At 59.0% G+C, this 113,948-nt stretch carries 108 protein-coding genes and 3 pseudogenes (2 of these 111 cut by a window edge); 50 read left to right on the forward strand and 61 right to left on the reverse strand.

The window, feature by feature from the left end:
- From ABH912_RS15345 to ABH912_RS15355, 3 genes are all read left to right on the forward strand, one after another.
- Positions 1-234: the end of an alginate O-acetyltransferase gene (locus ABH912_RS15345; protein ID WP_033061005.1), read on the forward strand. It extends 942 nt beyond the left edge of the window; 234 of the gene's 1,176 nt are visible here — the last part of the coding sequence; its start codon lies off the left edge, out of view; its stop codon occupies positions 232-234.
- Between the two features lie 14 nt (positions 235-248).
- Entirely contained in the window at positions 249-902 is a 654-nt protein-coding gene (locus tag ABH912_RS15350) for an alginate O-acetyltransferase AlgF (RefSeq protein ID WP_033061003.1), read from the forward strand.
- A gap of 106 nt (positions 903-1,008) precedes the next feature.
- Positions 1,009-2,460: a mannose-1-phosphate guanylyltransferase/mannose-6-phosphate isomerase gene (locus tag ABH912_RS15355; protein WP_033061002.1), complete on the forward strand. Its 1,452-nt coding sequence runs from the start codon at positions 1,009-1,011 to the stop codon at positions 2,458-2,460.
- A 125-nt stretch (positions 2,461-2,585) separates the two neighbouring features.
- Here ABH912_RS15355 and ABH912_RS15360 read toward each other — a convergent pair whose 3' ends face one another.
- Positions 2,586-5,405, reverse strand: coding sequence for an RHS repeat domain-containing protein (locus tag ABH912_RS15360; RefSeq protein ID WP_429513113.1), 2,820 nt, complete (start codon positions 5,403-5,405; stop codon positions 2,586-2,588).
- Positions 5,406-5,587: 182 nt separating this feature from the next.
- Here ABH912_RS15360 and ABH912_RS15365 point away from each other — a divergent pair, with 182 nt between their 5' ends.
- Genes ABH912_RS15365 through ABH912_RS15375 form a run of 3 tightly spaced genes read left to right on the forward strand, consistent with a single transcriptional unit; the run spans position 5,588 to position 7,309 of the window.
- Positions 5,588-6,052 (forward strand): hypothetical protein, encoded by a 465-nt coding sequence (locus tag ABH912_RS15365; protein WP_033061000.1) that lies wholly within the window; start codon positions 5,588-5,590, stop codon positions 6,050-6,052.
- A 34-nt stretch (positions 6,053-6,086) separates the two neighbouring features.
- Positions 6,087-6,914, forward strand: a complete 828-nt coding sequence (locus ABH912_RS15370) for an SDR family oxidoreductase (RefSeq protein ID WP_033060999.1) — start codon at positions 6,087-6,089, stop codon at positions 6,912-6,914.
- Entirely contained in the window at positions 6,911-7,309 is a 399-nt protein-coding gene (locus ABH912_RS15375; RefSeq protein WP_429511053.1) for a DUF4440 domain-containing protein, read from the forward strand. The genes ABH912_RS15370 and ABH912_RS15375 overlap by 4 nt, the downstream gene beginning before the upstream one ends.
- Before the next feature lie 122 nt (positions 7,310-7,431).
- Here ABH912_RS15375 and ABH912_RS15380 read toward each other — a convergent pair whose 3' ends face one another.
- Genes ABH912_RS15380 through ABH912_RS15395 form a run of 4 tightly spaced genes read right to left on the reverse strand, consistent with a single transcriptional unit; the run spans position 7,432 to position 12,245 of the window.
- Positions 7,432-8,295, reverse strand: coding sequence for an efflux RND transporter periplasmic adaptor subunit (locus ABH912_RS15380; RefSeq protein WP_429511054.1), 864 nt, complete (start codon positions 8,293-8,295; stop codon positions 7,432-7,434).
- A 25-nt stretch (positions 8,296-8,320) separates the two neighbouring features.
- Positions 8,321-8,521 carry a DUF1656 domain-containing protein gene (locus tag ABH912_RS15385; protein ID WP_322220720.1) on the reverse strand — a complete coding sequence of 67 codons (201 nt, stop codon included), beginning with the start codon at positions 8,519-8,521 and terminating at the stop codon, positions 8,321-8,323.
- Entirely contained in the window at positions 8,511-10,703 is a 2,193-nt protein-coding gene (locus tag ABH912_RS15390) for an FUSC family protein (protein ID WP_429511055.1), read from the reverse strand. The genes ABH912_RS15385 and ABH912_RS15390 overlap by 11 nt, the downstream gene beginning before the upstream one ends.
- 42 nt (positions 10,704-10,745) lie before the next feature.
- Positions 10,746-12,245 (reverse strand): efflux transporter outer membrane subunit, encoded by a 1,500-nt coding sequence (locus ABH912_RS15395; protein WP_429511056.1) that lies wholly within the window; start codon positions 12,243-12,245, stop codon positions 10,746-10,748.
- Positions 12,246-12,426: 181 nt separating this feature from the next.
- Here ABH912_RS15395 and ABH912_RS15400 point away from each other — a divergent pair, with 181 nt between their 5' ends.
- The 3 genes from ABH912_RS15400 to ABH912_RS15410 all read left to right on the forward strand — a co-directional run bounded on the left by ABH912_RS15400 (position 12,427) and on the right by ABH912_RS15410 (position 15,652).
- Positions 12,427-13,395, forward strand: a complete 969-nt coding sequence (locus tag ABH912_RS15400; protein ID WP_095133002.1) for a LysR family transcriptional regulator — start codon at positions 12,427-12,429, stop codon at positions 13,393-13,395.
- A 635-nt stretch (positions 13,396-14,030) separates the two neighbouring features.
- Positions 14,031-15,005 carry a 2-hydroxyacid dehydrogenase gene (locus ABH912_RS15405; protein WP_033057805.1) on the forward strand — a complete coding sequence of 325 codons (975 nt, stop codon included), beginning with the start codon at positions 14,031-14,033 and terminating at the stop codon, positions 15,003-15,005.
- Positions 15,006-15,142: 137 nt separating this feature from the next.
- Positions 15,143-15,652, forward strand: a complete 510-nt coding sequence (locus tag ABH912_RS15410) for a DUF2165 family protein (protein ID WP_429511057.1) — start codon at positions 15,143-15,145, stop codon at positions 15,650-15,652.
- 27 nt (positions 15,653-15,679) lie between these two features.
- Here the strand turns inward: ABH912_RS15410 and ABH912_RS15415 are convergent, their stop codons facing one another.
- Positions 15,680-16,582, reverse strand: a complete 903-nt coding sequence (locus ABH912_RS15415; RefSeq protein ID WP_429511058.1) for a DMT family transporter — start codon at positions 16,580-16,582, stop codon at positions 15,680-15,682.
- A 138-nt stretch (positions 16,583-16,720) separates the two neighbouring features.
- Here ABH912_RS15415 and ABH912_RS15420 point away from each other — a divergent pair, with 138 nt between their 5' ends.
- Complete coding sequence (locus ABH912_RS15420) at positions 16,721-17,596, forward strand: helix-turn-helix domain-containing protein (protein WP_429511059.1); 876 nt, start codon at positions 16,721-16,723, stop codon at positions 17,594-17,596.
- Between the two features lie 217 nt (positions 17,597-17,813).
- Here the strand turns inward: ABH912_RS15420 and ABH912_RS15425 are convergent, their stop codons facing one another.
- From ABH912_RS15425 to ABH912_RS15460, 8 genes are all read right to left on the reverse strand, one after another.
- Positions 17,814-20,243: a TonB-dependent siderophore receptor gene (locus ABH912_RS15425; protein WP_429511060.1), complete on the reverse strand. Its 2,430-nt coding sequence runs from the start codon at positions 20,241-20,243 to the stop codon at positions 17,814-17,816.
- 132 nt (positions 20,244-20,375) lie between these two features.
- Entirely contained in the window at positions 20,376-21,365 is a 990-nt protein-coding gene (locus ABH912_RS15430; RefSeq protein WP_429511061.1) for a FecR family protein, read from the reverse strand.
- Complete coding sequence (locus ABH912_RS15435) at positions 21,362-21,925, reverse strand: RNA polymerase sigma factor (protein WP_156363925.1); 564 nt, start codon at positions 21,923-21,925, stop codon at positions 21,362-21,364. The genes ABH912_RS15430 and ABH912_RS15435 overlap by 4 nt, the downstream gene beginning before the upstream one ends.
- Positions 21,926-21,929: 4 nt before the next feature.
- Positions 21,930-22,256 (reverse strand): DUF3325 domain-containing protein, encoded by a 327-nt coding sequence (locus tag ABH912_RS15440; protein ID WP_033057820.1) that lies wholly within the window; start codon positions 22,254-22,256, stop codon positions 21,930-21,932.
- Complete coding sequence (locus tag ABH912_RS15445) at positions 22,257-23,837, reverse strand: PepSY-associated TM helix domain-containing protein (RefSeq protein ID WP_429511062.1); 1,581 nt, start codon at positions 23,835-23,837, stop codon at positions 22,257-22,259. It abuts the gene before it with no gap.
- Positions 23,834-24,139 carry a DUF3649 domain-containing protein gene (locus tag ABH912_RS15450; RefSeq protein ID WP_033057825.1) on the reverse strand — a complete coding sequence of 102 codons (306 nt, stop codon included), beginning with the start codon at positions 24,137-24,139 and terminating at the stop codon, positions 23,834-23,836. The genes ABH912_RS15445 and ABH912_RS15450 overlap by 4 nt, the downstream gene beginning before the upstream one ends.
- A 203-nt stretch (positions 24,140-24,342) precedes the next feature.
- On the reverse strand, positions 24,343-24,750 hold the full coding sequence (locus tag ABH912_RS15455) for an HPF/RaiA family ribosome-associated protein (protein WP_008150614.1): 408 nt from the start codon (positions 24,748-24,750) through the stop codon (positions 24,343-24,345).
- A 213-nt stretch (positions 24,751-24,963) separates the two neighbouring features.
- Positions 24,964-25,911, reverse strand: coding sequence for a LysR substrate-binding domain-containing protein (locus ABH912_RS15460; RefSeq protein ID WP_046053185.1), 948 nt, complete (start codon positions 25,909-25,911; stop codon positions 24,964-24,966).
- A 135-nt stretch (positions 25,912-26,046) separates the two neighbouring features.
- Between ABH912_RS15460 and ABH912_RS15465 the strand changes: the two genes are divergently transcribed.
- The 3 genes from ABH912_RS15465 (at position 26,047) to ABH912_RS15475 (ending at position 29,319) form a co-directional block, all read left to right on the forward strand.
- Positions 26,047-27,423, forward strand: a complete 1,377-nt coding sequence (locus ABH912_RS15465; protein ID WP_429511063.1) for an L-serine ammonia-lyase — start codon at positions 26,047-26,049, stop codon at positions 27,421-27,423.
- A 59-nt stretch (positions 27,424-27,482) separates the two neighbouring features.
- Positions 27,483-28,784 (forward strand): serine/threonine transporter, encoded by a 1,302-nt coding sequence (locus ABH912_RS15470; RefSeq protein ID WP_429511065.1) that lies wholly within the window; start codon positions 27,483-27,485, stop codon positions 28,782-28,784.
- A gap of 217 nt (positions 28,785-29,001) precedes the next feature.
- Positions 29,002-29,319 (forward strand): DUF3509 domain-containing protein, encoded by a 318-nt coding sequence (locus tag ABH912_RS15475; RefSeq protein WP_403140002.1) that lies wholly within the window; start codon positions 29,002-29,004, stop codon positions 29,317-29,319.
- Here ABH912_RS15475 and ABH912_RS15480 read toward each other — a convergent pair.
- Entirely contained in the window at positions 29,316-29,816 is a 501-nt protein-coding gene (locus ABH912_RS15480) for a phosphate-starvation-inducible protein PsiE (RefSeq protein ID WP_033057839.1), read from the reverse strand. The two genes, ABH912_RS15475 and ABH912_RS15480, sit on opposite strands and share 4 nt — an antisense overlap.
- 278 nt (positions 29,817-30,094) lie before the next feature.
- Here ABH912_RS15480 and ABH912_RS15485 point away from each other — a divergent pair.
- Positions 30,095-30,334, forward strand: a pseudogene (locus ABH912_RS15485) (YebG family protein); the annotation flags it as partial.
- A gap of 177 nt (positions 30,335-30,511) precedes the next feature.
- Here ABH912_RS15485 and ABH912_RS15490 read toward each other — a convergent pair.
- The 4 genes from ABH912_RS15490 to ABH912_RS15505 form a co-directional block, all read right to left on the reverse strand.
- The gene (locus ABH912_RS15490) at positions 30,512-31,621 is read right to left on the reverse strand and encodes a dihydrolipoamide acetyltransferase family protein (protein WP_033057843.1); all 1,110 of its coding nucleotides are present in this window, start codon (positions 31,619-31,621) and stop codon (positions 30,512-30,514) included.
- A gap of 16 nt (positions 31,622-31,637) precedes the next feature.
- Positions 31,638-32,624: an alpha-ketoacid dehydrogenase subunit beta gene (locus tag ABH912_RS15495; protein ID WP_033057846.1), complete on the reverse strand. Its 987-nt coding sequence runs from the start codon at positions 32,622-32,624 to the stop codon at positions 31,638-31,640.
- Positions 32,617-33,711: a pyruvate dehydrogenase (acetyl-transferring) E1 component subunit alpha gene (pdhA, locus tag ABH912_RS15500; RefSeq protein ID WP_429511066.1), complete on the reverse strand. Its 1,095-nt coding sequence runs from the start codon at positions 33,709-33,711 to the stop codon at positions 32,617-32,619. Before pdhA ends, ABH912_RS15495 begins: the two co-directional genes overlap by 8 nt.
- Positions 33,712-33,826: 115 nt before the next feature.
- Positions 33,827-34,846, reverse strand: coding sequence for a Glu/Leu/Phe/Val dehydrogenase family protein (locus ABH912_RS15505; RefSeq protein WP_046053176.1), 1,020 nt, complete (start codon positions 34,844-34,846; stop codon positions 33,827-33,829).
- Between the two features lie 183 nt (positions 34,847-35,029).
- On the opposite strand from ABH912_RS15505, the gene ABH912_RS15510 reads away from it, so the two are divergent.
- On the forward strand, positions 35,030-35,833 hold the full coding sequence (locus ABH912_RS15510; protein ID WP_429511067.1) for a SirB1 family protein: 804 nt from the start codon (positions 35,030-35,032) through the stop codon (positions 35,831-35,833).
- A gap of 105 nt (positions 35,834-35,938) precedes the next feature.
- Here ABH912_RS15510 and maiA read toward each other — a convergent pair whose 3' ends face one another.
- The 3 genes from maiA to hmgA are packed head-to-tail and all read right to left on the reverse strand — an operon-like array spanning position 35,939 to position 39,199.
- A complete protein-coding gene (gene maiA / locus ABH912_RS15515) occupies positions 35,939-36,574 on the reverse strand; it encodes a maleylacetoacetate isomerase (RefSeq protein ID WP_429511068.1) in 636 nt (211 codons plus the stop codon).
- Between the two features lie 12 nt (positions 36,575-36,586).
- On the reverse strand, positions 36,587-37,891 hold the full coding sequence (gene fahA / locus ABH912_RS15520; protein ID WP_429511069.1) for a fumarylacetoacetase: 1,305 nt from the start codon (positions 37,889-37,891) through the stop codon (positions 36,587-36,589).
- A gap of 3 nt (positions 37,892-37,894) precedes the next feature.
- The gene (gene hmgA, locus ABH912_RS15525) at positions 37,895-39,199 is read right to left on the reverse strand and encodes a homogentisate 1,2-dioxygenase (protein WP_033057864.1); all 1,305 of its coding nucleotides are present in this window, start codon (positions 39,197-39,199) and stop codon (positions 37,895-37,897) included.
- Positions 39,200-39,364: 165 nt separating this feature from the next.
- On the opposite strand from hmgA, the gene ABH912_RS15530 reads away from it, so the two are divergent.
- The gene (locus ABH912_RS15530; RefSeq protein WP_033057866.1) at positions 39,365-40,159 is read left to right on the forward strand and encodes an IclR family transcriptional regulator; all 795 of its coding nucleotides are present in this window, start codon (positions 39,365-39,367) and stop codon (positions 40,157-40,159) included.
- 52 nt (positions 40,160-40,211) lie between these two features.
- On the opposite strand, the gene ABH912_RS15535 is transcribed toward ABH912_RS15530, so the two are convergent.
- The 4 genes from ABH912_RS15535 to ABH912_RS15550 form a co-directional block, all read right to left on the reverse strand.
- On the reverse strand, positions 40,212-43,730 hold the full coding sequence (locus ABH912_RS15535) for a dermonecrotic toxin domain-containing protein (protein WP_429511070.1): 3,519 nt from the start codon (positions 43,728-43,730) through the stop codon (positions 40,212-40,214).
- 155 nt (positions 43,731-43,885) lie between these two features.
- A complete protein-coding gene (locus ABH912_RS15540; protein ID WP_429511071.1) occupies positions 43,886-46,441 on the reverse strand; it encodes a LuxR C-terminal-related transcriptional regulator in 2,556 nt (851 codons plus the stop codon).
- A gap of 140 nt (positions 46,442-46,581) precedes the next feature.
- Positions 46,582-47,949, reverse strand: a complete 1,368-nt coding sequence (locus ABH912_RS15545; RefSeq protein ID WP_033057869.1) for a DUF1329 domain-containing protein — start codon at positions 47,947-47,949, stop codon at positions 46,582-46,584.
- A 23-nt stretch (positions 47,950-47,972) separates the two neighbouring features.
- Positions 47,973-49,766: a DUF1302 domain-containing protein gene (locus tag ABH912_RS15550; RefSeq protein WP_033057872.1), complete on the reverse strand. Its 1,794-nt coding sequence runs from the start codon at positions 49,764-49,766 to the stop codon at positions 47,973-47,975.
- A 682-nt stretch (positions 49,767-50,448) separates the two neighbouring features.
- On the opposite strand from ABH912_RS15550, the gene ABH912_RS15555 reads away from it, so the two are divergent.
- The 3 genes from ABH912_RS15555 (at position 50,449) to ABH912_RS15565 (ending at position 53,860) form a co-directional block, all read left to right on the forward strand.
- Entirely contained in the window at positions 50,449-52,452 is a 2,004-nt protein-coding gene (locus ABH912_RS15555; protein ID WP_429511072.1) for an S-type pyocin domain-containing protein, read from the forward strand.
- A 1-nt stretch (position 52,453) separates the two neighbouring features.
- Positions 52,454-52,705, forward strand: coding sequence for a bacteriocin immunity protein (locus ABH912_RS15560; RefSeq protein WP_429511073.1), 252 nt, complete (start codon positions 52,454-52,456; stop codon positions 52,703-52,705).
- Between the two features lie 387 nt (positions 52,706-53,092).
- Positions 53,093-53,860, forward strand: coding sequence for an N-acetylmuramoyl-L-alanine amidase (locus ABH912_RS15565; RefSeq protein WP_429511074.1), 768 nt, complete (start codon positions 53,093-53,095; stop codon positions 53,858-53,860).
- Positions 53,861-53,937: 77 nt separating this feature from the next.
- Here the strand turns inward: ABH912_RS15565 and ABH912_RS15570 are convergent.
- The 5 genes and pseudogenes from ABH912_RS15570 to ABH912_RS15590 form a co-directional block, all read right to left on the reverse strand.
- Positions 53,938-54,850: pseudogene (locus tag ABH912_RS15570) on the reverse strand (SDR family oxidoreductase).
- Between the two features lie 112 nt (positions 54,851-54,962).
- Complete coding sequence (locus ABH912_RS15575) at positions 54,963-55,865, reverse strand: alpha/beta fold hydrolase (protein ID WP_429511075.1); 903 nt, start codon at positions 55,863-55,865, stop codon at positions 54,963-54,965.
- Positions 55,865-56,647, reverse strand: coding sequence for a class II aldolase/adducin family protein (locus ABH912_RS15580; RefSeq protein ID WP_429511076.1), 783 nt, complete (start codon positions 56,645-56,647; stop codon positions 55,865-55,867). Before ABH912_RS15580 ends, ABH912_RS15575 begins: the two co-directional genes overlap by 1 nt.
- A gap of 147 nt (positions 56,648-56,794) precedes the next feature.
- Entirely contained in the window at positions 56,795-57,481 is a 687-nt protein-coding gene (locus ABH912_RS15585) for an LrgB family protein (RefSeq protein ID WP_033057889.1), read from the reverse strand.
- Positions 57,471-57,857, reverse strand: a complete 387-nt coding sequence (locus ABH912_RS15590) for a CidA/LrgA family protein (RefSeq protein ID WP_429511077.1) — start codon at positions 57,855-57,857, stop codon at positions 57,471-57,473. The genes ABH912_RS15585 and ABH912_RS15590 overlap by 11 nt, the downstream gene beginning before the upstream one ends.
- A gap of 96 nt (positions 57,858-57,953) precedes the next feature.
- Here ABH912_RS15590 and ABH912_RS15595 point away from each other — a divergent pair, with 96 nt between their 5' ends.
- The gene (locus ABH912_RS15595) at positions 57,954-58,850 is read left to right on the forward strand and encodes a LysR family transcriptional regulator (protein ID WP_033057896.1); all 897 of its coding nucleotides are present in this window, start codon (positions 57,954-57,956) and stop codon (positions 58,848-58,850) included.
- On the opposite strand, the gene ABH912_RS15600 is transcribed toward ABH912_RS15595, so the two are convergent.
- Entirely contained in the window at positions 58,831-59,286 is a 456-nt protein-coding gene (locus tag ABH912_RS15600; RefSeq protein WP_033057898.1) for a flavodoxin, read from the reverse strand. The genes ABH912_RS15595 and ABH912_RS15600 overlap by 20 nt on opposite strands.
- A gap of 154 nt (positions 59,287-59,440) precedes the next feature.
- Here ABH912_RS15600 and ABH912_RS15605 point away from each other — a divergent pair, with 154 nt between their 5' ends.
- On the forward strand, positions 59,441-59,917 hold the full coding sequence (locus ABH912_RS15605; RefSeq protein ID WP_033057901.1) for a PAS domain-containing protein: 477 nt from the start codon (positions 59,441-59,443) through the stop codon (positions 59,915-59,917).
- A 54-nt stretch (positions 59,918-59,971) separates the two neighbouring features.
- A complete protein-coding gene (locus ABH912_RS15610) occupies positions 59,972-60,577 on the forward strand; it encodes a hypothetical protein (protein ID WP_033057904.1) in 606 nt (201 codons plus the stop codon).
- Between the two features lies 1 nt (position 60,578).
- Here ABH912_RS15610 and ABH912_RS15615 read toward each other — a convergent pair whose 3' ends face one another.
- Positions 60,579-61,538, reverse strand: coding sequence for a MerR family transcriptional regulator (locus tag ABH912_RS15615; RefSeq protein WP_033057906.1), 960 nt, complete (start codon positions 61,536-61,538; stop codon positions 60,579-60,581).
- Between the two features lie 210 nt (positions 61,539-61,748).
- Between ABH912_RS15615 and ABH912_RS15620 the strand changes: the two genes are divergently transcribed.
- The 11 genes and pseudogenes from ABH912_RS15620 to ABH912_RS15670 all read left to right on the forward strand — a co-directional run bounded on the left by ABH912_RS15620 (position 61,749) and on the right by ABH912_RS15670 (position 70,356).
- Positions 61,749-62,318, forward strand: a complete 570-nt coding sequence (locus ABH912_RS15620) for an antibiotic biosynthesis monooxygenase (protein WP_033057908.1) — start codon at positions 61,749-61,751, stop codon at positions 62,316-62,318.
- A gap of 72 nt (positions 62,319-62,390) precedes the next feature.
- Complete coding sequence (gene folM / locus ABH912_RS15625) at positions 62,391-63,101, forward strand: dihydromonapterin reductase (RefSeq protein WP_033057910.1); 711 nt, start codon at positions 62,391-62,393, stop codon at positions 63,099-63,101.
- A gap of 22 nt (positions 63,102-63,123) precedes the next feature.
- Entirely contained in the window at positions 63,124-63,684 is a 561-nt protein-coding gene (gene folE / locus ABH912_RS15630) for a GTP cyclohydrolase I FolE (RefSeq protein WP_033057913.1), read from the forward strand.
- Between the two features lie 2 nt (positions 63,685-63,686).
- Positions 63,687-64,058, forward strand: a complete 372-nt coding sequence (gene folX, locus ABH912_RS15635) for a dihydroneopterin triphosphate 2'-epimerase (RefSeq protein WP_033057916.1) — start codon at positions 63,687-63,689, stop codon at positions 64,056-64,058.
- Between the two features lie 67 nt (positions 64,059-64,125).
- Positions 64,126-64,422 carry a DUF1244 domain-containing protein gene (locus ABH912_RS15640; RefSeq protein ID WP_008026968.1) on the forward strand — a complete coding sequence of 99 codons (297 nt, stop codon included), beginning with the start codon at positions 64,126-64,128 and terminating at the stop codon, positions 64,420-64,422.
- On the forward strand, positions 64,415-64,753 hold the full coding sequence (locus ABH912_RS15645) for a HopJ type III effector protein (protein ID WP_033057919.1): 339 nt from the start codon (positions 64,415-64,417) through the stop codon (positions 64,751-64,753). Before ABH912_RS15640 ends, ABH912_RS15645 begins: the two co-directional genes overlap by 8 nt.
- A gap of 219 nt (positions 64,754-64,972) precedes the next feature.
- A complete protein-coding gene (locus ABH912_RS15650; protein WP_429511078.1) occupies positions 64,973-66,223 on the forward strand; it encodes a 2-aminoadipate transaminase in 1,251 nt (416 codons plus the stop codon).
- 128 nt (positions 66,224-66,351) lie between these two features.
- Positions 66,352-67,328: pseudogene (locus tag ABH912_RS15655) on the forward strand (amino acid ABC transporter permease).
- Between the two features lie 6 nt (positions 67,329-67,334).
- Entirely contained in the window at positions 67,335-68,126 is a 792-nt protein-coding gene (locus ABH912_RS15660; RefSeq protein ID WP_429511079.1) for an amino acid ABC transporter ATP-binding protein, read from the forward strand.
- Positions 68,127-68,172: 46 nt separating this feature from the next.
- Positions 68,173-69,006, forward strand: a complete 834-nt coding sequence (locus ABH912_RS15665; protein ID WP_429511080.1) for a transporter substrate-binding domain-containing protein — start codon at positions 68,173-68,175, stop codon at positions 69,004-69,006.
- A gap of 66 nt (positions 69,007-69,072) precedes the next feature.
- The gene (locus tag ABH912_RS15670) at positions 69,073-70,356 is read left to right on the forward strand and encodes an NAD(P)/FAD-dependent oxidoreductase (protein ID WP_429511081.1); all 1,284 of its coding nucleotides are present in this window, start codon (positions 69,073-69,075) and stop codon (positions 70,354-70,356) included.
- A 197-nt stretch (positions 70,357-70,553) separates the two neighbouring features.
- On the opposite strand, the gene trxB is transcribed toward ABH912_RS15670, so the two are convergent.
- The gene (trxB, locus tag ABH912_RS15675) at positions 70,554-71,510 is read right to left on the reverse strand and encodes a thioredoxin-disulfide reductase (RefSeq protein WP_033057935.1); all 957 of its coding nucleotides are present in this window, start codon (positions 71,508-71,510) and stop codon (positions 70,554-70,556) included.
- 316 nt (positions 71,511-71,826) lie between these two features.
- Between trxB and cysZ the strand changes: the two genes are divergently transcribed.
- Both cysZ and ABH912_RS15685 read left to right on the forward strand, forming a co-directional pair.
- Complete coding sequence (gene cysZ, locus ABH912_RS15680; protein ID WP_429511082.1) at positions 71,827-72,579, forward strand: sulfate transporter CysZ; 753 nt, start codon at positions 71,827-71,829, stop codon at positions 72,577-72,579.
- Between the two features lie 40 nt (positions 72,580-72,619).
- On the forward strand, positions 72,620-73,843 hold the full coding sequence (locus tag ABH912_RS15685; RefSeq protein ID WP_429511083.1) for a glycosyltransferase family 4 protein: 1,224 nt from the start codon (positions 72,620-72,622) through the stop codon (positions 73,841-73,843).
- Here the strand turns inward: ABH912_RS15685 and ABH912_RS15690 are convergent.
- From ABH912_RS15690 to ABH912_RS15700, 3 genes are all read right to left on the reverse strand, one after another.
- On the reverse strand, positions 73,812-74,915 hold the full coding sequence (locus tag ABH912_RS15690; protein WP_429511084.1) for an NADH:flavin oxidoreductase: 1,104 nt from the start codon (positions 74,913-74,915) through the stop codon (positions 73,812-73,814). The genes ABH912_RS15685 and ABH912_RS15690 overlap by 32 nt on opposite strands.
- Positions 74,916-75,071: 156 nt before the next feature.
- Positions 75,072-75,554: a glutathione peroxidase gene (locus tag ABH912_RS15695; protein ID WP_033057948.1), complete on the reverse strand. Its 483-nt coding sequence runs from the start codon at positions 75,552-75,554 to the stop codon at positions 75,072-75,074.
- A 123-nt stretch (positions 75,555-75,677) separates the two neighbouring features.
- A complete protein-coding gene (locus tag ABH912_RS15700; protein ID WP_007901600.1) occupies positions 75,678-76,163 on the reverse strand; it encodes an FKBP-type peptidyl-prolyl cis-trans isomerase in 486 nt (161 codons plus the stop codon).
- On the opposite strand from ABH912_RS15700, the gene ABH912_RS15705 reads away from it, so the two are divergent.
- Genes ABH912_RS15705 through ABH912_RS15715 form a run of 3 tightly spaced genes read left to right on the forward strand, consistent with a single transcriptional unit; the run spans position 76,132 to position 79,539 of the window.
- The gene (locus ABH912_RS15705; RefSeq protein WP_033058229.1) at positions 76,132-76,470 is read left to right on the forward strand and encodes a DUF3565 domain-containing protein; all 339 of its coding nucleotides are present in this window, start codon (positions 76,132-76,134) and stop codon (positions 76,468-76,470) included. The genes ABH912_RS15700 and ABH912_RS15705 overlap by 32 nt on opposite strands.
- Positions 76,471-76,530: 60 nt before the next feature.
- Positions 76,531-78,630, forward strand: coding sequence for a phosphate acetyltransferase (gene pta / locus ABH912_RS15710; protein WP_033057951.1), 2,100 nt, complete (start codon positions 76,531-76,533; stop codon positions 78,628-78,630).
- The gene (locus tag ABH912_RS15715) at positions 78,631-79,539 is read left to right on the forward strand and encodes an acyltransferase (protein ID WP_429511086.1); all 909 of its coding nucleotides are present in this window, start codon (positions 78,631-78,633) and stop codon (positions 79,537-79,539) included.
- Between the two features lie 169 nt (positions 79,540-79,708).
- On the opposite strand, the gene cysN is transcribed toward ABH912_RS15715, so the two are convergent.
- The 3 genes from cysN to ABH912_RS15730 form a co-directional block, all read right to left on the reverse strand.
- The gene (cysN, locus tag ABH912_RS15720; protein WP_033057957.1) at positions 79,709-81,607 is read right to left on the reverse strand and encodes a sulfate adenylyltransferase subunit CysN; all 1,899 of its coding nucleotides are present in this window, start codon (positions 81,605-81,607) and stop codon (positions 79,709-79,711) included.
- Positions 81,608-81,616: 9 nt separating this feature from the next.
- Positions 81,617-82,534 (reverse strand): sulfate adenylyltransferase subunit CysD, encoded by a 918-nt coding sequence (cysD, locus tag ABH912_RS15725; RefSeq protein WP_030128620.1) that lies wholly within the window; start codon positions 82,532-82,534, stop codon positions 81,617-81,619.
- 135 nt (positions 82,535-82,669) lie between these two features.
- Complete coding sequence (locus ABH912_RS15730; protein WP_033057961.1) at positions 82,670-83,428, reverse strand: Nif3-like dinuclear metal center hexameric protein; 759 nt, start codon at positions 83,426-83,428, stop codon at positions 82,670-82,672.
- Between the two features lie 101 nt (positions 83,429-83,529).
- Between ABH912_RS15730 and algW the strand changes: the two genes are divergently transcribed.
- On the forward strand, positions 83,530-84,690 hold the full coding sequence (gene algW, locus ABH912_RS15735; protein ID WP_033057963.1) for a Do family serine endopeptidase AlgW: 1,161 nt from the start codon (positions 83,530-83,532) through the stop codon (positions 84,688-84,690).
- Positions 84,691-84,816: 126 nt separating this feature from the next.
- On the opposite strand, the gene hisC is transcribed toward algW, so the two are convergent.
- From hisC to ABH912_RS15785, 10 genes are all read right to left on the reverse strand, one after another.
- Positions 84,817-85,869, reverse strand: coding sequence for a histidinol-phosphate transaminase (gene hisC / locus ABH912_RS15740; RefSeq protein ID WP_429511087.1), 1,053 nt, complete (start codon positions 85,867-85,869; stop codon positions 84,817-84,819).
- Between the two features lie 2 nt (positions 85,870-85,871).
- Complete coding sequence (gene hisD / locus ABH912_RS15745; protein WP_033057969.1) at positions 85,872-87,209, reverse strand: histidinol dehydrogenase; 1,338 nt, start codon at positions 87,207-87,209, stop codon at positions 85,872-85,874.
- A 125-nt stretch (positions 87,210-87,334) separates the two neighbouring features.
- The gene (gene hisG, locus ABH912_RS15750) at positions 87,335-87,970 is read right to left on the reverse strand and encodes an ATP phosphoribosyltransferase (protein WP_007901570.1); all 636 of its coding nucleotides are present in this window, start codon (positions 87,968-87,970) and stop codon (positions 87,335-87,337) included.
- A 128-nt stretch (positions 87,971-88,098) separates the two neighbouring features.
- Positions 88,099-89,364 carry a UDP-N-acetylglucosamine 1-carboxyvinyltransferase gene (gene murA, locus ABH912_RS15755; protein ID WP_033057972.1) on the reverse strand — a complete coding sequence of 422 codons (1,266 nt, stop codon included), beginning with the start codon at positions 89,362-89,364 and terminating at the stop codon, positions 88,099-88,101.
- 22 nt (positions 89,365-89,386) lie between these two features.
- The gene (locus ABH912_RS15760; RefSeq protein ID WP_007901566.1) at positions 89,387-89,626 is read right to left on the reverse strand and encodes a BolA family protein; all 240 of its coding nucleotides are present in this window, start codon (positions 89,624-89,626) and stop codon (positions 89,387-89,389) included.
- 113 nt (positions 89,627-89,739) lie between these two features.
- Positions 89,740-90,045, reverse strand: a complete 306-nt coding sequence (locus ABH912_RS15765; RefSeq protein WP_008150739.1) for an STAS domain-containing protein — start codon at positions 90,043-90,045, stop codon at positions 89,740-89,742.
- Positions 90,042-90,698 carry an MlaC/ttg2D family ABC transporter substrate-binding protein gene (locus ABH912_RS15770; protein ID WP_033057977.1) on the reverse strand — a complete coding sequence of 219 codons (657 nt, stop codon included), beginning with the start codon at positions 90,696-90,698 and terminating at the stop codon, positions 90,042-90,044. The genes ABH912_RS15765 and ABH912_RS15770 overlap by 4 nt, the downstream gene beginning before the upstream one ends.
- Positions 90,699-90,709: 11 nt before the next feature.
- Complete coding sequence (gene mlaD, locus ABH912_RS15775) at positions 90,710-91,177, reverse strand: outer membrane lipid asymmetry maintenance protein MlaD (protein WP_033057979.1); 468 nt, start codon at positions 91,175-91,177, stop codon at positions 90,710-90,712.
- Positions 91,177-91,974 carry a lipid asymmetry maintenance ABC transporter permease subunit MlaE gene (gene mlaE / locus ABH912_RS15780; RefSeq protein ID WP_033057981.1) on the reverse strand — a complete coding sequence of 266 codons (798 nt, stop codon included), beginning with the start codon at positions 91,972-91,974 and terminating at the stop codon, positions 91,177-91,179. The genes mlaD and mlaE overlap by 1 nt, the downstream gene beginning before the upstream one ends.
- A complete protein-coding gene (locus ABH912_RS15785) occupies positions 91,974-92,783 on the reverse strand; it encodes an ATP-binding cassette domain-containing protein (protein ID WP_033057984.1) in 810 nt (269 codons plus the stop codon). Before ABH912_RS15785 ends, mlaE begins: the two co-directional genes overlap by 1 nt.
- A gap of 276 nt (positions 92,784-93,059) precedes the next feature.
- Between ABH912_RS15785 and ABH912_RS15790 the strand changes: the two genes are divergently transcribed.
- From ABH912_RS15790 to ABH912_RS15835, 10 genes are all read left to right on the forward strand, one after another.
- Positions 93,060-94,034 (forward strand): KpsF/GutQ family sugar-phosphate isomerase, encoded by a 975-nt coding sequence (locus tag ABH912_RS15790; RefSeq protein ID WP_429511088.1) that lies wholly within the window; start codon positions 93,060-93,062, stop codon positions 94,032-94,034.
- Positions 94,034-94,558 carry a KdsC family phosphatase gene (locus ABH912_RS15795; RefSeq protein WP_033057989.1) on the forward strand — a complete coding sequence of 175 codons (525 nt, stop codon included), beginning with the start codon at positions 94,034-94,036 and terminating at the stop codon, positions 94,556-94,558. Before ABH912_RS15790 ends, ABH912_RS15795 begins: the two co-directional genes overlap by 1 nt.
- A 7-nt stretch (positions 94,559-94,565) precedes the next feature.
- Positions 94,566-95,138: an LPS export ABC transporter periplasmic protein LptC gene (lptC, locus tag ABH912_RS15800; RefSeq protein WP_033057992.1), complete on the forward strand. Its 573-nt coding sequence runs from the start codon at positions 94,566-94,568 to the stop codon at positions 95,136-95,138.
- Positions 95,125-95,673, forward strand: a complete 549-nt coding sequence (lptA, locus tag ABH912_RS15805) for a lipopolysaccharide transport periplasmic protein LptA (RefSeq protein WP_033057996.1) — start codon at positions 95,125-95,127, stop codon at positions 95,671-95,673. The genes lptC and lptA overlap by 14 nt, the downstream gene beginning before the upstream one ends.
- Positions 95,673-96,398 (forward strand): LPS export ABC transporter ATP-binding protein, encoded by a 726-nt coding sequence (gene lptB, locus ABH912_RS15810; protein WP_033057997.1) that lies wholly within the window; start codon positions 95,673-95,675, stop codon positions 96,396-96,398. The genes lptA and lptB overlap by 1 nt, the downstream gene beginning before the upstream one ends.
- A 183-nt stretch (positions 96,399-96,581) precedes the next feature.
- Entirely contained in the window at positions 96,582-98,075 is a 1,494-nt protein-coding gene (locus ABH912_RS15815; protein WP_033053633.1) for an RNA polymerase factor sigma-54, read from the forward strand.
- 74 nt (positions 98,076-98,149) lie between these two features.
- Positions 98,150-98,458, forward strand: coding sequence for a ribosome hibernation-promoting factor, HPF/YfiA family (gene hpf / locus ABH912_RS15820; RefSeq protein ID WP_007941242.1), 309 nt, complete (start codon positions 98,150-98,152; stop codon positions 98,456-98,458).
- Positions 98,459-98,470: 12 nt separating this feature from the next.
- Positions 98,471-98,935: a PTS IIA-like nitrogen regulatory protein PtsN gene (ptsN, locus tag ABH912_RS15825; protein WP_008150761.1), complete on the forward strand. Its 465-nt coding sequence runs from the start codon at positions 98,471-98,473 to the stop codon at positions 98,933-98,935.
- A 2-nt stretch (positions 98,936-98,937) separates the two neighbouring features.
- The gene (gene rapZ, locus ABH912_RS15830) at positions 98,938-99,795 is read left to right on the forward strand and encodes an RNase adapter RapZ (protein ID WP_033058000.1); all 858 of its coding nucleotides are present in this window, start codon (positions 98,938-98,940) and stop codon (positions 99,793-99,795) included.
- Between the two features lie 15 nt (positions 99,796-99,810).
- Positions 99,811-100,086 (forward strand): HPr family phosphocarrier protein, encoded by a 276-nt coding sequence (locus ABH912_RS15835; RefSeq protein WP_033058002.1) that lies wholly within the window; start codon positions 99,811-99,813, stop codon positions 100,084-100,086.
- Positions 100,087-100,139: 53 nt separating this feature from the next.
- Here the strand turns inward: ABH912_RS15835 and ABH912_RS15840 are convergent, their stop codons facing one another.
- From ABH912_RS15840 to pmbA, 6 genes are all read right to left on the reverse strand, one after another.
- The gene (locus tag ABH912_RS15840; RefSeq protein WP_429511089.1) at positions 100,140-101,033 is read right to left on the reverse strand and encodes a ZIP family metal transporter; all 894 of its coding nucleotides are present in this window, start codon (positions 101,031-101,033) and stop codon (positions 100,140-100,142) included.
- A 30-nt stretch (positions 101,034-101,063) separates the two neighbouring features.
- On the reverse strand, positions 101,064-101,675 hold the full coding sequence (locus ABH912_RS15845) for a superoxide dismutase (protein WP_429511090.1): 612 nt from the start codon (positions 101,673-101,675) through the stop codon (positions 101,064-101,066).
- Between the two features lies 1 nt (position 101,676).
- Positions 101,677-102,105 carry a hypothetical protein gene (locus ABH912_RS15850; protein WP_008148865.1) on the reverse strand — a complete coding sequence of 143 codons (429 nt, stop codon included), beginning with the start codon at positions 102,103-102,105 and terminating at the stop codon, positions 101,677-101,679.
- A 27-nt stretch (positions 102,106-102,132) separates the two neighbouring features.
- On the reverse strand, positions 102,133-103,509 hold the full coding sequence (locus ABH912_RS15855; protein WP_429511091.1) for a class II fumarate hydratase: 1,377 nt from the start codon (positions 103,507-103,509) through the stop codon (positions 102,133-102,135).
- Positions 103,490-103,897, reverse strand: a complete 408-nt coding sequence (locus ABH912_RS15860) for a FagA protein (protein ID WP_429511092.1) — start codon at positions 103,895-103,897, stop codon at positions 103,490-103,492. Before ABH912_RS15860 ends, ABH912_RS15855 begins: the two co-directional genes overlap by 20 nt.
- 135 nt (positions 103,898-104,032) lie before the next feature.
- Complete coding sequence (gene pmbA, locus ABH912_RS15865) at positions 104,033-105,379, reverse strand: metalloprotease PmbA (RefSeq protein WP_033058013.1); 1,347 nt, start codon at positions 105,377-105,379, stop codon at positions 104,033-104,035.
- Between the two features lie 108 nt (positions 105,380-105,487).
- Here pmbA and yjgA point away from each other — a divergent pair, with 108 nt between their 5' ends.
- Positions 105,488-106,012, forward strand: coding sequence for a ribosome biogenesis factor YjgA (gene yjgA, locus ABH912_RS15870; protein WP_033058015.1), 525 nt, complete (start codon positions 105,488-105,490; stop codon positions 106,010-106,012).
- A 49-nt stretch (positions 106,013-106,061) separates the two neighbouring features.
- On the opposite strand, the gene tldD is transcribed toward yjgA, so the two are convergent.
- From tldD to ABH912_RS15895, 5 genes are all read right to left on the reverse strand, one after another.
- A complete protein-coding gene (gene tldD / locus ABH912_RS15875) occupies positions 106,062-107,504 on the reverse strand; it encodes a metalloprotease TldD (protein WP_033058018.1) in 1,443 nt (480 codons plus the stop codon).
- A gap of 18 nt (positions 107,505-107,522) precedes the next feature.
- Positions 107,523-108,371 (reverse strand): carbon-nitrogen hydrolase family protein, encoded by an 849-nt coding sequence (locus ABH912_RS15880; RefSeq protein ID WP_429511093.1) that lies wholly within the window; start codon positions 108,369-108,371, stop codon positions 107,523-107,525.
- Between the two features lie 70 nt (positions 108,372-108,441).
- Positions 108,442-112,245 (reverse strand): YhdP family protein, encoded by a 3,804-nt coding sequence (locus ABH912_RS15885; RefSeq protein WP_429511094.1) that lies wholly within the window; start codon positions 112,243-112,245, stop codon positions 108,442-108,444.
- Between the two features lie 75 nt (positions 112,246-112,320).
- Positions 112,321-113,778, reverse strand: coding sequence for a ribonuclease G (gene rng / locus ABH912_RS15890; RefSeq protein WP_033058026.1), 1,458 nt, complete (start codon positions 113,776-113,778; stop codon positions 112,321-112,323).
- Between the two features lie 57 nt (positions 113,779-113,835).
- Positions 113,836-113,948, reverse strand: the 3' portion of a protein-coding gene (locus tag ABH912_RS15895; protein WP_033058027.1) for a Maf family protein. The gene runs 484 nt beyond the window's last position; the window shows 113 of its 597 coding nt (coding positions 485-597); its start codon lies off the right edge, out of view; its stop codon occupies positions 113,836-113,838.

A 113,948-nucleotide genomic window follows, 5' to 3' on the forward strand; every position in this document is an offset into this window, starting at 1 on the left:
GAAGACGGCCACGGCCCGATTCTGCCAATGCTCAGCTATCTGAAAAGTGATGCTTTCAAGAACAGCCCGCCACAGGTGCTGATCTGGGAGTTTCCTGAACGTTATCTGCCTGTGAACAACGAAATCGGTGACGCCGACCCACAGTGGGTCGCAGAGCTCAAAGAAGCCGGCGCTCGCCAACAAAACGTAGCAGCAAACACTAAATCCGAGACGCCCGACCGGGCGCAAAACTGAAAGAGAGGTACACCATGACTTTCACTACTACTCCTCGCCGTCTCGCCAAGACTTTCGCTCTCGTTGCTGGCATGAGCGTGCTGTCGATGTCCGCCTTCGCTGGCGACGCAGCACTCTACGGCCCGACTGCACCGAAAGGTTCGAGCTTCGTGCGTGTCTACAACGCCGGTAACGCTGAAGTCAGCGCCACCGTCGGCACCACCAACCTGGCCGACGTCGCGCCACTGTCCAGCACTGACTTCAGCTTCATGCCGGGCGGCGACTACAGCGCCAAGGTCGGTAGCCAGTCCCTGCCAGTGAAACTGGCCGGTGATCACTATTACACCCTGGTCAACAACGCCAGCGGCGCACCGCAACTGATCGAAGAGCCGCCGTTCAAGAACAAGCAGAAATCCCTGGTTCGCGTGCAGAACCTCAGCGACAAGGCCCTGACCTTGAAAACTGCTGACGGCAAGACCGAAGTGGTCCCGACCGTGGCCGCCAAGGGCCGTGGCGAGCGTGAAATCAACCCGGTTAAAGTCAGCCTGGCGCTATACGATGGCGACAAGAAAGTCGGCGACGTAAAACCGGTTGCCCTGGAACGTGGTGAAGCCGCCGTGCTGTACGTGACCGGCAGCGGCAGCAGCCTGGCGCCAGTCTGGGTAAAACGCCCGGTTTCGACGCGTTAATCATTTTGTCGGGTAGCCCACGGGCTACCCGGACACGGAATAAGAACAAGAGTGAAACGACAGAACGCAGTAGCTCTGACCCATACGATTTTCGAGGAGTAACAACATGATTCCGGTGATCTTGTCAGGTGGTAGTGGCTCACGTCTTTGGCCGCTTTCGCGCAAGCAATTCCCTAAGCAATTCCTCGCCCTGACCGGCGAACAAACATTGTTCCAGCAAACCCTGGAACGCCTGGTGTTCGAAGGCATGGACACCCCGATCGTGGTCTGCAACAAGGAACACCGTTTCATCGTCAACGAGCAGCTGGCCGCCCGAAAACTGGACGTGCAGCGCATCCTGATGGAACCGTTCGGCCGCAACACCGCGCCAGCCGTGGCCTTGACCGCGCTGATGCTGGTCAACGAAGGTCGCGACGAGTTGATGCTGGTGCTGCCAGCCGACCACGTGCTGGAAGATCAGAAAGCCCTGCAACGCGCGCTGGCCCTGGCCACCGTCGCTGCAGAAAACGGCGAAATGGTGCTGTTCGGCGTACCGGCCACCAAACCGGAAACCGGCTACGGCTACATCAAGTCGGCTAACGATTCGCTGCTGCCCGAAGGTGTCAGCCGCGTCTCGCACTTCGTCGAAAAACCGGACGTGAAACGCGCCACCGAGTTCGTCGAGTCCGGCGGTTATTTCTGGAACAGCGGCATGTTCCTGTTCCGTGCCAGCCGTTTCCTCGAAGAGCTGAAAAAACACGATCCGGACATCTACGACACCTGCGTGCTGACCCTGGAACGTAGCGAGCAGGATGCCGACACGGTCGACATCGACTCCGCCACCTTCGCTTGCTGCCCGGACAATTCCATCGACTACTCGGTGATGGAAAAAACCCAACGTGCTTGCGTTGTACCCCTCACTGCGGGCTGGAGCGATGTCGGCTGCTGGGCGTCGCTGTGGGAAGTGAACGAAAAAGACGCCAACGGTAACGTCACCAAAGGCGACGTGGTCATTCAGGACAGCAAAAACTGCATGATCCACGGCAACGGCAAACTGGTGTCGGTGATCGGCCTGGAAAACATCGTGGTCGTCGAAACCAAGGACGCCATGATGATCGCCCACAAGGACTCGGTCCAAGGCGTGAAACAGATGGTCAACACCCTCAATGAGCTGGGCCGCAGCGAAACCCAGACCCACTGCGAAGTCTATCGTCCGTGGGGTTCCTACGACTCGGTGGACATGGGCGGCCGCTTCCAGGTCAAGCGCATCTCGGTCAAACCGGGCGCGTGCCTGTCACTGCAGATGCACCACCACCGCGCCGAACACTGGATCGTGGTCAGCGGCACTGCTGAAGTGACCTGCGACGAAAACGTGTTCCTGCTCACTGAAAATCAGTCGACCTACATCCCGATCGCCTCGGTCCACCGCTTGCGCAATCCGGGCAAGATCTCGCTGGAAATCATCGAAGTGCAATCGGGCAGCTACCTGGGCGAAGACGATATCGAGCGGTTTGAAGATATCTACGGTCGTTCCAACCCGATCGAACGCGGCGTGTCGGTGAAAACCATCGCGCAGTGATTGATCTGTAACACAAGAAGCCCCCGTCCAACCCGCTGCGTTTCCCCATCCGCAGCGGGTTGGGTGGGGGCTTTTTTCTTGCATCAGCCTTTTGACATTTGCCGAACGGGGGCTGTCCTGGACACTCAATTCAGTGATTGTCGTCTTCCGGCATAAGGCTTGGGCGCGACAAGTTCAATGAAATCCTGGTGTCGGTTCAACCTCTGAACCACCTGCTGCGTCTGCGTCGAGAGCTCGGTGATACGCTCGAAGGTTTCCGGATCTGCACCACCGGAAACGGCGAATTCAGTTTTGATTGCCTGCATTCTGAACTCCAGCATATCGATCACTGCTGGCGTATCGTCGTAAGCCTCACTAAGTGATGCCGCGCTCAGTCCTTGCGTTGCCTGGTAAAACTCCCGACCTGTCTTGATCAGCCCTGGCGCCTCCGATCCCAGCTTATTGGCGACCTTTTCGATACCCTTATCAACCACCGCTGTGGTGACTTTTTTCCTTAATTGCTTTCGCCCTTCACTCGTCCGCGGGTCAATCGCCGACAGCTCAAGTTTTACCGTTGCAAGACTGAGTTTCTCTTTGGGCTCAACGCGCTCAATGAACGCTTTAGGGTTCATTTCGTTACCCTTGAAGTTGATCGGACGATCCAGTTGGTAGGTGTCCACCACCTTGGAAATCAAAGCATCTGCTGCCTTGGAGCCGGCTTTCGCCCCGACCTTTGCCCCCAGCATTGCGCCCCCCGGACCTATCAACCCACCCAAGGCACCGCCTGCCGCAGTACCTGCCGACGTAGCGGCAGTACTTACAGCACTGCTAACAAGCTGGGTAGCGACTCGCCTGCCCAATGCTTTGAACCGATGCTGCGCATAGGCGTGGTTAAGCATTGAATTTTTGAGATCAGAAACGGTTCCTCCAACCGATGAGACCAAGGCTTGTTGCTTGTCCAGGCTTTGGCTCAACTCTGAAGCTTCGGTCTTTCCACCACCGTCGCTATCGACATAATTCATCGGCGAGTTACCAACCATCTGATACAGGTTCGGCCCATCGATGAACCCCTTGGGATCGGGGTTCAGCCAGCGCTGCAACCACGGCACGTAATAACGCAGGCCGTAGTAGTAAAGCCCGGTGGCGTCCCGTTCCTTGCCCGAGTAACGAATGACTTTATAACCGACCTCAATCACACCATCCCCGGCAAACCAGGCCGTTGCGCCAAACGGGTAATAGGTTTCCCGGCTGATGATTCGCGCGTCATCCGCAAGCTCCACGGTGCACGAACTCAAATGGTCGACGAGGCTGTAACGGTACTGATCGTTGCTTATGCCGTGCGGTGAGTCGGTCTCCCAGTGCAGCACTCGCACGCTGTTGAGACCCGCCTGGGCGGTGATCACCTGCAATTTCTCCCCGGCCCCGTCATCGGCGCGCAGTTCAAGTCCCGGCAAGTAACGCACTTCAGCCACTACGGTTCGGGCATTGGTCTGCAACGAGCGAATCTTGCGCACTCGCTGACCACCGCCATCGTAGACATAGGACTCCCGGTCATTGAGGCCGGAAGCGCGCTCCACCGGACTGACCGACTGCAACTGGTTACGCAGGTCCCACCTCAGGGACCGTCCCTGATCCAGCTCCAGCAAATTGCCCCGAGTGTCGAACGCAACGGCGATTGCTTCCTCGGTGGGCGGTACGCCGTCGCGCCAGGGCAGACAGCGATTGCTGTCACGCGCTGCCTTCAAATCACGTCCAGGTCCCTGCGCGCCAACATGCGTCAGCTTTAGCAAATTGCCGCTCCCGTCATAGCGGTAGGTCTGGTGATAATTGCTGAGCGCTGCCGGATCAACCCGCCCCACCAATGCCGGTCCCTGATTGGCGCTGCCCGCCTCCCAACCGAACGCCTCGATCAATTGGTAAAGGCTGTCATAGATAAAGCGACTGACCGGATCGATACGCTGGTTGGCGAAGTAACGCACTGGCAGTGCCTTGTCCTCAATGCTCAGGACATTGCCCATCCGGTCATAGTCGTAGATCAGATGCTGCAACGGCCCGGAATGCTCGCTGTACGCCCGTCGCTCCATCAGGCGCCCGTTTTCAGGGCAATACTTGAGGGTCGTTTGTACAGCGTTACCCGCCACTTCCCGTTCAACCTTTCCCTCGGCGTTGTACTGGATATCGCTGACCAGCGTTTGCCAGGTGGTCAGTCCCTGAAGTTGCAGACGCGTCTCACGCAAGCGACCGTCAAGCGTCAGGTTGAAGGCCTGGCGGTTTTCCCTGGCATCGATCTGTTCCAGCACATCATTCAGCGGACCGAAATTCCACATTGAAACGGCCCCCTCCCCCGGCTCAAGCAGCCGCTGGCGATCGGCTTCCAACGCCGGCCAGTCAGGTGCAACAGGGTCCAGGGTGAAGTGACGCACTTGCTTCACGCACTGGCCAGTGATTGAAAACGCCTCGAACAGCACCGTCCCGGCGGGGTCGTCATGACGGATCAACTGCCCGGATTGATTCTGCTCGTCATGGTCCGGACCGCCATAGGTCATGCGTTCAACAGCTCTTCGCGGTTCAGTCACGCCCTGCTCGAACACTGCCACGGGGCGAAGCAAGTCGTCGTACTCAACCTCACGGCGCGTACCTCGGCTGTCCCATCCCAGCAACACCTCATTGCCCAGACCTGGCAGGTTGAGCTGCCAACCCGCATCGACGCTGTCAGTGAACAGCGCGTTACCCGACAGCGAAAACACCGTCGTGAGGTTGGCGCGCCTCAACGGATCTTCTTTTGGCAGCGCCCAAAGCCGCGGATCCCACTGTTCAACTGCACGTCCTGCGGCATCATAAAAAGTGCGATTGATGCATGCTTGAGTGGGGTCGTTTTCGTCAGCACGCCAGTAATCAATCGAACGGATCGGCAGACCACGCGGGTCGACAACGGACAATCCGGGTGTTTTGTGGTGCATTCCCATCGTCAAGGCCTGCATGCCGGTCGCGCCCCTGTTTGCCAGCAGTCATCTAACCGTTCGTGGGCAGGCCAGGCTACTGTCAGAAATTACAGTGCCGACCAACGGCAACAGACCTTGATCGACGAATGTCCATTCCTTCGGCCCTTCGGTAGGATGGTGGTCATGAGTTCAAGGAGCGTTCAAACATGTTCATCGGCGTCCTGCTGGTCATCACCTGGCTGATTTTGTTGCTGCGCTACCCGGCCAAGGCGTTGCCGGTCTCCGTGGCGGCTGCCATCGGATTGGGTGTGGTGGCAACATGGGTGATCTGGATGGACAACCGCGAGGTCAAGCAACTGGCGCGCCTGGAGTTGCGCATCACTTACGCGCCAGAACAGTGCCCGGCCGATCGCCCGTTGCAACTGAAAATGAACAACGGCAACGACGTGCCGCTGACCGAACTGCGCTGGCGCATCGCGGCCTATGCGCCGGGCGACACGGTCAATCTGGCCGACAATCAATACGCCGCCCCGCGCTATCGCGGCCCTGGCGAACTGCAGGCCGGCGCAAACTGGGAAGACTGTTTGCCGATGCCGCCGCTGCGCCCTGGCTATCGCCCGCAAACGCTGGAGTTTCGCGCCGAGCATTTGCAAGGTAGTTTCTCCGATTGATCTTCCCTTCCTCTTTTTGCACAAGGACCGCGCCATGCCTGTTGCGTTGATTACCGGTTGTTCCAGCGGCATTGGCCGCGCCCTCGCCGAGGTGTTCAAAAGTGCCGGATACGAAGTCTGGGCCAGCGCCCGCAAAGATGAAGACGTGGCGGCGCTGGCCGCTGCCGGTTTCACCGCCGTGCAACTGGACGTCAACGACGGCGCGGCACTGGAACACTTGAGCGAACGCATCAACCAGCAACATGGCGGCCTCGACGTGCTGATCAACAATGCCGGTTATGGCGCCATGGGGCCGTTGCTCGACGGCGGCGTGCCGGCCATGCAGCGACAATTCGAAACCAACGTGTTCGCCATCGTCGGCGTCACCCGCGCCCTGTTCCCGGTGCTGCGTCGCGCCAAGGGTCTGGTGGTGAACATCGGCAGCGTGTCCGGGGTTTTGGTCACGCCGTTTGCTGGCGCCTACTGCGCCTCGAAAGCGGCGGTACATGCCTTGACCGATGCGTTGCGCATGGAACTGGCGCCGTTTGGCGTGCGGGTCATGGAAGTCCAGCCGGGCGCCATCGCCTCCAGTTTTGCCAAGAATGCCGGTCATGAGGCGGAGCAGTTGATTACCGAACAATCGCCGTGGTTTCCGCTGCGTGAAGGCATTCGTGCACGGGCCAAGGCCTCCCAGGACAACCCGACCCCGGCCAGTGAATTTGCCAGCGGTTTGCTCAAGGCCGTGCAGCAGAGCAAACCACCACGATTGATTCGTCTGGGAAATGGCAGTCGGGCGTTACCGTTGCTGGCGGGGTTGTTGCCTAAAGGGCTACTGGAGGCGGGGTTGATGAAGCGGTTCGGGCTGAAGGGGCAACTTCCATGACCGATTACACCGAATACTTTGACGAAGTGATCCGGGCCCACGTCGCCATCGAGCAATGGTTGGCCGAGGATCAAGACGAGCCGGCGCTTGAGCAGTTGCTGGCGCGTTTTTCACCGCAGTTTTCCATGGTCTCGCCGTTGGGCCGGGTGCTGGATTTCGACGCGTTAAGCGAATTGTTTTTGATGGCGGGCGGGAAGAAACTCGGGTTCAGAATCGAGCTCAGCGAGTTGCGCGGCATCGCTTTGTACGACGGCGGTGCAGTGGTGAGTTACCGCGAGCAGCAGACCGATGCGACGGGGCTGCACTCTGATCGGCGGTCGACGGTGGTGTTTGAGAAGCAGGCGGACGGCAAGGTGGTTTGGCGGCATTTGCATGAGACGTTTTGCAAAGGCTGATGCGGTCGCTTTTTGTGGCGAGGGAGCTTGTCGGAACGCCGCACCGTCCCGCTGGGCAGCGAAGCGGCCCCAAAATGGGACTGCTACGCAGTCCAGCGGGAGCAAGCTCCCTCGCCACAGGGTTACTCACCTGTTGCCTGTTTGACCACAACCGTGCACGTAATCCCCGCCGCCAACAGCACACCCTCCGGCACTTCATCAATGTGAATCCGCACCGGCACCCGCTGCGCCAAGCGCACCCAGTTAAAGGTCGGGTTCACATCTGCAATCAGCTCGCGACTCTCCGGGTTATCACGGTCGTAGATGCCGCGAGAAATGCTTTCCACATGCCCCTTCAACACTTCCCCACTCATCAACTGCATGTCGGCTTTATCGCCGATCCGCACGTGGGGCAGTTTGGTTTCTTCGAAGAAGCCGTAGACCCAGAACGAGTTCATGTCGACCACCGCCATTTTCGCCTCACCGATGCGCGCGTAGTCGCCGCGATGCACATTGAGGTTGGTCACGTACCCGTCCACCGCTGCGCGAACTTCGGTGCGTTTGAGGTTCAGTTCGGCGGCTTCGAGCTGTGCCTGAGCGTGCTGGTAATCCGCCAGGGCCGAGTCGGCGATGTTGCTGGCGTCGTCGCGGTTTTCCCTGGAGATCACCAGGTTGTCCATGTCGGCTCGGCGGTGGGCGTTGACCTTGCGCATCTCCCACGTCGACTTGCGCGAGGCCACCAGCGCCTGCGCCTGTTTGACCGCAATGCGGTAGTGCTCGGGGTCAATCCGCATCAGCAAATCACCCTTCTTGACCTGTTGATTGTCGCGCACCGGCACGTCCACCACTTCCCCGGTAACGTCCGCCGCCACGTTGATGATGTCGGCGCGCACCCGGCCGTCGCGGGTCCACGGCGTGTCCATGTAATGCACCCACAGGGTCCGGCCGATCCACATCGCAAGGGCCAGCACCAGCAGGGTGGCGAGCAGGCTGAAAAGCTTTTTCATCAGGGCCTTCTTCAGTGATAGAGAGTCAACGGTAGACAGTCAGCGCCAGGGCGCCGAACAAACAGATAAACAGGCTCAGGCGCAGCAGCGCCGGGTGCCAGAAGAAGCGGTACAGATCGAACCCGGACAGGAACCGGTCAAGTGCCCAGGCCAGCGCCGCCGCGATGAAAAACATCAGGGTCATGGTCGGCATGTACACGCCGTGGAAGGCGATTTCACGAGGCATGTTCAACTCCTTGGGGCTTGGCAATTGCGTAGGCGGCCAGCGGTGATTGCGGGTCCAGCAACGAAGTGCGGATGAAGTGCAGGTAGCTCTTCACCCGGCGCAGGGCCGAGGTGTCGAAGTGCGGCGCGAAAGGTTCGTCGGTGGCTTGCACGCGGCTGATCGCGTGATCGACGGCGATCAGTCCACGCTCCAGATTGCTCTGGCTCGGTTGCAGAAACAGCCGCACCAGCGAGCGCCCCATCACCCGGATCGCCTGACGCCACGGCTGGGATTCGGCATAGGCCGGATGCACCGGCAGGATCGCCTGTTCCTTGCGCAACTCGATGATCGCGTGGCCGACTTCCAGCACCACGAACATCCAGCGCAGCAAGTCCCGTTGCACCTGCGGCTGCCCTGCCGCGAGACCGTAGGCCTGATGCAGCAGGTCGCGGGTGCTGCTTTCGAAACTCGACGCCAACCCCTTGAGTTTGCCGCTGATGGCGTACACCACCTGGCCACGCAAATCCTGCTCCAGCCGACGCCACAACCAGCGACTGTTGGGCGGCAGGATGATCGCCCCGGCCGCTGCGCAAACCAGCATGCCGAGCACCATGGCGATGTAGTCGTTGATAAAGGCGTAAGGGTTGTAAACGGTGAGGTTGTCCGGCACCGAACCGGTGCTGAAGAAGATCAGCAAACCGAGCCCTACGCCCGCATATTGCGGCCGGGAAGTGAGGAACGAACCGAGCACGATCACCGGTGCGAGCATCACGCAGAGCAACGGAAAACCGTCGATCCAGGGGAAGATGAAAAACATCTCGACGAAGCCGATCAGGGCCCCGAGAAATGTCCCGCATGCCATCTGAAACGCCATGCGTTTTGGATTCGGTGTCGCCGCCGAGAGCCCCACGGTCGCGGCGGCGATCAGGGTCATCGTCGCACCGCTCGGCCACGCCGTTGCGACCCAATAGCTGCCCAAAACCACCAGAATGAACGCCGCGCGAATCCCCGAGGCGGCCGACGCCATCCAGTTGGTTTGCGGGGTGAACGGCTCATCCCATTGCTCGCGCGCATGGCTGTGATCGGCCAGCGACGCGTGGGTCTGTGCATAACTGTGCAAATCGTCGACGAAGCGATAAAGCAGTTCATACGCGGTATGAAAATCCAGCTGCTCGGCGTCGCTCGGATTGCTCTCTTGAAAAACCGCCCGCAAGCTGCGAACGCGTGTTGGCAGACCTTCTTTATAGGCGCTCAGCGCGATGACCAGACGGCCCGCATCGGCGTTGGTCAGCGCACGGCCGCTGAAGCCGTCGAGCAGTTCGGCGAGGTCCTGCAAACCCGGTTTGATCGCCGCCACCACATGATCGGTGCCGCTGCTGCGCAAGCGTTCGAGCAACTGGTGCAAGGCATTGAACCGCGTGGTGATGCCCATGAATTCGCTGTTCAAGCGACTCAGCCGACCGTTGCGCCGACGCATGTGCGGGTCTTCAAACACGGTGACGCTGCGCAGTCCTTCCAGCCCCACAGCCTCGGCGATGAAGCGCACGTTGCTCGCTTCAAAAGCTTCCCGTTTGCTGCGACCGCGCAAGCCGTCGGTGACGAACAAGGCGAACACGCCGAAGCGCTGGTACAAGGCGTTGCGCATCGCGGCGCTGGCGGTTTGCGGCAGGATCGCGGCGCTGACCACGGTGGCACAGAGAATCCCCAGGGAAATCTCCAGCACCCGCCAGACCGCCGCCATAAACGCGCCATCCGGGTGCGCCAAGGCCGGCAAACCGACCATCGCCGCGGTGTACCCGGCGAGCACAAAACCATAGGCGCGGAAGTTGCGATAACGCGCAGCACCGGCCGAACAGATACCGACCCAGATCGCCAGCGAACCGAGGAACAGCTCGGTGTTCTGCGCAAACAAGGCAATCAGCGCGACCATCACCGCCGACCCGGCCAACGTGCCCAGAAAGCGATAAAAACTCTTGGCGAACACGTGACCGCTTTGCGGCTGCATGACGATGAACACAGTGATCATCGCCGTGCGCGGCTGCGGCAACTCCAGGCGCATGGCCAGCCACAGGGTCAGGAACGCGGCGAACAGCACCTTGAAAATGTAGACCCAGGTCACGCCATCGCTGCGCGCCCAGTCGAAGAAACCCCGGCGCCATTCAAGGGAATACAGCCAGCGCAAAGGTGCGGGCAAGGGAGTCATGGAATCCTGTTCATCGATATTCAGTCAGGTGAGGTTTTGTGTTCACTTAAGAAGCATCGGGGTTTTCGGTACGGCGGTCTGGCTGTCTTTCGGCACGTCGTTACCCGCACCCAATCCACCGCCCAACGCCGTCACCAATTCCGCATGAGCACTCAGTCGCGCCGCCTGCACCTGCTGCTGAACCTGCTGCTGTTTGAACAACAAGGTCTGAGCGTTGAGCACGTTGAGGTAGTCGGTGAGCCCGCGCTGATAGGCGATCATCGCGATGTCGTACGTCTTCTGGGCCGTGGCCACCGACTCGGCGGCGAAGGTTTGCTGCTTGTCCATGGATTCGCGGCGGATCAACTGGTCGGAGATGTTTTTCAGCGCGTTGACCAGCGTCTGGTTGTACTTGGCCACGGCGATGTCATAACCGGCCGAGGCTTCGCCCAGCTCCGAGCGCAAACGGCCGCCGTCGAAGATCGGCAACGAGATGGCCGGGCCGACGCTGTAGTTGAGCTTCTTGCTGGTCAAAAACTCCAGCGCCCCGCCGCCGGTGGCCATGTAGCCGAGACTGCCGACCAGATCTACGTTGGGGTAGAACCCGGCATGCGCAACATCTATACCCCGCGCCTGCGCCGCCACTTGCCAGCGACTGGCGACCACGTCCGGCCGTTGACCGAGCAGTTGCACGGGCAAGGTCGATGGCAACTTCAGTGCCGCGCCCAATGACAACGTTGGCCGCTGCAACTGCGCGCCCTCCCCCGGACCTTTGCCCGCAAGTGCTGCGAGCTGGTTGCGGCTCAGGGCGATTTCTTCGTCCAGTGCATCGATCTGACGGTGGGTTTCCGGCAGCGGCGTTTCAGCCTGACTGACTTCAAAATGGGTGCCGATGCCACCGTTCAGGCGCTTTTGCGCGAGGTCGAGGATTTGCTGCTGCTGATTCAGGGTCGCGGCGACGATGTCCCGTTGCGCGTAATGCAACGACAGCTCGATGTAAGCGCGCACGATGTTGTTCTGCAATTCGAGCTGGGCCAGACGCGCTTCGGCGGCTGTCATGTGAGCCATGTCCACGGCGCGCTCGGTAGCGTTGCTTTCGCGGCCCCAAAGGTCGAGGGCATAGCTGAAGCCCAGCGCAGCGTTGTTGTCCCACGTGGTGGTGTTGGCCAATTCGCCCGGCCCGTAGAACTGATCGGTGGGCCAGTTGTGGCGTTTGAGCGTGGATTCGCCATTGATCTGCAGCGACTCGGCGGACTCGGCGATCCCGGCCATGGATTTGGCCTGACGCACTCGCGCCGCCGCCATGGCCATGGTCGGGCTGCCTTGCACGGCCAGGTCGATCCAGCGATTCAATTGCGGGTCGCCATAGGCCTGCCACCATTGGGCGGTAGGCCAGTGAGCGTCCTGTGCAGCGTTCTGGATGGCTTCGTCGGTGGCCAATGAATCGGCCTCCAGTGCCTTGCCCTGCGGGGCAATACCTCCGGTACCGATGCAGCCGCTGATTGCCAGGGTTAAAGCCAAAACACTGAGCGTCTGAAGCGCTCTGTTGATGCGACGCGGCACTGCTGCGATTTCCTGAGGTGGGGAGTTGTTCCTGAGGTGCACAATTCTAGGGGTCGGCTTTGTTGGCGATAAGCTGGGAATCCTGTGAATCTTTGTTACCGTTAACGCGATAATCCGTTGGTCGGGGTCTCAGCCCCCGTAACTTCGTGTCACAATTTGCCATCGCCTCCGAGAGCACCCCATGGACACTTTGCAAAACATGCGCGCCTTCAGTTACGTGGCCGAGGCCGGCAGCTTCACCGCCGCCGCCGTACAACTCGACACCACGACGGCCAACGTTTCGCGCGCGGTCTCCAACCTGGAAGCCCACCTGCAAACCCGCCTGCTCAACCGCACCACCCGACGCATCGCCCTGACCGAAGCCGGCAAACGCTATCTATTGCGCTGCGAGCAGATCCTGGCCTACGTCGAAGAAGCCGAAGCCGAAGCCAGCGACGCCCACGCCCGCCCGGCCGGGCAACTCAAGGTGCACACCATGACCGGCATCGGTCAGCACTTCGTGATCGACGCCATCGCCCGCTACCGCAAGACCCACCCCGACGTCACCTTCGACCTGACCATGGCCAACCGCGTACCGGACCTGCTGGACGAGGGCTACGACGTGTCCATCGTCCTCGCCAGCGAACTGCCAGACTCGGGCTTCGTCTCCCAGCGTTTGGGCATCACCTACAGCATCGTCTGTGCTTCGCCCGCTTACGTGAAAGCCAACGGCTGCGCGCAGAAGCCCAGCGATCTGCTGAACCACGCGTGCCTGCGTTTGGTAAGCCCAGTGATTCCGCTGGAGAAATGGACCTTCGACGGCCCGGAAGGCCAGGAAATGGTGACGATTAATAGCTCCCCGTTTCTGGTGAATTCTGCAGACGCAATGAAGACGGCAATCATCAGCGGCATGGGGGTTGGCGTGTTGCCGGTGTATGCAGCGATTGAAGGGTTGCGCAACGGGACGCTGGTGCGGGTGATGCCGAACTACCGGTCGCAGGAATTGAATCTGTATGCGATCTATCCGTCGCGGCAGTATCTGGATGCGAAGATCAAGACGTGGGTCGAGTACTTGCGCGGGTCGCTGCCGGAGATCTTGGCGGCGCATCAGGCGGAGTTGGTGGCGTATGAATTGAGCGGGAGCATGGGCGGGGTTCGGGTGGCGAACTGATTTCACGGTCGATTGCGGTCTAACATTCAACATTGATGGCGATTGACACTCCGTCATCGCGAGCAGGCTCGCTCCTACAGTTGAATTGGGTACATCTGCAAGATAGTGATCGGCTGTCAGGCCGCCTTCGCGAGCAGGCTCGCTCCCACAAAAAGCAAAGCAGCGCATACCCGCCTTGCTTCTCACCACTCATCAGGCCGAGCGTTAGCTCGCCTGCAGCTCTTGATCTTGATCCACCCGCCCCCTCGGGAGGCTGAGTGGAGGTGTTCATCCGGGGAGTGGCGCGCAGCGCCGTTCGACGCAGTCGAACACGCTGCATGTAGGTCGTCGCGAAGCAGACCGGAGGGCAGTGTCCCCGGATGGATACCGGAGCGAAGGAACGCCGAGCCTTAGCGAGGGGCCGGACGCTCGGGGCGAGCGCTTTTGGTTACTTTTAAGGCGTTTGTTAAAAGTGACTCGCCGTAAGGGCGAAACCCTAAGCCGCCGTTACCGCAGCAACGGATATGTACACCACTAACCCAGAACATGGTCGGCCCAAAGGCCGCCAAGGACAAAAGCGCCCAACAACCTCGCCCAAATCCAAAGAAGAATGTTAGCGTGCTTGGCACTCTCCAAGCCCGACGAGCCCTCACCCCATGAAAAAGACCGTCCTCGCCTTCAGCCGCATCACCCCCGAAATGATCGAACGCCTGCAGCAAGACTTCGACGTCATCGTGCCAAACCCGAAAAACGGCGACATCAACGCCCAATTCAACGAAGCCCTTCCCCACGCCCACGGCCTGATCGGCGTCGGTCGCAAACTCGGTCGCGCACAACTGGAAAATGCCGCCAAACTGGAAGTCGTCTCCAGCGTCTCGGTCGGCTACGACAACTACGATGTCGCCTACTTCAACGAACGCGGGATCATGCTCACCAACACCCCCGACGTCCTCACCGAAAGCACCGCCGACCTGGCCTTCGCCCTGCTGATGAGCAGCGCCCGCCGCGTCGCCGAACTGGACGCATGGACCAAGGCCGGCCAATGGCAAGCCACCGTGGGTGCACCGTTGTTCGGCTGCGATATACACGGCAAAACCCTGGGCATCGTCGGCATGGGCAACATCGGCGCGGCCATCGCCCGACGTGGCCGACTGGGCTTCAACATGCCGATCCTCTACAGCGGCAACAGCCGCAAGACCGAGCTGGAGCAACAACTCGGCGCGCAGTTCCGCAGCCTTGATCAACTGCTGGCCGAAGCCGATTTTGTCTGCCTGGTAGTGCCACTCAGCGAAAAAACCAGACACCTGATCAGCCATCGTGAACTGGCATTGATGAAACCAAGCGCGATTCTGGTGAACATTGCCCGCGGCCCGGTGGTAGACGAACCTGCCCTGATCGAAGCGCTGCAAAACAACCGGATTCGCGGCGCCGGGCTGGACGTTTATGAGAAAGAACCGCTGGCCGAGTCCCCCTTGTTCCAACTGAAAAACGCGGTGACATTGCCGCACATTGGCTCGGCGACTCATGAAACCCGCGAAGCCATGGGCAACCGTGCCTTGGCTAACTTGCGCAGCGCCTTGCTGGGTGAGCGACCGCAAGATCTGGTGAACCCACAAGTCTGGAAACACTAACTAAAGCGGGCAGGCGTTTAACCGCCTGCCCGTTACACACACCTTGTAATTCAGTTCACCGCTACAAAAAACACACTCACTATAGACTCTACTTACTGAGTCCAACTTACGGACTTTAGTTATGGAGAGCACCTACTTTGAATTACCTGACAACCGACAAACTCATTAGATACAGCAAAGTCATTCTAATGGCCTATATAAGCTTCTTTGGCTTGATGGTGATGTACAGTAACTTTACCGACTACTCGTCCAATTACGAATACGTCGGCCACATCCTCAGCATGGACACCACCCGAGAAAACCTGAACCTGAGTTACAGAGCAATCACTTCACCGATGCTCCATCACCGCATTTATTGGTTCATCATCACTCTGGAAGTTATTTATACGGCTTTCTGCTTGCTGGGCACCTACCATCTTTATCGAAACATCAATACACCTGCAGCCGTTTTTCACGAAGCGAAGAAGTTTGCGATCATCGGACTATTGATCGGCTTTTTTGTCTATTACATCTGCCTGCAAGTGATCGGCACCGAATGGTTCAACATGGATGAGTCCGCGACGTGGAACGCCAAGGATTGGGCCAGGCACATCGTGGACTTCATGTTTCCACTGCTGATTTACATCGTAATCAAAATCGAACGCTGAAGTTTCAGCGTTCGACTAACCAAACCTTCACGCCAGTTTGCCGTTCCCTTGCACCATCGCCACCCTGGGCTTACGAAACACCAGCACATTGCCCAGCATCACCAGTACCAAACCCACTAAGGCGGGCGCAGTCCATTGATAGCCTTCGGCAAACGCCGACACGTTCAGCGCCACGACGGGGAACAATACGGTGCAATAGGCTGCACGTTCCGGCCCCATCCGCCCGACCAACGTCAGGTAGGCAGTGAAACCGATCACCGAACCCGGAATCACCAGGTACAGCAGCGAGCCGATGTAGCGCGTGTTCCATTCCATGTCGAACGGAATGCCTTTGACCAGGCACCACGCCGACAGCATGGCCGCGCCATAGGCCATGCCCCAGGCGTTGGTGGTCAGCGGCTTGAGCCCGGCTTTCTGTTGCAGGCTCGATAGCATGTTGCCCGCTGAGAAGCACAGTGTCCCGAGCAATGCCAGGCCCAACCCGAGCAAGGTTTGCGGGCTCGCGGTGTGGCCCGCCACCTCAGGCCAGAACAACAGGCCAAGCCCAAGCAGCCCCAGCGCACCGCCCATCAGCACATTGCGAGCGACTTTCTGGCCGAAAAACACGCGTGCATTGAGTGCGTTCCACAACGTGGCGGTAGAAAACACCACCGCGACCAGACCACTGGGTATCCACTGGCTGGCAGTCAGGAAGCACATGAAGTTGATGCAGAACAGGCACAACCCTTGTGCCAGGCAAATCAGATGCCCGCGACGGTTCATCACTTGCAGGCGGCGACTCAGCAGCAGCACCACGAACAGCACCAACGCCGCGAGGCCGAAGCGATAGACGATCGACACCGGAATCGCCACCACGCCCAATTGCCATTTCAAGGCAATCCAGGTGGTGCCCCAGATCAGCACGGTCAGCAGATACAACGAAAGGTTCATGGCAAAGACTCCTGAATAGGCCTTCAGTGTCCTGCGCCAAGGGCTTTCGCACTTGCATAAACTTGCGCTTTTGTCCGGCCACAGGCTGGCAGCCGAACGGCTACGGAGTAGGATGCAAGGCGTCGGAGAGAAGCCATCATGCCCGCACTGGAAACCCTGCAAGTCTTTCAAGCCCTCAACCGCTCGCCCAATGCTCGCCTCGAGCACAGCGCCGAGCTCGGTGACGGCATGGCTGCAGCCTTGTGGAGCAACCATCACGACGCCCAGGATTACGAAGCGCCGAGCCATCACACCTTGTCCTGCTACATCGCCGGCGGCACCGGAACCTTTCGTCGCGACCAGCCTGACACCAAGGGTGGCCCCGACAAGCTGTGCATCCTGCCGGCCGAGCATCAATCGGGCTGGGTGATCAACGGTGACATTCGCCTGGCCCATGTGTATTTCAGCCCCGAACAATTTGCCCTCGGCTGCGTTACGTTGCTGGACCGAGAACCTCGCGAGCTGCAGTTGCGCGAAGCCACCTTTCTGGACGACCCGGCGCAAGCCCGGCGCTTTCGGCAAATGCTCACACTCAACTGGGACGAGCCCGGCGAACGCGTGCTCACCAGCAGCCTGGCCCATGAAATGCTCAGCCATGTACTGCTCGGCCAGGTTGGAATGCGTGAGGGCTTGCGGCTCAAAGGCGGATTGGCGGCGCATCAGCGGCGGCAGTTGGTGGAGTTCATCGACAACCAATTGGCCGAGGCCATCAGCCTGGGGCAGTTGGCTGCGTTGTGTGCGCTATCCGAATACCACTTTGCGCGGATGTTTCGCGAGAGCTTTGGGTTGCCGCCGCATCAGTATGTGTTGGCTCGCAGACTGAGCCGGGCGCGGGAGTTGTTGCGTTCGACGTCGCAGCCGTTGGGGGAAATTGCGTTGGCGTGTGGGTTTGCCAGTGCGAGTCATTTCACCAATCGGTTTCGTCAGGCATTGGGTGGAACGCCCGGCGAGTATCGGCAGGCGTTTTTGCGGTAGGTTTCTATGGTGGCGTGGTGTCATTTAGATCCACCCCTCACCCTAACCCTCTCCCCAGGGGGTAGAGGGGACTGACCGAGTTGTTTGTAGAGCTACATCGACCTGAAATATCGAGTCGAACTCAGGATTTGAAAGGCTTGGAGATCTGCTCCCTCTCCCCCGTGGGGAGAGGGATGGGCGGGCGGCGTTCCGATGAGGGGTCGATCTTAAACTCGTCCTAGAACTCCAACGTGCTCGACAACGAAATCTGCCGCGAATCCCCCATCGATACAAAAAACCGACTCGCCGCCGAGGTGTAGTAGGTGCGGTCAAACAGGTTCTTCACGTTGAGCTGGAACTTGACCTTCTGCCCTTCGACTTTGGTGTCGTACGTGGCAAACGCATCAGCCACGGTGTAGCTCGGCAGGTCGAAATCGTTCACGGCGTTACCCGCTCGCTCACCGACATACCGCGCCCCCGCGCCAACCCGCAACTGATCACCACCGACGATGGTGCCAAAGTCATAAACCGCCGACAGCGAGCCGCTATTCTTCGCTACGTTTTGCAGTTTTTTGCCTTTGTAGGTCGGGTCTTCGGTGACTTCGGCATCGGTGTAGGCATAGCTGCCGATCATGCTCCAGCGATCACTCAGCTGACCGCTCAGGTCCACTTCCAGACCACGAGAACGCACTTCACCGGCAGCGCTGTAGATCGTCACGGGGCCTTCGGAGTTGGCCACCAGCACGTTGCGTTTCTTGATGTCGAACAGCGCGACATTACCGGTGACGCGGCCCGGCATGTCGAGCCTGGCGCCGATTTCCCAGGACTTGGCTTCTTCCGGCGCGATGCTGCCGTCCAGCACGGTGCTGCTGCCGCTCAATGGCGCAATGGTCGAGTTGGGTTTGAAGGATTCGGTGTAGCTGCCGTAGAACGACAGTTCATCGGTGTAGCGATACACCAGGCCGGCGCGAGGCACCCATTTCTGGCCGTTGCTGTCGGTGTTGGCCTTGAACGGCACGCCTTTGCCGGCGTACTGGTCGTATTCCTGGAAGCGCGCGCCAGCGACGAAAATCCATTGATCGGTCAGGTGGATCGAGTCCTGGAGGAATACCGAATCGCTGCGCAGTTCATCGGTCTGCGTGCTGTCCGCCGGGCTGACAGTGGTGCCAGCGACTTCACGGCCGTAGACCGGGTTGAGGTAGCTGAAGGTGCTCAGGCTTTTCTGGCGGATAAGGTCTTCGCGGTAGATCTTGCGGTACTCGTCGTCGACGCCGAACACCAGGTCGTGCTTCATTCCCGCGAGCTGGACATTGCCTTCAAGGCTGGCGGTGGTGAAGCGGTCGGTGCTGATCGCGTTCTGAGTGCCGTCCATGCTGCGAGTCAAGGTGCCTTTCTTGGTGTCGATGGCGGTGATGCGCACCTGGCTGGCGTCGTAGGTTTCGCGGTTCCAGCTGTAACCGAAGTGGGCTTTCCAATTGTCGTTGAGCTCGTGATCGGCCTCGAAGTGATAGAGGTCCGAGCGGCCTTCCATGTTGTTGAAGGGCTCGTCGAGGCGACGCTCGCGGGAGATGTCCAGCGGATGATTGTCACGCGGGTCGATGATCGTGCCACGGTCGAACGGGGTCAGAAACTCGCGGTGTTCGTAGGAGAACAGCAGTTGAGTGCTTTCGCCGAACCAGGCCAGTGACGGTGCGACCAAGGTCTCACGATGGGTGCCGAAGTTGCGCCAGTAATCTTCGTCTTCGTGGTCCAGTACCATGCGGTAGGCAAACCCGGAATCACCCAACGCGCCGGTGCTGTCGAGGCCGCCACCGCTGCCGTTTTTGCCGTCGCCGTAGGTCGAGCCACGCAGGGTCAGGGCGTTGTATTGCTCAAGCTCGGGCTTTTTGCTGACCATGTTGACCACACCGCCCGGGTCTTGGATGCCGTACAGAAGCGAGGCCGGGCCCTTGAGCACTTCGACCCGGTCCACGGTCGCATTCATGCCACGGCCCTGCACGATCGGCATGCCGTCGCGCATGATCGAGCCGTTACGGTTGTCGCCAAAACCGCGAGTCATCACCGAGTCCTGAGTGCTCGCCAGTGTGTTGCCTTGAGTGATGCCGCTGACGTTGGCCAGCGCGTCATCCAGATTGCGCGGCGCTTGATCGCGAATGACCTGAGCCGGAACCACGTTGACGGTCTGAGGGGTTTCCTGAAGCAAGGCCGATGAGCGCATCACCGAACTGGTGGGCGGCGGCTGATAGCTCATGGATTGATCAGCCACCGAGGTGATGGTGGTCGCGCCCAGGTTCAAGGCGCCATCGGTAGGTAACGGCTCCAGCACCCATGTGTGGCCGTCGGTGCGACGGAAGGTAAACCCCGAATCGCTGAGCAAACGCTGCATCGCCTGTTCGGCGCTCATCTGCCCGCTGAGGGCTGGAGCGTTGATGCCGTACGGCGCCTCATCGGTGTAGACCACGCTGATGCCGGTGATCCGGCTGAAGTCGCTCAAGGCCTGGGGCAGCGGTTTGGCAGCCATTGCGAAGCTGAATGGCGCACTCTGTCGGGCACTGTCGGCCTCAGCCGCCACCGCCATACTCAACGGCAGCAGCGCCAACGCCGAAAAGCTCAAGGCACATGTACCCAACCATTGTTTGACCGAACCCGATTTCGCCCTGGACTTCATTGCTCATGACCTGTGTAGAACCGCTACGGATGCGAATGACTCGCAGTTTCAGTCACTACACGGATGGCGTCGGGGTTTACCTCACCAGAAAGTTGAAAATATTTTTACTCGGACCATGCGGCGTCAGTCGTCTCAACGAAGAATAATCAGATGCCCCAGAACCTTGTGCTGCTCAAACCCCAACACCCCTTGCAACGAACTCAACACCGCTTGCGGATCCTTGCTCGGAAAGCTGCCACTGACCCGCCGCGCCGCGAGTTCATCGTTGAGCAGCACAATCCGCCCCGGGTAATACCGCCCCAGGTCTTGCACCACGTCGGCGAGTGTCGCCTTGTAGTAGTTGAGCCATCCCTGACGCCACGCCAACTGCGCTTCGCTGTCGACGCTTTGAAGTTTTTCCGCCGAACCCTCGCCATACGCCACTTGCTGGCCAGCGGTGAGGATTTGTTGCGCGGCGTTTTTGTCAGCCGTCACACCCACCCGCCCGGACAACACAGTGACCTGAGCGCCGTGCGGTTGCAGACGCACTTCGAACTGAGTCCCCAGTACCCGCGCCTGGCCTTTTTCAGCGTCCACCACAAACGGATCGCCGGTGTGGGTCACGCTGAAAAATCCAGCGCCGCGCCGCAGCTGAACGTGCCGCTCGCCACGACTGAAATCCACGGCAATTGCACTGTCGGCGTCCAAGGTGACTTGTGACTGATCCGCCAGCGTGACGGTGCGAATTTCCCCCGGCGCCGACACATAGTCCGCGCCCAGATCATCGACCCAACGCGACGGCTGCCAGCCAGCACCGAAGCCGATCATCAGCACCAGACACGCGGCCATCGCCAACGCACCAGACCAACGCCGAACGCGGGTACGGCACGAGCGATTCATGGCGTTGAGGTAACCCTGCAAGGCAAACGCGTCTTCATCGGCCAACGTTCGGGCCGGTGTTTCGGTCAACTCCCACACCACTTGCGCCTGGGCGTAAGCCTCCGCATGGGCAGGATCGGCCTGTAGCCAATGACTGAAGGTGACCTGATCGCCGCTGCTCGGCTGGTCATGCAACAGACTCAACCAAGCGAAGGCCGCCTGTTCCTGAGCAGGCGTCGGGGTGACGCGTTCTGTGTTGTTCACGGTGCTTTCCCTGGCGTGCGCGGTTCGGGTTCCCGCAGGCTGGCCTTGCAAGCCTCGAGGGCGCGCATCATATGTTTTTCCACGGCGCTTTGGGACAAACCCATGGCCTTGGCGATCTCGGCGTATTTGCGCCCGTGAATACGATTCAGCAAAAAAATCTGCCGCGTGCGCTCAGGCAGCGCACGCAACGCCGCTTCGACGTGACGCAAGTCGTTGCCCGCCTCCAACGCCGCTTGCGGTTCGCTGCCGTGGCTGTCGGGTTGATCCGGCATCCAGCCCTCGTTGACCCGCACCCGCGTGCTTTCGCTGCGCAAATGGTCGATGGCGATGTTGCCGGCGCAGCGCAACAGGTAAGTGCTGAGCTCTTCGACCTGCACCAGCGGCCGACGCCAGAAACGCAGGAACAAGTCCTGCACCAGGTCCGCAGCCGTCGCCCGACACCCGACACGACGGCTCACCAGCGCTTCCATTTGCGAACGCTGGGAAAGGAACACCTGCAGGAAATGCGCACGCGCACCATGATGTTCATCGTCATGGGATTCCGGTGGACGGGTGATCATCAGGTCAGCCCTTTGCAAACACGGCGACGGGGCTGGCGAGCAGGCTCAAACCGGCCAACGCCAAGGCCAGGCGCGGGCGATACGGCATCAACCACACCAGCAGCAAAGCGCTGAGCATCAACACCGCAAACCACTCCACCAATCCAAGTCCCCAACCCGTCGACGACACCGCAGCCCACAGCGATAACACCAGCAACAGCCAGCCACTGAGTTTCATTACTTGACGGCGACGAGCCGAGGGCTTGCGCCCCAGCAGTTCGGCGTGATGCCGATCCATCGATAAACAGAGCGCGGTGAAACCGCCGTAGCACAGCAACCAGGCCAGGAACATTCAGTGCGCCTCTTGCTCAAGCATGATCGATTTCGCCCGCAGGCGGGTGACGATTGCAGGCTGCCCCGCGCGCTGCATTTTCCACGCAGCCCACGCGAAAAACAGACCGCTGCCCAGGCACGTCAGATCGAAACCGGCCATGGCCCAATCGCCCTGAACCAGGGTGACGCCCAAGTGGTAAGGCGTGGTCAACGCGTTCAGCAGCGGCACTGCACAGAACAGCAACGCCGCCAGCATCAACTGTTCGACCCACGCGGCGCGACCACGGCGAACCATGGCGTGCAACACACCCAAGCCCCAGACGATGAAGAAGCTGTTCACTTCCCAATCCGCCCGCTCGGCCATTGCGACCGGCAACAATCGATTGGCCCAGAAGAACGCCGCCACCGCGACCATCAACCCCGACATGCTGGCGATGTTCAGGACTTCCACCAGTCGCAATTCAAACGGCATCACGCCGCTCTTCACATGTTTGAGCTGACGCTTGCCGAGCCAGATCACCAGCCCGGTACCGATCATCGCGGTGCCTGCCAAACCACAAATGAAGTACAGCCAGCGCAACACCGGACCGGCGAAATGGCCCATGTGCAAGCCATAGAAACTGCCGGCAATCGCCATGGGCAGTGCTTGCTTCGGCGTCGTGCTGAGCAACTGCCCGGTCACGCCGTTGAAGGTCAACGCGCTGCCAAAGTCGTGGACCACTCGGTCGGCGCCGTCACGCACGAGAATGACCGAGGCATTCCCATCGCCTGGATTGTTCACCGTCAACCGCCCGGCCTGCCCTCCCGACCATTGCTCGCGGGCTCGCTCCAGCAGCGGTGCCAACGCTGCCAACTGGCCCGGCTTGCGTGCCATTTCAGGCGTATTGGACGCCGGAAACACCTCATCGTAATACGCCTCGACATCACCGTTGTACGAGGCAAGGATGCTCGCCGGCATCACCATCGCCATGAAAATCACCAGGCTGCTGTAAGTGATCATCAAATGAAACGGCAACACCAGAACGCCCACCGCATTGTGCCCGTCGAGCCAGGAGCGCTGGCCCTTGCGCGGGCGGAAGGTGAAGAAGTCCTTGAAGATTTTCTTGTGGGTGATGATCCCGCTGATCAGCGCGACGAACATCACCATCGCTGCAATGGTCGACAGCCAGCGACCCCACGGATAGGGCATCTGCAACTGAAAGTGGAACCGGTAAAAGAACTCGCCACCGCGTGTGTCCCGGCCCTGCACTTCTGCGCCGGTTTGCGGGTCGAGCAGTTTTTCGGTGAATTGACCGCGCGTGCCGGGCTTGGCCGGTGCTTGTTGCCACCTCACCGACAGCCCGGGTTCGCGAGCATCCGGTAAATCGATGAGCCATCGCGAGGCACCCGCTGCGTGCTGCTCAAGGTAGTGCTGGGCCAGGGTCAGACTGGCTTCGGAGGACACTGAACGGGCGGGGATTTCCGGCTGCATCCAGTGGCTGATCTCGTCCTTGAAATAGGCGAGCGTGCCGGTCAGGAAAATTGCGAACAGCAGCCAGCCGAAGATCAACCCGGCCCAGGTGTGCAGCCAGGCCATGGCCTGCCGAAAGCCCTCTTTCATGAGTGGCCCATCCAGTAGGCCAACCCCGACACCGCCGCCAAAACCACGCTCGCCCCGATCAATCCGAACCAGGCTTGCCACGCACTGCGACAGGCAAAGCACCAGAGTACGGCGACCAGATAGACCAGAAACGAGGCCATCATCCCGGTGACCACCGCTTCGCCACGAGCCATCGGCAGCCACATCGTCAGGCTGACACTGGCCAATGCCGCGACGAGGTAACCCCCCAACACGGCCGCCAGCACTCGGGAAGTGACGGCCAGTCGGTAGGCAACGGGGAGCTTGGTGATTTTGCCTTTCATGTTTCGACCTTGAAACGGGTGGGTAAGCCTCGTGAATGTCACGGAGCCAACAAGGTCGCAATATTAATGATAAATATTCTCATGTGCAAAAGAGATCCGACGGGATCGTTGTTACGGCAGTCCAAATGTCAGTCAGCACAAACAAAAACGGGCCTGCATAAGCAGACCCGTTTGTCAGTGGAAAGGAAAAAATCAGTCAGGCTTCAGCCGTTTTGCGCAGCCTGTTCGTTCTCGAGAAATTCGTCTTCCAGCAGCGCATCGGCTGCAACTCTCTCGAACGGCACGACAGCGGCACGTGGTTTGCCCCGCAGTTTGCCGAACAGGTGTTCAAGCGCATGTTCAAGTTTTTCGGCCGCACCGTCGATCGCCAGTTCCAGGTTTGCGGCTTTGTGGGTGACAGAAATCGGTTGGTGGCCTTTTGGCCGCGCTTCAAGCTGACAGCGCATGTCATGGGGACCAGGCTTGTCGCCGTTCTCGTCCCGCAGATGAACCTCGACGCGTGTCAGGTCCTCTTCATAACGTTCGAGCGTGCTCTCAATGGTAGTACGTACCCACTCCTCCAGTCGGATGCTGCTTTGAATATGGTTATCGCTGTTGACTTGGATTTGCATAGTTCATCCCTTATTTCAGCTAGCTCGCGAGAGGCACATCGGCTGGCCCTTGGGCGTCATCACCGTGACCTCTTACTTACACAATCGGTCTGCTCGCAGAACAATTCAACCCCTAAAAAAAGATAAATTTTGATTCGTAAAAAAAGCCGGACAAGGAACAAAAGCGCTGTTAAGGTCGGGAGTTGGGTCGCCGGACTCTTTTGTCACAATTGCTCACATCTGCCGCTCCGCCAGCGGGTGCAGGCTTCGAAATATCCCCGCCTCCTCCACCAGCCAGTCATGCACCGCACGCACACCCGGATGGCTCAGCGCCCCCGGCGCATAGAGCAGCACGTAACGCTTGTGATTGGGCACCGCCAGGCCAAACGGCACGATCAACGTCCCCCGCTCCAGTTCGTCATTCAGCAACGTTCGTCGCGCAATCGCCACGCCCATGCCGGCAATCGCCGCTTCGATGGTCAGGTGATTGCGATTGAAGGTGTGCCCGCGCCGCACGTCCGCGCCTTCGAAGCCGATGGCGTTGAGGTAGAACTCCCACTCCGCGTACTCGTAACTGCCGCGCCAGGCGGTAATGTCGTGCAGCAACGGGAAATGCATCAGGTCCGACGGGCCATGCAGCGGCGGCCGGCCGCGCAGCAGGCTTGGGGCACAGACCGGAAATATCTGTTCGTCGAGCAAGGTTGTGGATAACAAACCGGGATAGCTCCCGTCATTCAGGTCGATGGCCAAATCGAAGTCGCCTTCGTGCAATGGCACGCTGCTGTCCTCGGCTACGAGCCGTAATTGAATGTCCGGGAATCGCTGCTGCAAACGCGGCAACCTCGGGGTCAACCACTTGCTCAGGAACGATGGGATCGAGCGCACCCGCAAAATCCCGCTGATCATTCCGGCGTCCAGTCGTCGCAATTCCGCATCGATGCTGCCGTAAGCCTCGTTGACCGTGATGGCCAGTCGCTGGCCTTCGGCGCTCAGTTCCACACCGCGAGCGCGACGATGAAACAGGCGAAAGCCCAGCCGCTCTTCCAGCTGCCGGATTTGCTGACTGACCGCACCCGGCGTGATGTGCAGTTCTTCGGCGCATCGGGTGAACGACAAGTGCCGCGCGGCACAGGAAAACACGTGCAGCCAGACGTAAGTCTGGGCGTGCAATTGGCGACTCATTGTTTAGTCCTGCTAAAGGCTGTCTTAGGAAGTTTCGTTGGTCACGTAGGACCGAGGCAGGCAGTATCGCCGACATTGCGCTTGTCCTACAAAAATGGCAGCGATTTCTCTTCCATTGCTTGTATAGGCTTTAGCATGGCTATCAGTGTTTTCGATCTCTTCAAAGTCGGCATCGGTCCGTCCAGTTCCCACACCGTCGGCCCGATGCGCGCCGCCGCGACCTTCGCCCAAGCCCTGATTGACCAACAATTGCTGGCCGACGTACGGCGCGTAGAAATCCGACTTTATGGCTCGCTGTCGGCGACCGGCGTCGGTCACGCCACCGACCGCGCCTGCGTCATGGGCCTGATGGGCGAGTGGCCGGACAGCATCGACCCCACGTCCATCGACAGTCGAATCCAGTCGCTGCGCGAAACCGGTGAATTGTCTCTGGCCGGCAAAACCACCATCGCCTTCAACTGGCAACGCGACCTCCTGCTGCTCGACGAGAGTCTGCCCTACCACCCCAATGCGATGTCTCTGACAGCCTTTGGCGAAACTGGTGAATTGTCGGAGCAAACGTACTACTCGATCGGCGGCGGTTTCATCATCGAAGCGGCCGAAGCCGAGTCCGGCATCGCGCCAACCAGCGATGTGGTGCTGCCGTACGATTTCTCCAGCGCCGCCGAATTGCTGAGGCTCTGCAACCTGCACGGCCTGCGCGTTTCCGAGTTGATGATGGCCAACGAATTGGCCTGGCGCAGCGAAGCCGAAATCCGTCAGGGCCTACTGCACATTTGGTCGGTGATGCGCGAATGCGTCGAGCAAGGGCTGCGCCATGAAGGCATCCTGCCTGGCGGCCTGAATGTTCCGCGCCGCGCGGCGAAATTGCACCGCAGCCTGCTGGAAATCGGCAAGCCGAATGTCATCACCTCCACGCTGTCGGCCATGGAGTGGGTGAACCTGTTTGCCCTCGCCGTGAACGAAGAAAACGCAGCGGGCGGGCGCATGGTCACGGCGCCGACCAACGGCGCGGCGGGGATCATTCCAGCGGTGCTGCATTACTACATGAAATTCAACCCGGACGCGTCGGACGATGACGTGGTGGCGTTCTTTTTGGGCGCAGCGGCCGTGGGCATTCTCTGCAAGAAAAATGCGTCTATCTCCGGTGCCGAAGTTGGCTGCCAGGGCGAAGTCGGCTCGGCCTGTGCCATGGCCGCTGCCGGTCTGGCAGACGTGCTCGGCGCCACACCCGAGCAACTGGAAAACGCCGCCGAAATCGGTTTGGAACACAACCTCGGACTGACCTGCGATCCGGTCGGCGGCCTGGTGCAAGTGCCGTGCATCGAGCGCAATGCCATCGCCGCCGTGAAGGCGATCAACGCCACGCAAATGGCCCTGCGCGGCGACGGCAAACACTTCATTTCCCTGGACCGGGTGATCCGCACCATGCGCGATACCGGCGCCGACATGCATGACAAATACAAAGAGACTTCACGGGGCGGCCTGGCTGTTAGCTGGGTGGAGTGCTGAGGAGCACTCCCTGACCGTCCGCACGTGAGCCCGAGCAAGAACAATAACGAGGCCAAACGATGACCGATGTACGTACACCTGCTGCCGATAACCCAGCTGTAGAACTCAAACGCGACACAGCAACAGCCACCAAGGGCTGGAGTAAACACGACACCACCTGGATGCTCGGTCTTTACGGCACCGCCATCGGTGCCGGAACGCTGTTCCTGCCGATCAACGCCGGTGTAGGCGGTTTCTGGCCGCTGCTGATCCTGGCAATACTAGCCTTCCCGATGACCTTCTTCGCCCACCGAGGCCTGACCCGCTTCGTGCTGTCCGGGCGCTCCGGGGACATCACCGAAGTGGTGGAAGAACACTTCGGCATCGGCGCCGGCAAGCTGATCACGCTCCTGTATTTCTTTGCGATCTTCCCGATTCTGCTGGTGTACAGCGTGGCGCTGACCAACACCTTGAGCAGCTTCATGGAGCATCAGTTACACATCGCCCCGCCACCGCGGGCGATTCTGTCGCTGGTGCTGATCCTCGGTCTGATGGCGATCGTCCGTTGCGGTCAGGGTGTCATCGTCAAATGCATGAGCGTGCTGGTTTATCCGTTCGTTGCGGCATTGCTGCTGCTCGGTTTGAGCCTGATCCCGAACTGGAACGGCGCATTCTTCGCCACCGCCAGTGAAGGCATGCCGATGCCGCTGTTCTTCAAGACGTTATGGCTGGCGATCCCGGTGATGGTGTTTTCGTTCAACCATTCGCCGATCATCTCCGCCTTCTCCGTCGATCAGAAACAGCGTTACGGCGAACAGGCCGAACGCAAAAGCAGCGGCATCCTCGCCATCGCCCACGCGATGATGGTGGTGACGGTGATGTTCTTCTGCTTCAGCTGCGTGCTGGCCCTGTCCCCGGCTGATTTGGCGGCGGCGAAGGCGCAGAACATCTCGATCCTGTCGTACCTGGCCAACCACTTCCAGACGCCGGTCATCGCTTACGCCGCGCCGTTGATTGCGCTGGTGGCGATCACCAAGTCCTTCCTCGGCCATTACATCGGCGCCAGCGAAGGCTTTCAGGGCCTGATCGTGAAAAGCCTGCGCGGCCGTGGCCGGGTGATGTCTGCCAGTTGGCTGAACCGCGTGACTGCGCTGTTCATGATCCTCAGTTGCTGGGCCGTGGCAACGTTCAACCCGAGCATCCTCGGCATGATCGAAACCCTCGGTGGGCCGATCATCGCGTGCCTGCTGTTCCTGATGCCGATGTACGCCATCCGCCGAGTGCCGGCCTTGCGCCAGTACTCGGGTCAGGCCTCGAACGTGTTCGTGGTGCTGATCGGTTTGATTGCACTGTCTGCGATCATCTACTCATTCATGCCCTGAAACGGGCAGGCAAAAAGAAGGCGGGCCACGGTGCCCGCCTCTTTTTTGCCGTGTCTATTGTTCGACAGTTTTCCCGGCATGCCCCTTGCTACGTCACTGCTGAGGCAAAAAGGACTTTTTAAAATCTCAGCGAACGGCCTGCCGATGGTCTGGTATTGCGAACCAACCCGATCATGGCCGGTCAACAACTGCACGTTCAATCAGGCGGTGACGCATCATGGACAACCCTTTTCAGCTCATTACCGATGCCTTCGCACCGGATTACCAGATCAACCTGAGCATTCAGGGGCTGGATGGCAGCATCATGCTGACCCTGTCCAACAGCGGTCACGTGGTCGCCAAACGAATGATCAGCGCCGAACAACGCAATGACCCCCAGCGCCTCAAACGCCTGGTGCAAAGCATTCAGTTCGGCATCGCCATCGAACAGGGCCACAGCGCCGTGGCCATCCTCGAAGCCATGACCGACGGCGACAATTGCAACCTGCCACCGCCCCGCGTCAAGGGCCACAGCCGGCCGGCCATGCGGCTTTAAAGCTCGCCCTTCTCCACTTCGGGATGCTCACCGGAACCCGCACCGATCTTGCGTTGCGGGTGCGCGATTTTCACCGAAGGGAATTGCGACGAGGCGTAACGCACCACCAGAATCGCAAACGCCAGCAGCAGAATCCCGCCGCACAGGTAGATGATGCCGATATCCGGCGGGTTGTGGTGCGAGACGTTGGAGATCAGCAGCCGCGTCAGCGCAGTGATCGCCACGTAGATCAGGAAGCGCACCGGCATGTGGTTGGTCTTGAAATAAATCCCGACCATCGCCCCCAGTTCCAGGTAGATGAACAGCAGCAAGATGTCATCGATCTTGATGTGTCCCGCCTCGATCATCTGCAAAAACTCCATCACCGCCGCCCACGCGGTGACTGCACCGATGGCGAACAGTGCCAGGTAGTGGAAGGTCTCGACGAACAGGTTGCCCAGAGACTCGGCCAGTTGATGCACGTTCTGCCGCAGGTTCTCGGCCCAGTTGATTTTCACGATGATTCTTCCTTAGCTCGGTTCGAACGGATGATGCGGGTTTGACGTGACGGTTGTTCTGCATGCAGAAAAAAGGCCAGGGGCGCCTGCCACATGATGGCGAGGTGCTCTAAAACGCGCTCCGTGGCGTTTGGTCGCACCTGCACCTCACAAACCCTGATTTCGGTCTACATTAAAAAGCCACTACCCAAAGCGCAGGGATTCGCTTATCCTTTTCGCTGTATATAAATACAGTAGTCGAATAAGACAACTTAATGTGAAGGCATGTGAGGTGGTGAATGGCCGTCGAAGTGGTATACCGCAGCAGCCGAGATCTGGAGCGCTTGTTCATGGATAAAGCCGAAGCTGACCGTCATGACAAAATGCTCGAACTGGCCGAATTGCTGGCTGAAGTGTTGCAAAAAGCCGTTCCGTCCCTGACCGAACAGCAAGTGGAAGAAGCCGGGATCTACATGGCGAAGAACCGCGATGTGTTCGCCAAGGCGTTCAAGAGCCAGCCGGACGCGTTGTCCGAATTGCTCAATGCGCCGGTTGAAGTCGTTGAACAGGCTGCCCCCGTTGAGGCGCCTGCACCTGTTGAAGTCGCTGAGCCAACCAAGCCAGCTAAAGCCCCCAAGGCTGCCAAGTAAGCAACGCCCGAATTGAATAGGCCCTGAGTCAAATGGCTCAGGGCCTTTTTCATGCCGGCGAAAAACCTAAGCGTCGGGTTGCTCCAGCGCCTCGACCAGCGCCTTGAAGAAACGCGCCGCCTCGCCCCCCGTCACCACGCGATGATCGAAGGTCAGGGACAGTGGCAGGACCGGATGCACCACCACCGCGCCATCGACCGCCACCGGTTCGTCGCGGATCGCGCCAGCAGCGAGGATTGCCACTTGCGGCGGCACCACCACCGGGTTGGCATAGCGACCGAACAAGGTGCCGAAATTCGACAACGTCAGGGTCGCCCCCATCATTTCCTTGGGAGGAATCGATCGCGCCTGCACGTCGGCCCTTAATCGCATGACGCCTTCCTTCAAGTCAGCCGGGGTGCGGTGACCGACATCGCGCAGCACTGGCACGAACAAGCCGTCCGAGGTGTCCACGGCGATGCCCAGATCGAGCCGTTCGTGTTGTTTGAGCGACAGGCTTTTGCCATCGAAAGCACTGTTGAGTACCGGCTCCACGGCGCACGCGGCCGCCATCGCTTTGGCGAGACGAATCAGCGGTTCGCGTGCCTGCCCCCAGCGATGCAGGTCGGCGTCACCGAAAATCGTCACCGGCACCACTTCGGCATGAGACCGCGCCATGTTCAGCGCCATGCTGCGCCGCACACCGCGCAACCGTTCGCCGCCGAAGCGCTCGCGTTCGGTTTGAGCCGCGCTTTCCACATCCGTGCGGGTGATCAGCCCCTCGTGGCCGGAGCCCGTCACCCCGCTCAACTCCACGCCGAGTTGCCGGGCCAGTTGCCGCACGGCCGGCGTGGCGCGAGTCGCCAGGTGCTCTCGGGTCGAGGGGGCTGCCCCGATGAAAAACGAATCCTCCTGACTGCTGCCGCCACCTTCGAGTCGCCCCACTACGGTGCCCGCGTCCGCTTCGCCTTCGTAACCGAGCAGGGGTTCACCGACGTGAATGATGTCGCCCTCACCGCCATGAAGTTTCGCCACCACTCCGTCATAAGGTGCGGGGATATCCACAAGAGCCTTGGCGGTTTCCACCGACACCAGCAGTTGATCGGCCTTGACGGTATCGCCGACTGCGACGTGCCAACGGACGATTTCCGCTTCCTGCAAACCTTCGCCCAGATCCGGCAGTTTGAAATACTTCATCGCAGCCTCCTTGGGTTCAGGAAAAGTGAAGTACGTTGTCGCAGGCCTGAAGAATGTCCTCGACGTTCGGCATATAGAGCAATTCCAGTCGATACAGCGGCGGCGGGATGTCCGGTGCGGTGACTCGCTGAATCGGTGCCTGCAAGTCCAGCAACACCCGCTCGTAGAGGCTCGCGGCGATTTCCGCGCCGACGCCGCAGGAACGTGGCGCTTCGTGGACGATCACGCAGCGACCGGTCTTGCGCACCGAGGCTTCCAGCGTGTCGAGGTCCAGCGGCTTGATACTCGCGACATCGATCACTTCCGCCGAGACGCCCCGCTCGGCCAATGCGGTGGCGGCTTGCAGGGTTTCCATCACACTGGCGCCCCAACTGATCAGCGTGATGTCGCTGCCTTCGCGCAGGGTGAAACAGCTGTCCAGCGGCAGGCGTTTACCGTCATCCACCAGCGTTTGCGGGTTCATGCGATAGAGCCGGGTCGGTTCGAGAAACACCACCGGGTCCGGGTCATCGATGGCCGCCAGCAACAAGCCATAAGCCCTTGCCGGCGATGACGGAATCACCACCCGCAGACCTGGAATGTGCGCGAACAATGCTTCAGTGCTTTCACTGTGATGTTCCGGCGCACGAATCCCTGCGCCCATCGGCGTGCGCATCACCATCGGGCAGGTGATCCGCCCGCGCGTGCGATTGCGCATGCGGCTGGCGTGGGACACCAGGTGCTCCATGGCCGCGTAGATGAAACCCATGAACTGGATTTCCACCACCGGTTTCAAGCCCTGCGCGGCCATGCCGACCACGATTCCGCCGAGCATGGTTTCGGCCAGCGGCGAGTCGATGACGCGCTTGAAGCCAAAGCTGTCGCGCAGCCCTTGGGTGGCGCGAAACACGCCGCCATTCACTCCGACATCCTCACCGAGGACGATGACGTTCTCGTCTTCGCTCATCGCCCGATGCAGCGCGAGATTCACCGCTTCCAACAACGTGACTTTGCCGTTACTCATGGCTCGAATCTCCCGCGCGGCGCGGCGCCCGCTCGAGCAACTCTTCACGCTGCCCGGCGAGGGACGCCGGCCATTGGGCGTAGACGTGATCCATGATCGATTCGGGCGCCTGAGTACCCGCTGCTTCGAAGTTATCGACAGCGCGCTGCACCAAGCCCTGGCATTCGCTGATCAGCGCCTGTTCGCGGCCTTCGTCCCACACGCCCTGGCCGACCATGAAACGTTGCAGGCGTTTGATCGGTTCTTCGAGCCAGGCCTGCTTGACCTCGTCTGCCGACCGGTAGCGTGTGGCATCGTCGGCCGTCGTGTGGTCGCCGAGGCGATAGCTCAGGCATTCCAGCAACACCGGGCCTTTACCGTGACGCGCCCTTTCGAGGGCCGCTTGTACTCGGTCGTAAACCGCGAGCATGTCATTGCCGTCGACCTGCTCACCGTGGAACCCTGCACCGATCGCTTTCTGTGCCAGCGTCGGGGCGCCGCACTGAATCCGTCGTGGCACCGAGATCGCCCATTGGTTGTTATTGATCACAAACACCACCGGCAACTGCCAGGCACCGGCGACGTTGAGGGCTTCGAGGAAATCGCCCTTGCTGGTGGCGCCGTCGCCGCAGGTGGTGACGGCAACCCGATGTTCGCCGCGGATTTTGAATGCACTGGCAACGCCGCAGGCATGCAAGGCCTGGGTGGCGATCGGCACGCAGATCGGAAAGTCCTGGGCCGCCGCCGGTTCGGCAAAGTCGCTGCCGCGCTCGTCACCGCCCCAGTACAGGAGGATTTCTTCCATGCGTACTCCGCGCATCAACTGCACGGCGGTGTCACGGTAATACGGAATCAGCACGTCTTCGGCGTGCATCACGCTGCCGATGGCGACGCCAATGGCTTCCTGGCCCAATGTCGGCGCATAAGTGCCGATGCGCCCGGTGCGTTGCAGGGCGACGGCTTTCTGATCGAAAAGGCGGGTCAGGACCATCTGCCGATAAAGGCGCGTCAGCAAATTGAAATCGTCGGTCCAGGCAGGAAGATCGCCGAGCAATTGGCCGTCAGGGGATAAAAACCGGGTGAAAGGCAGCTCAACCTTGTGAGGCATCACAGAGGCTCCTGGCACGCCGCGTCAGCGTGCGTCAGTCAAGCCTGACGCTTGTGGCGCCAGGCCTTGGGAGCAAGTCTGCCGGATAGGCCCTCACTCCTTCATCGGTTCAGGCTCATCGATACAGCACTTTCTCCGCCAACTCGTCAGCCACTCGGGCCGGCGAACGTTTTTCCGCTTGGGCATGGGCGAAGACTTCGGTCAGCCGGGAGCTGATTTTCGACAGGTGTGCGGTGATGGTCGATAGCTCTTCGCCGCGATGTTTGAGCGATACGTAGATCAACCCGCCTGCATTGATCACGTAATCCGGCGCATACAGAATGCCCCGCCGCTCCAGTTGATCAGCGACTTCCAGATGGGTCAGCTGGTTGTTCGCCGAACCGGCCACCGCCGCGCAGCGCAGTTGCGTCACGCTGTGGCTGTTGAGCACGCCACCGAGGCCGCAGGGCGCGAGAATGTCACAAGGGGTGCTGAGCAGCGCGTCGTTGGCGATCGGGTGAGCGCCCAATTGCTCCATCGCCAGTTGGACTTTGCCGTGATCGATGTCACTGACCAGCAGTTCGGCACCGGCGGCATGCAGCTGTTCGGCCAGGGCAAAACCAACGTTGCCGAGCCCTTGAATCGCCACTCGCAGGCCTTCGAGGTTATCGCTGCCCAGCCGGGCCATGGCGGTCGCACGAATACCGGTGAACACGCCCATCGCCGCGTGCGGTGCAGGGTCGCCCGCCGAGGTGGTGCTGGTGACGTGCTGGGTCTGTTGGGCGATGCAATCCATGTCCGCCACCGAGGTGCCACTGTCGATGGCGGTGATGTAGCGGCCGTCGAGCTGATTGATGCAACGCCCGAACGCTTCGAACAGCGCGGCGCGGTTTTCCACATGGACCGGGCGAACAATCACCGCCACGCCGCCGCCCTGAGCCAGGCCGGCCAGCGCCGCCTTGTAACTCATGCCTTGTGCGAGACGCACGGCATCCTCGACGGCGGACTCGTCGCTGGGATAGGCAAGGTAACGACACCCGCCCAGGGCAGGCCCCAGACGGCTGTTATGAATGGCAATGACCGCCTTCAACCCGGTGACCGAGTCGACGCTCAGATGCAGGGATTCAAGGCGAGTGCTTTGCATGAGAGCGAACATCGTAGGGCTCCCGAATCACTTCTTGTAGTCGCCAGTATAGGCTTGCGCCCGAAAATTGCAGAAGCGCACCGGAATAAGCGGCGCCGCCAAGCAGACTTTCGGACATAACCTGTAACCGCCTATGTTCGGCACTGGACGAATGCCTGAGACGGGGCTAAAACGAGGCATTACCCGGAGATTTTGATGACCCCCCGCCAACGTTTCTTCGACTGTCTGCAACGTTCACCGCCCGCACTGTTCGAGGCGGCGCTATGGATTGCCGCCGAACATGACAGTGAGGTCAATCCCGAAGCGGTGCTGCACGATTTCAAGGACCTGCAACAACGGGTCAGTTATGGCTTGCCGATGTTGCCGGTGAGCGAGTTGGCCCAGCCGTTGTTACGGCGCATGAATGACATGGGATTCGCTCAGGACGACTCCACGCCATTGCGTCCGCAAGTCGCGCTGGTCAATAAAGTGCTGGAACGCAGGCGTGGGCAGCCGCTGAGTCTGGGATTGATTGCCCTGGAACTGGCCAAAGGTCTGGAAATCCCCATGGTTGGCGTCAACTTCCCCGGGCATTTTCTGCTGCGGGTACCGGGCGCCGATCACCTGCTCGACCCCTGCGGCGGGCGTCGGTTGTACCCCAACGATTGCCGGGAGTTGCTGCAGCGCCAGTACGGGCCGAACATGCAGCTCAGCGCCGAGCATATGCTCACCGCCGAACCGGTGCAGATGCTGCAGCGGCTGTCGCGCAACCTGCGTCAGTTACACCTTTCCAACGATGACTACATCGGCGCCCTGATCGACGCCGAACGTGTGCTTGAACTGGGCAACGCCATCGCCTCCGACTACCTGGCCCGGGCCAGCCTCTATCAACGGCTGGATTGCCCGAACGCCGAGCGCTTTGACCTGGAACATGCCCTGCTGCTTAGCGACGACCCGATCCAGCGGATTCGCCTGACTGAGCGATTAGGGCATTTGCCGCCGAACTCTATCGTCCATTAAAAGCAAAAGATCGCAGCCTCGTTTCACTCGACAGCTCCTACAGGGGGCGACTTTCTGTAGGAGCTGTCGAGTGAAACGAGGCTGCGATCTTTTGATCTGATGTTTTTAAGGAGTGTCTGGCTGGTTCGCCGGATGCGCCTTGATGAACGCCGGATGCGTCGCCGCCAGCGCCGCCACTCGACGAATCCGTGGATACGCCTCAAGCGAAATGTTGAAACGCTCGGCGGCATAAAGTTGAGGGATCAGGTAAACATCCGCCAGCCCAGGCGTCGGGCCAAAGCAATAACCCTCATCGCCGATCAACTGTTCCACCGTCGCCAACCCTTGGCTGATCCAGTGCCCGATCCATTCCACCACTTGCGGTTCATCGTGCCCCAACTGCCGCAGCTTGTTGAGCACGCTGACGTTGTGCAGCGGATGCACGTCGCAACCAATCACCGCCGCCACACCGCGCTCATGGGCGCGAGCGGCGAGGTCTTTGGAGAGCAGCGGCACCTGTGGATAACGTTCCTCCAGGTATTCAATGATCGCCGGCGACTGGATCAACAGTTCACCTTCGTCAGTGCGCAAGGCCGGCACTCGGCCTTGCGGATTGATGGCGAGATACGGCGGCTGTCGATGTTCGCCACCTGGCGGCGCGATCAGATTGATCGGCAGCGCCTGGTAATCCAGCCCCTTGAGCGCCAACGCAATGCGCACCCGATAGGACGAAGTCGAACGGTAGTAGGTATAGAGTTCCATGACCCGATCCTCTTAGCGCGCCGGCAGCACTTTGCCGCGGCATTCGCCGAAACCGATGGAGGCAAAACCCTCGCGGCTGCAACGGGCGCGCAGGATGATTTCGTCGCCGTCCTCAAGGAATTTACGCACCTCGCCGGACGCGAGTTCGATCGGCTTTTTACCGCCCTCGGTGATTTCCAGCAGGCTGCCGAACTGACCGTTTTCCGGCCCCGACAAGGTGCCCGAACCGAACAGGTCACCGGCCTGCAACTGGCAGCCGTTGACGCTGTGGTGCGCGACCATTTGCGCCACGGTCCAGTACATGTGTCGGGTGTTGCTCAGGGTCAGGCGATGCGCCGGCAGTTTTTGCTCGCGCAGGCCTTCGGTGAGCAGCAGCACTTCCAGTTCGATGTCGAAGGCGCCAGCGGCCTGATCGCGTTTATCGAACAGGTACGGCAGCGGCTGCGGATCGCCTTCCGGACGTGCCGGTTGAGCACGACGGAACGGCTCCAGCGCTTCGGCCGTCACCACCCAAGGCGAGATGCTGGTGATGAAACTTTTCGACAGGAATGGACCGAGCGGCTGGTATTCCCAGGCCTGGATGTCGCGCGCCGACCAGTCGTTAAGCAGGCAGAAACCGGCGATGTGATCGGCGGCGTCACCGATGGCGATCGAGTCGCCCATCTCGTTGCCCTGGCCAATCCAGATGCCCAGCTCCAGTTCGTAATCCAGACGTGCGCACGGACCAAACGTCGGCTCGGTCTGACCGGCTGGCAAGGTCTGGCCTTTCGGACGGCGAACATCGGTGCCCGACGGGCGAATGGTCGAAGCGCGGCCGTGATAACCGATCGGCACGTACTTGTAGTTCGGCAGCAATGGGTTGTCCGGACGGAACAGTTTGCCGACGTTCTGCGCGTGCTCGATGCCGACGTAGAAGTCGGTGTAGTCGTTGATTTTTGCTGGCAGGTGCATTTCGCAATTCGCTGCCAGTGGCAGCAGTTTTGCGCCTTGGGCTTCGATCTTGCCGTGCAGGGTGCTGCCTTCTTTGAACAGTTCCAGCAGGCGTTCGCGCAGGGCAACGCGAGCGTCACGCCCCAGTTCGAAGAACGCATTCAACTGGCCGCCACGGGTGGCTTCGACTGCCGTTTTTGCGACGCCCTCGAACAGGCCGGCATCCAGTGCAGCTTCCAGGTCAAAGATGTGTTCGCCAATGGCCACGCCACTGCGCGGTGCCGAACCCTTCACGCTGAACACACCCAGCGGCAGGTTCTGCAATGGGAAATCAGCATGGCCGTTGGCGGAGGCAACCCAGCTACGAGTGATGGAAGTCTGAGTCATGGGTTATCTCCGGGTCGGGTCGAAAGTGGCGGGCAGCGTGGCCCAGCAGGCATCGTAGTTGGTTTGCAGTTGCGGGCAATCCAGGGCGAAACGGCTCGGGCGCAGCACCTGGCTGGTCTCGAACATGAAGGCCATGGTGTTGTCGATTTTCGCGGGCGCGAGTTCGGCGTTGATCGCCTTGGTGCAAGTTTCACCGTCCGGGCCGTGGGCGCTCATGCAACTGTGCAAGGACGCACCGCCGGGCACGAAGCCTTCGGCCTTGGCGTCGTACTCGCCCTTGATCAGGCCCATGAATTCATTCATCAGGTTGCGGTGGAACCACGGTGGACGGAAGGTTTTCTCAGCGACCATCCAGCGTGGAGGGAAGATCACGAAGTCGAGATTGGCCAGACCATGGACGCTGGTCGGCGACGTCAGGACGGTGAAGATTGATGGATCCGGGTGGTCGAAACTGACCGTGCCGATGGTGTTGAAACGACGCAGGTCATATTTGTACGGCACGTTATTGCCGTGCCAGGCGACCACGTTCAGCGGCGAATGATCGAGCTCACAGCCCCACAACTGACCGAGGAATTTCTGCACCAGCGTGGTCGGTTGCTTGAGGTTTTCGTAATGCGCGACCGGGGTCAGGAAGTCCCGCGCGTTGGCCAGACCGTTGCTGCCGATCGGCCCCAAGTCCGGCAGGCGCAGCGGCGCGCCGTGGTTCTCGGCAATGTAGCCGCGAGCTTGCGGGTCGAGCAGTTCGACACGAAATTTCAGACCGCGTGGCAACACGGCGATTTCCAGTGGTTCCAGTTCCAGCACGCCCAATTCGGTCGCAATGCGCAAGCGTCCGAGCTCAGGCACCAGCAACAGTTCGCCATCGGCGTTGAAGAACACTCGCTCCATGGAGCGGTTGGCGCGGTAACTGTAGATGCTGATCCCGGCCGGTTTTTCCGCGCCCGAGTTGGCGGCCATGCTCACCAGCCCGTCGATGAAATCGGTTGGCTCGGTCGGAATGTCCAACGGGTTCCAGCGCAGACGGTTGGGGGTCACTTCACCCAACGCGCCGCCGGCCAGTTGCCGATCCAGTTTGACGAACGCCGGGTGATTGGCCGACGGCTGAATGCGGTACATCCAGGTGCGCCGCGCTTCACTGCGAGGCATGGTGAATGCCGTGCCGGAGAACAGTTCGGTGTAGAGACCGTAAGGCGCTTTTTGCGGGGAATTCTGGCCGACGGGCAGTGCGCCGGGCAACGCTTCGCTGCTGAATTCGTTGCCGAAGCCGGACTGGTAAGCCAGCGCTGGCGCCGTTGAATCGAGGTTCATGGAGCCTCCTGAACAGGGAGTAGGCAATGGCCTGTCGCTCCGTTGAAGAGGTCTCGGCACGCCTGGGTTATTTTTATCGTAATTCGATTACGCTTAACGTAATTTGATTGGTATTGACCGTCAAGCTATAAAGACGCCCATTCGTCCCGGGATCAGACCGCCTCCATGGAAACGCCGCGCAGCAACGATAAACAGAAAGTCCGCTCGGCCGAGGTCGGCACCGACATCCTCAAGGCCCTGGCCGAGTTGTCGCCATCAACTTCACTGTCGCGCCTGGCCGAACACGTGCAGATGCCGGCAAGCAAGGTTCACCGTTATTTGCAGGCGCTGATTGCCAGCGGTTTTGCTGAACAGAATGCGGCCACCAACCATTACGGCCTGGGCCGTGAAGCCTTGCGTGTCGGTCTCGCCGCACTCAACAGTATGGACGTGCTGAAAGTCGGCGCCCTGCCCTTGGCCGAGTTGCGCGATGAACTGAACGAAACCTGCTTTCTGGCGGTGTGGGGCAACCAGGGCGCGACCGTGGTGCATATCGAACCGGCGGTCCGCGCGGTGACGGTGGTGACGCAATTGGGCTCGGTGTTGCCGTTGCTCAGTTCGTCCACGGGGCTGGTGTTCGGCGCCTATCTGCCGAAGCGTGAAACCGAGGACTTGCGTGAGCAGGAACTGCAGAGCGGTTCGCCCCATGCGCTGGCGGATGATCAGGCCTACAAGGCGTTGTGCGAACAGATCCGCGAACGCGGTCTGCATCATGTGCATGGTTTGCTGATGCCGGGGGTCGATGCGTTGTCGGCGCCGGTATTCAATGCTGTCGGGAACGTTGCGGCGGTGATGACCATTGTCGGCCCGGCGTCGTTGTTTCACGCCGACGAAAACGGCCCGGCGGCGCAGCGGTTGTTGGCGGCGACGCGGGCCGTTAGTTGGCGGATGGGGTATGAGACATCTCCCATCCATTGTTGAAATGCAGTTTTAGTTCGACGCCTGGGTTTTGCCAAGCCTATTGATCACTGCATTAACCTATCAATCGAGTCGTGCTCTGCACGTCGTGTTGTGGAACGGCGACTGCCGTTATATAGCTGATGCCTACCGGGACCCCGGTTACAGTCGAGACGAGGTCGGCAATATCCTTGATGCTGGACAGTAGGCCAACAGCATTAACAGGAGCTCCTACCGAAGCGACTTTACCGATGTACAGAATAATAGCCGCTCTCCAGGCAGAGGCAAAATAGGCGTTGGCTGCCTTGTCATCCCCCTCGCTGGAAGCAATTATTCCCAAGACGACTGAGTGAGTGATTCGCAGCACGCTCACCACAACGCCAACCGGCGGGATTAACATCGACACCACATCGAGCGCCAAATCAATCAGGATTTTTGCTTCCTGCCATATCGCTTCAGCCGGGCTTGTTGTTTGATAGTCCACATCGGCAATAAAACGGTTGATCATGGATTGGTACTCGCCCTTAAAACTCTTTACCTGATAGCTATTCTTTAGCACAGGCGCAGACAATAAGGGCGGAGACTTCCAAGAACTGTAACTGTCTATTTTGTTTTGAATGACACCTTGATCTTTCAGACGCGCTAATTTCAAAATACTCTTGTAATTATAGGCACCGTTCAATCGAGCGACTAACTCTTCGACAGGAAAGAAGTCTCCGCCATAGGACATACCAGGCACATAGATAATAAATTCTTCGCGACCGTTAACCCTACGACCGAAGACATAGGCGCCCTCCAGTTTGCGACCTTCAAGCGTAAATTCGTAAACCCCAATGCCCGGGTTACCACCTGCGGTATTGTAACCCCCATGAGGTATGTCTCGATCAAAACCGTCAATCAAACCCTTCAACCAGTTAAACTGTTCCTGCGACATCTGACCTTTCATTTTCTGCGTGAGTGCCGACCTGAACATTTCATTTTGTTTGAGCTTGCGATAAAGGCTCACCTTCAAATCAACATCCGGAGCACGCAGAAATTTGTCCCTAAGATACTCAATGTATTTCTCACCTGGCATCAGATCAATGACGTCATTAATTACTTTTGCATTCAGCGCCGCAATGGGTTGATTGGAAAAAGTCCAGAACGATGCTTTTCTGAGGTGTTCCTTGAGGTCGAGAATTCTTTCGCCAAAAGGATAGCTATTGAAGAAAATCTTTTCAAAGATCGAGATATCACTGCGCCACAACTGCCACTGGATGAACAAGTTGGTCAAACTGATTTTCGAATCAGCGTGAAACTTCACCCACACCTCATCAGGATCAATTTCCGGATGAGACCCGGAGCGACTCAGGTACTCATTCAGAGTCTTCATCACCAGGTTTCGAGCGAATTTATGGAATGGCTCAATATCAAGATTGTCTTTGGAAATCTGATAAATCGCCTTGAAGTCTGTATTTAAGCGGTTCAACAGAAGCTGATCTGCCACATTCGAGTCCCTGTACCACCGCGGCGTAGCGACTTCCACCTCGCCAGCCTCCCAGCTGATTATATTCTGAACACTCCCTTTTAATGGACTATCTTCGATCCACTGTGTCAGTTGGATCGAGGACCACCACCACTCTTGCAACATCAAGCTCGGCTCTTCTACGTGATAAATTTTTTCCAACTCTTCTCTTTCACTTGAATACCCCTTCTCCCTCAAATAGGTCTGCCCTTCTTTGTCAAAAGCCCAACGACCCATTTGATGTTGTAAGCTTTTCAAATCAGGAAACTGAAACCACTCCTGCCCCGTCGGAAAACCCGGTGCATAAAGTACATGAGTGCTTTTATTGACATCGGCACTTTTTCTCCGATACACCATCAAATCTTTCATCGGTTTGGTTCTAGCCCGCAGCGCAATCCCGGTTGTCTCTACGGACGGATCGCCGAAGTTGTAACGCTGCACTATGTCCTGAGCGACCGAGGTAACATGTTTTTGCAAGATGGCGCCGAACATTGTCAGGGCGGTCTTTCGCCCCAAGCGCTCCCGCATCGATTCGACGACGTGATCCTGGGAATAAACCCGTTGTCTCGCCATGTTATACGCCACACGAAGATTTAACGACTGAATCGCTCGCACAATATTAGAAGGACTTAACCTTGGGTTGTTATAGAACTCCTCTAGAACCACCACATACTGTCCCTCTTGATCATGAGTACCGTACATGAAAGCCTGAGTCAGCGTTTTTCGCTCACTGTGCTCTACTTTTTTTCCGTCCGCTAATTTAACAGTATGCCGAACGCTCACAAAGATGGTGTCTGGATCAATACGTTCATCTGTACCTGACGAAATGAAATCTTCTACAATTCCGTGAACATAGTTTTTAAACGTTGAAGCAACTTTAGTCGCTTCATGAAGCTTCACCTCGCTTTCAAGCAATACCTGTTCAAGGGACGCATAAATTTCTTGATTAGTTTCATAACTCTCCTTCAACCATTCTGGCCGGGCATTTCTCGACATCAACTTAATGAAAACGGCGGCACGACCTTTGGCATCCTTGGTCATCTCTTCCAGGTGCAGCATTGAGCCAATTGCCTGCACCGTTTTTTCGTTATCCGAACGCGAGCCGTTCATTTCCCGTAGCTGACCAACGATATTGGCGCGTTGCTTCTTCAGCGCGGCATTGATGCAAGCCGAAAATACATCTTCATCAATTCTCGAATAACGAATATCAGGACTATTGCTGACCTGATCTACGTCATCGGACGAAAGGCCTTTCAGGAGCTCTGCCCGCTGGTCCGGCTCACTCAGACGCTTCTTGAGTGCCTCATGCAGAGCCCGCGAAGTAGCGAACTTCTCCACACCTCGACTCGGTGTATAAAGAATCACTGCACTGTCAGTCGCCGGGATAATCGCCCCCAACGACTGGCCATCCAGGCGCATGACGAAGGTCGAAGCCAATGCCGCGAAGCCTCCTTTGTGCAACTGAACCGAGACACCATAAAACGCGCTGGGAAGCAGAGGGCTGGACAACTCATTGACTTGCTTTTCGTCGTCCGGTGTCAAACCACCCTCCGCTGCCATGACGGCCAACTCACGCCAGAAAAGCCTGACATAGAGGGTTCGCAATATGCTTTTACGCGTAGACAATGGTCGCCCTGTGGCGTCGGCCCCCTGAGAGGCAGCCCAATACCGGTCAATAACTGCAGCGTACTTTTCCGGCAGATTCAGGAGTAGTTCTGTGATCAGTTTGCCAACCGCTACGATATCCAGAACAGGGTGGCGGTCCTCTTCAGCCGTCGAGTCACGCCAGTCGTATACACCATACTCAGCGGCGTTATAAACAGGTGCATGCCCGCGTAACAGACACTCCATAACTACGTCATTCAGCACGCCTGCTGGCTCTTTGGCAGACGCAGAAGCACTGTCGCGCCGATTGATAAAAACCCTGCTGGCATACACTTCCGGATCCAGTCGCTGAAGTTCCTTCAACACACAGTCCTGAAGAAATCCTTTGAACGAAGGAGCATTCGCCAACTGACTAGACAACTGCTTAATAGCCTCATTCACTTCAGCCAATTTAAACTGCGAATTTAAAATCTTCTGATCATCCATAACCAATACTCTCTGAATTATTTAATTGCAGGAGTGAAGCTTTTAACCTCACCCACTTGCCATCAAGCTAAATCAGACACCACCCACAAATAAAGCCAAACTTCCTTTCAACTCATGTAGTACGTTTAAGTTACAGTATTACCCCCCTCAGCACTCTACTGCCACAAACCCAACAATCGGGCTTTGGCAACAGCATGAGTTCTGCGTTCCACACCTAATTTTCCGTGAATTCGCCGCACGTGAGTTTTTACCGTATGCAATGAAATAAAAAGTTGTTCTGCAATCTGCTGATTCGAATGACCAGACGCAATTAATGTCAACACCTGTGTCTCTCGCAGACTAAGCGGGTTATCGTCACTTATTGCATCAGTTTGTTCTGCCAAGCAGTCGATCATCCCCAGTTCCACTAACAGATTCGGCTGCCGCAAACGAAGCTGGCTCAATAAAAGCGGCAAGTTGCAACGACGAACGAGTTCCAGACCTTGCTCAAGAACCTCTCTGGCCAAAGCAAAGTTGCCCTGAACAAAAGCGACTTCCGCGATCGCCAGGTGCAACTCGGCTTCGAGCCCCTGCGCGCCGCCGGCTTCTGCACGATCTGCAAACTGCTTGAGCAGGGTCAGCGGCTCGAGCGCTCGTTGCAGATGAACCTCCGCCAAAACCAGCAGGTACTCGATACGCGGTATCAGCTCCATCGTCGCTGGTGGCGCTTGACGTGCGTGCGGTCCGCGAAAGTGACGCAATACACGAGTCAACGCTTCATGAGCCAGTTCCGGCCGCCCTTGCTGCAACCAGAAATGACTGCTGACTTGCAACAGGACGCTCCTGTAAACGGTGTCCGGAATCTGTCGCTGTTGCATCAATCGCTCGGCATCGCGCAGCCGCACAAAGGCTTGCCCATAGTCACCGTGATTGGCTGCCAGTTGCGCCTGACCGAGAAAGCCGTACAGCACGCGCTTGTCGTGGTTGCGCAAACAAATATCCAACCCTGCCTGAAAGAATTCCGCTGCCCGCTCGTCTTGCCCCTGGCACAAAGCCAAACGCCCGCGACGCAGGGCGATTCGGCCGAGCAAGGGTGTGGAACGGGTTGATTGTTCACGGAGCAGATCAGCAATGTTGGCAAGTAGTGTTTCTGCACGACCGAGCGCCCCGCGTTGCTCCAGTAGTTGCGCGTGATCGAGTTCCAGTAGCCCTTCGAACACCAGCGAGCCTTGTGCTCGCGCCAGGCACAACGCATCGCGGTTTATCGCCTGCGCCACATCGAGTTCACCCCGCAGCAAGGCCTGTTGCGTCAAACCCGACAGGCACATCAAGCGTACGGGCCAGAGGTCAGGACCGAGCACGGTCAGCGCGTCGAGAAAATGCGCGCGCGCCCCCTCCATGCGCCCCTGCAAATGCAGTAGCCAACCTTGCTGGGCCTGCCAGCGCGCAATCAATTGCCGCTGAAAGAACGCCGACGGCTGAGGGGTGAATCGGGACAGATGCTCGATGCAATCAGCCGCTTGCTCGAATCGACCGGCGAACAGCAAGGCTGCAGTGATCAACCCCACCAGTTGCGACGACCCGAACATCAGCTCCTCGCCCTGTTGCTCATGCAAACGCAACAACAGCACAACCGTCTGTTCCTCGAACAGGTGCTCGAAACTGAAATGCTGCAACAGGCTGACGGCGACCTCGAACTCTTCAGCCAGCAGTGCTTGTTCGAAGGCGGCTTTCCAATCGAGTTCGGCCGCAAACCACTGGCAGGCACGACGATGCCAGGAACGTCCCGCCGGCCATTGCTCATCGCGCATCAACTGGGTGAGTGGTGGGAAAATCTGCAGCCAGTCTGCCGAGTCCTGCCAAGGCTCGATAAAACAACCCAGTTCTTGCAACGTCCTCAAACATTGCGCACCTTCACCCGCGCCAAACAGGTGATCGCACAGCCTTGCATTGAATCGCGGTAAATGGGCGAGTACCCGCCAGGCTTCGGTCAGCTCCGGCGTCAACGTGGTAAACAACTCGTGCTCCAGGTAATCGAGCAAGGTGTTCATTCGGCCAACGGGTGTGTTGTTGTGTGACCAGTCGCATTTTTGCAACAGCGCAATCCGCACACCGGCGCACCAACCACCACTGCGCTGGATGATCTTGCCGGCGACAGTATTGGCCTCGGCCGGTGCCAAATGCCGCAACAGCTTGGCGATCTCACTTTGATTAAACGCCAGCGTGGAGTGCTCGCACTCATACAACTCATCATCAAGCAGCAAGCGCGGCCAGTTGCATTGCGGCCGGCGGCGAGCACCCAGCCACCAGGTCAACATCGGGCTGCTGACCGCCAGCATGCGATCCAGTAACAGGTCCAGCTCCGGGTTTGGCAGGCGGCAATAGTCATCGAGAAACAGCCAGGTGGGCGTCTGCAATCGTGACAGATACCCCAGCAACTCGGATTCGCCCGACGAAGCCAACCCCAGCGTTTCTGTCAGACGATGACGAAAATCCGCCGCGCTCAACACCGAGCCAGACAATGGCAACCAGAACACGCGGCACTGCGGCGGTGCCTGCAACAGGCATTCGGCGAGCAGCGCTGTCTTGCCACTGCCGGCCGGCGCGCACAGTAATTTCACCCGGGCCGTGGAGGCCAGTAACGGCTCGGTCAAGCGAGCCCGTGACTGGTGATGAGTGGACAGACGGGGCAGGAATCCAGAACGGTCCAGACACGGGATCATGGCGGTCATTGCGGCGTGCCTTTTTATAATTGTCCGGCAACCCTAGCCCTCTCTGACTCGCTTGTTGAGAAGTATTCAGCGCGCTGATTGGCAGCCATAAAAAAGGCGACCACCCGGTCGCCTTTTGTACTGCCAATGTATCAAAACCCTTACCGAACGCCCTCGGCGCGCAAGGCCGATGGCGTGTAGTCGGCAGCCTTGGCTTCGAAGCCGAATTCGAAACTGTGCTTCTCTTCGTTCTTCATGCCCAGGGCAATATATCGACCGGCAATGATGTCGTAGAGCGCTTCGAGGGTGTAGGCCGGGGTCTGGTGATCGTAGTAGTACTGAGCGTGACCCTCGGCCACCCGCCACAGCTGACCGCGACCGTCGTAGTGGTCAGCCAGCGCCACTTGCCAGCTGTCTTCGTCGAGGTACATGTGGCGTTTGGCGTAGATGTGCCGTTCGCTCGGCTTGACCGTACCGATCACTTCCCAGACCCGGTGCAACTCATAACGGGTCAGGTCCTGATTGATGTGCCCGGCTTTCACAATGTCATCGTACTTGAGGCTCGGCGAGTCGAGTTTGTAGCTGTTGTAAGGGATGTACATTTCCTTCTTGCCGACCAGTTTCCAGTCGTAGCGATCCGGTGCACCGGAGAACATGTCGAAGTTGTCGGACGTGCGCAGGCCGTCAGCCGCAGTACCCGGCCCGTCATAAGCCACTTGCGGTGCGCGACGCACACGACGCTGGCCGGCGTTGTAGATCCAGGCCAGACGCGGCTCTTTCACCTGATCGAGGGTTTCGTGCACCAGCAGCACGTTACCCGCCAGACGCGCAGGTGCCGTCACCGATTGCTTGAAGAAGGTCAGCACGTTGGCGGCTTTTTCCGGGTCCAGTTCCTTCATCAGTTGCGGCACGGCGATCTCTTCCTCGAAGCGGATCGGCGTGTAGCTGCCGTTCGTTTGAGGGGTTACCTGAGTGATGATGCGTCGCAGGTTGCCGCCGTGATAGCGGGTGATGTGGTTCCACAGCACCTCGACGCCGGTCTTCGGAATCGGGAAGGCGTAGTAGCGGTTGCCGGTGAAGTTGGCCAGGCCGTTACCGTCGTTGATGCTGTTCACGTTCAGTGCGCTGCGCTTGGCCGACTCGTAAATCTCCGGGGGCAAGGCCACGGTGCGGTGGGTCGGATAGACCGGAATCTTGTAGGTTTCCGGGTAGCGCTTGAACATCGCCACCTGGCCTTCCGACAACTTGTCTTTGTACTTGTCGACCGTCGCAGCGGTGATGGTAAACAGTGGTTTTTCGCTGGCGAACGGGTCAGCCAGGAAACCCTTGCTGTCCACCGCGCCGGCGTTTTTCGGGATGCCGCCGGTCCAGGCCGGGATCGAGCCATCAGCGTTGCCGGCCTTCTCGGCGCCCAGCGGCGTGAGGCTGGTGCCAAGCTTGTTGGCTTCTTCTGGCGAAACCGTCGCCATCACGTTGGCAGCCAACAGACTCAAGGCCAGGGCGCCGCATTGCAGAATCATCTTGCGCATTACAATCATCCTTCTCAGCCAGATCAGAAGTTCACGCCGAAGCTCAGCGCCAGGAAGTCACGGTCTTCCAGGGTGTTGAAGTCACCGCCGAAGAAATCGGTGTAACTGAGGCTCGCGGTATAGGTGTTGCGGTAGTCGGCATCGACGCCGACGCTGACCGCCTTGGCGCCTTCGTTGAACAGACCGTTGGGGCCGTAGCCGGCGACGTCATGGGACCAAGACAGGTTGGGCTTGAGGTTGATCCCGCCGATCACGTTGGCGTAATCAAGGATCGCCCGGGCGCGGTAGCCCCAGGAGGTCGAGGTGACGAAACCGTCGGTATCACCACCAAAACCGTACTGGCCATAGACCGAGTCACGGCCGTAACGCAGCTTGGTGCGCGACTCCAGACCACCGACGTGCACCACCGCCGCCTCGCCGACCAGGGTCAGCCGCTGGGCACCCAACACTTGGTCAAAGAAGTGCGTCAGAGTGCTCTGGACCTGCGTTACTTCCTTGCGGCGGTAGCCTTTGTTGTCGGTACCTGGCGTGGTCGCGATAGGCGATGCCGCACCGCCTGCGATCGGGTTGAGCAAGGCCAGGGTCAGGTCGTTGGTGTTGACTTGCACCGGAGCGTTGGGGCGATAGCTGATCTCGCCGGTCCACGCCGTGCCGGTAGGCAAGGTGGTGGAAAAGCTCGCGCCGTAGAGACGAATGTCTTCCGGGTATTCAAGGTAGTACTGACCGCGTCCGAGCATCACGCTTTGCGCCAGCCCCGCACCGCTGCCCGGCGCCAGACGGTTGGCCGCACGCGTCATGCCCGGCAGGCTGGCCAGCGTCGACAAGCCCGCGGTGGTGGTGCCGACGGTCGGCGTACGGCTGTGGTAATTCATGAAATACAGGCCGTACTCGGTATCGTCACCGAGCCAGCGCAACGCCGTGCCCCACTGCCCCGAGTCCCGCGCATCACGGTCGCCGCCACGGGGCACGACCACGCCCTCGCGGGTCACCTGGATCGGTTGACCGAAGGCTGCCGCCACCGGCGCCAACGGTGCAATCGCCGGGCTGCCGACTGTGTAGTTGTTGTTGCAACCATCCGCCACCACGTCGTTGCCGAAGAAGGTGCCGCAGTTGTCGACGACGGTCTGGTCCCACTCCAGTTGATAGAAACCTTCCACGGTCAGTTGATCGGTCAGGCCCTGGGAGGCGAACAGCATGTTCACCGGAATCAGGCCTTCCTTGATCTCAGCGCCGGGACGACGGAACGCAGAAACGTCGACCGGGTTGATGCTGTTGATCGAGTTGCCGATGAAGGTACTTTCACCCCAACTCACCACCTGCTTGCCAGCGCGCACAGTGCCCGGCAGATCGGCGATGGAGTAGTTGTGATAGACGAAGGCGTCGAGCAACTGCGCCCCGGAGGACTTGGCGCCTTCCTTGCGATTACTGTCACTGATCTGCTTGAACTCGCGGTCTTCGTCCTTCAGCTCGAAGTCGTACCAGTACTTGCCGCGGACGAACACACCGGTATCGCCGTATTTCAGTTCGAGGTCGTGAATGCCCTTGAAGATCTTGGAGAAGGTTTCACCCTTCTTAAAGTTCAGCCGGCCGTCGTCACCAGTCGAAGACTGACCGGTCCCGCCGTTGACGATACCCACCAACGACTTATCGGCATCGCGCATGCCCCAACTCGCGCCGACGGACAACGAGGAGTCAAACGATCCCTCGATTTCGCCAATGTTGAATGAAACAGCCTGCGCCTGGGCACAGCAACCCAAGGCAACCGCCGCGGCGAGCGCTTGCGGCGTGAAGATGGCGCGCATTGTTGTTTTTGTCATGCGTCTTCCCCGGTGAGTGACAGAAGGCCCCACCCTACTGCCGCACGTGGGGAGCGATAAGCGCACCAAGGAGGTATTCACGATGTACCTCCAAAGGATGAATGCCCGCATGGGACGGGGATATGCGCGGGTTATGGATGGGCTGGATGGGGGGTTATCAACGCAGCGCATGGCGTGTGGGCGAGGCTTGTTGCCACTGTTGCTCATGCTGCAACAGTTCATGTCATGAATCGCTATTTTTCCTTTTGACTCAAGGCCTTATTCTTGCCGGGCTTTCACGGCAATAGGCCGGGAAGCACGAAGCGATGGCGGTGGCCAGTCCACGCCATTAGCGAAAGATTTCAGATGAATTGAAGCTATTCGACTCATCGCCCTGTGTTCACTGACGTTGATTTATTGCTCCTTGATCAATCGTCTTACTTTGGCCGCTGCGTTTGCAGCGGCCTTTTTTATGGGCGAGTTTTGTCCCATTGCTGAATTCCCCTTGTTAGAGCAAGTGCTGCTCGACAACTAGAGAATATTCTTACATAAAATAAAGACCAATCTCCCCACACACAAAACAGTAAACAACTGCGCACAGTCCAAATAGAAACCACCTACAACTTTCTCGGACCCAGCCTCACCCTCCCTGACGTAAGCTTGTTCAGCACCACCGATTAATTACGTTCATGGAAGATCCAAAATGTCAGGAAAACACGGCCCCCCGCACGAATTACCGGCAACTAGTATTGTTGGACAAAGCACTACCATTGAATTGCCAACAACTTATATTGGAAAACAACCAAAACCTGGAAAGCACCCAAATGGCGGTGGGTTCAGCGTTCCACCGACACGACCAGGAGGAATAGGCCCTGGAATTACATATAAGGAACATTTAAGAAGTCAAACTCTGAGGAACGTATTTGCTACGGAGAAGTCAGCACAAAACGATTACGCGGCGAAATCCCAGGACTTGCCAAGAGCAACGGATGTCGAATTCGAAAATTTTAAAACCCAATACCCCGCTGCAACAGCTACACAGACACAGGTACACCAACACGAACTGAACATCAGTAATATTTTAATTCAGCAGAAAACAGCTGAACTGCATGTACAAACAGGGCTCGCCAACGCGTTCTACGGGCACAGCCCTCTCAATGCAACAGCAAAAGACTATATCGCCAAGGTAGAAAGTCTGGAGAAAACTGTACAGCCTTATGGAACAGCTTATACAACATGGGCTAACTCCTACAAAGCTGCTTACTCTGCAAAACTACTGACAGAGCAAATTCAGCTTTTAAATAACAAACAAGTCCATGTGCAGAACCTTCTTGCCGCTGCGCATGCGCAAAAACAAAGGCAGCAAGCAGCGGAACATGAAGCCCAACGGGTTGCCGCCGAACGGGCTCGATTGGCGGCAGAACAAGAAGCGCAACGCGTTGCCGCCGAACGGGCTCGATTGGCGGCAGAACAAGAAGCGCAACGTGTTGCCGCTGAAGAGGCCCGCAAAGATCAAAAGAAGAGATCAGCAGAGGAAGCTGCTGCCAAAAGCCGTGCAGAACAGGATGTACGATTGAAATATCTTGGTTCTTGGTCGGAGTCGTTAGATACCGACCAAGCCCATCGCCTGTTCCCCGTATCGGGTTCAGCTGCTTCGGTAGTTCCGGTATTTACCGTAGCAACAGGAAGCATCTTTACAACTGCGAATAACGCTTTGGCAATCAAGGATGCACTGCGATTGGCAGTAGCAGCAGTTATTGCAGCATTAACCACGTCTACCGGTGTGGTAATTGGCGGATTTGCGGCGCTCCTGTTCCCCTCGCCACTTAGTAACAGCGAGCTCTACGCTTTGAGCGTCCCGCTCTCGGATCTCACTCCCGACGATCTCGATGACTTACACGCCATCGCCGAGGCCAGTGGGGAAATCGAATTGCCGGTATCCATCGGCTCGAGAACGGTGGATGACACTATAGAGTTCGTTGTCGCCGCCACAAACGGAACGACGGTACCTTCCAAGGTATTGGTGCGGCTTGCAACTCTCGATCCAGGCCTGAATATTTACAGGTCCTACAGCCCAGATGCCCCTTCTATCGGCATGACCTGGACGCCGATTGTTGAGCAAAAAAACGCATCAACAACGTCTCCAGCTCGCGAGTCGAGGATTTTCATTTACAACGGCACTACTCCGGCCCCTTTGGAAGGAAGACTTGATGAATATCCGGAACTGGATCTCTACAGCTTTGGTGGTTTCATCAATGTCTTTCCGGCTGAATCTGGTATTCCTCCGATCTACACGATGTTCCGGGATCGGCGGGATGATCCCGGAGTGGCCAGTGGGTATGGAGAGCCAGTATTGGGTATTTGGCTGGGATCAGCCTCGCAAGATAATGGAGCGGTGATTCCCAATCAGATTGCGGATAAACTTCGAGGACAGAATTTTTCGAGTTTCAGGGCTTTTAGAGAAGCTCTCTGGAAAGCTGCAATTGCCGATTCTGAGTTATCCAAACAGTTTACTGCCAACAATATTCAAGAAATGAAAAACGGAAGAGCCCCTTTTTCGAGAAAAGACGACAGGTCAGGTGGCAAAGTAAAATTTGAGTTACACCATTTGAACCGTGTTTCTAGAGGTGGCGAGATCTACGATATCGAAAACATCCGAATTGTCACTCCCAAACGACACTCAGAACTACACAAAGGAGGAAACTGACATGAGCAACATTTCCGATTACACCGAAGAAGAATTTCTTGAATTTTTAACTGAGATCTGCAGATCGGAATACCCGACTGAAAAAGAACAAATAGCTGCAGTACTTTTGTTTGAGGAGCTGACGGAGCATCCAGACGGTTCTGACTTAATTTACTACGCAGACTCAGACGAAGACTCCACCCCCGAAGCCATCATTAAAAAAGTAAAAGTCTGGCGAGCTAAAAACGGAAAGCCGGGGTTCAAAACCGAATAACAAAGAAACGCGATGACTATTAAAACCAAGTGCAAACCCGACTTCAGCCGCTGCATTTTCAGCGGCTATTTTTATAGGCGACTATCCGACTGAGTTCGTCACAGACAAAACGCATGCCTGAAACCCCACTGGTCCCAAGCCGCGTCCCCGCGACTCACGGCACAAGGCCGGCACCCAGGCTTCGCTCCCAACTGACATGGCCCATTCGCAGCCAGTATTCATGCGAACCAGTGAGAGACTATCTACCACCTACACACTTCTAGGAAAGCGACTACACAGTTTTGTAATCACGCGAATCGCCCCAACGATTAAGGTTAAAAACAAGGCAGCCATTCTTTTGTAATTGCGCGCTGACTCCAACCTAATTCAATTGCGAGCATTCTTTTCATGAAATCCATCGACCACAACAAATACCGCGCCACCAAAAGCTCCAACTCCCGAATACGCTTTCTGATTTTTCACTACACAGCCGGTAACTTCTCCAGTTCGGTCAACGCACTGACCGGTCCGAATGTCAGTGCCCACTATCTGGTTCCCGACATCACCGATCCGAGCTACTTGAAAGCAGGTTATACCGGGCAGGAAGTGTTCAGTCTCGTCGACGAAACCAAGCGTGCGTGGCATGCGGGCGTCAGTACCTGGGGCAATCGAAGCAATCTGAACGACACGTCTATCGGCGTTGAAATCGTCAACCGTGCAACGTATAGCCAAGGGGTTTTCAACTTTCCGCCGTATCAGCCAGAACAAATTGCCGCCATTGAAGAGCTGGCGTTGAACATCCTTGAGCGCTACCCGGACATCAGCCCGACCCTTGTTCTGGGACACTCGGATATTGCGGTCGGCCGCAAGAGTGACCCAGGGCCGAAATTCCCCTGGCATGCCCTTTACTTGAAAGGCATTGGTGCCTGGTTCGACGATGCCACCCGAGACGCCTATCTGCAGCAATACAACGAGACCGGCATTCCAGTCCGAAGCGACTTGCTCAAACTGTTCAAGACTTACGGGTATGACGTTTCCCGTGCGTCAACCGAACAAGGCTTCTCACAACTGGTCAGGGCCTTTCAGCTGCACTTTCGCCCGCAAACGTACGACGCGATCATGGATGCGCAAACGGCCGCGAATCTGGCGGCATTGGTTCACAAGTATTTTCCTTGATCGCCGCTGCAAACCAGATGTCGAGGCCGAATATCAAGAACCCGCAAGGTCAGGAACGATGACCTTGCTGGCTTCCTTTAAATCGAATACTTCTGCAAATTCGCCATCATTTCCTTCAGCGCTTCAAGGTTGTCCTGCGGATGCGCCGCGCCTTCGAAGTCGCAGATCTGCTGCCAATGCGCCGCCACATCTTCAGGGGAGAAACCAATCCGAGGATCAAACCCCGCGCCGAGGCTTCGTTCCCAGCGCACCTTGCCCATCCAGCCGCCACCGACTTCAAACAGCCCGGAGGTTTCCTGGCAGTTCTCGCTGGCGAGGTACACCACCAGCGGGCTGACCAGTTCCGGTTTGAGTTGCTCAAAGACCTGCGGCGGGATCAGGCCTTCGGTCATGCGGGTGCCGCCAGTGGGGGCGATGGCGTTGACCAGGATGTTGTTCTTGCGGCCTTCGATGGCCAGGGTGCGGGTCAGGCCGTAGAGGCCGAGTTTGGCCATGCCGTAGTTGGACTGACCGAAGTTGCCGTAAATGCCCGAGGTCGAAGCGGTGAAGATGATGCGGCCGTAGTTTTGCTCGCGCAGGTGCGGCCAGGCGGCACGAGTGACTTTGTAGGCGCCTTCGACGTGGACGCGGTAAACCAGGTCCCAGTCGCCGTCTTCCATTTTGTGGAAGGTTTTGTCCCGCAGGATCCCGGCGTTGTTAACCACTACATCGACACGCCCGAAGGTGTCCAAGGCGTTCTGAACGATTTTGTCGCCGTCGGTGACAGAGTCATGGTTGGCCTCGGCGATGCCCACCGGCCTCGCGGATTTCGGCCACTACCCGGTCGGCTGCCGAAGCGTTTGCACCTTCGCCCTGAGCCGAGCCGCCGAGATCGTTGACCAGCACTTTGGCGCCCTGTTTGGCGAACAGCAGCGCGTGGGCCCGGCCCAGGCCGCCGCCTGCACCCGTGATGATCACGACTTTATCTTCGAAGCGCACAGACTCATTCATTGGGAGGACTCCAGCAGGCCAAGGGACAATGAGTCCGAGTGTCAGGCACGGCGATGCGGGTCACAATGAACTGAGGTGACGCTGAATGGTGCGCAATAAGGCAGAGGGATAATCAGGAACAGGCGACCTTGCGCGGCGGTGAAACCAACTGATCGCGAAACTCCAGATAGTGCTTGAGCACCTGCCCTGGCGCCTCGGTTTGCGGGTAGTGGCCAATACCGGGCAACAACACCGTGTCCGGGTTCGGGATCAGTTCCCGATAGCGCTCGACCATGTGCGCGCCGGAGATCGGATCGACCTCCCCATCGATCACCCGCAACTGCACTTCACCCCGCTGCATCGCGCTGACCCAACGTTCGCGCTGGGCACGCCGTTCAGGGATGTAGGCGATCAATTTGTGCATGATCCGTGGCCCTTGATTGCTCTCGATCAAGCTCCAGAAATCATCCATCTCGCTCTCGGAGGGACTACTTTGCGGACCGAAGATCTGTCGGAAACTCTTCACCAGACCCTCACGGGAAAAGGCGCGCCCGATCATCCAGCCCAAGGGGCTGAGCAGGAGTTTTTGCATCAGTATCGGACGATGGGTTTCGGGAAAGAGGCCGCCATTGAGGAACACACAACTGGCGATATGGATGCGCGCTTCGTAATGCCGGGCCACCAGTTCCTGAGCCACGCTGTCGCCATAATCGTGGGCCAACAGGTGCACCGGCTGCTCGACCTTCAGGTGTGCCAGCAAAGCCTGTTGCAGATCGGCCTGCTCCAGCAGGCTGTATTCATGATTCACCGGTTTGGCTGAGTCACCAAAGCCGAGCATGTCGCAGGCAATCACCCGATAGCGCTGAGTCAGCGGCTGCCAGAGGAAATGCCAGTCCCAACTGGCGGTCGGGAAGCCATGAATGAGCAACAGTGGCTCACCCTGCCCGGCCGTCCAGTAACGAATGGTCTGGCCACGGAATACGAACGACTGGCCGCGTTTGCGCCAGACACACAGGGGGATCTCGGCAAGTGCCATTAGAGTTTATAACCCGCGTCTTGTTTATCGAGTTTACGCAGCAGCGCTGGCCAGGCCAGTGCGCCGCCCATCCCTTGAGCACTTTTGGTGACGCCGGCGATCATTGCCTTGGCGCCTGCCAGAATCTGCGGTTCGATGGCGATCAACTCGGCGCCACCGTTCTGCGCCAGCACCTGGATATCGCAGGCGCGCTGGAAGGTAAACATCATCAGGAACGTGTCGGCGATGGTCGCGCCGCAGGTCAGCAGACCGTGGTTGTGCAGCATCAGGAAATTGTTTTCGCCGAGGTCGGCTTGCAGTCGCGCCTTCTCTTCATGGTTAAGCGCAACACCTTCGTAGGCGTGATAAGCCAGGCTGGACAGGACAAACAATGATTGCTGGCTGATCGGCAAAATGCCTTGTTTCTGCGCCGACACTGCGACACCGGCAGCGGTGTGGGTGTGCAGCACGCAGACGACATCGTGACGAACCTCGTGCACCGCGCTGTGGATGGTGTAACCGGCCGGGTTGATCTCGTAAGGGCTGTCCATCAGTTTGTTCCCGGCCTGATCGACCTTGACCAGGCTGGACGCGGTAATCTCGTGGAACATCATCCCGAACGGGTTGATCAGAAAGTCTTCGGTACCGGGGACCTTGGCCGAGATGTGGGTAAAAATCAGGTCATCCCAGCCATGCAGGGCGACCAGACGATAGCAGGCGGCAAGATCGACTCGGGTCTGCCACTCGGCGGCGCTGACCTGGTCTTTGACACTGTGTGGCGATTGGACGGGGGCTACGTACACGGCAAGGAACCTCTAATTTTTATTCTTGGGGTTTCTATTGTTTACCGACGTTACAGCAGTCTAGTCACGCCCTGGCGATCGTGTAGTTGCATTGGCAGCCAGCTTGATGGCCTAACGAGTCAGTACGCGAACGAACGTGGATCCATGTCAAAGTACTGCCGCCAACAAGGGTGCAGCGAACAGATTCAGCAGCCCCGTCAGAACCATGACTAACCCCGCCACCGAGCCCTCTTCACCTCCCACTTCATGTGCTCGACTGACCCCGGCACCGTGCGCGCCGACACCAAACAATGCCCCTCGAGCCAAGGCACTGCGCAAGGGCAACCACTTGAGCAAAATGCCGCCGAGCATCGCCCCGAACACCCCGGTGAACATCACAAACACCGCCGTCAGTTCCGGTACGCCGCCCAGGTCATGAGCCAGTGGCATGGCAAAAGGCGTGGTGATCGAACGCGGCACCAGCGACATCGTCACCGAACTGTCCAGCGCCAGCGCTTTGGCCAGCCCGAACGAACTGCCGATAGACGCCGCGCTGCCCGCCAGCATCCCCAGCAACAACGCCGACCAATGCCGCATCAGCATCTGCCGCTGCTGCCAGATCGGCACTGCAAAAGCGACGGTAACCGGCCCCAGCACCAGCATCAGCCAATGGGTGTTGCTCGAGTATTCGGCATACGCGGTGTGCAGCGGCACAGCGAGCGCCAACAGCAAGGCTGGAACCAGAATCAGTGGCGACAACACATAGCGCCCGGTGCGCCGGTAGATCCAGCGACTGAACAGATAGGCCAGCAGCGTGAAGGCCAGCCAGAACATCGGCATCAGCTCAAGCTTCACGAGACCTCCTCAACCGCACCACCAGTTCCACGGTAAAGGCGGTCACCAGCATCACCATCAGCGTGCTGACGCCGATCACCAGCAGAATTCGCCAACCGTCGCTGCGCAACAGGCCGCCGTAATCGAGCAGGCTCATGAGCGCCGGAATGAAGAACAACAGCATCTCGGCCATCAACAGGCCGGCGCCCATTTGCAGCGCTGCCGGTTTGACCACACCCAAAGCGAACGCCAGCAGCAACAGCACCATGCCGATGACACCACCGGGAATCGGCCAGGCAAAGCACACGGCCATCTGGCACCCGAGCAGGTAGATGGCCAGCAGCACGGCTAATTCGGTCGCCAGTCGAGCCAAGCTTTTCAAGGTTGATGCGTTCATGTCTTCGGTCCTCACAGGTGCTCATTTTACGGAGCGGGCTGCTATACCCGAAGCGAATTGTTAGACTCGAAGCCATTCCAAAATGGAATCAGGCAGATGGAATTCAAACAGCTACGCAGCTTCGTCGAGGTCATACATCAGGGTGGTTTTACTCAAGCCGCCAAGACCTTGCACATCAGTCAATCGGCGGTGAGCAAACAGGTCGCTCAGCTGGAACAGAGCCTGGGTACTGCGTTGCTCGAACGGCAGGGTTCGCAGCTGCGCCTGACCGCCGCCGGCAGCGTGGTCCTGCAACGGGCCGAAGGCATGCTGCGGCTGCGCAACGAACTACTCAGTGAGCTGGATGACTTGAGCCAACTGGCCCGCGGGGAATTGCGTCTGGGTTTGCCGCTACTGGGCAGCGACGCGCTGTTCGCTGGACTGTTCGCCGAGTACCGGCGACGCTACCCGAACATCAGCATTCAATTGCTTGAGGGCGGCAGCCTGAACATCGAACAGGCCGTTTTGAGTGGAGAGCTGGAACTCGGTGGCGGCCTGTTGACGAAGGACCCGCAATTCGCCTTCCAGCCTTTCTGCGATGAACCGCTGGACGCCCTGCTGCCGGCCGATCATCCACTGGCGTCGAAGACTGTGATTGGGCTGGAGGAATTGGCCGACACGCCCTTCTTGCTGTATCAGCGCAGCTTCGTACTCAATGACCGTTTGCTGCAAGCCTGCCAGCAGCTGGGGTTTACGCCGAAGGAAGGCGGTCGCAGCGGTCAGGCTGACTTTCTTGCAGCGCTGGTGGCTGCTGGCCAAGGTGTGGTGCTGTTGCCGCGCGTGGTGGCACGCGGGCTGGTGCGGCCAGGTGTGGTGCGCCTGGCCTTGAACGCACCGAGCTATCTGCGTTGGGATATTGCCTTCATCTGGCGTCAGGGCGCGTACTTGTCAAAAGCCGCGCAAGCCTGGCTCGCCTTGTTGCGCGAACGACCGGTCAGCCCTGCAGAGCGCTGACCAGTTCCGCCAGCCAAGGCTCGGCGTCGGTTTCCGGCGTCACGCTTTCGCTGGCGTCCAGGCGCAGCATGGGCAGGACTTCGCGCAGGCCCAGTTCGCCGAACAATTCGCGCATCAACTCACCGCCGCCGCAAAACGTGTCGCCGTAGCTCGCATCGCCCAGACCAATTACGGCGCCCGGCAAGCCACGCCAGGCCGCAGGCAACTGGTCGCGAATGGCGAAATACAACGGTTGCAGGTTGTCCGGCAACTCGCCCATGCCGGTGGTCGAGGTCACCGCCAGGAAGGCTTCGGGGCCAAAGGCCTGAACATCGGCGAGGCTCGCACGCGGGTTGTGAAAGGTTTCGAAACCTGCGGTTTTCAACATATTAGCGGCGTGGCGGGCGACTTCTTCAGCCGTGCCGTACACCGAGCCGGAAAGGATGGCGACTTTCATCAATCTGATCCTGAAGCTGAGTAAAAAGACGGGGGATATTAACAGCCGTGGCAAAAAAGCCGCGATTGACTCTCAATTAACGCGGATGACCAGTAGAAAGTTTTCAATGTTCTTTTAGAATGCATCTCACTATCAAATTGGAAAGGACTCTCCGATGATTAACGCCCAACTGCTGCAAATGGTGATCAACGCTTCCAACGACGGCATCGTGATTGCCGAAAAGGAGGGCGAGCAGGACAACATCCTGATTTACGTCAACCCGGCATTCGAACGCCTGACGGGTTACACCAGCGAAGAAATCCTCTACCAGGATTGCCGCTTCCTTCAGTCCGGGGACCGCGACCAGGAAGCGCTCCCGTTGATTCGCGAGGCCTTGAGCAGCGGCGGTTCCTGCCGGGAAATCCTCAGGAATTATCGCAAGGACGGCACGCCGTTCTGGAACGAGCTGTCCCTTTCGACGGTGAAAAATCCGGATGACGGACAGACTTATTTCATCGGCGTGCAGAAAGACGTCACTGTTCAGGTCAAGGCGCAGCAGCGAGTCGCACAGTTGGAGGCGCAATTGGCCGAGGTCCAGGCCGAGCTTGCCGCACTAAAAGCGACGAACGGCGAAAACAAAACAAAGAATTGATTGTCATTAACTACAATCACCAGTGACTTTGTAACTTTTTCTGTCGAGCTGATCATGCAACGCGACGCACTCCTGACCCAGGATGAGCTGGATTTTATCCAGACAATGCAACACAACCCGCAACTCAATATGCGGGATGCGACGTCGAGCCTGCTCGTCAATGGTGGTTCGCAGATCCGTGACCTGCTCACGCGCCTTGCCGCTCATGAGCAAGTCACCATCCAGGCCAATTTCGAAAATCAGCAAATGACCTTCCCGCTGCACTTGGTGGAAGACGAGTTTCATGCGCTGCATTTACGCCTCGGCGTCCCCAGCATCTACGAAGACGGACCGATGATCCGGCCATGGCGCCTGGTACTCGAAGAACCGGTAGCGCTGGAGAATGCCAATGGCCAGCCCGGTACGATGTGGGTGCACGAAGTGTCGTTCAAAGGGGTTTTGCTGGAAGTTCGCAACAAGACCAAACCGCCCAAACATTTCGCCTTGTGGTTCAGCCCGTCAGGCTATGAGCGCATCGCGTTGCGCGGCACCTTCGAGAAAGAAACCGGGAGCGGCTTCTTTGCCTATCAGTTGAATCAGGATGACAAGGACGAAACCGAGCGTCTGCGCCAGTACATCCTTCAACAGCATCGGCTGACGCATCCGGCCATGCATCTCTGATTCAAGTGTCCAGGTTGCCTGTCAGGAACTGTTTCAAACGCTGACGCATGACCAATCCTTCGTTACCCAGACATCCAATCGACGATCCAGCCAGGCTTTCCTGCACCAGATCGGACGCATCCCCCGCCAGCATCAACTGACAATCCAGACTCAAGGCCAGGCGCTTCAATCGCCGTGGCAATTCGGACGCAGGCGCGTGATTGGAAACCAGCACCAGCGCCTGGGGCTTGATCCGTTCGCAGACCAGGGCCAACTCGTCGAATGGCTGACCGATAGCCAACACTTGAATAGCCGAATCGACACTGCTCAGAAACAGCGCGGTTATCAGCACTTCGAGTTCACGACACTGATCGTTGAGGGCGCAGACAATCACCCGTCGTGGCTGCAGGACACGCACCAGCAGCAGGCGTTGCAACACTCGGGAGCGCAGAAAGCCATCCAGGAAAAGCCGCTCGCTGGCCTGGCCGAATGCTTCATGGCGCTGCTGCAATTTCTTCCAGAGTGGAAGCAAAATGTCCTGAAACACGACCGTCAGCGGATAACTGGAAAAGATCTGTCCATAGACCTGCTCCAGTTGAACCTCGTCAAAGGCATTCACCACCACCTGAACTTGTTGCTGCCATTGCGTGTAGTCCGCTTGCACGAGCTCATTCGGGATGATGTGCGACAGCGCCTGAAGCGGTGCAATCCTGGCCAGGATCTTGCCGACTTTACTGACAGCAACGCCGCGTTCGATCCAGCCAAGGATGCTGCGGACACGACCGATATCGGTCATCGAATACAGTCTGTGCCCACTGTCGGTGCGCGCGGGCTGTATCAGCCCATAGCGGCGTTCCCATGCACGTAGCGTGACCGGGTTGACCCCGGTCAGGCGCGCCACTTCGCGTATCGGAAACAGTTCTTCCTGCTCGAGTGGAAGACCGGGTTGCAATCCAGGGAGAGCGTCAGTCAGGACAGGCATTTGATAATTCTACGTCCATGTATAAATTGGATCCCATTCTACCCCCCCTGCCCCCATACCCTTCAAGACGTTGATGGCGACGAATATCACAGACGCACCCGACAGAATCAGGAATAATCCTTGCTTGTTCCAAGACGCAGCCCACTACCCGGCGCTGCGCCTGGCGAAACTCCTATCCGGAGCGACGCGATTGTCATATGGAGATACACAATGTCTACCTCACCCGTCACGCTGATGGTTGCGCGCCGCGTCGCCGATGGGCGTTATCAAGACCTGATCGCCTGGTTGCACGAAGGCGAACAACTGGCCACCGATTTTCCCGGCTACCTCGGTTCTGGCGTGCTCGCTCCGCCGCCCGACGATGACGAATTCCAGATTATTTTCCGCTTTGCCGACGAGCAGACTTTGCACGCCTGGGAGCATTCCGTCTCGCGCACCGCATGGCTGGCACGCGGCAGTGACTTGTTTGCCCATCCAATGGAACATCGTGTCAGTGGCATCGAAGGCTGGTTCGGCGCGGCCGGCCAGCGCCCACCACGCTGGAAACAGGCCGTGGCGATCTGGTTGGCATTCTTTCCGGTTTCCCTGCTGTTCAACGTTGTCCTCGGGCCGTTGCTGAACGACATGGGGCTGCTGAGTCGGGTGTTCATCAGCACCTTGTGCCTGACCCCGCTGATGGTCTACTTCTTCATTCCGCTGTCGACCCGCCTGCTGGCCAGCTGGCTGAACACCACGCCGCAACGGCCGTTGCCCGCCGAGCCTTCAACGCAGAATCGCTAGGCCTGCTGCCACAATAGGTGTACGCCTCTCGTCGCTGGTATAGTTTTGCTCTTACCGCGACGCGAGCCGTTCATGACCTCTTTCGTAGCCCCAATCCTCATCACCGGTGCCGGCCAACGTGTCGGCCTGCACTGTGCGCAGCGTTTGCTCGAGGATGGCCAGCCGGTGATCTTCAGCTACCGCAGCGAACGCCCCGGCGTGCAAGTTCTGCGCGACCTGGGGGCGACCGCGGTGTTTGCCGACTTCTCCACGGAAGCCGGAATCTTCGCGTTCATCAGCGAACTGAAAAACCACACCGACAGCCTGCGGGCGATTGTCCATAACGCCTCCGAATGGCTGGCCGAAACCCCGGACACCGACGCCGCAGCCTTCACCCGCATGTTCAACGTCCACATGCTGGCGCCCTACCTGATCAATCTGCATTGTGTCGACTTGCTGCAACGCTCAAGCCCCGCCGACATCGTGCACATCAGCGACGACGTGACCCGCAGGGGCAGCAGCAAACACATTGGCTACTGCGCCAGCAAAGCCGGGCTCGACAGCCTCACCCTGTCCTTCGCCGCGAAATACGCGCCGACAATCAAGGTCAACGGTATCGCGCCAGCCCTGCTAATGTTCAATCCCGACGACGACGCGGCGTACCGCGCCAAGGCACTGGCCAAGTCCGCGCTGGGTATCGAACCCGGCTGCGAAGTGATCTACCAGAGCCTGCGTTATTTGCTCGACAACCCTTATGTCACCGGCACGACCCTGACCGTCAACGGCGGACGGCACATCAAATAAGCGGCCCCCGCGAGGATGTTCCATGACGTTATCCCTGTCCCAGAGCTATCGCGATATCCTCATCGGCCTCGGTGAAAACCCCGACCGCGAGGGTTTGCAAGACACCCCGGTTCGCGCGGCAAAAGCCATGCAGTACCTCTGCCATGGTTATGAGCAAAGTGTCGAAGAGATCGTCAACGGCGCGCTCTTCGCTTCCGACAACGATGAAATGATCATCGTCGACAACATCGAGCTGTACTCGCTCTGCGAACATCACATGCTGCCCTTCATCGGCAAGGCGCATGTGGCTTATATTCCAACGGGCAAGGTGCTGGGCCTGTCGAAGATTGCACGACTGGTGGACATGTTCGCCCGTCGCCTGCAAATCCAGGAAAACCTCACCCGGCAAATCGCCGACGCGGTGCAGCAAGTGACCGGTGCGGCGGGCGTCGCGGTGGTCATCGAAGCCAAGCACATGTGCATGATGATGCGCGGCGTCGAGAAACAGAATTCGACCATGAACACCTCGGTGATGCTCGGCGCCTTCCGCGAGTCGAGCAACACCCGCCAGGAGTTCCTGCAATTGATTGGACGGAGCAAGTAGCAATGCCACAACTTCAACCAGGAACGGCACGCATCCGGGTCAAGGACCTGCGCCTGCGGACCTTCATCGGGATCAACGAGGATGAAATCCTCAACAAGCAGGATGTGCTGATCAACCTGACCATCCTGTATGCCGCTCAGGAAGCGGTGCGTGACAACGACATCGATCACGCGCTGAACTACCGCACCATCACCAAGGCGATCATCGCCCACGTGGAAGGCAATCGCTTCGCCCTGCTCGAACGCCTGACCCAGGAAATTCTCGATCTGGTCATGGTCAACGAGTCGGTGTTGTACGCCGAGGTCGAAGTCGACAAGCCCCACGCCCTGCGATTCGCCGAGTCGGTGTCGATTACCCTGGCCGCGAGCCGCTGACCGCGTCTGGCGCATTGTTCGTCAGACTTTTATCATCCGCGCACGATTTGATTGCACAGAGCCCGCCATGACCGATCAACAACGCCTGGAACTCGAAGCCGCCGCCTTTCGCCGGCTGGTCGCCCACCTGGACAGCCGCAAGGATGTGCAGAACATCGACCTGATGAACCTCTCCGGTTTCTGCCGCAACTGCTTGTCCAAGTGGTACAAGGCCGCTGCCGACGAACGCCAGATCGAGGTCAGCCTCGATGACGCCCGCGAAGTGGTTTACGGCATGCCGTACGCAGAGTGGAAAGCCCAATACCAGCAAGAAGCCAGCGCCGAACAACAAGCGGCGTTCGCCAAAGGAAAACCCAATGAGTGATTTGAACACCCTGCGCGCCAGCCTCAAGAGCGGCGAACACGTTTTTGCCGACACCCTGGCCTTCATCGCCGCCGGCTACGACTATCAGCCGCAGGCTTTCAACAATGGCGGTGTGGAAAACGCCGCTGGGCAGAACGAAGGCTCGTGCAAGACCCTGGGTCTGGCGCTGCTGGAAGGCTTGAGCGATGAAGAAGCGCTGCTGGCGTTCGGCGAGCATTACCGCTCGGTGGTGGCGACGCCTGAGGGCAGCGATCACGGCAATATCCGTGCGTTGATTGCTCATGGATTGGCCGGTGTGAAGTTCTCGCAGCAACCCCTGACCCGTCGCTGATTCAACATCAAAAGATCGCAGCCTCGTTTCACTCGACAGCTGCTGCAGAGATCGTATTTCCCTGTAGCAGCTGTCGAGTGAAACGAGGCTGCGATCTTTTGCGATTTCACCGTACATCCCGACTTTTAAGATTGACCCGGCAACTTTATTTCGTTTGCCGGGCACCGCTGCTCACGGCTTAGATAAAAAGAAGCATCCCTTCTTCAGAGTCGGTCATCCATGAGCAGCGAAACCATCAGCCAGTCGATCAACATCGTTCATCCCGTCACGCTCAGCCACGGCAAAAATGCCGAGGTCTGGGACACCGATGGCAAACGCTACATCGACTTCGTCGGCGGCATCGGTGTACTCAACCTCGGCCATTGCAATCCACGCATCGTCGAGGCCATTCGCGAACAAGCCACCCGACTGACGCACTACGCGTTCAACGCCGCCCCGCATGTGCCTTACCTCGAACTGATGGATCGCCTGACGGCGTTCATTCCTGTGGACTACGCTGTCAGTGGCATGCTCACCAACAGCGGCGCAGAAGCGGCGGAAAACGCCCTGAAGATCGTCCGTGGCGCCACCGGTCGCACGGCCGTCATCGCCTTCGACGGCGCCTTCCATGGCCGCACCCTCGCCACACTCAACCTCAACGGCAAAGTCGCGCCTTACAAACAGAAGGTCGGTGTGCTGCCCGGTCCGGTGTTTCACTTGCCATACCCGAGCAAGGACAACGGCGTGACCTGCGCCGAGGCCCTGAAAGCCATGGACCGGCTGTTCAGCGTCGAAATCGATGTCGAAGACGTGGCGTGTTTCATCGTCGAACCGGTGCAGGGCGAAGCGGGCTTCCTGGCAATGGACGTGGAGTTCGCCCAGGCGCTACGTCGTTTCTGTGACGAAAAAAACATCCTGCTGATCGCTGATGAAATCCAGTCCGGCTTCGGTCGCACCGGCCAGCGCTTTGCATTTTCGCGACTGGGCATTGAGCCGGACCTGATCCTGCTGGGCAAAAGCATCGCCGGCGGTGTGCCGCTGGGTGCGGTGGTCGGGCGCAAGTCGCTGCTCGACACCTTGCCCAAGGGCGGACTGGGCGGCACCTATTCGGGCAACCCGATTGCCTGCGCCGCAGCACTGGCAACCCTGGACGAGATGACCGATGCGAACCTGCACGCCTGGGGCTCGCAACAGGAAGAAGCCATCGTCAGCCGCTACGAGGCCTGGTGCGCCAACAAGCCTTCCCCGTTTCTGGGCCGCTTGACCGGCGTTGGCGCGATGCGCGGCATCGAGCTGACCAATGCCGACGGCACACCGGCCTCGGCGCAATTGACGCAGCTGCTGGCACTGGCACGAGACGCCGGTTTGCTGCTGATGCCCAGCGGCAAGTCGCGCCACATCATTCGACTGCTGGCCCCGTTGACCACCGAAGCGGCGGTGCTGGAGGAAGGGCTGGATATCCTCGAGACGTGCCTGGCGAAACTGTCCTGACAGCAACGTGAGTTCCGGGACTGACGTAGCGAATTATGTTCGCTTGTTGTCCCGGAATCGTCGTCGCAATACTGACCAAAGACCCTTTTACCTAGCGAGAACATCACCACCTACAAGCTGAGGCAGACATGTATCACGACAATATAATTTATAAGAAAAAGTCCAACGATCCTCAGTTCCTGCTCGGCGTAGCCGTGGTGTTGTTCCTCGGCTCCTACCTGATGAACCTGGGCAACAGCGCCCTCAGCCATTTTCTGCAACCGCTGCTGGGCAATGCTCCAGACAGCCTTACCGCTCGCAACATCGCCATCGGCCTGGGCATCGCCGCACTCGGAACGCTGAACTTCCATGTCCTGGGACGCTTGAAGTTCAAGGTGCAGACCACCGTGGTGTGGATCGAGCTGCTGATCCTGTTCCTGGCGTTCTTCGACACCTTCGACCTCTCCTACAGCTTCATCCTCGACAAGATTGGCTTCCTGATCATTCAGGGTGCCGCTACCACGTTGTACATCTCCGCCATCGCCATTGTGCTTGCCTTTGTGCTGGCACTGATCGGCGCGGTGGCCAAGCTGTCGAACAACGGCCTGGCCAATGCCCTCGCCTCGTTCTACACCTCGTTCTTTCGCGGCGTTCCGCTGTTGATCCAGATCTACCTGATTTATCTCGGCCTGCCGCAACTGGGCTACGTGGTCGATGCGGTGCCGGCGGGCATCCTCGCGTTGTCGCTGTGTTACGGCGCCTACATGACTGAAATTTTCCGTGCGGGCATCCAGAGCATCCCGGTCGGCCAGTGGGAAGCTTCCCGGGCATTGAACATCAGCCCGTTCAAAACCCTGAGCCGGGTCATCATGCCGCAGGCCTTGCGCGTGATCATTCCACCGACCGGCAACCAGTTCATCGCCATGCTCAAGGACAGTTCGCTGGTGTCGGGGTGATCGGCGTCTGGGAACTGATGTACCTGGCCAAGACCCAGGGTCGCGCGGACTTCCGCCACCTGGAAATGCTGATCACCGCCGCGATGATTTACTGGGCCCTGTCATTCATTCTGGAACGGGTGCAGGCGCGAATCGAAAAACGGGTCAACCGATCCGTGGCAAGGGGTTGATGCGTGATGACTCGAACCAATACCGCTGAGCAACTCGACCTGGCGCCTGCTGCGCAGGTCGGTCCTTCGATGATTTCCATCTCCGGCCTGAACAAGTGGTACGGCAATTTTCACGCACTGCGCGACGTCGACCTGAACGTCGCCACCGGCGAAATCCTCGTAGTGTGCGGGCCGTCGGGCTCGGGCAAGTCGACGATGATTCGCTGCATCAACCATCTGGAAAATTTCCAGCAAGGCCACATTCAGGTCAACGGCATATCCCTCACCAGCGAAGCGGAAAGTGTCAGCGCCGTGCGCAGTGAAATCGGCATGGTGTTCCAGAGTTTCAACCTGTTCCCGCACTTGAGCGTGATGGACAACCTGACGTTGGCCCCGCAACTGGTGCAGGGCGTGTCATCTGCCGAGGCGAAGAAACGCGCGCAGGTTTACCTGGAACGTGTGCGGATTGCCGAGCACGCGCACAAATACCCGTCACAACTGTCAGGTGGCCAACAGCAGCGCGTGGCGATTGCCCGGGCGCTGTGCATGAACCCCAAAGTGATGCTGTTCGATGAACCGACCTCGGCGCTGGACCCGGAAATGGTCCACGAAGTGCTGGACGTGATGGGCGAACTGGCCACCGACGGCATGACCATGATTTGCGTGACCCACGAGATGGGTTTTGCCAGCAAGGTCGCCGACCGCGTGCTGTTCATGGACCAGGGCCAGGTCATCGAACAAGCCACCCCTTCCGAGTTTTTCAACAACCCGAAGACCGAACGCGCGCAGAAATTCCTGTCGCAGATCATCGGTCACTGAGAAGCGCTTTACCCCCGCATAACAATAACGAGAAGTGGAGATGGACATGCTCAGTAAAAAACCCGCAATCACCCTCGCAGCTGCCTTGTCACTGTTGTTCGTCGGCGCTGCGAACGCCGGAGCCGTGCTGGACAAGATCGAGAGCAGCAAGACGTTGACCGTCGCCACCTCGGCGACCTGGCCCCCGCAAGGATTCATCAACGACAAGAATCAAATCGACGGTTTTGATATCGACGTGTCCAAGGAGATCGCCAAGCGTCTCGGCGTCGAAGCCAAATTCATCACCCCCGACTGGGATGTGATCACCGCCGGCAAGTGGAACGGGCGCTGGGACGTGTCTGTCGGGTCGATGACCGCGACGAAAAGTCGTGCGCGGATTCTCGATTTCCCCGGGACTTATTACTACGTGCCCTACGTATTCGCGGTGCACAACAAATCCACGGTCACCGATCACAAAGCGCTGAATGGCAAAACCATCGGCGTCGAAGGCGGCACGACGTCCGAGGACTATTTCAGTCAGGCGCTGGCGATCGAAACCACTGACGTGCCACCCGTGGTCTACGACGTGAAAACCGAAAAAATGAAGACCTACGCCGGCTCCGTCGGACCGCTGGACGATCTGCGCCTGGGCGACGGTACCCGACTGGATGCCATCCTCACGCAACGCAGCACGCTGGATGCCGCCGTCAAGAAGGGTTATCCGCTACGCGCCGTCGACACCAATGTGGTGTTTTACGAACCGCTGGCCGTTGCCACCGACAAGGGGGACGCGCAGCTGAACGCCAAATTGAGTGAAATCATCGGCCAGATGCACAAGGACGGCACGCTGACCAAGCTGTCGGACAAGTGGTACGGCGTGGACTACTCGACCATCAAATAACCACCGCCCTCCCTGTGGGAGCAAGCCCGCTCCCACACTTGATCTGGCATTTCCCAAGGATCGACCATGTCCTTCCCCAACACCTGGTATTCCCAAACCTCGCTGCCCCGCGCGGCCAGGACCGAACTGAACACTGACCAAACTTGCGACGTCTGCATCATCGGCGCAGGGATCGCGGGCCTTACTGCTGCCCTGGAACTGACCCGGCGCGGCAAACGCGTGATCATCCTCGAAGCCCAGCAAGTCGCCTGGGGCGCGTCCGGCCGCAACGGCGGCGTGGTCTCGCCGGGCTGGGCTGAAGGGTCGGGAGCGATCCGCAAGAAACTGGGGCTGGAACACGCCAAGGCGCTGTTCCAGATGTCAGTCGAAGGCGTGGAGATTGTCCGCCGCAACATCAACGAACTGGCCCTGAGCGGCTGCGTACCGTCTGCCGGCACGATCCGGGTCAAGCGCTACGACGACAGCGCTGGCGTGAAAAACCACATCGACTCCATGCGCCGTGACTTCGGTTACGAACTCAACTTCCTCGACACCGTTCAGGTGCGGGAACGGGCGCACACCCTGCGTTATTTCCAGGGTGTCGAAGACCCGAACGCCCTGCATTTTCATCCGTTGAATTATTGCCTGGGCCTGACCCTCGCCATCGAAGCGGCCGGAGGGCAGATTTTCGAACACTCAAAAATGCTCGCCTGGCGTCGTGAAGGGGCCGACAAAATCGTCCAGACCGCTCACGGCAGCGTGCGCTGCCAAGACCTGGTGTTTTGCGCCGGGGGTTACGGCGGCCCGGAGTTGCAAAAGCTCAGCCGCGCCTACCTGCCCATCGCAACCTATGTGGTGCTGACCGAGCACCTGGGCGACTCGATCAAAAACGTCCTCGACTCCGGCGCCGCGTTCTCCGACGACCGCCGCGCCTCGGACTACTACCGCGTGGTCGAAGGCGACCGCCTGCTCTGGGGCGGACGCATCACCACCCGCAACGAACAGAACGAAAAGGCCCTCGCCGCCATGCTCAAGGCCGACATGGTATCGGTCTACCCACAACTGGCCCCGGTCAAAATCGAATTGGCCTGGTCCGGCCTGATGGGTTACTCCACCAATAAGATGCCCAACCTGGGATTGCTGGAACCGGGCGTCTGGGCCTGCACCTCGTTTGGTGGCCATGGCTTGAACACTGGCTCGATTGGCGGCAGGGTCATCGCCGAAGCGGTGTGCGGGGAAAGTGCGCGTTATCAGCTGTTCAAACCGTACCTGCTGGACTGGAATGGAGGACCGTTTGGACGGGTTGCCGCTAATGCCATCTATCAATCGTTGAAGGTGATGGACTTCGTCCAGGAACGGTTTCGCGGTTGATCGATTTTTTTGGCCAACACAACAACCCTGTAGGAGCGAGCCTGCTCGCGAAAGCAATTTATCATTCAACATTGATGTCGACTGATACACCGCTTTCGCGAGCAGGCTCGCTCCCACAGAGGTTTGTGATCAGGCAATAAATCGCAAGCACAAAAAAACCGGCCGAAGCCGGTTTCTTAGTTTCTACAGAATCAGAATCAAGCGTTCTGCAGGTCGTCGAGGTAGCGCTCGGCGTCCAGTGCCGCCATGCAGCCAGCGCCGGCCGAAGTGATGGCCTGACGGTAAACGTGGTCGGCCACGTCACCGGCAGCAAAGATACCTTCGAGGCTGGTGGCAGTGGCGTTGCCGTCACGGCCGCCCTGCACAACCAGGTAGCCGTCTTTCAACGTCAGCTGACCTTCGAACAGCGAAGTGTTCGGGGTGTGGCCGATGGCGATGAACACGCCGTCGACTGTCAGCTCATCGAAGCTGCCGTCGTTGTTCTTCAGACGGGCACCGGTCACGCCCATGTTGTCGCCCAGGACTTCGTCCAGCGTCGAGTTCAGCTTCAGCTCGATTTTGCCTTCGGCAACCCGGGCATTCAGCTTGTCGATCAGGATCTTCTCGGCGCGGAAGGTTTCGCGACGGTGGATCAAGGTCACCTTGCTGGCGATGTTGGCCAGGTACAGCGCCTCTTCAACAGCGGTGTTGCCGCCACCGACGACAGCCACTGGCTTGTTGCGGTAGAAGAAACCGTCGCAGGTCGCGCAGGCCGAAACGCCTTTGCCCATGAACGCTTCTTCCGACGGCAGGCCCAGGTAACGCGCGCTGGCACCGGTGGCGATGATCAGGGCATCGCAGGTGTAGGTCGCGCTGTCGCCGGTCAGGGTGTACGGCTTGGCAGCGAAGTCCACGGCATTGATGTGATCGAAGACGATTTCGGTTTCAAAGCGCTCGGCGTGCTCTTTCATGCGGTCCATCAGCGCCGGGCCGGTCAGGCCGTGGACGTCGCCAGGCCAGTTATCGACTTCGGTGGTGGTGGTCAGTTGACCGCCGGCTTGCATGCCGGTGATCAGCAGTGGCTTGAGGTTGGCACGGGCGGCATAGACCGCGGCGCTGTAACCGGCAGGGCCGGAACCGAGAATAATCACTCGCGAATGACGGACTTCAGACATGACCTGCTCCTGTTGACCGGCCCGAAATATCTGGCACGGAACGCCGGGTTGCCGGCGGGAATAAAAAAGGACCGTTGAAAGCACTTGGGGAAGGCTTGAGCTCGACAGTCCTGTAAAAAGTATGGGGTGCAGCGTATCGAGGGGGCGAAGATTAAGGAAATACGGTTTAACAATCCAGCTCATAGGCGGTCTCTATCCCATCGCGAACGATGCATAGACGCCTTTGTTACAGTTAATGTCGATGCTGCTACCGCGCTTTCACCTGTCAGACAAAGCCGGTAAGGTCGGCGCGTTTCCCCTTTGCTCGGAGCACGTTATGCCCGCCCCTGTTCTGTCCGGCCCGCAATACCTGCGCGAAGGCCTCAAGCTGGTCCTGAGCCCAAGCCTGCGTTTGTTTGTGCTGTTGCCGCTGATGATCAACCTGGTGCTGTTCGTCGGATTGATCTACCTGGCCAGCCATCAATTCAGCCTGTGGGTCGATACGTTGATGCCGTCCCTGCCCGACTGGCTGAGTTTTCTCAGTTATGTGCTCTGGCCGTTGTTCGTGGTGCTGGTGGTGTTGATGGTGTTCTTCACCTTCACCATGCTGGCCAACGTCATCGCTGCACCCTTCAACGGCTTCCTCGCGGAAAAAGTCGAAGTCGTGGTGCGCGGCACCGATGACTTCCCGTCCTTCAGCTGGGGCGAGCTGATCGCCATGATCCCCCGCACCCTGGCCCGGGAAATGCGCAAGCTCGGCTACTTCCTGCCGCGTGCCATCGGGTTGTTCATCCTCTCGTTCATTCCGGTGGTTAACATCATCGCGGCGCCTCTGTGGCTGCTGTTCGGGGTGTGGATGATGGCGATCCAGTACATCGACTACCCGGCGGACAACCACAAACTCGGCTGGAACGAGATGATCGCCTGGCTGCGCGAGAAGCGCTGGCAGAGCATGAGTTTCGGCGGCAGTGTTTATCTGGTGCTGCTGATTCCGGTGGTCAACATCCTGATGATGCCGGCCGCCGTGGCGGGTGCGACCCTGTTCTGGGTGCGTGAACGCGGCGCGGAAAACCTGGTAGCCCAGCGCTGATCCGGTCACAAATTCATCATCCCAGCGTCACACTGACGACATGGCCTCAGCCGACACTGAGGTCATGACGACAGCTCTGCATATCACTCTGATCACCGAAACCTTCCCTCCCGAAATCAACGGAGTGGCCAATACCCTCGGCCGCTTATGCGACGGCTTGCGCGCGCGCGGGCATCAGGTGGAATTGGTGCGACCGCGTCAGGGTTGCGATCAGCAGTTGGGCAGCGACGATGCCTTGTTGCTGTGCCGGGGCTGGCCGCTGCCGGGTTATCCCGGCTTGCAATGGGGCCAGTCGTCGATGCACAAGCTGCTGCGACGCTGGAAACGTCATCGACCGGACGTGCTGTATATCGCCACGGAAGGACCGCTGGGATTGTCCGCGTTGCGCGCGGCGCGGCGCTTGGGGATTTCCGTGGTCAGCGGCTTCCATACCAATTTCCAGCAGTACTCCAGTCAGTATGGGCTTGGACTGCTGACGCGATTGCTGACCCACTACCTGCGCTGGTTTCACAATCGTTCGACGCTGACCCTGGTGCCGAGCGTGAGTCAAAGAATGGAACTGGAGCGCCGACACTTCGAGCGCCTGGCGTTGCTGTCGCGTGGGGTCGACAGCCAGTTGTTTCACCCGACCAAGCGGATTAACGCCCTGCGTGAGAGCTGGGGGTTGGGTAACGACGACATCGCTCTCATCCACGTAGGACGTCTGGCACAGGAGAAAAATCTGGGCCTGCTCAAGCGCTGCTTCGACGCACTGAAAGCCACTTATCCACAGCGCAAAATCCGGTTGATTGTGATTGGCGACGGCCCGCAACGAGCGGCACTTGAGGCAGAACTGCCCGAGGCGATGTTCTGTGGTTCACAACGCGGTGAAGCCTTGGCCAGTCACTACGCGTCGGGCGATGTGTTTCTGTTTCCAAGCCTGACCGAAACCTTCGGCAATGTCGTGCTTGAGGCGCTGGCCTCGGGACTGGGTGTGGTGGCCTACGATCAAGCGGCAGCGGCTCAACATATTCGCCATGGCTACAACGGTGTGCTGGCGATGCCGGGGGATGAGGAAGCATTCTGCGATGCGGCGTGTTGGTTGTTGGAGGAGCGCGAAACCTTGCGTTGCGTGCGGCTTAATGCGCGTCAGCATGCGAGTCGCCAAGGATGGGCAGCGATTATCGAGCAGTTTGAAGGGCAGTTGCGCGGGGCTTGTCAGACCCCGCGTGCCTCAGGCATTGAACCTCGGCTTAAACCAGGGTCATCAACGCCTCACGGCTGAACGGCAGGATGTCTTCTTCACGGCCGTCACGCACCTTCTGCGCCCAGTCCGGGTCCACCAGCAGCGCACGACCTACCGCCACCAGATCGAACTCATCATTGTTCAAACGCTCCAGCAGTTTTTCCAGGCTGGCCGGCTCCGCGATCTTGTCGGTGTTGACCATGAACTGCAGGAATTCGCCATCCAGGCCGACACTGCCCACGGTGATGGTCGGTTTGCCAGTGAGCTTACGGGTCCAGCCGGCCAGGTTCAGCTCGGAACCGTCGAACTCTGGCTCCCAGAAACGGCGCGTCGAACAGTGGAAAATATCCACGCCAGCGTCGGACAACGGCTTGAGGAATTCACCCAGAGCCTCCGGGGTTTGCACCAGACGCGCGGTGTAATCCTGCTGCTTCCATTGAGAGAAACGGAAAATAATCGGGAAGCCTTCGCCGACCGCTGCACGCACCGCCTGGATCAGTTCAATGGCGAAACGCGAACGGTTGGCCAGGCTGCCGCCGTATTCGTCAGTGCGCTGGTTGCTGCCTTCCCAGAAGAACTGGTCCACGAGGTAGCCGTGGGCTCCGTGAATTTCCACGCCGTCCATGCCGATGCTCTGGGCATCTTTGGCGGCCTGGGCAAACGCGGCGATCACGTCCTGGATATCTTGCTGGGTCATGCCGTGCACCACGACCTGACCGTCCTTCAATTTCTCCGACGGACCGTAACCCGGCACGCTGGCGTCCGGCTCGGTGCCGATGCGGCGCACGCTGCCGACATGCCACAGCTGCGGAACGATCTTGCCGCCTTCAGCATGAACCGCATCGACCACTTTTTTCCAGCCGGCCAGCGCTGCTTCACCATAGAAATGCGGGACGTTCGGGTAGCCGTTGGAAGCCTGGTGGCCGACGGTGGTGCCTTCGGTGATGATCAAGCCAACGCCTGCGGCGGCGCGACGACGGTAGTACTCGATCACTTTGGAATTGGGAACGCCACCCGGCGAAAACGAGCGGGTCATCGGCGCCATGACGACGCGGGTCGGCAGTTCGAGGGTGCCGAGGTGGAACGGTTTGAACAGGGCTTTGACGGGCATGGGACGCTCCACGGAAACGGTATCGACGGGACAGAGGTTTTATGACGGCGATAATATGCGGAGCGACAAGCGATGCACAGCACTATTGATTGCGGTGATTAAGGTTCAAAAGGCAGGCATAAAAAATCGCAGCTCGGTGGCTGCGATTTTTTGGGTTCAGCTCAGGGCTTTTTCGATCGCATGAACGACAGTCGGATCATCCGGCGCCGTGCGCGGCGAAAACCGCGCCAGCACGCGACCATCCTTGCCCAGCAGGAATTTTTCGAAGTTCCAGGTAATGTCGCCCGGGAATTCAGCACCTTCGCCCGCCAGCAGACGGTACAGCTGATGACGATCGTGACCGTTGACTTCCAGCTTGCTGGACAACGGAAAGGTCACGCCATAGTTGAGGCTGCAGAAATCCTGGATCTCTTGCTCGGTACCCGGTTCCTGCCCGGCAAACTGGTTGCACGGCAGGCCGAGTACGCTGAAACCTTTGTCCTTGTATTGCTGGTAAAGGTTTTCCAGCGCTGCGTACTGTGGGGTCAAGCCGCATTTGGAGGCAACGTTGACCACCAGCACGACACGCCCCTTGAACGGCGCCAGCGGTAGCTCCTGACCATCCAGGGCTGTCAATTTAAGGTCGTGAAAAGCACTCATGACGAACTCCAAATTCCCGTGATCTTCTCGAAACAGCCACTTGGCGGTGCCACCAAGGACAGCCGCGGACTAAAAAGGCGCCCCTCGGGCGCCTCTCCAGTTCTCTGAGCTTAGCGCAGAAAATCAGTGGTGATGGCCACCTTCGCCATGGACGTGACCATGAGCGATTTCTTCCTGGCTGGCATCACGGATGTCGATGATCTTGACCTGGAAATTCAGGCGCTGACCGGCCAACGGGTGGTTGCCGTCAACGGTGACATCGTCGCCGTCCAGATCGCGAATGGTGACGATCTGCATTTGGCCATCCGGAGCGGATGCGTGGAACTGCATGCCCACTTCCAGCTCGTCGACGCCTTCGAACATGCTGCGGCTCAGCGTGCTGACCAGTTCGGCAGCGTATTCGCCGTAGGCATCTTCAGGTTCTACGGCGACAGTCAGTTCGTCACCGACTGCTTTGCCTTCCAGAGCCTTTTCCAGGCCCGGAATGATGTTACCTGCGCCTTGCAGGTAGACCAGCGGCGCGCCGCCGGCGGAGCTGTCGATGACCTCACCAGCGTCGTTGGTCAGGGTATAGTCGATGGAGACAGCCTTATTGGCGGCGATCAGCATGGGGCGAGACCTTTTGCATAAGAATGAAGAATGGCCAAGTTTAGCGAAGCAATCGCCCGAAAGCGAACACAACCCGGACAGACGGGTGACGGCGAAAGGCTCAACGGTCACAGGCTTCCATCAGGATGAGGACGGGCACTGGGTGGCCGAGCTTTCCTGCGGTCACACCCAGCACCTGCGGCACCAGCCACCGTGGCAATCGCGCGCCTGGGTCCTGGACCCCGCGCAACGTATTGAAAAAATAGGCCAGCCCTTTGATTGCGGTTGGTGCGCACAGGGCTCGGTTAGCGATAACCTTGGCGACTGAATTTCGGTAAACGGCCAGGCATAGGTCGTCACCATTGCCATGCACCTTTAGAGAATCCGCATGCAAACTTTTTTTATCGCACCCACCGATTTTGGTGTGGGTCTGACCTCCATCAGCCTCGGGCTGGTGCGTACTCTAGAGCGGGCCGGCCTCAAGGTCGGCTTTTTCAAACCGATTGCCCAGCCGCATCCGGGCGACACCGGCCCTGAACGGTCCACTGAACTGGTGGCGCGCACTCACGGTTTGAAACCGCCTCAGCCGCTCGGTCTGGCGCACGTCGAGCGCATGCTCGGCGACGGCCAGCTGGATGAGCTGCTCGAAGAAATCATCACCCTCTACCAGCAGGCCGCTGTCGGCAAAGACGTGCTGATCGTCGAAGGCATGGTCCCGACCCGCAGCGCCAGTTACGCCGCACGGGTCAATCTGCATTTGGCGAAAAGCCTCGACGCCGAAGTGATCCTGGTCTCGGCACCGGAAAACGAGGTGTTGACCGAGCTGTCCGGCCGAGTGGAATTGCAGGCGCAATTGTTCGGCGGTCCGAAAGACCCGAAAGTCCTCGGCGTGATCCTCAACAAGGTCAAAACCGATGAAAGCATGGAGGCTTTCGCTTCGCGTTTGAAGGAACACTCACCATTGCTGCGCAGTGGCGATTTCCGTCTGCTGGGTTGCATCCCGTTCCAGCCGGAATTGAACGCCCCGCGCACTCGTGACGTCGCCGATCTGATGGGCGCGCAAATTCTCAATGCCGGTGATTACGAGACCCGGCGCATGACCAAAATCATCATCTGCGCCCGCACCATGCGCAACACCGTGGAGCTGCTCAAGCCTGGTGTGTTGGTGGTGACGCCCGGTGATCGCGACGACATCATCCTCGCCGTCAGCCTCGCCGCCATGAATGGCGTGCCGCTGGCCGGCCTGTTGCTGACCAGCGACACCCTGCCCGACCCGCGCATCATGGACCTCTGCCGTGGCGCGTTGCAGGCGGGCCTGCCGGTGTTGTCGGTGAGCACCGGCTCCTACGACACCGCCAACCAGTTGAACGGTTTGAACAAGGAAATCCCGATCGACGACCGCGAGCGCGCGGAGATCATCACCGATTTCGTTGCCAGCCACCTCGACGCCAAGTGGCTGCACCAACGCTGCGGCACGCCACGGGAAATGCGCCTGTCGCCCGCCGTGTTCCGTTATCAATTGATCCAGCGCGCCCAGGCTGCCAACAAACGCATCGTCCTGCCCGAAGGCAGCGAGCCGCTGACCGTGCAAGCCGCAGCCATCTGTCAGGCGCGTGGCATTGCCCGTTGCGTGTTGCTGGCGAAACCGGCAGACGTCGAAGCCGTGGCCCGCGCCCAAGGCATCGAGCTGCCGCCGGGGCTGGAAATCCTCGACCCGGACCTGATTCGCGAGCGCTACGTCGAGCCGATGGTCGCCCTGCGCAAAAGCAAAAGCCTCAACGCGCCGATGGCCGAGCAGCAACTGGAAGACACCGTGGTGATCGGCACCATGATGCTGGCGCTGGATGAGGTCGACGGATTGGTGTCCGGGGTCATTCACTCCACCGCCAACACCATCCGCCCGGCCCTGCAACTGATCAAGACCGCGCCGGGCTGCACGCTGGTGTCGTCAGTGTTCTTCATGCTCTTCCCCGAGGAAGTGCTGGTCTACGGCGACTGCGTGATGAACCCGCACCCGAGCGCCAGCGAACTGGCCGAGATCGCGCTGCAAAGCGCCGACTCGGCAGCCGCCTTCGGCATCACCCCGCGCGTGGCGATGATCAGCTACTCCAGCGGTGAATCGGCCAGCGGCGAAGAAGTCGAGAAGGTACGCGAAGCGACATTGCTCGCCCACGAGCAACAAAACGCGCTGTTGATTGACGGCCCATTGCAGTACGACGCCGCTGCCAATGAAACCGTTGCCCGGCAATTGGCGCCGAACAGCCTGGTGGCCGGTCGCGCCACCGTGTTCGTGTTCCCCGACCTGAACACCGGCAACACCACCCACAAAGCCGTGCAGCGCAGCGCCGACTGCGTCAGCCTCGGGCCGATGCTGCAAGGCCTGCGCAAACCGGTAAACGACCTGCCGCGCGGCGCGCAAGTCGACGACATCGTGTACACCATCGCGTTGACCGCGATTCAAGCTGCCAACCGACCTTTGGATCTTTAAATGCTGGATTCCCTACCTGCACCGCTGCGAGGCGTGATTGCCTCGCTGCTGTTGGCGCTGAACACGATTGCCTGCTGCACACCGCTGTTCATTGTGGCGATTTTCAAACTGATACTGCCCTTCCCCTCCGCCCAGCGTTTTACCGATTGGCTGATGGGCCACATCCACGAAGCCTGGATCAGCAACAACAAAGCGTGGATGGACTTGCTCGGGCACACCCGCTGGACGCTCAGCGGCCTGGAAGGCCTGGACTATCAGCACTCGTATTTGATCACCAGCAACCACCAGAGCTGGGTCGACATCATGGTGTTGCAGTACGTGCTGAACCGGAAGATTCGCCCGCTGAAGTTCTTCCTCAAACAGGAACTGATCTGGGTGCCGGTGATTGGTCTGGCGTGGTGGGCGCTCGGCTTTCCGTTCATGAAGCGCTACTCCAAGGCCTACCTGGAGAAGCACCCGGAGAAGAAAGGCAAAGACCTGGAAACCACCCGCAAGACCTGCGACAAGTTCCGCCATAACCCGGTGGGGATTTTCAACTTCGTCGAAGGCACGCGTTTCACCGAAGGCAAGCATGCCCAGCAGAAATCGCCGTTCCGCCACTTGCTCAAACCGAAGGCTGGCGGCATTGCATTTGTGCTGGATGCCATGGGTGAGCAGCTGGAAGCCATCGTCAACGTGACCATTCATTATCCGGCCGGCCGTCCCGGTTACTGGGATTTGCTCTGCGGGAACGTGAAGGACGTGGTGGTGCACTTTCAGGAGCTGAAGATTCCGCCGCAGTTCATCGGCAAGAACTACGACCAGGACGGCGAGTATCGACTGCAGTTTCAGGGCTGGATCAATCAGTTGTGGGACGACAAGGACGCGTTGCTTGCACAGATGCACCGCGAATACCCAGGCAAGCGCTGATCCCCTGTAGGAGTGAGCCTGCTCGCGATAGCGGTCGTACATTCAGAGTTTATGTCGACTGATCCACAGCTATCGCGAGCAGGCTCACTCCTACAGTTGACCGAGTTGAGCAACAAAAAAAACCCGCCGATGATCACTCATCGGCGGGTTTTTTATTAACGGCTAACGCTTAGATCGCGCCACGCTTGCGCAGCAGATCCAGTACTTGCTTGACGCTTTCTTCCAGCGACAGCGACTGGGTGTCGACCACGAGGTCGGCGTCCAGCGGCACGTCGTACGGGAAGGAATCGCCCGGGATGTTATCCCCGGCCGCCGCGTACAAGCCTTGTGGATCACGCTCGGCACAGACCGTCGGAGAGGCCTGGACGTAGACCGTCAGCAGACGCTCCTTGCCGATCAGTTCCCTGGCCTGCTCACGTCCTTCGGCACTCGGCGCAACGAAGGCTGCCAGTGTCAGCAGACCCGCTTCGTTGAACTGACGCGCAACGTGCGCCGCACGACGCCAGTTCTCGGTACGCCCGGCGCGATCCTGTGGCAGACCTTTGTTCAGGTCGTGACGCAGGTTCTGGCCATCGAGTACAAACACCGCTCGGCCCATGTCGAACAACTTGCGTTCAACGGCGTAAGCCAGGGTGCTTTTGCCGGCACCCGACAAACCGCTGAACAACACGGTGGCCGGTTGCTGGCCGAAGCGCTGGGCGCGTTCTTCGGTGGCGACGTGCGCCAGTTTGCCGTGATGCGTGCTGGTGCCATGGCTCAACGGCTGAGCGATGATCATGCCGGCCGCGACGGTGCCATTGGTCAAGCGATCGATGACGATGAACGAACCGGTGGTGCGGTTGCTCGCGTAACCGTCCAGCGCGATGGCTGCGTCGAGGCTGATCTTGACCCGACCGATTTCGTTCAGGTTCAACGAACTGGCCGGACCTTCTTCCAGGGTGTTCACGTCAACGCGATTGACGATGCTGGTGATCGAACCCGGCACGTAGGTGGTCGCGCGCTTGATGTCGTATTTCTTGCCCGGCAGCATCGGTTCTTCCGCCATCCACACCAGCATGGCGTCGAAGGCGTCAGTCACTTGCGGCAGGTTGTCGGCATGCACCAGCAAGTCGCCGCGGGAGATGTCGATCTCGTCTTCCATGGTCAGCGTCACCGCTTGACCCGGACCGGCGTGCTCCAGCTCACCTTCGAAGGTGACGATGGATTTCACGCGGCTGCTCTTGCCCGACGGCAGCACAACGACTTCGTCGCCTTTGTGCACGACGCCGCTGGCCAGGGTGCCGGCGAAACCACGGAAGTTCAGGTTCGGACGGTTGACGTACTGCACCGGGAAACGCAGGTCGGTGTAGTTGCGGTCGTTGGCGATTTCGACGGTTTCAAGAATTTCCATCAGCGACTGGCCGGTGTACCACGGCGAGCGCTCGGACTTGTTCACCACGTTGTCGCCTTTGAGCGCCGACATTGGCACGAAGGCCATGGTGGTCGGCTTGAAGGCGATACCTTCGGCGAACTTCAGATAATCGGCCTTGATCGACTCGAAGACGGTTTCGTCGAAGCCGTTGAGGTCCATCTTGTTGATGGCGACAACGATGTGCTTGATGCCCAGCAACGAGGCAATGAAGCTGTGGCGACGGGTCTGGGTCTGCACGCCGTAACGGGCGTCGACCAGAATGATCGCCAGGTCACAGGTGGACGCACCGGTGGCCATGTTGCGGGTGTACTGCTCATGGCCAGGGGTGTCGGCGATGATGAATTTGCGCTTGGCGGTGGAGAAGTAGCGGTAAGCGACATCGATGGTGATGCCCTGCTCCCGCTCGGCCTGCAAGCCGTCGACCAGCAATGCCAGGTCGATGTCATCGCCAGTGGTGCCGACTTTTTTCGAGTCGCGGGTAATGGCTTCCAGGTGATCTTCGTAGATCATTTTGGAGTCGTGCAGCAGGCGCCCGATCAGGGTGCTCTTGCCGTCGTCGACGTTGCCACAGGTCAGAAAGCGCAGCATTTCCTTGCGTTCGTGCTGGCCCAGGTAGGCGAGGATGTCCTCGCTGATCAAATCAGATGCGTGCGACATGACAACCCCTTAGAAATAACCCTGACGTTTCTTTTCTTCCATCGAGCCTGCGCCATCGTGATCGATGACCCGGCCCTGGCGTTCGGAAGTTCGCGTCAGGAGCATTTCCTGAATGATGTCGGTCAGGCTGGTGGCCTCGGACTCGACCGCACCGGTCAACGGGTAGTCACCCAGTGTGCGGAAACGGACCTTCTTCTTGACGATGCGCGCCTTGTCTTCATCGCTCAGGTGATTGAGCAGGCGTTCGTCGTCGATCATGATCCAGGTGCCATTCATCTCGATAACGTCGCGCTCGGCGGCGAAATACAGCGGCACAATCGGGATGCCTTCGAGGTAGATGTACTGCCAGATGTCCAGTTCGGTCCAGTTCGACAATGGGAAAACACGGATCGATTCGCCCTTGTTGACCTTGCCGTTGTAGACGTTCCACAACTCGGGACGCTGGTTTTTCGGGTCCCAGCGGTGCTTGGTATCGCGGAAGGAATATACGCGCTCTTTGGCACGGGACTTCTCTTCGTCACGACGGGCACCACCAAAAGCGGCATCAAAACCGTACTTGTCGAGAGCCTGCTTGAGGCCTTCGGTTTTCATGATATCGGTGTGCTTGGCGCTGCCGTGGGTGAGCGGGTTGATACCCTGCGCAACACCCTCGGGATTCACATGCACCAGCAGGTCAAGGCCGAGCTCTTCGACCATGCGGTCGCGGAACGCGTACATTTCCTTGAACTTCCACCGGGTGTCGACGTGCATCACCGGGAACGGCAGTTTGCCCGGGAAGAATGCCTTGCGCGCAAGGTGCAGCATCACGGCGGAGTCTTTACCGACGGAGTACAGCATCACCGGGTTATCGAACTCGGCGGCGACCTCGCGGATGATGTGGATGCTTTCGGCCTCCAGCTGTTTCAGATGCGTCAGTTTGTCGACCATGGCTACTCACGAAAACGATCTTATGGACGGCCAGCGGGCCGTGTTCGAGCGAGGAATCCTAGCACAGCGACCTCTTCTAATCAGGACGCAAGCTAGATCGAAAGGGTATATGAATATACCCCCGCGTTTGGGCAATCAGATGGGGTTCGGGCAATCAATGAAGATGTGCTCAAGGGCAAAACGCCGCGCCAGATAATCCCCAAGTGCCTGCACGCCATAGCGCTCGGTGGCGTGATGGCCGGCGGCGATGAAGCTGATGTCGTTTTCCCGGGCGCTGTGGAAGGTCTGCTCGGACGCCTCACCGCTGAGGTACAAGTCGACGCCAGCCAACACGGCCTGATCGATGTAACCCTGACCGCCACCGGTGCACCAGCCAACACGGCGGATCATCTCGCTGCCTTCGATCAGCAACGGCTCGCGGCCCATGACTTCTTGGACGCGACGGGCAAAATCGCGGGCCGTCACCGGCTCGCTCAATGAACCGACCAGGCCGACAACTTTGAGATTGTCCGGGTCCAATGGGCCTTCCACAGTGATATCGAGCTGACGTGCCAGTTGCACGTTATTACCGACTTCCGGGTGCAGATCCAGCGGCAGATGGTAGGACAACAGGCTGATATCGTGCCTGAGCAAGGTTTTCAACCGACGCTGCTTCATGCCGGTGATGCACGGATTCTCGCCTTTCCAGAAATAGCCGTGATGCACCAGGACCAGGTCAGCGCTGGCTTCCACAGCGGCGTCGAGCAACGCCTGGCTGGCGGTGACGCCACTGACGATGCGCATGACCTGCGGCCGGCCTTCGACCTGCAACCCGTTGGGGCAGTAATCGGCAATCTTTGCACTGTTAAGGTAACGGTCGGCTTCTTCGACCAGGGTGCTCAAGGCGACGGCCATAAAAGACTCCTAAATATCCCGTTCAGAGGCAGCTTCGCCTCGTATAATGCGCGACATTATGGGCGGTCTCATACCGCCTGCAACCTCTCAGGACGTGCTTAATGCTCAAGGCGCTGCGTTTTTCCGGCTGGCCGCTGTTGGCCGGCGTGCTTATTGCTCTGTTAATCATCCAGCGTTACCCGCAGTGGGTCGGGCTTCCGAGCCTCGACGTCAACATGCAGCAAGCTCCGCAATCCACCTCCATGCAACAGGGTCCGGTGTCCTATGCCGACGCGGTGACCACGGCCGCGCCGTCCGTGGTCAACCTGTACACCACCAAAGTCATCAACAAACCGAACCATCCGCTGTTCGAGGATCCGCAGTTCCGCCGCTTCTTCGGCGACAACTCGCCCAAGCAGAAGCGCATGGAGTCGAGCCTCGGTTCCGGCGTGATCATGAGCCCGGAAGGTTACCTGCTGACCAACAACCACGTGACCACCGGTGCCGACCAGATCGTGGTGGCGCTCAAGGACGGTCGTGAAACCCTGGCCCGAGTGATCGGCAGCGACCCGGAAACCGACCTCGCGGTCCTGAAGATCGACTTGAAGAATCTTCCATCGATCACTGTCGGGCGTTCCGACAACATCCGCATCGGCGATGTAGCCCTCGCCATCGGCAACCCGTTCGGTGTCGGCCAGACCGTGACCATGGGCATCATCAGCGCCACCGGGCGTAATCAGCTGGGCTTGAACAACTACGAAGACTTCATTCAGACCGACGCGGCGATCAACCCCGGCAACTCCGGCGGTGCGCTGGTGGATGCAAACGGCAACCTGACCGGCATCAACACGGCGATCTTCTCCAAGTCCGGCGGTTCGCAGGGCATCGGTTTCGCAATCCCGGTGAAACTGGCCATGGAAGTGATGAAGTCGATTATCGAGCACGGCCAGGTGATTCGCGGCTGGCTCGGTATCGAAGTGCAGCCGTTGAGCCAGGAACTGGCGGAATCGTTTGGCCTGTCGGGGCGCCCGGGCATTGTGGTCGCGGGTATTTTCCGTGACGGTCCGGCGCAGAAGGCTGGCCTGCAACTGGGTGACGTGATCCTCAGCATCGACGGCGAGCCGGCCGGCGATGGTCGTCGTTCGATGAACCAGGTCGCCCGGATCAAACCGACCGACAAGGTCACGATCCAGGTGATGCGCAACGGCAAAGAGCTCAAGCTCACCGCAGAAATCGGTTTGCGTCCGCCGCCTGCGCCGGTCAAAGAGAAAGAAGAAGAGTAAGCAGCCAGCACAAAACCCTTGTGGGAGCGAGCTTGCTCGCGATAGTGGTCTGACATTCAACATGGATGCTGAATGTTATGGCCTCATCGCGAGCAAGCTCGCTCCCACAGGGATCGGGGGTGTTGGTTAGAGAGTGCCGAGGCCGTCGATCAACGCCTGATTCTGCTCCGGCGTGCCAATCGAGATCCGCAGGAATTGGGCAATCCGCTCCTGCTTGAAGTGCCGTACGATCACGCCTTGCTCGCGCAACTTCGCCGCCAGCCCCGCCGCATCGTGTTTCGGATGACGGGCGAAAATGAAGTTTGCCGCCGACGGCAGCACTTCAAAGCCCTTCGCCTCCAATTGCGCAACGACCCATTCACGATTCTCAATGACCAACCGGCAGGTCTTATCGAAATACTCACGGTCTTCGAACGCTGCGGCTGCACCGACATTCGCCAGACGATCCAGCGGATAGGAGTTGAAGCTGTTCTTGATCCGCTCCAGCGCCTCGATCAGGTCCGGATGCCCCACCGCCAGCCCCACTCGCAGACCGGCCAGCGAACGGGACTTGGACAGGGTCTGGGTCACCAGCAGGTTCGGATAACGATCCACCAGGCTGATCGCCGTCTCACCGCCGAAGTCGATGTAAGCCTCATCCACCACGACCACTGATTCCGGGCTGGCCTTGAGGATTTGCTCCACGGCGTCCAGCGCCAACAGACAGCCAGTCGGTGCGTTCGGATTCGGGAAGATGATCCCGCCGTTCGGCTTGGCGTAGTCCGCCGGGTTGATCTGGAACTGCTCGTCCAGCGGCACCGCGTCGAAGTCGATGCCGTACAACCCGCAGTAAACCGGATAGAAGCTGTAGCTGATGTCCGGGAACAGTAGCGGCTGATCGTGTTGCAGCAAACCGTGAAAGATGTGCGCCAGGACTTCATCGGAACCGTTGCCGAGAAACACCTGATTGCTCTGCACGCCGTAGTACTTGGCGACTGCTTGCTTGAGCACATCACTGTTCGGGTCCGGGTACAGACGCAAATTGTCATTCAGTTCGGTCTGCATCGCCGCCAAGGCTTTTGGCGATGGACCATACGGATTTTCGTTGGTGTTGAGCTTCACCAGTTTCGCCAGTTTCGGCTGCTCGCCCGGCACGTAAGGCACCAGATTCTTGACGAACGGGCTCCAGAATTTACTCATCTTCAGTTCCCCTGCCCTTGTGAAGAGTCTTCGTCAATGATGCGGTATTCGGCGCTCCGCGCGTGGGCGGTCAGGGACTCGCCACGGGCCAGCACGGAAGCGGTTTTGCCCAGTTCCGACGCACCCTGCTCGGAGCAGAAGATGATCGACGAACGCTTCTGGAAGTCGTACACGCCCAGCGGCGAGGAGAAACGCGCGGTGCCGGAGGTTGGCAACACGTGGTTCGGACCGGCGCAGTAGTCGCCCAAGGCTTCGGAGGTGTGACGGCCCATGAAGATCGCGCCAGCGTGGCGAATCTTCGGCAGCCAGGCCTGCGGATCAGCAACGGACAACTCAAGGTGTTCCGGCGCGATGCGGTTGGCCACTTCGATGGCTTGGTCCATGTCGCGCACCTTGATCAGCGCGCCACGGCCATTGATCGACGTTTCGATGATCTCGGCGCGTTCCATGGTCGGCAGCAGTTTGGCGATGCTGGCGGCCACCTTGTCGAGGAACTCGGCGTCCGGGCTGACCAGAATCGCCTGGGCGTCTTCGTCGTGCTCAGCCTGGGAGAACAGGTCCATGGCGATCCAGTCCGGATCGGTGTGACCGTCGCAGACCACGAGGATTTCGGATGGGCCGGCGATCATGTCGATGCCGACCTGGCCGAACACGTGGCGCTTGGCGGTGGCAACGTAGATGTTGCCCGGGCCGACCACTTTGTCGACCTTCGGCACGCTTTCGGTGCCGTAGGCCAGCGCGGCAACCGCTTGGGCGCCGCCGATGGTGAACACGCGGTCGACGCCGGCGATGCAGGCTGCGGCCAGCACCAGCTCGTTGATTTCGCCACGAGGCGTCGGCACCACCATGACCACTTCGGTCACACCCGCCACCTTGGCCGGAATCGCGTTCATCAGCACCGAGGACGGATAAGACGCCTTGCCGCCCGGTACATACAGGCCAGCGCGATCCAGCGGCGTCACTTTCTGGCCCAGCACGGTGCCGTCGGCTTCGGTGTAGCTCCAGGAATCCTGCTTCTGTTTCTCGTGGTAGCTGCGTACTCGGGACGCGGCTTTTTCCAGCGCTTCACGCTGAGGCACGGTGATTCGGGTCAGGGCCAGTTCCAGGCGCTCACGCGGCAGGATCAGATCCGCCATGGACGCGACCTGCAGGCCGTCGAACTTCTGGGTGAATTCCACCAGCGCCGCATCGCCACGCTCGCGCACGGCCTTGATGATGTCCAGCACCCGCTGATTGACCGAGTCGTCAGACACACTTTCCCAGCTCAGCAGATGATCCAGATGATGAGCGAAATCCGGGTCAGCAGCGTTGAGTCGGCGAATTGCAGTCGGTGCGGTCATAGCGAGAGCCTCATAGGATTGGCAAAAAACTCAGGCGCCCGAAGCTAACATTCGATCCGCTTGGGCACCTGAGAATTCTGGCTATGAGGCGGATAGACGGCGCGCCTTGCGGTCGCGCAGGTGAATCAGCCGCGGTGTCGAGACTCCACTGCCTTGCGCAGGGTGTCGATCAACGCCTGGATACGGGCGTGCTGCATTTTCATTGAAGCTTTGTTCACGATCAGCCGGGAGCTGATGTCGGCAATGAAATCCTGGGGTTCCAGACCATTGGCGCGCAGGGTGTTGCCGGTGTCGACCACGTCGATGATCTTGTCTGCCAGACCGATCAGCGGCGCCAGTTCCATCGAGCCATAGAGCTTGATGATGTCGACCTGACGGCCCTGTTCGGCGTAGTAACGCTTGGCAACGTTGACGAATTTGGTCGCCACACGCAGGCGGCCCTTGGGCTCGACATCGCCGACACGGCCGGCGGTCATCAGCTTGCAGAGGGCAATTCGCAGGTCCAATGGCTCGTACAGGCCCTGGCCGCCATATTCCATCAGCACATCTTTACCGGCGACGCCCAGGTCAGCGGCACCATGTTCGACGTAAGTCGGCACATCGGTGGCGCGCACGATCAGCAGACGTACATCGGCCTGAGTCGTGGGGATGATCAGCTTGCGGCTCTTGTCCGGATTCTCGGTCGGCACGATGCCCGCTTCAGCCAGAAGCGGCAGGGTGTCGTCAAGGATGCGGCCCTTGGACAGTGCGATGGTCAACATGGGAAACGTCAGTCCTTATCAGGCTACTGATGCCCGGTCGCAAATGGCGCCGGACACACATCGAGCCTGAAACAGGCTCGACTTGAAACGAATTCAACGGGCGCGTCCCTGCGCCCATGCAGCAGAAACTAGCCCGGTACGCGGCGGATCTTGGCGCCGAGCATCTGCAGTTTCTCTTCGATGCACTCGTAACCACGGTCGATGTGGTAGATGCGGTCGATCAGGGTGTCACCTTCAGCGATCAACGCCGAAATCACCAGGCTGGCCGAAGCACGCAGGTCGGTGGCCATGACTGGCGCGCCCTTGAGCTTTTCGATACCGGTAACGATGGCAGTGTTGCCTTCGACCTGGATGTGAGCGCCCATGCGGTGCAGTTCGTAAACGTGCATGAAGCGGTTTTCGAAGATCGTCTCGATCACGGCACCCGTGCCTTCGGCAATGGCGTTGAGGGAGATGAACTGCGCTTGCATGTCGGTCGGGAACGCCGGGTACGGAGCGGTGCGCACGTTAACGGCTTTTGGCCGCTTGCCGTGCATGTTCAGCTCGATCCAGTCTTCACCGCAGGTGATTTCGGCACCCGATTCCTTGAGTTTCTCAAGAACGGCTTCGAGGATGGTCGGATCGGTGTCCTTGACCTTCACACGACCGCCGGTCACAGCAGCTGCGACCAGGTAAGTGCCGGTCTCGATACGGTCAGGCATCACTTTGTAAGTGGTCGGGTGCAGACGCTCGACGCCATCGATGGTGATGGTGTCGGTGCCGGCGCCAGTGATCTTGGCACCCATGGCGTTCAGGAAGTTCGCCAGGTCGATGACTTCAGGCTCGCGAGCGGCGTTAGCCAGAACGCTGCGGCCCTTGGCCAGAGCGGCCGCCATCATGATGTTTTCGGTACCGGTCACACTGACGGTGTCGAAGAAGAAGTGCGCACCGCGCAGGCCACCTTCAGGCGCCTTGGCCTTGATGTAGCCGCCGTCGACGTCGATGACCGCGCCCATGGCTTCGAGGCCACGAATGTGCAAGTCAACCGGACGCGAACCAATGGCGCAACCGCCAGGCAGTGCAACTTCGGCTTCACCGAAACGGGCAACCATCGGGCCCAGCACCAGGATCGACGCACGCATGGTTTTCACCAGTTCGTACGGAGCGATCAGGGTCTTGATGGTGCGCGGGTCGATTTCGACGCTGAGTTTCTCGTCGATCACCGGCTCGATGCCCATGCGACCGAACAGCTCGATCATGGTGGTGATGTCGTGCAGGTGCGGCAGGTTGGCCACGGTCACCGGGCCGTCACACAGCAGGGTTGCAGCCAGGATCGGCAGGGCAGAGTTCTTTGCCCCGGAGATGCGGATTTCGCCATCAAGACGAACGCCACCGGTAATTATCAATTTATCCATAAGAATCTCGACGCCCTTGGGCTCAGGTGCGCTCGGCCCAGGCCGCGCTGCTGAAAAATTTCATAGTGACCGCATGGATGCTGCCATCGGTGATCCATGGGTTCAAATGGGCATAGACCTGCTGCTGACGCTTCACCGGGCTCAACGCCGCCAGTTCATCGCTAATCACGTTCAGCTGGAAATTGCAGCCTTCGCCTTCAACTTCCACTTTGGTGTTCGGCAGCTTTCCTTCAAGGAAGCTCTTCACTTCTACGGCCTGCATGCTCAACCTCAATCGGCGCCCTGTGCGCGCGGGTCGGACATCATACAAAAAAGCCCCGCGCCTGCGAACCCCGCGAAGCAGGACTCTGACGGGGGGCTTCTTTATAGATGCGGTTAGGGATGCGCCAACAGCTCGGTCAATTCGCTGACCTGAGCGATTTCGCGCATGTCTTCTGGCATCCCACGGATGCTCAACGCCTTGCCGGCCGCCTCTGCATCACGCATGAAGCACAGCAGCAGCGACAAGCCGACGCTGCTGGATTTCAACACTGCCGAGCAATCGACCACCAGTGCAGCGGCCTTGCTGGATTTGATCAGCGCCTGCCCCTGCTTGCGCAAGCCAGGGCCGGTGCGGTAATCCAGCATGCCGCTAAGCGTCAGCTCGCCGGATTCGCTCATGCGAATGGCCGATACACTCATTGAGCTTGCGTCTCGGTTGTTTGCTTCTGAGTGGCTTCCTTGGCTTTGGCGACTTCCCCGGCCCAACCATTGATGGTCTTGTCCAGGTCGTTGCCATTGCGCTGCATCGCATCAGCGAACTGATCACGGAATAGCTTGCCGATGTTAATGCCGTTGATGATCACGTTGCGCAGTTTCCACTCGCCATTGATCTTTTCGAGTGTGTAAGACACAGGATAGATCGCGCCGTTGCTGCCTTTGACCGTCATGGCGACGCTTGTACGGTCTCCCGACTCATCCTTGGCAGGGTCGACGACGATTCCCTGATTGTTGTATTCGAGCAAAGCATTGCCATAGAACTGGAAAAGACCCTTTTTGAAGTTTTCTTCAAAGGTCTTCATTTGCGCAGGCGTGGCTTTGCGCGAGTACTTGACCGTCATGATGCTCTTGGAAATGCCCTCGGCATCCACAACAGGCCCGACGATGGTGTCCAGCGCGGTATAAAAGTCTTTCGGATCCTGCTTGTACTTCTCTTTATTGGCCGCCAGATCGGCAAGTAACCGATTGGTGGTGTCCTGCACCAGTTCGTGCGCAGAAGGCGCCGCCACGGCGTTAGCCATCAACGGCAGGGCCGCGAGTAATACCAACAGGCCACGTCGCAAGGTAGAGATCATTTAAAAGCTCCTCATTTGGCGTCTTTACTAACGGTATTGAGCAGAAACTTACCGATCAGGTCTTCGAGTACCAGCGACGACTGCGTGTCGTGGATGGTTGCACCTTCCTTGAGCAAGGTTTCTTCCCCGCCCACGCTGAGACCGATGTACTTCTCGCCCAACAGCCCAGCGGTCAGGATAGATGCAGTAGAGTCAGTCGGCAGGTTATCTACGCGTTTTTCCAGCTGCATGGTCACCCGACCGGTGAAACTGTCGCGATCCAGATCGATTGCCGTGACCTTGCCGATGGTCACACCGGCCATGGTCACTTTAGCTCTGACAGTCAAACCGGCGATATTGTCGAAGTACGCATAAAGTTTATAAGTGTCGGTGGTTGCGCTCGGGGACAGGCCACTCACCCGCAACGCCAGCAACAGCAAAGCCAGGATGCCAGCCAGCAAGAAAAGGCCGACACCGATTTCCAGGGTGCGGTTTTGCATCAGAAATCTCCAAACATCAAGGCGGTCAGAATAAAGTCCAGGCCGAGTACAGCCAAAGAGGCATACACCACGGTCTTGGTAGTGGCACGACTGATCCCCTCGGAAGTGGGCTCGCAGTCATAGCCTTGGAATACGGCGATCCAGGTCACGACAAAGGCGAAAACGATGCTTTTGATGATGCCGTTGAGCACATCGTCTGCAAAGGTCACGCTGTTCTGCATGTTGGACCAGTAGGAACCTTCATAGACACCCAGCCAGTCGACGGCCACCCACGAACCACCCCAGATTCCCACCACGCTGAAGATCATCGCCAGCACTGGCAGGGAAATGAAGCCGGCCCACAGGCGGGGGGCAATGATGTACTTGAGCGGGTCGACACCAATCATTTCCAGACTGGACAACTGCTCGGTGGACTTCATGTTGCCGATTTCGGCAGTCAATGCCGAACCGGCGCGCCCGGCGAACAACAATGCCGTGACCACGGGCCCCAATTCGCGCAACAGCGTCAGCGCAACCATCTGGCCGACCGCCTGCTCCGAACCGTAGCTGGATAGAATATTGAAGCCTTGCAGCGCCAGCACCATGCCGATGAATACCCCGGAGACCACGATGATCACCAGGGACATTACGCCCACCGAATGCAGTTGCTTGATCAGCAAGCTAAAACCGCCGCCAATGCCGCCACGGCCAAGCAAGGCATGAAACAGGAATATCGCCGAACGGCCGAACACCCCCAGCACGTCAATGCCAGAGTGGCCGAACCGGCGAACCCGCTCTATTAGTGAAATCTTGCGCATCAACGCTGCCCCAGAAGATCTGCGCGGTAATCCGTCGCTGGAAAGTGATAGGCGACCGGACCGTCAGGCTCGCCTGTCATGAATTGACGGATGCGTGGCTCCTGCGAGTTCATCAGTTCCTCAGGCGTGCCCTGCCCCAACACCTGGCCTTCGCCGACGACATAGATGTAATCGGCGATGCTCGCGGTCTCGGCCAGGTCGTGGGAGACCACGATACTGGTGATGCCCAACGCATCGTTGAGCAGGCGGATCAGGCGCACCAGTACGCCCATGGCGATGGGGTCCTGGCCGACAAAGGGCTCGTCATACATGAGGATCTGCGGATCGAGGGCAATCGCCCGGGCCAGCGCGACGCGACGCTTCATGCCGCCGGACAACTCGTCAGGCATCAGGTCGATGGCGCCACGCAAACCCACGGCCTGCAATTTGAGCAGGACAATGTCCCGGATCATTTCTTCCGGCAGTTCGGTATGAACGCGTAGCGGAAAGGCGACGTTCTCGAACACATCGAGATCGGTGAACAGCGCACCACTCTGAAACAGCACGCCCATGTGCTTTCGCGCATCGAACAGATCACTGCGCGACAGTTTCGGCAGGTTCTGTCCATTGACCCAGACATCGCCTTTGGTGGGCCGCAACTGTGCGCCCATCAGCCGTAACAGCGTAGTCTTGCCACACCCGGAAGGCCCCATGATGCCGGTGACCTTGCCGCGCGGGATACGTATATCGACGTTATTGAAAATGCTGCGCGTTCCGCGCTTGAAGGTCAGTCCCTTCAGCTCGACCGCGTAGGCTTTATCGGCACTCATCTAATCTCCTTGCGATGCAGCCTCTCACTCGGACGCCTGGCTTTCTGGCGAAAGCACATACCTCCCGGGCAGGCCGAACTGGCGGCGAACTATATCACTGCAAAGGCCAAGCGCCCAAGGCCCAAGCCGGGCCATGTTGAGCAACATGACGGGGTAAAAGCTTCTATTTAGGGGTATTGGGTAACCGGGAATGACAAAGCGCGACGAACTTGCGTGAGGGTTTCGATCATTACCGTTATAATCGCCGCCTTTTCATCAGGCTATACGATTTCTGACATGAGCCAATCCAGCGACCTGATTCAATCAGCACAACGCACCATCCGCCTCGAACTGGAAGCCGTACAAGGCTTGCTGCCCCGTATCGACGCAGATTTCGTGCGCGCTTGCGAGATAATTCTGGCCAGCAAAGGGCGCGTGGTCGTGGTCGGCATGGGCAAATCGGGGCACATCGGCAACAAGATCGCCGCCACCCTGGCCAGTACCGGCACCACGGCTTTTTTTGTGCACCCGGCCGAAGCCAGCCACGGCGACATGGGCATGATCACCCGTGACGACATCATCCTGGCACTGTCGAACTCCGGCTCGACCAATGAAATTGTCACCTTACTGCCGCTGATCAAACGCCTGGGCATTCAATTGATCAGCATGACCGGCAACCCTGACTCAGCGTTGGCGAAGGCTGCCGAGGTCAACCTCAACGTGCACGTCGAGCACGAAGCCTGTCCGCTCAACCTGGCACCGACCTCGTCGACCACTGCCGCGCTGGTCATGGGCGACGCCCTGGCCGTTGCGCTGCTGGAAGCCCGCGGTTTTACCGCTGAAGATTTCGCCTTTTCCCACCCCGGCGGCGCGCTTGGCCGACGCCTGCTGCTGAAAGTGGAAACCGTCATGCACGCTGGCGCACAACTGCCCCAGGTGCAACGCGGCACGCTACTCAAGGACGCCTTGATGGAAATGACCCGCAAGGGCCTGGGCATGACCGCGATTGTGGGGCCTGATGGCAAACTGGCCGGGATCTTCACCGACGGCGACTTGCGCCGCACCCTTGACCGGACCGTCGACATCCACCATACGACCATCGACGAGGTCATGACAGTTCATGGCAAGACCGCCCGGGCCGATATGCTGGCAGCCGAAGCCCTGAAAATCATGGAAGACCATCGTATCAACGCACTGGTAGTGGTGGACAAGGAGGACCGTCCGATCGGCGCCTTCAACCTGTCCGATCTGCTGCGCGCAGGAGTAATGTGATGAGCACCGACCTGTTGCAACGCGGCAAGAACATCAAACTGGCGGTTTTCGACGTCGATGGCGTACTGACCGACGGACGCCTGTACTTCCTCGAAGACGGCAGCGAATTCAAGACGTTCAACACCCTCGACGGCCAAGGCATCAAGATGTTGATGGCAGCCGGCGTGCAGACCGCTATCATCAGCGGCCGCAAGACCCCGGTGGTTGAGCGACGAGCGAAGAACCTCGGTATTCCACACGTGTACCAGGGGCGCGAAGACAAACTGGTGGTACTCGACGAACTTCTTGCCCAACTCAACCTAAGCTATGAGCAAGTCGCCTACCTCGGCGACGACCTGCCGGACCTGCCGGTGATTCGCCGCGTCGGCCTGGGCATGGCGGTGGCAAACGCTGCCAGTTTCGTCCGTGAACATGCCCACGGCATCACCCAGGCCCGTGGTGGCGAGGGTGCCGCTCGCGAATTCTGCGAATTGATCCTGCGCGCGCAGGGCCGCCTCGATGCGGCAAACGCCGCGTACCTGTGAGCCAACTATGCTGAGCAAAAAGTTTCGCAAATTCCTGGTGTTCGGTTGCATCGCAGCGATATTCGCGGCGGTCGGCTACTGGAACATCAGCCCGGAACGCTTCCTCGATAAGCCGGTGGCAAAGATCGATGAAACCGTGATCGACTATTACGCGATCAACGCCCACAGCGTGCAATACCTGCCGGACGGCAAACTGCAATACGAAATGACGTCCGACAAGGTTGAACACCTGAAAGCCACCGAAGTGACACTGTTGACCAATCCCGACCTGAACATGTTTCGCGGCACCGAGTTTCCGTGGCATGTCCAGAGCGAGCACGGCGAAGTGAATCCCGACGGCACTCAGGTCGAACTGATTGACTCGGTGCGCATCACGCGCTTCGACGAGAAAAACCGCAAGACCCTGATTACCACCACCCGCATGACAGTGTTCCCGCAGCAGCAATATGCGCAGACCGAGCAACCCGTTAGAATCGACGGCGCTGGTGGTGTGTCGACTGGCAACGGAATGAAAGCGTATTTGAAAGAAAGCAGGATACACCTGCTATCTAACGTAAGAGGACAGTATGAGGCTCGTTAAAACCCTCCCTATTTTGCTCGGTCTGAGCGCAGCACTGGGAAGCGTGAGCGCCTGGGCTCTGCCGACCGATCAAGCGCAGCCTATCCGCATCCAGGCCGACGACGCCCAGCTGGACGACAAGAATGGCATTGCCACCTATAAAGGTGACGTGATCATCACTCAGGGCTCGATGATCGTTAAAGGCAATACTGTGACCATCACCCGCACCCCGACCGGCGACATCGACGTGGTGACTTCGGTGGGCAACCTGGCCTACTTCGAGCAAATGCAGACCGCTGGCGACACCAAACCGGTTCAGGGTTGGGGAGTGACTATCCAGTACCACGCAGCGCAAAACCGCGTCGTGCTGATCGACAAGGCAAAAGTCGTCGACAAGGACAACAACGTCACTCAAGGCGAGAAAATCGTCTACGACACGGTCAAAAAGCTTGCGAGCGCCGGTCGCGCGACGGGCAACAAGGTCACCGAGTCGCGTCCGCGCATTGACATGGTGATCCAGCCGAAGAAGAAAACCGACGAGCAAAAGGCCCAGTAATGGCAACTCTGAAAGCTCAGCATCTGGCCAAGAGCTACAAGAGCCGCCAGGTCGTGCGTGACGTCAGCCTGTCGATCGACAGCGGTCAGATCGTCGGCCTGCTGGGTCCCAACGGCGCCGGCAAGACCACCTGCTTTTACATGATTGTTGGTCTGGTACAGGCCGATCAGGGGCGCGTACTGATTGACGACATGGATGTCAGCCACCAGCCTATGCACGGTCGTGCGAAGGCCGGTATCGGCTATCTTCCGCAAGAAGCGTCGATCTTTCGCAAACTCTCGGTAGCCGACAACATCATGGCGATCCTCGAGACCCGCAAGGAACTCGACAAGGCCGGTCGTCGCAAAGAGCTGGAAAGCCTGCTGCAGGAATTCCACATCAGCCACATCCGCGACAACCTCGGGATGAGCCTGTCCGGTGGCGAACGCCGCCGTGTGGAAATCGCCCGGGCACTGGCTACCAACCCGAAATTCATCCTGCTCGACGAACCATTCGCCGGCGTGGACCCGATTTCGGTGGGCGACATCAAACAGATCATCTATCACCTCAAGGCCAAGGGCATTGGCGTGCTGATCACTGACCACAACGTCCGTGAAACCCTGGATATCTGCGAAACCGCCTACATCGTTAACGATGGCCAACTGATCGCCGAAGGTGACTCTGCCACCATCCTGGCCAACGACCTGGTCAAGGAAGTGTATCTGGGCCATGAATTCCGCCTGTAAGCACTGAGGTGTCTGGCTGGTTGCCCGGGCGCTTGTCTCGATAAAAATCAACATTTTTTTATTGTTACAGCGCTCTAGGCAAACGCTGCAGTTTCGGGCATATAATTTGCTTATGTTTGGCGCTCCGGCGCCCTGTAGTGGATGGCGCATGTGCGCCGGCGAATAAGGTGTTAAGCCCCTGCCATGAAACCATCGCTAGTCTTGAGAATGGGCCAGCAGCTGACGATGACACCGCAGCTGCAACAGGCCATCCGCCTGCTCCAATTGTCGACCCTGGACCTGCAACAGGAAATCCAGGAGGCCCTGGAGTCCAATCCGATGCTCGAACGCCAGGAAGAAGGCGACGACTTCGATAACGCCGACCCCTTGGCCGACAAAGCCGAACAGCAACCCAACGCTGACATTCAGGAACCCTCCTACCAGGAAACCGCCCCGACGGTTGATAACCTAGAGGAAGGCGACTGGAACGAACGCATCCCCAACGAACTGCCCGTCGATACCGCGTGGGAAGACGTCTACCAGACCAGCGCCAGCAGCCTGCCGAGCAACGATGACGACGAGTGGGACTTCACCACCCGGACATCGGCCGGCGAAAGCCTGCAAAGCCACCTGCTGTGGCAACTGAACCTGGCCCCGATGTCCGACACCGATCGCCTGATCGCGGTGACCCTGATCGACTGCATCAACAATCAGGGCTACCTGGACGAAACCCTCGAGGAGATTCTCGAAGCCTTCGACCCGGAACTGGACATCGAACTGGACGAAATCGAAGCCGTCCTGCACCGCATCCAGCAATTCGAACCCGCTGGCATCGGCGCCCGCAACCTGGGCGAATGCCTGCTGCTGCAATTGCGTCAGTTACCCGCCAAGACGCCTTGGCTGGTCGAGGCCAAACGCCTGGTCACCGATTACATCGACCTGCTCGGCAGCCGCGATTACAGCCAACTGATGCGTCGCATGAAGCTCAAGGAAGATGAACTGCGCCAGGTGATTGAACTGGTGCAGAGCCTCAACCCGCGCCCAGGCTCGCAAATCGAGTCCAGCGAAGCTGAATACGTCGTTCCCGACGTGATCGTTCGCAAGGACAACGAACGCTGGCTGGTGGAGCTGAACCAGGAGTCGGTGCCACGACTGCGGGTCAACGCTCAATACGCCGGCTTCGTGCGCCGCGCCGACACCAGCGCCGACAACACCTTCATGCGCAATCAGTTGCAAGAGGCCCGCTGGTTCATCAAGAGCCTGCAAAGCCGCAACGAAACCCTGATGAAAGTAGCCACTCAGATCGTCGAGCATCAACGCGGCTTTCTTGAATACGGTGACGAAGCCATGAAACCGCTGGTCCTGCATGACATCGCCGAAGCGGTGGGCATGCACGAGTCGACGATTTCACGGGTGACCACGCAAAAATTCATGCATACCCCTCGGGGCATATATGAGCTGAAATACTTTTTCTCCAGTCACGTCAGCACCTCAGAAGGCGGTGAATGCTCGTCCACAGCGATCCGCGCGATCATCAAAAAACTGGTTGCCGCGGAAAATCAGAAAAAGCCGTTGAGTGACAGCAAGATCGCTGGTTTACTGGAGGCACAAGGCATTCAGGTGGCTCGCCGCACCGTCGCCAAGTACCGTGAATCCCTCGGGATCGCGCCTTCGAGCGAACGTAAGCGGTTGATGTAGAGCCACGCCACAGCGTTCCAGTGGCAGGCATTTCTGCCTGCCGCTTTATGCACTGGCAACGAAGGAGAAGCTGTATGCAAGTCAACATCAGTGGACACCAACTGGAAGTGACCGAACCTCTTCGCACCTACATCGGCGAAAAACTCGAACGATTAGAGAGGCATTTCGACAAGATCACCAACGTGCAAGTCACGATGACAGTCGAAAAACTCAAGCAGAAAATCGAAGCCACGCTGCATATTCCCGGCAATGAAGTGGTCGCAAACGCGGAGCATACCGATATGTACGCGGCGATCGACGCACTGACCGACAAGCTGGATAAACAACTCAAAAAGCATAAGGAAAAGACCCAAAGCCTCCTCCAGGGCGCGACCGGTCGTTAACACTCCCAACCCATGATCCGACTTGAAAGCATCCTGACCCCCGGCCGTTCCCTCGTGAACGTGCCGGGCGGCAGTAAAAAGAAAGCCCTCGAGCAAATTGCCAACCTTATCCACAAAGAAGTCCCGGATCTGGAGATGCAAGATGTCTTCGAGGCTCTGATTGCCCGTGAAAAACTCGGCTCAACTGGTTTTGGCAATGGCATCGCCATTCCCCACTGCCGTCTGAAGGGTTGCACCTCGCCCATCAGCGCCCTGATGCACCTTGATGCACCCATCGATTTCGACGCCATCGACGGCGCCCCGGTTGACCTGCTGTTCGTTCTGCTGGTCCCGCAAGCCGCTACCGATGCGCACCTGGAGTTACTGCGCCAGATCGCCAGCATGCTCGACCGCAAGGAAGTGCGCGAAAAACTGCGCAGCGCCCCGAGCAATGAAGCCTTGTATCAGGTTGTCCTGGACGAGCAAAACGGTCATTAATCATGCGCTTGATCATCGTCAGTGGCCGCTCCGGCTCAGGTAAAAGTACCGCACTCGATGTTCTCGAGGACAACGGCTACTACTGCATCGACAACCTGCCCGCCGGCCTGCTGCCGGAACTGGCCGAACGCGCGTTGATTCACACCGAGCTGGCGCAACCGCTGGTTGCCGTATCCATCGATGCGCGCAACTTGCCAAGTCACTTGTCGCGGTTTCCCGAACTGCTGGAAGAAGTGCGCAGCCGGCATATCCAGTGTGATGTGCTTTATCTGGACGCCGACGAAGAAACCTTGCTCAAACGTTTCTCGGAAACCCGCCGTCGTCACCCGCTGAGCAATGCCAATCGCTCGCTGGCCGAGGCCATCAACGATGAGACCGCCCTGCTCGGGCCGATTGCCGACCTCGCCGATCTCAAAGTAAACACCACCAACCTGAACCTGTATCAGCTGCGAGATACCATCAAGCTGCGCCTGCTGAACCAGCCGGAACCCGGTACGGCGTTCCTGGTGGAGTCTTTCGGCTTCAAGCGTGGCATGCCGGTGGACGCTGATCTGGTGTTCGACGTACGCTGCCTGCCGAACCCTTACTGGAAGCCAGAGTTGCGCGATCAATCCGGGCTCGACCAGCCGGTTGCCGAGTACCTGGCGGCACAGCCAGACGTCGAAGAGATGTTCCAGGACATCTCCACCTACTTGCTCAAGTGGCTACCACGCTTCGCCGCCAGCAACCGTGCTTATGTCACCATCGCCATTGGTTGCACCGGCGGCCATCACCGTTCCGTCTACCTGACCGAACGTCTGGGCCAGGCCCTGCAAAAATCCCTGAAGAACGTCCAGGTTCGCCACCGCGACCTCAGCTAAAGGATTCACACCGCGATGCCTGCTCTGGAAATTGAAATCATCAACAAGCTGGGCCTGCATGCCCGCGCTTCTGCAAAATTCGTTGGCGTTGCCGGTGAGTTCAAGGATTGCACGATCAGAGTAGGACGCACGCCGGAATCCACCGTCGACGGAAAAAGCATCATGGCAATGATGATGCTCGCTGCGGGCAAGGGCACCAAAATCCACCTGAGCACCGAAGGTGAACAGGCTGATGAGGCGCTGCAGGCATTGGTGAATCTGATCAATGACTACTTCGGCGAAGGCGAATAACGCCTCGCCCTGTAGCAGCTGCCGAAGGCTGCTACAAAGTTCGTGCTCAGCCACTAAGCCAACGCTGTATCCATCACCATCATCAAGCAAAACCCGATCAGCAACCCAAGACTTGCAAGCTTGTCGTGACCATTGCGGCGCGACTCGGGGATGACTTCATGGGTGACCACCAGCAACATCGCCCCAGCCGCCAGTGCCAACCCCAAGGGCAACAACAATTCGGCCAGGCTCACCAGCCAGGCACACAACAGTGCAAAAACCGGCTCGACCAGACCTGACGCAGCACCGATCAGGAACGCCTTGACCCGCGACATCCCTGCCCCGGCCAAAACCAGCGCGATTACCAGACCTTCCGGCACATCTTGCAAGGCGATGCCCATGGCCAGGCTATCGGCGTCGGGCATGCTCCCCCCCGCCGACACACCAACCGCCATGCCCTCGGGGATGTTGTGGGCAATGATCGCAAACACAAATAACCAGATTCGCGGCGGGATGACCGGCCGCTCCAGCGTGCCTACAAGCATTTCCGGCGACGCACCCGACACCTTGCGATCAACCAGGAACAACCCAAACGCACCCAGCATGATGCCGAAACTGATCAGTCCGCTCGCCGCCCAAGGCGTCAGCCCCAGGTTTTCAGCGGCAGAGATCCCCGGAACGATCAACGAAAACGCTGTTGCTGCGAGCATCACCCCGGCCCCGAAGCCGAGCAGCGTATCGCTGACCGCCTGGGGCATCCGTCGAATCACCAGCACGGGCACCGCGCCCAAGGCAGTGCCCAAGGCGCAGATCGCCCCGCCTTGCAGCGCGCGCAGCAGTTTCGGCTCGAGGTCCAGCCACGCCAAGCCTTGGGCAACCAACAACGTCATGCCTGCCAGCAGTAACAGCGACCCGAATGCGTAACGAAACATTCGCCCACTACCGATCGCCAATGTTTCAGTGCCCATAGCCAGCCTTGGATTGTTTTTGCAGAAGTCTTAAACCAGTGCAGCCTGATAGCGCTTAGCGACTTCAGGCCAATTGATCACGTTGTAAAACGCGTTGATGTATTCCGGGCGACGGTTCTGGTATTGCAGGTAATAAGCGTGCTCCCAGACATCCAGGCCGAGGATTGGTGTATTGCCGTTCATCAATGGACTGTCCTGATTGCCGCTGCTTTCAACGACCAGTGTCTTTTGCGGCGTCACACTGAGCCACGCCCAGCCGCTGCCGAAACGAGTCAGCGCGGCTTTGGTGAAGGCTTCCTTGAAACGGCTCAGGCCGCCCAGTTGCCCATCGATCGCCTCAGCCAGGGAGCCTTCAGGATTGCCGCCGCCGTTGGGCGCCATCACTTCCCAGAACAGCGAATGGTTGGCATGCCCGCCGCCCTGATTGATCACCGCCGCGCGCAGCTTCTCCGGCAGTTGCTGGACAGCAGACACCAGTTTCTCCACCGGCCACTCGGCAAACTCGGTGCCTTCCACCGCAGCGTTGAGGTTGTTGATGTAGGTCTGGTGGTGCTTGGTGTAATGGATTTCCATGGTCTGCGCATCGATGTGCGGTTCCAGCGCATCGTAGGCGTAGGGCAAGGCAGGCAAGGTAAAAGCCATTTCAATGAACTCCATGATGTAGGGGCGCAGGCGAGGCGGCATCGATGTGCAGCAATCGATGCGTGCGCGGGTATTCGCCGTGTTCGCTGATGAAATTCAGCAGCTCGACGTAGGTTTTGCTGCTCTGGCGCAGCGCTGCTTCACGCAGGGCTGGGGCCAGTCGTGGGTCCTGCATAGTCTGCAACAATCGCTGGTGGATGGCGCACAGGTACTCGGCGCTCTCCTCCGGCTGGTTCAGACGCAAATGCAGATCCGCCAGGTTGTGGTGGGAAATCACGCAGGCCGCGACCGCCTCGTCGGCATCTGCCCAGCGCTCGAACAACACCTGGGCCAGGGCCAATGCCTGCAAGTAAGCCTCGCGGGCATCCACCAGTTCGCCCAGCATGAAACAGCGATTAGCCCTTTCGATCGTGCGTTTCCAGTGCTCCATGGTGAGCCTCCAAAGCGGTTGCGGCGATTACACGCCGCCTGCGGTGAGTTTTTCCGGGTCCAGCAGGACCTCAAGCTGGCTGCGTGTCAGGTCGGTGTGTTCCAGAGCGACATCGATCACCGGCCGGCCCTGTTGATAGGCCTTCTTGGCGATCTCCGCGGCTTTTTGGTAACCAATGATCGGGTTGAGTGCGGTGACCAGGATCGGGTTACGCGACAGCGCTTCCTTGAGCCTGGCTTCGTTGACCTTGAAGCTGGCGATAGCCTTTTCACCCAACAGATGGCTGGCGTTGGCCAGCAACTCGATGCTGCTCAACAGGTTCTGGGCGATGATCGGCAGCATCACATTCAGCTCGAAATTGCCCGATTGACCGGCGATGGTGATAACCGTGTCATTGCCGATGACCTGAGCGGCGACCATCGCGGTCGCTTCCGGGATCACCGGGTTGACCTTGCCAGGCATGATCGAAGAACCCGGCTGCAAGGCTTCGAGCTCGATTTCACCAAGACCGGCCAGCGGGCCGGAGTTCATCCAGCGCAGGTCATTGGCGATTTTCATCAGTGAAACGGCCGTGGCTTTGAGCTGACCGGAAACACTGACCGCCGTGTCCTGAGAGCCAATCAGCGCAAACAGATCCTCGCCCGGCTGGAATTGCACCTGGGTCAGCTTGCTCAGTTGTTCACTGAAACGCGCCGCGAATTGCGGATGAGCGTTGATTCCGGTGCCCACTGCCGTACCGCCCTGAGCCAGGGATTGCAGACTCGGCAGCAGATCCTGCAGATGACCGATGTTGGCCTTGAGCTGCTGCGCCCAACCGTTGAGCACCTGGCTCATGCGTACCGGCATTGCGTCCATCAAGTGAGTGCGGCCGGTTTTGACGTGGTGATGAACCTCTTCGGCCTTGTGCTCGATCACTTGAACCAGACGTGCCAGCGCCGGCAACAATTGCTCGTGCAACGCCAACGCAGCACTGACGTGGATAGTGGTCGGGATGATGTCGTTGCTGCTTTGGCCGCAATTGACGTGATCGTTGGCGTTCACCGGCTCGCCGAGCAGGCGGCTGGCCAAGGTGGCGATCACTTCGTTGGCGTTCATGTTCGAACTGGTGCCGGAACCGGTCTGGAAGATATCCACCGGAAAATGCTGCATGAAGTCGCTTTGGAGCAGACCCAGCGCCGCATCGACAATGGCTGTGCCCTGGGATTCGCTGATTTGCTTGAGCTCGACGTTGGCGCGGGCAGCGGCGGCCTTGGCCAGGATCAGCGCGCGAATGAACTGCACGGGCATCGGTTTGCCGCTGATGGGAAAGTTGTTCACTGCTCGTTGGGTCTGTGCGCCGTAGAGAGCGTCCACCGGCACCTGGAGTTCGCCCATGCTGTCGCGCTCAATACGTGTCTTGGTCATCTGTAAATCCTTGCACCAGTTCTATGAGAGGAATCGAGGGCTGCAACTCGCAGGTCGCCAGTTGCCAGGTGTAGCTCTGCCAGCGCTTGAGGCGGCACTTGCACAGAGAGAGGCGTTCCAGATCACGCAACGGCCGCCAGGCCTGGTCCAGACAATAGGTGCGCCAGTGCCAGGGCAGCGCGACATCGGCGGCGGTGTCGAGTAACAAACGGAAAGAAGTTTCGGCGATGGTCCAGGGAGAGGTTGCCGTGCAACAGGCGAGATAACGACCTTCGGCCAGGTAATGTTCGATCAGGCGAGGCTCGTCAGGGTCCATCGCGCAACGGATCTGGCGACTCATCCAGCGCCAGCTTTCGAGGTAAGGCTGCTCGTGCAAGGCAGAACTCATGATCCGGGCTCATTCGGTAATGAGATTTATTATTAGATGATAATGAGAACCAAAACAACCCCGAGAAAATCTACGCACAAAAAAGGCGCGCCACCCAACGATGGGTGGCGCGCCTTTTTGTGTAACGGTTAAGCGTTAGCTGCCCGCTACCGTCATTCGCTCGATCAGTACCGAACCTGTACGAATGTTGCTGCGCAGTTCCAGGTCATTACCGACGGCAACGATCTGTTTGAACATGTCACGCATGTTGCCGGCGATGGTCACTTCCTGGACCGCAAACTGGATTTCACCATTCTCGACCCAGTAACCCGCCGCGCCACGGGAGTAATCGCCAGTGACCATGTTCAGGCCCTGGCCCATCAATTCAGTCACCAGCAGGCCGCGGCCCATGCGGCGCAGCAAGGCTGCCTGGTCTTCGTCACCATGGGTGACGAACAGGTTGTGCACACCGCCAGCGTTGGCGGTGCTCGGCATCCCGAGTTTACGGCCAGAGTACGTGCCGAGGATGTACGAGACCAACTCGCCCTTTTCGACGAACGGTTTGGCGTACGTCGCCAGACCGTCGCCGTCGAACGCCGAACTGCCCAGCGCGCGCATCAGGTGCGGACGCTCATCGATGGTCAGCCATTCCGGGAACAGCTTCTGTCCCAGCGTGCCTTCAAGGAACGAGGATTTGCGATACAGGCTGCCGCCGGAGATCGCCGAGAGGAAACTGCCGAACAAGCCACCGGCCAGTTCCGCGGAAAACAGCACCGGCACTTCGCAGGTCGGCACCGGACGCGCGCCCAGACGGCTCGCCGCCCGTTGCGCGGCACGCTGGCCGATGCTCTCCGGGCTGGCCAGCAAGTTGCCCTGACGGTTTACGTCGTACCAGTAATCGCGCTGCATCTGGCCGTCGGCCTCGGCGATCATCACGCAGCTCAGGCTGTGCCGGGTCGACGCGTAGGCGCCGATAAAACCGTGGCTGTTGCCGTAAACGCGGCAACCCTGGTGGGTGCTGAGGGTGGTGCCGTCGGCGTTCTTGATCCGGCTGTCGGCAGCAAATGCCGCGGCTTCGCAGGTCAGCGCCTGCTCGATGGCTTGCTCCGGGGTGATGTCCCATTCGTGGAACAGGTCGAAATCCTGCAGATCCTTGGCCATCAGCGCGGCGTCTGCCAGGCCCGACGCTTCGTCTTCCGACGTGTGCTTGGCGATGGCCAGCGCGGCGGCGACGGTTTCGCGAATCGCCTCCGGACCGCTGGCGGACGTGCTGGCCGAGCCCTTGCGCTGGCCAACGTACAAGGTGATGCCGAAGCCCTGATCGCGGTTGAATTCGACGGTTTCGACTTCACGCTGACGCACCGAGGTGGACAGGCCCTGCTCCAGGGACACCGCCACTTCACAGGCACTGGCACCCTGGCGCTTGGCTTCAGCGATGATCTGCTCGACTTGTTCTTGCAGTGCCGGCAACGCTTGTGGGCCGACGCTTTCAACTGCACTCATGCTGTTCTCCACTCAAATTCTGCTTTCGGCTAGGGCCTTCGAGCGACCGGGCCGGACAAGCGGCCCCCGACTGGTTATCATGGCGGCGTTTCTTTGCGGACGGCCACCATGGTTGATTCTTACGACGACTCCCTCGATACGGGAGAAAAAAGCAAATCCCAGGTTAAACGCGAGCTTCATGCTCTGGTTGACCTCGGCGAGCGCCTTACAACGCTCAAGCCTGACTTGCTGGCAAAACTGCCGTTGACCGACGCTATGCGCCGGGCATTGGCCGATGCGCCCAAGCACACCGCGAATATCGCGCGTAAACGGCACCTCATGTTCATCGGCAAACTGATGCGCGATCAGGACACTGACGCCATTCTGACTCTGCTCGATCAACTCGATGCCTCCACCCGGCAGTACAACGAACGTTTCCATGGCCTGGAACGCTGGCGCGATCGCTTGATCGCGGGCGACGATGCGGTCCTGGAGAAGTTCGTGGTCGACTACCCGGAGGCTGATCGTCAGCAATTGCGCTCCCTGATCCGTCAGGCCCAGCACGAACTGGCGACCAACAAGCCACCGGCATCGAGCCGTAAAATCTTCAAGTACATCCGTGAGCTGGACGAGACTCAACGCGGTCTGCGTTAAATCTCGAATCGGGTGAGTCGCCAAGCGGCTCACCCGAAGCTCCATCCTTTTACGATCCTGTGCCACCCACAGTGATCGCATCGATTTTCAGCGTTGGCTGGCCGACACCCACCGGCACCGACTGCCCATCCTTGCCACACGTCCCCACGCCGCTGTCCAGCGCCAGATCGTTACCGACCATCGACACCTTGCTCATCGCTTCCGGCCCGTTGCCGATCAACGTCGCACCTTTGACCGGGGCAGTGATTTTGCCGTCTTCGATCAGGTACGCCTCGCTGGTGGAGAACACGAATTTGCCGCTGGTGATGTCCACCTGACCGCCGCCGAGGTTGGCGCAGTAGATACCGCGCTTCACCGAGGCGATGATTTCCGCCGGGTCGCTTTCGCCGGCCAGCATGTAGGTGTTGGTCATGCGCGGCATCGGCAGGTGCGCGTAGGATTCACGGCGACCGTTGCCGGTGCGGGCCACGCCCATCAGGCGGGCGTTGAGCTTGTCCTGCATATAGCCTTTGAGTACGCCGTTTTCGATCAGTGTCGTGCACTCGGTCGGGGTGCCTTCATCATCGACGCTTAGGGAACCGCGACGCCCGGCCAGCGTGCCGTCATCGACGATGGTGCAAAGCTTGGACGCAACCATCTCGCCCATGCGCCCGCTGTAGGCCGAACTGCCCTTGCGGTTGAAGTCGCCTTCCAGACCGTGGCCGACCGCTTCGTGCAGCAACACGCCGGACCAGCCGGACCCCAGCACCACTGGCAACGTACCGGCCGGCGCAGGGATGGCTTCGAGATTCACCAGCGCCTGACGCAGCGCTTCACGGGCGTAGCCCATGGCGCGGTCATCGCTGAGGAAATAACGGTAATCGGTACGACCGCCACCGCCATGACCGCCGCGCTCTCGGCGACCGTTCTGCTCGACGATCACACTGACGTTAAAGCGCACCAGCGGCCGTACATCCGCGGCCAGGCCACCGTCGGTGGAAGCCACGAGGATTCGCTCCCAGACGCCGGCCATGCTCACGGTGACTTGCTGGATACGCGGGTCGAGTGCGCGAGTCGCAACGTCGATACGCTTGAGCAGTTCGACCTTCTCGGCACGGGTCATCACTTCCAGCGGGTTGTCCGGCCCGTACAACTGGGCGACATCCTGGGTCGTGAAGGCTTGCACCGTGCCGTTCTGGCCGGCGCGGGAGATCGAACGTGCAGCACGGGCCGCGGCACCGAGGGCTTCGAGAGTAATGGCATTGCTGTAGGCAAAACCGGTTTTCTCACCCGATTGCGCACGCACGCCGACACCTTGGTCGAGATTGAAGCTGCCTTCCTTGACGATCCCGTCTTCCAGCGCCCAGGACTCGGAAATCTGCCCCTGGAAATACAGGTCGGCAGCATCGATGCCCGGGCCGGCCAGATCACCGAGCACACCTTGCAGGCTCTCGATCGTTACGCCGCCGGGCGCCAGGAGGTGTTCACTGACTGAGGACAACAACTCGCTCATATGCTTTACGCCTTAAATTCATCGTTCTGAGGCAGGTCGCTGTGCGCCCTGCGAGAAAAAGCGCCGGTGACTGGACACCGGCATCCGCGCCCTGATGGACGCCTGTTCGCTGCTATCGCGTTCGGCCAGCAGCACGGCCTCGCCTTGGTCCTGTTGCGCCAGCACACGTCCCCACGGGTCGATGATTGCGGCATGACCCCAGGTTTCTCGCGGCCCCGGATGCGTCCCACCCTGGGCAGCCGCGAGCACATAACATTGAGTTTCGATGGCCCGCGCGCGAATCAACACATCCCAATGCGCCGCGCCGGTCACCGCGGTAAAGGCCGACGGCGCGGTAATCAACTCCGCACCGGCCGCGCGTAATTCGCTGTACTGCTCCGGGAAGCGCAGGTCGTAACACACTGTCAGCCCGACTCGACCGACGGGCGTGTCCGCCACGACAACCCCACTGCCATAAGCATAGTCATCGGATTCGCGATAACGCCCGCGATTGTCCGCCACATCGACGTCGAAAAGGTGCAACTTGTCATACCGTGCAACGGTTTCGCCGTGGTCATCCACCAGCAGCGAGCAGGCATGCACTTTGGCCGTCGGTTGATCCACCGGCGGCAACGGCAATGTGCCGGCCACTATCCATAACTTGAGGTCGCGGGCGGTCTGTTTCAACCATGGCAGGATCGGACCTTCGCCCAAGGCCTCGGCGCGGCCGATGTCGGCGATGTCGCGACGGCCCATCGCAGCGAAGTTTTCCGGCAGTACGGCAAGCTGCGCACCACCGGCCGCCGCTTGCTCGAGCAGCCGACGGGCCTGGGCCAGATTGGCCAGCACATCGCTCTGGCTGACCATTTGAATTACCGCAAAAGACATGGCCTTTCCTTATGTGGAATCAACACATACTTACGGCCATGCTACTCCATCGGCTCGCGGCGTGGCGTTGTCAAAAAGGCTTGTCGAAGGTGATTTTTGGCTCTTTCCACGGCCCCTTGACGGTGTATTGGACGCTGGCGAAGCGCGCCACACGGTCACCGATGAGCTTATCGATCAGGAACAGCGCGCCGCCGATAGCCGGTGCACCAACGATCAGCGCGGCAATCGGCAGGTTGTTGGTCACAGGCAACGTCACCATCAACTTGGCATCAATCTGGTCACCCACCAGGTTCAGCGTGCCGTTGAGCTCAACATTACTCGACGGACCGGTCATCTGGATCGGCTCCTTGGTCACGTAAACGCCGTTGGTCGCGACCAGCAGGCCTTTGACCCGGTCATAACTCAAGCCTTTGCCGAACAGGTCGGAGAAGTCCAGACGCAGTCGGCGGCCGATGGAGTTGAAGTTGAGCAGGCCAAATACCCGCAGGGCCTGGGCGCTGCCCTCGACTTCAACGAACTGGCCTTTATTCAGCGACGCATCAAGGGTGCCGGAGAACCGCTTGGTGGCCAGCCAGGCCGGCGAACCCGGCCAGCGACCATCGACATCCATATGAAAATTTTCGCTGGTGACACTCGGCGCAAAGCCCCAGCCCTTCAGTACATCGGCGAGATTCTTGCCGCTGATCCGACCCTTGTACCAACTGCTACTTGAACCGGGCACACCTTCCCAACCACCGCTGCCCTGCAGAAGAATGCCCTTGAGGCCCAGATCCAGCGTATTAAGCGCAATGCCCTTGGCGGTCGGACGGACTTTCAGATACCAGGCCCCGACGAGGTCCTTGCCCTGGAACAGCTGATTGATGGTGATGTCCAGTGCCGGGATCTTCGTCGGATCCACCGAGGCCAGCGGATCTGGCGAGTTTTCGTCGGCCAGGACCGTCGGGTCTGGCGCCGGCAAACGCACGTATTGCAGATTGATCGCAATCGGCGCGGCTTTCGCATCGGGAATGCTGGCGCTGCCCTTGACCTGTTGGCTGTCGAGTTGCAAGGCCCATGTGGCAGGTTTGCGGTTCAACTGCACCGACGCCTGATCGAGCGTAGTGCCAACACCGCTGAGCTTGCCAATCTGCAAATCAGCGCTACTGAGCAACTGTTTGGCGTTGCCGCCCGGATCCTGGCCGGCGTACTTGTCTACCAGGTCCTTCCAGGGGCCGACGTCCAGTTCCGACAGCACACCGCGCACCCGCAGGCCTTTGGCGCCGGGGAGCACGGCATTACCGCCACCCAGGAACAACTCGCCACGACCATCGGCAAAATTGCCGGGCGGTGCCGCAAACGTGAAGTTCGCCAGCTCACCGTAGTTGACCCAGTAGCGCCGCTCCGGCCCCTGCAGGGTCATGCGGAACGTGGTGTCGCGGCCGACGTCGGCCGCCATGCCGAACGGTGCCGGCAAATCGATTGCTACGCCCTTGAGGCTGGAGCTGACCATCAATTGACTGTCGGGCCCATCAAGATTCAGTTGCAGCTGATAAGGGATCACACCGGACACTGGCAACGGCTGAGTCACACTCAGCCAGTCAGTCAGTTTCTTGACCTCGACCTGGCCCGAGGCAGCGACGCGAGTCTTGAGGTTGCCGGGGCTGCCATCGGCGAAAATCTGTGCAGTAACCGGTTTATCGAAGGCGCGCGCGGTGATGTTTTGTCCGCTCAAACCCTTGGTGCTGTCGAAACGGAAATCGCCCTTGAGCTGAGTCAGCTCCAGAGTTGGTTCGGCCAGTTTCAGACGGGCGTTGGCGGTCTTGAAGTCGACGAGGATCTTCGGCTGCTCGCCTTTGACCAATGGAATGTCCAGTTTCAGTTTGCCCCGCAGATCGCCTTCCCCTTCCCAACCGGCAAAGGTGGCTGCGGTGCCGATCGGCGCTTCCTGGAGAATCTTCAGGCCATCGCCCAACCCGCCAGCGAATCCGCCGTCGAGGAACAGATGGACGCTTTGCCCCGCTGGCACATGGGGAATATTGACGTAAATGTCGCTGACCTGGGTATTGAGCAACTGCCCCTTGCTGGCGAGGATCCGCACACCGCTGTCTTCAACAAACACGTCACCCGTGACGTTGCTGACATGTGGCCAGCCTGGCTGGAAGGCCAGTTCGGCGTCGTGAACCTTGAAGAACAGGCTGATGCTGCGCGCCGCATCCTCGGCCCCGTGGTTCAGCGACCCCTGGTACTGGAAGAAGCCTTCGTCCACCGCACCTTTGAGAATCGCCGTACGCAGCCATTCGTCGAGCCCCGGGCTGAGCATTGTCGGCAAGTACTTGGCGGTGTAGCTCCCGTCGCCGTCCACCAGACCGACCCGCAGGTCCATGTAGTCTTCCTGGGTGTGGTCGAAATGCAGGCGGATCAGAAAGTCGCCGGCTATCTTGCCCTCCTCGCCCAGCACCTTCAGGTACGGCGCGATCAAGGTGAAGGCTTCTTTATCAAGTTTCCAGGTCAGTCGGGCATTGGCCTGAATGTACTGCCATGGCTTGGCGAAGATCGGGTCCAGATGCAGGGAAAAATCCTTGCTGTCCATGCGCAGCTCACCACCGCCCAGATCACCGCTGATGCTGCCACTGACATTTCGTGCCGCCGGAGCGCCGTGATAGGCATCGAAGCCGACCCGATCCAGGTTGGCGGCAAAGCTGAATTTGCTGTCGTCGGTGGCATTGGGCCGGAAGTCGATCAGCACGTTGCGCAGGCCACCGGTCACTTTGAGTCGCTCGACGGCCGTAGCAACGCCTTCGGGCAGCGGCCCCAAGGCATTCAGTATCGGGGTGATCGGAGTGAGATCGAGGCGGTCGGCTTGCAGATGCCAAAGCTCTTCAGTCTTGTCGGTCGCCACGTTTTGTTTGAGTTGCAGGTGCGATTCCCAACGGGTCTCGCCAAGGCTCATGGCCAGCGAATCCAGAGTGATCAGAGCGCCTTCGGAACTGCGCTGAAAATAGCCATTGAGCGCCAGATTGTTGATCTGGATCGGCTTGCGCTCGGCGTACGCGCCCTTGAGTTGCGGCGCGTTCAAGCGAATCGCAGCACTTTGCAGGGCGCCCTTGTTCCAGTTCACCCAAAGCTCGCCGCCGGCCTTGATCTCGGAAAAATTCCATTGTTGGGTCAGGCGCTCAGGCAACCATTTCGACCAGTCGCTTTGCGGCAGGCTCAAATAAGCTTCGGCCTCGCCGTCTTTCCATTCGCTGGCGCGCAGACGGGTACGCAGACTGATGGCCACCGGTTGTCCGTCTGGCAGGGTCAAACGGGCGTCGAGTCGTTGGCGGGAGACGCCGGTTTTCAGATTCAGACCGACGTAAGTCAGGGTCAGCGGCTGCTCTTTGAGTGGCTGCAAAGTGACCTGGCTATCGAGTACCGACAGTTGCTGAACCATCTGCATGCGATTGAGCAACTGCTCAGGATCCAGCGGCTGATCCTGCTGCACCGGCAAACCTTCCAGCGCCCAATGACCGTCCTCGCCTTCCTTGAGGCTGATCTTCAGGCCGCTGAGTTCCAGGTGAGCGATGCGCACTTCACGAGCCATCAGACTGGCCCAAAGATCCGGTACCGCGCGCACCTGATCCAGACGCAGGGCATTGGCGCCCTCGCCGACCATCACGTCGTGAGCCAGCATGATCGGCGCAAAGCCGCTCCAGTTGCCTTCCAGTTCGCCGATACTCAGCGGCATACCCAACGCAGCGCTGGCTTTGGCTTCGACTTCGGCACGGTACTCGGCCACCAGCGGCGTCAGCTCTCGGCCGAGGCTGACGTACAACGCCATCAACACCAATACCAACGCACACAGCCCCAGACCCCAGCGGGTCAGTGCGGCTAAAATGCGTGTCAGACGTTCCATGTCAGTTGGCTCCCATGGCAAAAATACTGCAAAAAGCTGAGGCCAGCCGTTCTAACAGGGTTGAAAGACAGTGATTCAGAGCAGCACCACGTCGTATTGTTCCTGGGAATACATGGTTTCCACCTGGAACCGGATGGTGCGCCCGATAAAACCTTCGAGTTCGGCGACATTGCCCGATTCTTCATCGAGCAAACGGTCGACCACTTTCTGGTTTGCCAATACACGATAGCCTTCCGCCTGATAGGCGCGAGCTTCCCGGAGGATTTCGCGGAAAATCTCGTAGCAAACGGTTTCCGGCGTCTTGAGCTTGCCGCGGCCCTGACAGCTGCTGCACGGCTCGCACAGTACTTGTTCAAGACTTTCGCGAGTGCGCTTGCGGGTCATCTGCACCAGGCCCAACTCGGTGATGCCGATGATGTTGGTCTTGGCGTGATCACGCTCCAGTTGCTTCTCGAGTGTGCGCAGCACCTGACGCTGGTGCTCTTCATCTTCCATGTCGATGAAGTCGATGATGATGATCCCGCCCAGGTTGCGCAGGCGCAGCTGACGAGCAATGGCGGTCGCGGCTTCGAGGTTGGTCTTGAAGATGGTTTCTTCGAGGTTGCGATGACCGACGAACGCCCCGGTGTTGACGTCGATGGTGCTCATGGCTTCCGCCGGATCGACCACAAGGTAACCGCCGGACTTCAGCGGGACTTTGCGCTCCAGGGCTTTCTGGATTTCGTCTTCAACGCCGTACAGGTCGAAGATCGGTCGCTCGCCCGGGTAATGCTCAAGACGATCGGCGATTTCCGGCATCAGCTCGGCGACGAACTGTGTGGTTTTCTGGAAGGTTTCCCGGGAGTCGATCCGGATCTTCTCGATCTTCGGGCTCACCAGGTCACGCAAGGTGCGCAGCGCCAGGCCGAGGTCTTCGTAGATCACACTCGGCGCGCTGATGGTTTTGATCTGCTCGTTGATCTGATCCCAGAGACGACGCAGGTAGCGGATGTCCATGAGGATTTCATCGGCACCGGCACCTTCGGCTGCAGTGCGCAGGATGAAGCCACCGGCCTCCTGGATGCCTTCTTTGGCCACGCAATCAGTGACCACTTGTTTGAGACGCTCACGCTCGGCCTCGTCTTCAATCTTCAACGAAATGCCGACGTGTGCCGTGCGCGGCATGTACACCAGATAACGCGAGGGAATCGACAACTGAGTCGTCAGGCGTGCGCCTTTTGAGCCGATCGGGTCCTTGGTGACTTGCACCACCAGGCTCTGGCCTTCGTGAACCAGAGCGCTGATGCTCTCGACCGCCGGGCCTTCGCGCAGGGAGATTTCCGAGGCGTGAATGAACGCGGCGCGGTCCAGTCCGATGTCGACGAATGCCGCCTGCATGCCGGGCAATACCCGCACAACCTTGCCTTTATAGATGTTGCCGACGATCCCGCGCTTTTGCGTGCGCTCGACGTGGACCTCTTGCAGAACACCGTTTTCAACCACCGCCACGCGCGATTCCATCGGCGTGATGTTGATCAGGATCTCTTCACTCATGGCAGGGTCTCGTTCAGGCATGTTCACGATAATGGCCGCATCTTGTCAGTACGACGCTCAACGCGCGTTAAGGGTTTGCCAACAGGGTATGCCGAAATGGCCCAGCAGCTCAGCGGTTTCGCACAGCGGTAACCCGACCACCGCCGAGTAGCTGCCATTGAGCCCGGCGA

The organism is Pseudomonas sp. BT76 TE3572 (assembly GCF_050435365.1).
In the GTDB taxonomy this organism is placed as follows: Bacteria; Pseudomonadota; Gammaproteobacteria; order Pseudomonadales; family Pseudomonadaceae; genus Aquipseudomonas; species Aquipseudomonas fluorescens_W.

Bases quoted from the DNA above. Each gene is read 5' to 3' on its own strand.
- ABH912_RS15665 (WP_429511080.1), top strand. From the start codon at position 68,173: ATGCTCAGTAAAAAACCCGCAATCACCCTCGCAGCTGCCTTGTCACTG.
- ABH912_RS15530 (WP_033057866.1), top strand. From the start codon at position 39,365: ATGGAAACGCCGCGCAGCAACGATAAACAGAAAGTCCGCTCGGCCGAG.
- hisD (WP_033057969.1), bottom strand. From the start codon at position 87,209: ATGACCGCACCGACTGCAATTCGCCGACTCAACGCTGCTGACCCGGAT.
- ABH912_RS15545 (WP_033057869.1), bottom strand. From the start codon at position 47,949: ATGCGCAAGATGATTCTGCAATGCGGCGCCCTGGCCTTGAGTCTGTTG.
- hisC (WP_429511087.1), bottom strand. From the start codon at position 85,869: ATGAGTAAATTCTGGAGCCCGTTCGTCAAGAATCTGGTGCCTTACGTG.
- pta (WP_033057951.1), top strand. From the start codon at position 76,531: ATGCAAACTTTTTTTATCGCACCCACCGATTTTGGTGTGGGTCTGACC.
- ABH912_RS15550 (WP_033057872.1), bottom strand. From the start codon at position 49,766: ATGACAAAAACAACAATGCGCGCCATCTTCACGCCGCAAGCGCTCGCC.
- ABH912_RS15795 (WP_033057989.1), top strand. From the start codon at position 94,034: ATGAGCACCGACCTGTTGCAACGCGGCAAGAACATCAAACTGGCGGTT.
- ABH912_RS15600 (WP_033057898.1), bottom strand. From the start codon at position 59,286: ATGAAAGTCGCCATCCTTTCCGGCTCGGTGTACGGCACGGCTGAAGAA.
- ABH912_RS15835 (WP_033058002.1), top strand. From the start codon at position 99,811: ATGCCTGCTCTGGAAATTGAAATCATCAACAAGCTGGGCCTGCATGCC.
- ABH912_RS15505 (WP_046053176.1), bottom strand. From the start codon at position 34,846: ATGTTCGCTCTCATGCAAAGCACTCGCCTTGAATCCCTGCATCTGAGC.
- hisG (WP_007901570.1), bottom strand. From the start codon at position 87,970: ATGTTGACCATCGCACTGTCCAAGGGCCGCATCCTTGACGACACCCTG.
- ABH912_RS15670 (WP_429511081.1), top strand. From the start codon at position 69,073: ATGTCCTTCCCCAACACCTGGTATTCCCAAACCTCGCTGCCCCGCGCG.
- ABH912_RS15405 (WP_033057805.1), top strand. From the start codon at position 14,031: ATGAAAAAGACCGTCCTCGCCTTCAGCCGCATCACCCCCGAAATGATC.
- cysN (WP_033057957.1), bottom strand. From the start codon at position 81,607: ATGTCGCACGCATCTGATTTGATCAGCGAGGACATCCTCGCCTACCTG.
- ABH912_RS15850 (WP_008148865.1), bottom strand. From the start codon at position 102,105: ATGGAGCACTGGAAACGCACGATCGAAAGGGCTAATCGCTGTTTCATG.
- ABH912_RS15390 (WP_429511055.1), bottom strand. From the start codon at position 10,703: ATGACTCCCTTGCCCGCACCTTTGCGCTGGCTGTATTCCCTTGAATGG.
- ABH912_RS15540 (WP_429511071.1), bottom strand. From the start codon at position 46,441: ATGACCGCCATGATCCCGTGTCTGGACCGTTCTGGATTCCTGCCCCGT.
- ABH912_RS15845 (WP_429511090.1), bottom strand. From the start codon at position 101,675: ATGGCTTTTACCTTGCCTGCCTTGCCCTACGCCTACGATGCGCTGGAA.
- ABH912_RS15400 (WP_095133002.1), top strand. From the start codon at position 12,427: ATGGACACTTTGCAAAACATGCGCGCCTTCAGTTACGTGGCCGAGGCC.
- ABH912_RS15645 (WP_033057919.1), top strand. From the start codon at position 64,415: ATGAGTGATTTGAACACCCTGCGCGCCAGCCTCAAGAGCGGCGAACAC.
- trxB (WP_033057935.1), bottom strand. From the start codon at position 71,510: ATGTCTGAAGTCCGTCATTCGCGAGTGATTATTCTCGGTTCCGGCCCT.
- folX (WP_033057916.1), top strand. From the start codon at position 63,687: ATGCCACAACTTCAACCAGGAACGGCACGCATCCGGGTCAAGGACCTG.
- ABH912_RS15715 (WP_429511086.1), top strand. From the start codon at position 78,631: ATGCTGGATTCCCTACCTGCACCGCTGCGAGGCGTGATTGCCTCGCTG.
- maiA (WP_429511068.1), bottom strand. From the start codon at position 36,574: ATGGAACTCTATACCTACTACCGTTCGACTTCGTCCTATCGGGTGCGC.
- ABH912_RS15575 (WP_429511075.1), bottom strand. From the start codon at position 55,865: ATGGCACTTGCCGAGATCCCCCTGTGTGTCTGGCGCAAACGCGGCCAG.
- hpf (WP_007941242.1), top strand. From the start codon at position 98,150: ATGCAAGTCAACATCAGTGGACACCAACTGGAAGTGACCGAACCTCTT.
- ABH912_RS15355 (WP_033061002.1), top strand. From the start codon at position 1,009: ATGATTCCGGTGATCTTGTCAGGTGGTAGTGGCTCACGTCTTTGGCCG.
- ABH912_RS15360 (WP_429513113.1), bottom strand. From the start codon at position 5,405: ATGGGAATGCACCACAAAACACCCGGATTGTCCGTTGTCGACCCGCGT.
- ABH912_RS15380 (WP_429511054.1), bottom strand. From the start codon at position 8,295: ATGAAAAAGCTTTTCAGCCTGCTCGCCACCCTGCTGGTGCTGGCCCTT.
- ABH912_RS15415 (WP_429511058.1), bottom strand. From the start codon at position 16,582: ATGAACCTTTCGTTGTATCTGCTGACCGTGCTGATCTGGGGCACCACC.
- ABH912_RS15640 (WP_008026968.1), top strand. From the start codon at position 64,126: ATGACCGATCAACAACGCCTGGAACTCGAAGCCGCCGCCTTTCGCCGG.
- ABH912_RS15475 (WP_403140002.1), top strand. From the start codon at position 29,002: ATGGACAACCCTTTTCAGCTCATTACCGATGCCTTCGCACCGGATTAC.
- ABH912_RS15705 (WP_033058229.1), top strand. From the start codon at position 76,132: ATGGAGACAGCCTTATTGGCGGCGATCAGCATGGGGCGAGACCTTTTG.
- ABH912_RS15855 (WP_429511091.1), bottom strand. From the start codon at position 103,509: ATGACCAAGACACGTATTGAGCGCGACAGCATGGGCGAACTCCAGGTG.
- ABH912_RS15435 (WP_156363925.1), bottom strand. From the start codon at position 21,925: ATGATCACCCGTCCACCGGAATCCCATGACGATGAACATCATGGTGCG.
- ABH912_RS15785 (WP_033057984.1), bottom strand. From the start codon at position 92,783: ATGAGTGCCGATAAAGCCTACGCGGTCGAGCTGAAGGGACTGACCTTC.
- ABH912_RS15510 (WP_429511067.1), top strand. From the start codon at position 35,030: ATGACCCCCCGCCAACGTTTCTTCGACTGTCTGCAACGTTCACCGCCC.
- ABH912_RS15450 (WP_033057825.1), bottom strand. From the start codon at position 24,139: ATGAAAGGCAAAATCACCAAGCTCCCCGTTGCCTACCGACTGGCCGTC.
- yjgA (WP_033058015.1), top strand. From the start codon at position 105,488: ATGGTTGATTCTTACGACGACTCCCTCGATACGGGAGAAAAAAGCAAA.
- ptsN (WP_008150761.1), top strand. From the start codon at position 98,471: ATGATCCGACTTGAAAGCATCCTGACCCCCGGCCGTTCCCTCGTGAAC.
- folE (WP_033057913.1), top strand. From the start codon at position 63,124: ATGACGTTATCCCTGTCCCAGAGCTATCGCGATATCCTCATCGGCCTC.
- ABH912_RS15615 (WP_033057906.1), bottom strand. From the start codon at position 61,538: ATGCCTGTCCTGACTGACGCTCTCCCTGGATTGCAACCCGGTCTTCCA.
- ABH912_RS15555 (WP_429511072.1), top strand. From the start codon at position 50,449: ATGTCAGGAAAACACGGCCCCCCGCACGAATTACCGGCAACTAGTATT.
- ABH912_RS15350 (WP_033061003.1), top strand. From the start codon at position 249: ATGACTTTCACTACTACTCCTCGCCGTCTCGCCAAGACTTTCGCTCTC.
- ABH912_RS15760 (WP_007901566.1), bottom strand. From the start codon at position 89,626: ATGCAGGCCGTAGAAGTGAAGAGCTTCCTTGAAGGAAAGCTGCCGAAC.
- ABH912_RS15690 (WP_429511084.1), bottom strand. From the start codon at position 74,915: ATGCCCGTCAAAGCCCTGTTCAAACCGTTCCACCTCGGCACCCTCGAA.
- ABH912_RS15470 (WP_429511065.1), top strand. From the start codon at position 27,483: ATGACCGATGTACGTACACCTGCTGCCGATAACCCAGCTGTAGAACTC.
- folM (WP_033057910.1), top strand. From the start codon at position 62,391: ATGACCTCTTTCGTAGCCCCAATCCTCATCACCGGTGCCGGCCAACGT.
- ABH912_RS15455 (WP_008150614.1), bottom strand. From the start codon at position 24,750: ATGCAAATCCAAGTCAACAGCGATAACCATATTCAAAGCAGCATCCGA.
- mlaD (WP_033057979.1), bottom strand. From the start codon at position 91,177: ATGCAAAACCGCACCCTGGAAATCGGTGTCGGCCTTTTCTTGCTGGCT.
- ABH912_RS15685 (WP_429511083.1), top strand. From the start codon at position 72,620: ATGGCCTCAGCCGACACTGAGGTCATGACGACAGCTCTGCATATCACT.
- ABH912_RS15445 (WP_429511062.1), bottom strand. From the start codon at position 23,837: ATGAAAGAGGGCTTTCGGCAGGCCATGGCCTGGCTGCACACCTGGGCC.
- ABH912_RS15420 (WP_429511059.1), top strand. From the start codon at position 16,721: ATGCCCGCACTGGAAACCCTGCAAGTCTTTCAAGCCCTCAACCGCTCG.
- rng (WP_033058026.1), bottom strand. From the start codon at position 113,778: ATGAGTGAAGAGATCCTGATCAACATCACGCCGATGGAATCGCGCGTG.
- fahA (WP_429511069.1), bottom strand. From the start codon at position 37,891: ATGACTCAGACTTCCATCACTCGTAGCTGGGTTGCCTCCGCCAACGGC.
- lptC (WP_033057992.1), top strand. From the start codon at position 94,566: ATGCTGAGCAAAAAGTTTCGCAAATTCCTGGTGTTCGGTTGCATCGCA.
- ABH912_RS15650 (WP_429511078.1), top strand. From the start codon at position 64,973: ATGAGCAGCGAAACCATCAGCCAGTCGATCAACATCGTTCATCCCGTC.
- ABH912_RS15385 (WP_322220720.1), bottom strand. From the start codon at position 8,521: ATGCCTCGTGAAATCGCCTTCCACGGCGTGTACATGCCGACCATGACC.
- ABH912_RS15560 (WP_429511073.1), top strand. From the start codon at position 52,454: ATGAGCAACATTTCCGATTACACCGAAGAAGAATTTCTTGAATTTTTA.
- ABH912_RS15860 (WP_429511092.1), bottom strand. From the start codon at position 103,897: ATGAGTTCTGCCTTGCACGAGCAGCCTTACCTCGAAAGCTGGCGCTGG.
- ABH912_RS15425 (WP_429511060.1), bottom strand. From the start codon at position 20,243: ATGAAGTCCAGGGCGAAATCGGGTTCGGTCAAACAATGGTTGGGTACA.
- cysZ (WP_429511082.1), top strand. From the start codon at position 71,827: ATGCCCGCCCCTGTTCTGTCCGGCCCGCAATACCTGCGCGAAGGCCTC.
- ABH912_RS15460 (WP_046053185.1), bottom strand. From the start codon at position 25,911: ATGAGTCGCCAATTGCACGCCCAGACTTACGTCTGGCTGCACGTGTTT.
- lptA (WP_033057996.1), top strand. From the start codon at position 95,125: ATGAGGCTCGTTAAAACCCTCCCTATTTTGCTCGGTCTGAGCGCAGCA.
- ABH912_RS15770 (WP_033057977.1), bottom strand. From the start codon at position 90,698: ATGATCTCTACCTTGCGACGTGGCCTGTTGGTATTACTCGCGGCCCTG.
- ABH912_RS15840 (WP_429511089.1), bottom strand. From the start codon at position 101,033: ATGGGCACTGAAACATTGGCGATCGGTAGTGGGCGAATGTTTCGTTAC.
- pmbA (WP_033058013.1), bottom strand. From the start codon at position 105,379: ATGAGTGCAGTTGAAAGCGTCGGCCCACAAGCGTTGCCGGCACTGCAA.
- ABH912_RS15700 (WP_007901600.1), bottom strand. From the start codon at position 76,163: ATGCTGATCGCCGCCAATAAGGCTGTCTCCATCGACTATACCCTGACC.
- ABH912_RS15765 (WP_008150739.1), bottom strand. From the start codon at position 90,045: ATGAGTGTATCGGCCATTCGCATGAGCGAATCCGGCGAGCTGACGCTT.
- ABH912_RS15605 (WP_033057901.1), top strand. From the start codon at position 59,441: ATGATTAACGCCCAACTGCTGCAAATGGTGATCAACGCTTCCAACGAC.
- ABH912_RS15490 (WP_033057843.1), bottom strand. From the start codon at position 31,621: ATGAAGTATTTCAAACTGCCGGATCTGGGCGAAGGTTTGCAGGAAGCG.
- ABH912_RS15610 (WP_033057904.1), top strand. From the start codon at position 59,972: ATGCAACGCGACGCACTCCTGACCCAGGATGAGCTGGATTTTATCCAG.
- ABH912_RS15730 (WP_033057961.1), bottom strand. From the start codon at position 83,428: ATGGCCGTCGCCTTGAGCACCCTGGTCGAAGAAGCCGACCGTTACCTT.
- ABH912_RS15365 (WP_033061000.1), top strand. From the start codon at position 5,588: ATGTTCATCGGCGTCCTGCTGGTCATCACCTGGCTGATTTTGTTGCTG.
- ABH912_RS15620 (WP_033057908.1), top strand. From the start codon at position 61,749: ATGTCTACCTCACCCGTCACGCTGATGGTTGCGCGCCGCGTCGCCGAT.
- murA (WP_033057972.1), bottom strand. From the start codon at position 89,364: ATGGATAAATTGATAATTACCGGTGGCGTTCGTCTTGATGGCGAAATC.
- lptB (WP_033057997.1), top strand. From the start codon at position 95,673: ATGGCAACTCTGAAAGCTCAGCATCTGGCCAAGAGCTACAAGAGCCGC.
- ABH912_RS15535 (WP_429511070.1), bottom strand. From the start codon at position 43,730: ATGGATGATCAGAAGATTTTAAATTCGCAGTTTAAATTGGCTGAAGTG.
- ABH912_RS15375 (WP_429511053.1), top strand. From the start codon at position 6,911: ATGACCGATTACACCGAATACTTTGACGAAGTGATCCGGGCCCACGTC.
- ABH912_RS15370 (WP_033060999.1), top strand. From the start codon at position 6,087: ATGCCTGTTGCGTTGATTACCGGTTGTTCCAGCGGCATTGGCCGCGCC.
- ABH912_RS15880 (WP_429511093.1), bottom strand. From the start codon at position 108,371: ATGTCTTTTGCGGTAATTCAAATGGTCAGCCAGAGCGATGTGCTGGCC.
- mlaE (WP_033057981.1), bottom strand. From the start codon at position 91,974: ATGCGCAAGATTTCACTAATAGAGCGGGTTCGCCGGTTCGGCCACTCT.
- ABH912_RS15695 (WP_033057948.1), bottom strand. From the start codon at position 75,554: ATGAGTGCTTTTCACGACCTTAAATTGACAGCCCTGGATGGTCAGGAG.
- cysD (WP_030128620.1), bottom strand. From the start codon at position 82,534: ATGGTCGACAAACTGACGCATCTGAAACAGCTGGAGGCCGAAAGCATC.
- ABH912_RS15565 (WP_429511074.1), top strand. From the start codon at position 53,093: ATGAAATCCATCGACCACAACAAATACCGCGCCACCAAAAGCTCCAAC.
- ABH912_RS15790 (WP_429511088.1), top strand. From the start codon at position 93,060: ATGAGCCAATCCAGCGACCTGATTCAATCAGCACAACGCACCATCCGC.
- ABH912_RS15595 (WP_033057896.1), top strand. From the start codon at position 57,954: ATGGAATTCAAACAGCTACGCAGCTTCGTCGAGGTCATACATCAGGGT.
- tldD (WP_033058018.1), bottom strand. From the start codon at position 107,504: ATGAGCGAGTTGTTGTCCTCAGTCAGTGAACACCTCCTGGCGCCCGGC.
- ABH912_RS15815 (WP_033053633.1), top strand. From the start codon at position 96,582: ATGAAACCATCGCTAGTCTTGAGAATGGGCCAGCAGCTGACGATGACA.
- rapZ (WP_033058000.1), top strand. From the start codon at position 98,938: ATGCGCTTGATCATCGTCAGTGGCCGCTCCGGCTCAGGTAAAAGTACC.
- ABH912_RS15885 (WP_429511094.1), bottom strand. From the start codon at position 112,245: ATGGAACGTCTGACACGCATTTTAGCCGCACTGACCCGCTGGGGTCTG.
- ABH912_RS15465 (WP_429511063.1), top strand. From the start codon at position 26,047: ATGGCTATCAGTGTTTTCGATCTCTTCAAAGTCGGCATCGGTCCGTCC.
- ABH912_RS15440 (WP_033057820.1), bottom strand. From the start codon at position 22,256: ATGTTCCTGGCCTGGTTGCTGTGCTACGGCGGTTTCACCGCGCTCTGT.
- ABH912_RS15590 (WP_429511077.1), bottom strand. From the start codon at position 57,857: ATGAACGCATCAACCTTGAAAAGCTTGGCTCGACTGGCGACCGAATTA.
- hmgA (WP_033057864.1), bottom strand. From the start codon at position 39,199: ATGAACCTCGATTCAACGGCGCCAGCGCTGGCTTACCAGTCCGGCTTC.
- ABH912_RS15495 (WP_033057846.1), bottom strand. From the start codon at position 32,624: ATGAGTAACGGCAAAGTCACGTTGTTGGAAGCGGTGAATCTCGCGCTG.
- algW (WP_033057963.1), top strand. From the start codon at position 83,530: ATGCTCAAGGCGCTGCGTTTTTCCGGCTGGCCGCTGTTGGCCGGCGTG.
- ABH912_RS15660 (WP_429511079.1), top strand. From the start codon at position 67,335: ATGACTCGAACCAATACCGCTGAGCAACTCGACCTGGCGCCTGCTGCG.
- pdhA (WP_429511066.1), bottom strand. From the start codon at position 33,711: ATGCCTCACAAGGTTGAGCTGCCTTTCACCCGGTTTTTATCCCCTGAC.